The 115,343-nt window shown below is 37.2% G+C and carries 86 protein-coding genes, 1 tRNA gene and 2 pseudogenes (2 of these 89 running past the window's edge); 59 read left to right on the top strand and 30 right to left on the bottom strand.

Going from position 1 to position 115,343, the window contains the following annotated elements:
• A protein-coding gene (locus tag ACFILT_RS08195) for an adenylosuccinate synthase (protein WP_375679260.1) crosses the window boundary here: on the top strand, positions 1–246 show its 3' portion. The gene continues 1,044 nt to the left of window position 1, outside the view; only the last 246 of its 1,290 coding nucleotides appear in the window; the start codon falls outside the window, past its left edge; its stop codon occupies positions 244–246.
• A gap of 237 nt (positions 247–483) precedes the next feature.
• Positions 484–1,905, top strand: a complete 1,422-nt coding sequence (locus ACFILT_RS08190) for a hypothetical protein (protein ID WP_375679261.1) — start codon at positions 484–486, stop codon at positions 1,903–1,905.
• A 203-nt stretch (positions 1,906–2,108) separates the two neighbouring features.
• Here the strand turns inward: ACFILT_RS08190 and rpoH are convergent, their stop codons facing one another.
• The 3 genes from rpoH to ACFILT_RS08175 form a co-directional block, all read right to left on the bottom strand.
• Positions 2,109–2,993 carry an RNA polymerase sigma factor RpoH gene (gene rpoH / locus ACFILT_RS08185; protein ID WP_375618560.1) on the bottom strand — a complete coding sequence of 295 codons (885 nt, stop codon included), beginning with the start codon at positions 2,991–2,993 and terminating at the stop codon, positions 2,109–2,111.
• A 148-nt stretch (positions 2,994–3,141) separates the two neighbouring features.
• Positions 3,142–4,146, bottom strand: coding sequence for an RluA family pseudouridine synthase (locus ACFILT_RS08180; RefSeq protein ID WP_375679262.1), 1,005 nt, complete (start codon positions 4,144–4,146; stop codon positions 3,142–3,144).
• Positions 4,147–4,175: 29 nt separating this feature from the next.
• Positions 4,176–5,606, bottom strand: coding sequence for an aldehyde dehydrogenase family protein (locus ACFILT_RS08175; RefSeq protein ID WP_375679263.1), 1,431 nt, complete (start codon positions 5,604–5,606; stop codon positions 4,176–4,178).
• 460 nt (positions 5,607–6,066) lie between these two features.
• Between ACFILT_RS08175 and ACFILT_RS08170 the strand changes: the two genes are divergently transcribed.
• Together ACFILT_RS08170 and ACFILT_RS08165 are read left to right on the top strand one after the other, a co-directional pair.
• On the top strand, positions 6,067–8,640 hold the full coding sequence (locus ACFILT_RS08170; protein ID WP_375679869.1) for a DNA translocase FtsK: 2,574 nt from the start codon (positions 6,067–6,069) through the stop codon (positions 8,638–8,640).
• Positions 8,641–9,460: 820 nt separating this feature from the next.
• On the top strand, positions 9,461–11,167 hold the full coding sequence (locus ACFILT_RS08165) for an ATP-binding protein (RefSeq protein ID WP_375652351.1): 1,707 nt from the start codon (positions 9,461–9,463) through the stop codon (positions 11,165–11,167).
• 18 nt (positions 11,168–11,185) lie between these two features.
• Here ACFILT_RS08165 and mscL read toward each other — a convergent pair whose 3' ends face one another.
• Entirely contained in the window at positions 11,186–11,593 is a 408-nt protein-coding gene (mscL, locus tag ACFILT_RS08160; protein WP_026500234.1) for a large conductance mechanosensitive channel protein MscL, read from the bottom strand.
• 1,316 nt (positions 11,594–12,909) lie between these two features.
• On the opposite strand from mscL, the gene ACFILT_RS08155 reads away from it, so the two are divergent.
• The 4 genes from ACFILT_RS08155 to ACFILT_RS08140 all read left to right on the top strand — a co-directional run bounded on the left by ACFILT_RS08155 (position 12,910) and on the right by ACFILT_RS08140 (position 16,369).
• Entirely contained in the window at positions 12,910–13,992 is a 1,083-nt protein-coding gene (locus ACFILT_RS08155; protein WP_375679868.1) for a quinone-dependent dihydroorotate dehydrogenase, read from the top strand.
• A 137-nt stretch (positions 13,993–14,129) separates the two neighbouring features.
• Positions 14,130–14,206 (top strand) — tRNA-His (locus tag ACFILT_RS08150).
• 717 nt (positions 14,207–14,923) lie between these two features.
• On the top strand, positions 14,924–15,427 hold the full coding sequence (locus tag ACFILT_RS08145; protein ID WP_375631507.1) for a hypothetical protein: 504 nt from the start codon (positions 14,924–14,926) through the stop codon (positions 15,425–15,427).
• Positions 15,428–16,240: 813 nt separating this feature from the next.
• On the top strand, positions 16,241–16,369 hold the full coding sequence (locus ACFILT_RS08140; RefSeq protein ID WP_375631508.1) for a DUF2924 domain-containing protein: 129 nt from the start codon (positions 16,241–16,243) through the stop codon (positions 16,367–16,369).
• Between the two features lie 414 nt (positions 16,370–16,783).
• On the opposite strand, the gene ACFILT_RS08135 is transcribed toward ACFILT_RS08140, so the two are convergent.
• Complete coding sequence (locus ACFILT_RS08135) at positions 16,784–17,110, bottom strand: hypothetical protein (protein WP_375637995.1); 327 nt, start codon at positions 17,108–17,110, stop codon at positions 16,784–16,786.
• A gap of 371 nt (positions 17,111–17,481) precedes the next feature.
• On the opposite strand from ACFILT_RS08135, the gene ACFILT_RS08130 reads away from it, so the two are divergent.
• From ACFILT_RS08130 to ACFILT_RS08100, 7 genes and pseudogenes are all read left to right on the top strand, one after another.
• Positions 17,482–19,398 carry a site-specific DNA-methyltransferase gene (locus ACFILT_RS08130; protein ID WP_375679867.1) on the top strand — a complete coding sequence of 639 codons (1,917 nt, stop codon included), beginning with the start codon at positions 17,482–17,484 and terminating at the stop codon, positions 19,396–19,398.
• 28 nt (positions 19,399–19,426) lie between these two features.
• Entirely contained in the window at positions 19,427–22,591 is a 3,165-nt protein-coding gene (locus ACFILT_RS08125; protein WP_375679866.1) for a DEAD/DEAH box helicase family protein, read from the top strand.
• A gap of 772 nt (positions 22,592–23,363) precedes the next feature.
• Positions 23,364–23,939, top strand: coding sequence for a hypothetical protein (locus ACFILT_RS08120; RefSeq protein WP_375679865.1), 576 nt, complete (start codon positions 23,364–23,366; stop codon positions 23,937–23,939).
• On the top strand, positions 23,936–24,184 hold the full coding sequence (locus ACFILT_RS08115) for a hypothetical protein (protein WP_375679864.1): 249 nt from the start codon (positions 23,936–23,938) through the stop codon (positions 24,182–24,184). Before ACFILT_RS08120 ends, ACFILT_RS08115 begins: the two co-directional genes overlap by 4 nt.
• A gap of 910 nt (positions 24,185–25,094) precedes the next feature.
• Positions 25,095–26,438: an MATE family efflux transporter gene (locus ACFILT_RS08110; protein ID WP_375679863.1), complete on the top strand. Its 1,344-nt coding sequence runs from the start codon at positions 25,095–25,097 to the stop codon at positions 26,436–26,438.
• Positions 26,439–26,794: 356 nt separating this feature from the next.
• A complete protein-coding gene (locus ACFILT_RS08105; RefSeq protein ID WP_375679862.1) occupies positions 26,795–27,151 on the top strand; it encodes an NADPH-dependent FMN reductase in 357 nt (118 codons plus the stop codon).
• Positions 27,152–27,602: 451 nt separating this feature from the next.
• Positions 27,603–27,967: pseudogene (locus tag ACFILT_RS08100) on the top strand (hypothetical protein).
• Positions 27,968–28,985: 1,018 nt separating this feature from the next.
• On the opposite strand, the gene ACFILT_RS08095 reads toward ACFILT_RS08100, so the two are convergent.
• Both ACFILT_RS08095 and ACFILT_RS08090 read right to left on the bottom strand, forming a co-directional pair.
• Positions 28,986–30,206 carry an MFS transporter gene (locus ACFILT_RS08095; protein WP_375679277.1) on the bottom strand — a complete coding sequence of 407 codons (1,221 nt, stop codon included), beginning with the start codon at positions 30,204–30,206 and terminating at the stop codon, positions 28,986–28,988.
• A gap of 10 nt (positions 30,207–30,216) precedes the next feature.
• Positions 30,217–31,638, bottom strand: a complete 1,422-nt coding sequence (locus tag ACFILT_RS08090) for a coproporphyrinogen-III oxidase family protein (protein WP_375677102.1) — start codon at positions 31,636–31,638, stop codon at positions 30,217–30,219.
• 338 nt (positions 31,639–31,976) lie between these two features.
• Here ACFILT_RS08090 and ACFILT_RS08085 point away from each other — a divergent pair, with 338 nt between their 5' ends.
• From ACFILT_RS08085 to edd, 7 genes are all read left to right on the top strand, one after another.
• Positions 31,977–32,465 (top strand): hypothetical protein, encoded by a 489-nt coding sequence (locus ACFILT_RS08085; RefSeq protein WP_375677103.1) that lies wholly within the window; start codon positions 31,977–31,979, stop codon positions 32,463–32,465.
• Positions 32,466–32,892: 427 nt separating this feature from the next.
• Positions 32,893–33,108: a class I SAM-dependent methyltransferase gene (locus ACFILT_RS08080; RefSeq protein ID WP_375655213.1), complete on the top strand. Its 216-nt coding sequence runs from the start codon at positions 32,893–32,895 to the stop codon at positions 33,106–33,108.
• Between the two features lie 458 nt (positions 33,109–33,566).
• The gene (locus ACFILT_RS08075; protein ID WP_375679861.1) at positions 33,567–34,994 is read left to right on the top strand and encodes a glutamine synthetase family protein; all 1,428 of its coding nucleotides are present in this window, start codon (positions 33,567–33,569) and stop codon (positions 34,992–34,994) included.
• A gap of 11 nt (positions 34,995–35,005) precedes the next feature.
• Positions 35,006–36,289 carry an NAD(P)/FAD-dependent oxidoreductase gene (locus tag ACFILT_RS08070; RefSeq protein WP_375679285.1) on the top strand — a complete coding sequence of 428 codons (1,284 nt, stop codon included), beginning with the start codon at positions 35,006–35,008 and terminating at the stop codon, positions 36,287–36,289.
• A 120-nt stretch (positions 36,290–36,409) separates the two neighbouring features.
• Positions 36,410–37,882: a glucose-6-phosphate dehydrogenase gene (gene zwf, locus ACFILT_RS08065; protein WP_375679282.1), complete on the top strand. Its 1,473-nt coding sequence runs from the start codon at positions 36,410–36,412 to the stop codon at positions 37,880–37,882.
• A 10-nt stretch (positions 37,883–37,892) separates the two neighbouring features.
• Positions 37,893–38,645, top strand: a complete 753-nt coding sequence (gene pgl, locus ACFILT_RS08060; protein ID WP_375679283.1) for a 6-phosphogluconolactonase — start codon at positions 37,893–37,895, stop codon at positions 38,643–38,645.
• Positions 38,646–38,700: 55 nt separating this feature from the next.
• On the top strand, positions 38,701–40,524 hold the full coding sequence (edd, locus tag ACFILT_RS08055) for a phosphogluconate dehydratase (RefSeq protein WP_375612072.1): 1,824 nt from the start codon (positions 38,701–38,703) through the stop codon (positions 40,522–40,524).
• Positions 40,525–40,579: 55 nt separating this feature from the next.
• Here the strand turns inward: edd and folD are convergent, their stop codons facing one another.
• Positions 40,580–41,479, bottom strand: a complete 900-nt coding sequence (folD, locus tag ACFILT_RS08050) for a bifunctional methylenetetrahydrofolate dehydrogenase/methenyltetrahydrofolate cyclohydrolase FolD (protein ID WP_375629801.1) — start codon at positions 41,477–41,479, stop codon at positions 40,580–40,582.
• A 315-nt stretch (positions 41,480–41,794) separates the two neighbouring features.
• On the opposite strand from folD, the gene ACFILT_RS08045 reads away from it, so the two are divergent.
• Entirely contained in the window at positions 41,795–43,675 is a 1,881-nt protein-coding gene (locus ACFILT_RS08045) for an AsmA family protein (protein WP_375679859.1), read from the top strand.
• A 319-nt stretch (positions 43,676–43,994) separates the two neighbouring features.
• On the opposite strand, the gene ACFILT_RS08040 is transcribed toward ACFILT_RS08045, so the two are convergent.
• Positions 43,995–44,138 (bottom strand): hypothetical protein, encoded by a 144-nt coding sequence (locus ACFILT_RS08040; RefSeq protein WP_273790383.1) that lies wholly within the window; start codon positions 44,136–44,138, stop codon positions 43,995–43,997.
• A gap of 235 nt (positions 44,139–44,373) precedes the next feature.
• Between ACFILT_RS08040 and ACFILT_RS08035 the strand changes: the two genes are divergently transcribed.
• Entirely contained in the window at positions 44,374–45,117 is a 744-nt protein-coding gene (locus tag ACFILT_RS08035; protein ID WP_375678285.1) for a 16S rRNA (uracil(1498)-N(3))-methyltransferase, read from the top strand.
• 68 nt (positions 45,118–45,185) lie between these two features.
• Complete coding sequence (locus tag ACFILT_RS08030; protein ID WP_375678284.1) at positions 45,186–46,559, top strand: glutamate--cysteine ligase; 1,374 nt, start codon at positions 45,186–45,188, stop codon at positions 46,557–46,559.
• A gap of 983 nt (positions 46,560–47,542) precedes the next feature.
• Here the strand turns inward: ACFILT_RS08030 and ACFILT_RS08025 are convergent.
• Positions 47,543–48,141, bottom strand: a pseudogene (locus ACFILT_RS08025) (type ISP restriction/modification enzyme); the annotation flags it as partial.
• 817 nt (positions 48,142–48,958) lie between these two features.
• On the opposite strand from ACFILT_RS08025, the gene ACFILT_RS08020 reads away from it, so the two are divergent.
• Positions 48,959–50,314: an L-cystine transporter gene (locus ACFILT_RS08020; RefSeq protein ID WP_375678283.1), complete on the top strand. Its 1,356-nt coding sequence runs from the start codon at positions 48,959–48,961 to the stop codon at positions 50,312–50,314.
• A 7-nt stretch (positions 50,315–50,321) separates the two neighbouring features.
• On the opposite strand, the gene ACFILT_RS08015 is transcribed toward ACFILT_RS08020, so the two are convergent.
• Complete coding sequence (locus ACFILT_RS08015) at positions 50,322–51,200, bottom strand: methyltransferase (RefSeq protein WP_375678282.1); 879 nt, start codon at positions 51,198–51,200, stop codon at positions 50,322–50,324.
• Between the two features lie 195 nt (positions 51,201–51,395).
• Between ACFILT_RS08015 and ACFILT_RS08010 the strand changes: the two genes are divergently transcribed.
• Both ACFILT_RS08010 and grxC read left to right on the top strand, forming a co-directional pair.
• The gene (locus tag ACFILT_RS08010; RefSeq protein WP_375613539.1) at positions 51,396–52,181 is read left to right on the top strand and encodes a ComF family protein; all 786 of its coding nucleotides are present in this window, start codon (positions 51,396–51,398) and stop codon (positions 52,179–52,181) included.
• Positions 52,182–52,228: 47 nt separating this feature from the next.
• Positions 52,229–52,483: a glutaredoxin 3 gene (grxC, locus tag ACFILT_RS08005; RefSeq protein ID WP_375675394.1), complete on the top strand. Its 255-nt coding sequence runs from the start codon at positions 52,229–52,231 to the stop codon at positions 52,481–52,483.
• A gap of 20 nt (positions 52,484–52,503) precedes the next feature.
• Here grxC and ubiG read toward each other — a convergent pair whose 3' ends face one another.
• A complete protein-coding gene (ubiG, locus tag ACFILT_RS08000; protein ID WP_273790390.1) occupies positions 52,504–53,247 on the bottom strand; it encodes a bifunctional 2-polyprenyl-6-hydroxyphenol methylase/3-demethylubiquinol 3-O-methyltransferase UbiG in 744 nt (247 codons plus the stop codon).
• Between the two features lie 189 nt (positions 53,248–53,436).
• Between ubiG and ACFILT_RS07995 the strand changes: the two genes are divergently transcribed.
• Complete coding sequence (locus tag ACFILT_RS07995; RefSeq protein ID WP_375679857.1) at positions 53,437–54,693, top strand: aspartate kinase; 1,257 nt, start codon at positions 53,437–53,439, stop codon at positions 54,691–54,693.
• 2,630 nt (positions 54,694–57,323) lie between these two features.
• Here the strand turns inward: ACFILT_RS07995 and nhaA are convergent.
• Both nhaA and ACFILT_RS07985 read right to left on the bottom strand, forming a co-directional pair.
• Positions 57,324–58,682: a Na+/H+ antiporter NhaA gene (gene nhaA, locus ACFILT_RS07990; RefSeq protein WP_375618444.1), complete on the bottom strand. Its 1,359-nt coding sequence runs from the start codon at positions 58,680–58,682 to the stop codon at positions 57,324–57,326.
• A 146-nt stretch (positions 58,683–58,828) separates the two neighbouring features.
• On the bottom strand, positions 58,829–60,535 hold the full coding sequence (locus tag ACFILT_RS07985; RefSeq protein WP_375678281.1) for a hypothetical protein: 1,707 nt from the start codon (positions 60,533–60,535) through the stop codon (positions 58,829–58,831).
• 354 nt (positions 60,536–60,889) lie between these two features.
• Between ACFILT_RS07985 and ACFILT_RS07980 the strand changes: the two genes are divergently transcribed.
• From ACFILT_RS07980 to ACFILT_RS07945, 8 genes are all read left to right on the top strand, one after another.
• Positions 60,890–62,662, top strand: a complete 1,773-nt coding sequence (locus ACFILT_RS07980; protein WP_375678280.1) for an SLC13 family permease — start codon at positions 60,890–60,892, stop codon at positions 62,660–62,662.
• Positions 62,663–63,235: 573 nt separating this feature from the next.
• Positions 63,236–63,907: a tetratricopeptide repeat protein gene (locus ACFILT_RS07975; RefSeq protein ID WP_375612087.1), complete on the top strand. Its 672-nt coding sequence runs from the start codon at positions 63,236–63,238 to the stop codon at positions 63,905–63,907.
• A gap of 4 nt (positions 63,908–63,911) precedes the next feature.
• Complete coding sequence (der, locus tag ACFILT_RS07970) at positions 63,912–65,336, top strand: ribosome biogenesis GTPase Der (protein ID WP_375629773.1); 1,425 nt, start codon at positions 63,912–63,914, stop codon at positions 65,334–65,336.
• A 1,089-nt stretch (positions 65,337–66,425) separates the two neighbouring features.
• Positions 66,426–66,860: an AtpZ/AtpI family protein gene (locus tag ACFILT_RS07965; RefSeq protein ID WP_375679873.1), complete on the top strand. Its 435-nt coding sequence runs from the start codon at positions 66,426–66,428 to the stop codon at positions 66,858–66,860.
• Between the two features lie 7 nt (positions 66,861–66,867).
• On the top strand, positions 66,868–67,626 hold the full coding sequence (locus tag ACFILT_RS07960) for a F0F1 ATP synthase subunit A (RefSeq protein ID WP_375679872.1): 759 nt from the start codon (positions 66,868–66,870) through the stop codon (positions 67,624–67,626).
• A 54-nt stretch (positions 67,627–67,680) separates the two neighbouring features.
• Positions 67,681–67,911, top strand: coding sequence for a F0F1 ATP synthase subunit C (locus ACFILT_RS07955; RefSeq protein WP_005773968.1), 231 nt, complete (start codon positions 67,681–67,683; stop codon positions 67,909–67,911).
• 143 nt (positions 67,912–68,054) lie between these two features.
• The gene (locus ACFILT_RS07950) at positions 68,055–68,621 is read left to right on the top strand and encodes a F0F1 ATP synthase subunit B (RefSeq protein ID WP_273790398.1); all 567 of its coding nucleotides are present in this window, start codon (positions 68,055–68,057) and stop codon (positions 68,619–68,621) included.
• An 11-nt stretch (positions 68,622–68,632) separates the two neighbouring features.
• Entirely contained in the window at positions 68,633–69,127 is a 495-nt protein-coding gene (locus tag ACFILT_RS07945; RefSeq protein ID WP_375678278.1) for a F0F1 ATP synthase subunit B, read from the top strand.
• Between the two features lie 124 nt (positions 69,128–69,251).
• Here the strand turns inward: ACFILT_RS07945 and glyS are convergent, their stop codons facing one another.
• The 4 genes from glyS to ACFILT_RS07925 form a co-directional block, all read right to left on the bottom strand.
• Positions 69,252–71,474 (bottom strand): glycine--tRNA ligase subunit beta, encoded by a 2,223-nt coding sequence (gene glyS / locus ACFILT_RS07940; protein ID WP_375678277.1) that lies wholly within the window; start codon positions 71,472–71,474, stop codon positions 69,252–69,254.
• A complete protein-coding gene (locus tag ACFILT_RS07935; protein ID WP_375606430.1) occupies positions 71,474–72,415 on the bottom strand; it encodes a glycine--tRNA ligase subunit alpha in 942 nt (313 codons plus the stop codon). Before ACFILT_RS07935 ends, glyS begins: the two co-directional genes overlap by 1 nt.
• Before the next feature lie 91 nt (positions 72,416–72,506).
• Positions 72,507–74,201, bottom strand: a complete 1,695-nt coding sequence (locus tag ACFILT_RS07930; RefSeq protein WP_375679856.1) for a tetratricopeptide repeat protein — start codon at positions 74,199–74,201, stop codon at positions 72,507–72,509.
• Positions 74,202–74,296: 95 nt separating this feature from the next.
• A complete protein-coding gene (locus tag ACFILT_RS07925) occupies positions 74,297–75,373 on the bottom strand; it encodes a polyprenyl synthetase family protein (protein WP_375613529.1) in 1,077 nt (358 codons plus the stop codon).
• A gap of 179 nt (positions 75,374–75,552) precedes the next feature.
• On the opposite strand from ACFILT_RS07925, the gene ACFILT_RS07920 reads away from it, so the two are divergent.
• The 7 genes from ACFILT_RS07920 to ACFILT_RS07890 all read left to right on the top strand — a co-directional run bounded on the left by ACFILT_RS07920 (position 75,553) and on the right by ACFILT_RS07890 (position 82,413).
• The gene (locus ACFILT_RS07920) at positions 75,553–76,341 is read left to right on the top strand and encodes a tRNA1(Val) (adenine(37)-N6)-methyltransferase (protein WP_375612094.1); all 789 of its coding nucleotides are present in this window, start codon (positions 75,553–75,555) and stop codon (positions 76,339–76,341) included.
• 192 nt (positions 76,342–76,533) lie between these two features.
• On the top strand, positions 76,534–77,382 hold the full coding sequence (locus ACFILT_RS07915; RefSeq protein WP_375612095.1) for a S49 family peptidase: 849 nt from the start codon (positions 76,534–76,536) through the stop codon (positions 77,380–77,382).
• A 238-nt stretch (positions 77,383–77,620) separates the two neighbouring features.
• The gene (locus ACFILT_RS07910; RefSeq protein ID WP_375678273.1) at positions 77,621–78,529 is read left to right on the top strand and encodes a 4-(cytidine 5'-diphospho)-2-C-methyl-D-erythritol kinase; all 909 of its coding nucleotides are present in this window, start codon (positions 77,621–77,623) and stop codon (positions 78,527–78,529) included.
• 199 nt (positions 78,530–78,728) lie between these two features.
• A complete protein-coding gene (locus tag ACFILT_RS07905; RefSeq protein ID WP_375679855.1) occupies positions 78,729–79,370 on the top strand; it encodes a ribonuclease HII in 642 nt (213 codons plus the stop codon).
• Complete coding sequence (locus ACFILT_RS07900) at positions 79,367–80,329, top strand: L-threonylcarbamoyladenylate synthase (RefSeq protein ID WP_375613034.1); 963 nt, start codon at positions 79,367–79,369, stop codon at positions 80,327–80,329. Before ACFILT_RS07905 ends, ACFILT_RS07900 begins: the two co-directional genes overlap by 4 nt.
• 2 nt (positions 80,330–80,331) lie before the next feature.
• Positions 80,332–81,741 (top strand): FAD-binding oxidoreductase, encoded by a 1,410-nt coding sequence (locus tag ACFILT_RS07895; protein WP_375678961.1) that lies wholly within the window; start codon positions 80,332–80,334, stop codon positions 81,739–81,741.
• Positions 81,742–81,885: 144 nt separating this feature from the next.
• A complete protein-coding gene (locus tag ACFILT_RS07890) occupies positions 81,886–82,413 on the top strand; it encodes a DUF6101 family protein (protein ID WP_375628324.1) in 528 nt (175 codons plus the stop codon).
• 1,084 nt (positions 82,414–83,497) lie between these two features.
• On the opposite strand, the gene purD is transcribed toward ACFILT_RS07890, so the two are convergent.
• Complete coding sequence (gene purD, locus ACFILT_RS07885) at positions 83,498–84,772, bottom strand: phosphoribosylamine--glycine ligase (protein ID WP_375678962.1); 1,275 nt, start codon at positions 84,770–84,772, stop codon at positions 83,498–83,500.
• A 90-nt stretch (positions 84,773–84,862) separates the two neighbouring features.
• On the opposite strand from purD, the gene ubiA reads away from it, so the two are divergent.
• Positions 84,863–85,867 (top strand): 4-hydroxybenzoate octaprenyltransferase, encoded by a 1,005-nt coding sequence (ubiA, locus tag ACFILT_RS07880; RefSeq protein ID WP_375628320.1) that lies wholly within the window; start codon positions 84,863–84,865, stop codon positions 85,865–85,867.
• Between the two features lie 237 nt (positions 85,868–86,104).
• On the opposite strand, the gene pdxH is transcribed toward ubiA, so the two are convergent.
• The gene (gene pdxH / locus ACFILT_RS07875) at positions 86,105–86,728 is read right to left on the bottom strand and encodes a pyridoxamine 5'-phosphate oxidase (RefSeq protein ID WP_375611119.1); all 624 of its coding nucleotides are present in this window, start codon (positions 86,726–86,728) and stop codon (positions 86,105–86,107) included.
• 326 nt (positions 86,729–87,054) lie between these two features.
• Between pdxH and ACFILT_RS07870 the strand changes: the two genes are divergently transcribed.
• From ACFILT_RS07870 to ACFILT_RS07835, 8 genes are all read left to right on the top strand, one after another.
• Positions 87,055–87,960 (top strand): DnaJ C-terminal domain-containing protein, encoded by a 906-nt coding sequence (locus tag ACFILT_RS07870; RefSeq protein ID WP_375678963.1) that lies wholly within the window; start codon positions 87,055–87,057, stop codon positions 87,958–87,960.
• A gap of 127 nt (positions 87,961–88,087) precedes the next feature.
• Entirely contained in the window at positions 88,088–88,906 is an 819-nt protein-coding gene (gene fabI, locus ACFILT_RS07865; RefSeq protein ID WP_273787904.1) for an enoyl-ACP reductase FabI, read from the top strand.
• A 148-nt stretch (positions 88,907–89,054) separates the two neighbouring features.
• The gene (aroC, locus tag ACFILT_RS07860) at positions 89,055–90,143 is read left to right on the top strand and encodes a chorismate synthase (RefSeq protein ID WP_375679853.1); all 1,089 of its coding nucleotides are present in this window, start codon (positions 89,055–89,057) and stop codon (positions 90,141–90,143) included.
• A gap of 15 nt (positions 90,144–90,158) precedes the next feature.
• On the top strand, positions 90,159–91,262 hold the full coding sequence (ribB, locus tag ACFILT_RS07855; protein ID WP_375679851.1) for a 3,4-dihydroxy-2-butanone-4-phosphate synthase: 1,104 nt from the start codon (positions 90,159–90,161) through the stop codon (positions 91,260–91,262).
• A 7-nt stretch (positions 91,263–91,269) separates the two neighbouring features.
• Positions 91,270–91,524 carry an exodeoxyribonuclease VII small subunit gene (locus ACFILT_RS07850; protein WP_375611123.1) on the top strand — a complete coding sequence of 85 codons (255 nt, stop codon included), beginning with the start codon at positions 91,270–91,272 and terminating at the stop codon, positions 91,522–91,524.
• A 240-nt stretch (positions 91,525–91,764) separates the two neighbouring features.
• The gene (dxs, locus tag ACFILT_RS07845) at positions 91,765–93,672 is read left to right on the top strand and encodes a 1-deoxy-D-xylulose-5-phosphate synthase (RefSeq protein ID WP_375679850.1); all 1,908 of its coding nucleotides are present in this window, start codon (positions 91,765–91,767) and stop codon (positions 93,670–93,672) included.
• 16 nt (positions 93,673–93,688) lie between these two features.
• Entirely contained in the window at positions 93,689–94,432 is a 744-nt protein-coding gene (locus tag ACFILT_RS07840; protein WP_375679848.1) for a TlyA family RNA methyltransferase, read from the top strand.
• Positions 94,429–95,682, top strand: a complete 1,254-nt coding sequence (locus ACFILT_RS07835) for a class I SAM-dependent RNA methyltransferase (RefSeq protein WP_375678967.1) — start codon at positions 94,429–94,431, stop codon at positions 95,680–95,682. The genes ACFILT_RS07840 and ACFILT_RS07835 overlap by 4 nt, the downstream gene beginning before the upstream one ends.
• 559 nt (positions 95,683–96,241) lie before the next feature.
• Here ACFILT_RS07835 and tldD read toward each other — a convergent pair.
• The gene (gene tldD / locus ACFILT_RS07830; RefSeq protein WP_375678968.1) at positions 96,242–97,666 is read right to left on the bottom strand and encodes a metalloprotease TldD; all 1,425 of its coding nucleotides are present in this window, start codon (positions 97,664–97,666) and stop codon (positions 96,242–96,244) included.
• Between the two features lie 110 nt (positions 97,667–97,776).
• Positions 97,777–98,316 carry an invasion associated locus B family protein gene (locus tag ACFILT_RS07825; RefSeq protein ID WP_375611128.1) on the bottom strand — a complete coding sequence of 180 codons (540 nt, stop codon included), beginning with the start codon at positions 98,314–98,316 and terminating at the stop codon, positions 97,777–97,779.
• Positions 98,317–98,659: 343 nt separating this feature from the next.
• Here ACFILT_RS07825 and cyoE point away from each other — a divergent pair, with 343 nt between their 5' ends.
• From cyoE to rnhA, 4 genes are all read left to right on the top strand, one after another.
• Positions 98,660–99,595, top strand: coding sequence for a heme o synthase (cyoE, locus tag ACFILT_RS07820; protein WP_375613023.1), 936 nt, complete (start codon positions 98,660–98,662; stop codon positions 99,593–99,595).
• Between the two features lie 182 nt (positions 99,596–99,777).
• Entirely contained in the window at positions 99,778–100,833 is a 1,056-nt protein-coding gene (gene ispH / locus ACFILT_RS07815; RefSeq protein ID WP_375678969.1) for a 4-hydroxy-3-methylbut-2-enyl diphosphate reductase, read from the top strand.
• Complete coding sequence (locus ACFILT_RS07810; RefSeq protein ID WP_375678970.1) at positions 100,833–101,792, top strand: homoserine kinase; 960 nt, start codon at positions 100,833–100,835, stop codon at positions 101,790–101,792. The genes ispH and ACFILT_RS07810 overlap by 1 nt, the downstream gene beginning before the upstream one ends.
• 5 nt (positions 101,793–101,797) lie before the next feature.
• Positions 101,798–102,265: a ribonuclease HI gene (rnhA, locus tag ACFILT_RS07805; RefSeq protein ID WP_375611132.1), complete on the top strand. Its 468-nt coding sequence runs from the start codon at positions 101,798–101,800 to the stop codon at positions 102,263–102,265.
• A 26-nt stretch (positions 102,266–102,291) separates the two neighbouring features.
• Here rnhA and ACFILT_RS07800 read toward each other — a convergent pair whose 3' ends face one another.
• Positions 102,292–103,173, bottom strand: a complete 882-nt coding sequence (locus tag ACFILT_RS07800) for a protein-disulfide reductase DsbD domain-containing protein (RefSeq protein WP_375678971.1) — start codon at positions 103,171–103,173, stop codon at positions 102,292–102,294.
• A gap of 71 nt (positions 103,174–103,244) precedes the next feature.
• Here ACFILT_RS07800 and ACFILT_RS07795 point away from each other — a divergent pair, with 71 nt between their 5' ends.
• A complete protein-coding gene (locus ACFILT_RS07795) occupies positions 103,245–103,829 on the top strand; it encodes a YqgE/AlgH family protein (RefSeq protein WP_375613019.1) in 585 nt (194 codons plus the stop codon).
• Positions 103,830–103,871: 42 nt separating this feature from the next.
• On the opposite strand, the gene ACFILT_RS07790 is transcribed toward ACFILT_RS07795, so the two are convergent.
• From ACFILT_RS07790 to ACFILT_RS07760, 7 genes are all read right to left on the bottom strand, one after another.
• Entirely contained in the window at positions 103,872–106,757 is a 2,886-nt protein-coding gene (locus tag ACFILT_RS07790) for an EAL domain-containing protein (RefSeq protein ID WP_375678972.1), read from the bottom strand.
• A gap of 398 nt (positions 106,758–107,155) precedes the next feature.
• Positions 107,156–108,430 (bottom strand): M16 family metallopeptidase, encoded by a 1,275-nt coding sequence (locus ACFILT_RS07785; protein ID WP_375611135.1) that lies wholly within the window; start codon positions 108,428–108,430, stop codon positions 107,156–107,158.
• An 83-nt stretch (positions 108,431–108,513) separates the two neighbouring features.
• Positions 108,514–109,911, bottom strand: coding sequence for a threonine synthase (thrC, locus tag ACFILT_RS07780; RefSeq protein WP_375678973.1), 1,398 nt, complete (start codon positions 109,909–109,911; stop codon positions 108,514–108,516).
• Between the two features lie 638 nt (positions 109,912–110,549).
• On the bottom strand, positions 110,550–110,912 hold the full coding sequence (locus ACFILT_RS07775) for a hypothetical protein (protein ID WP_375613017.1): 363 nt from the start codon (positions 110,910–110,912) through the stop codon (positions 110,550–110,552).
• A gap of 209 nt (positions 110,913–111,121) precedes the next feature.
• Complete coding sequence (locus ACFILT_RS07770; RefSeq protein WP_375613016.1) at positions 111,122–111,484, bottom strand: hypothetical protein; 363 nt, start codon at positions 111,482–111,484, stop codon at positions 111,122–111,124.
• Between the two features lie 189 nt (positions 111,485–111,673).
• Positions 111,674–112,030, bottom strand: coding sequence for a hypothetical protein (locus tag ACFILT_RS07765; protein ID WP_375678974.1), 357 nt, complete (start codon positions 112,028–112,030; stop codon positions 111,674–111,676).
• Between the two features lie 1,983 nt (positions 112,031–114,013).
• A complete protein-coding gene (locus ACFILT_RS07760; RefSeq protein ID WP_375679847.1) occupies positions 114,014–114,709 on the bottom strand; it encodes an HAD family hydrolase in 696 nt (231 codons plus the stop codon).
• A 372-nt stretch (positions 114,710–115,081) separates the two neighbouring features.
• On the opposite strand from ACFILT_RS07760, the gene ACFILT_RS07755 reads away from it, so the two are divergent.
• Positions 115,082–115,343 carry the 5' end (the start) of a site-specific DNA-methyltransferase gene (locus ACFILT_RS07755; RefSeq protein WP_375613050.1) on the top strand. The gene runs 827 nt beyond the window's last position, so 262 of the gene's 1,089 nt are visible here — the first part of the coding sequence; it begins with the start codon at positions 115,082–115,084; its stop codon lies beyond the right edge, outside the window.

Genomic DNA, 115,343 nt, shown 5'->3' with positions numbered 1-115,343 from the left:
GATGGTAAAAGGATTGATTATTTACCTTCTTCCATGGGAGCTCAGGATCGGGTGAAGCCTATTTATGCAACATTAGAAGGTTGGAAGGAAGAAACAGCACATGCATTGAGGTGGGAAGATTTACCAGTGCAGGCTATTAAATATATACGCTATATTGAAGAACTGATTAATACAAAAGTGGCTTTATTATCCACAAGTCCAGAGCGTGAAGATACTATTCTTATTACGGATCCCTTTGTTAATTGATTATTGTTTTTAGATTTCTATATATGTTCTCTGTTCGTTTTTGTATCTTTTTACAAAAAAAGTTTTTAAGAGCACGTAAAAGAAAGGTGCAAAATAGCATTGTTTATTTTTCATATTCATTTTACATTATTGCGATAGTTGTACCAATATTAAATGGCAACCAATTTAGAAGGCTAAAATAAAGTTTTTTGGCTTTACTATTGATTTTTTCTCAGTTTAAGAGAGATTATAGAGGAAATGGTAGATTTCGTTGGAATCTTAAAAAAGACAATTAATGCACAAAATAATATTACACCACAAGTGCGTAAGCGGATTTATAAGCGGGCTACCGAAACACTAGAACATCAATTTGTAACAGCAAAAATATCACAAGCAATAGCGGATGAACAAAGAAAGCTTCTTCAAAGTTCTATTGCAACTGTTGAAGGAGAATATTTAGCAGTTGAAAAGAAACGGCTCTCTTCAGTTATTGGGTGGAATCCCACAAATATAAATGAAGATAAGAAATATACAAAAAAAACTATATTACCAAAGAATAATGAATTGTCAGAGGTAAACATAAAAAGAAAGCAAGATTTTGTTACACGTTCAAAGGATAACAAGGTATTTGTTGAGCTTTGTGTATCAGATATACCAGATGCAGAGCCTGTTAATATGGAGGCTGATGTGCCTTCTCAGCATGTTAATAGCAGTGTGTTAAAGATTTCTCCTTCGCAGGAAGATAATCCGCATATTGTTTCGCACATTTTTTCTCAGGCTTTACGTCGTGCTAATAAATCGTTAGTGCAAAGGCGTATTGTGATAAGTGCTGTTTCTGTTGTTAGTTTTGTTGTTTTACTTGTTGGTATTTTTTTTGTTGGTGAGCGTGTATTTGTATCAAATGATCATCAGTTTTTAGAAGAAAATCTTCAAGCTTCTCACAGAGTACCAAAGGCATTTCCAATTAAGAGAAAGTTAACACAACGCTTATTAGAGGATGGAAGTGAAATTGATGTTGGTTTAAAACAAGCGATAGATTCTTCGGATGAAGAAGTACTCTCAACAGTTGTTTCTAGCAATTTGCAATCGCTTGAAAAATCAGGTGAAGCTGTTTTCTATCAAGCACGTACAAATTATGATGCAGAAAAGATAGCAACGGGAAGTGCTCGCTGGACACTTATAAAAGAGTCTCAAGTGAAGGGGGCTCCAGAAGAAACAACTATACAAGGTGATATAACAATTCCTGATGAAGGGATATCATTACGGTTAATTTTACGTCGTAATACCGATCAGTCATTTCCTGCTGCGTATATTATGGACCTTATTTTTATTCTTTCGGATAAATTTTCAGGTAAAACTATAAGCAATATTCAAGCATTAACCTTTAAAGCAAGTGAACAATCCATTGGACTGGCTTTAACAAGAACTATTGCTGCAAAGATTAACGAAGACTTTTTTCTTGTCGCATTGAGTGGAAATCATCCATTTCTTGATCGAAATTTACAATTGATGCGAGAATTAGATTGGATCCGTTTGGTGTTAACGGATAAAAACGGGCGTATAAGTGAATTAACCTTTGCAAAAGGACCAACAGGTAAGTCTATTTTTAATGAAGTTATTGGACAATGGCTTGCACAACAAGATAAGTTAACAGTTCTTGGTCAAAAAAATAAAACATAGATGCAAAAAAATAAACGGCTGTGAAGAATTTTCTACGACCATCTTTATCAATTATATACCACATACATTCACTAAATTTTTGCATATCAATAACTTAAAGAATTCGATAGACCAATTTACAAGTATAAAGCCAAGGCATGCTTTTTTTCATTTTCACATTTAAAGAATGTGCAAACCATTGGCTTTATACTTAACTCTAGGTTTTATACTTGACTTTGAGATAAAGTAGAATCTTTGATAGAGTTTTGCACTTTTTCAAATGCACGCATTTCAATTTGTCTTACTCGTTCTCGACTAATATTAAATTCACCAGAGAGTTCTTCTAGGGTTAGTGGTACATCGTTTAAACGACGCGCTTTGAATATACGTTTTTCGCGTTCATTGAGATTGTCCATGGCATTTATGAGCATGGAACGGCGATTTTCTAATTCACTTTTTTCAATTAAAATTTGTTCTTGATCGTTAGATTCATCCACCAACCAATCTTGTAACTCGCTGTTTTCCCCTTCTTTTGTCCGAATCGGTGCGTTGAGTGAAGTGTCACCACCAAGCCTACGATTCATTGATACAACTTCATCTTCTGTGACATTCAACTGGGTTGCAATTTCTTTCACTTGTTCTGCATTGAGATCGCCACTATCAAGTGCTTGAAGTTTACTTTTCAACTTACGAAGGTTGAAAAACAAGCGCTTTTGATTAGCTGTTGTCCCCATTTTCACCAAACTCCAAGAGCGCAATACATATTCTTGGATTGACGCTTTAATCCACCATATTGCATAGGTTGCAAGACGAAAACCCCGCTCTGGTTCGAAACGTTTAACAGCTTGCATGAGTCCAACATTGCCTTCTGAAATAACTTCCCCAATGGGAAGTCCGTAGCCCCGATATCCCATCGCGATTTTAGCTACGAGACGCAAATGGCTGGTTACTAGCCTATGCGCAGCTTTTAGATCATTATGCTCACGGTAACGCTGAGCTAACATATACTCTTCTTTTGGCTCAAGCATTGGAAAACGACGCACTTCTTCCAAGTAACGGTTTAAACCACCATCACCTGTCATTACTGATAATAAATTCATATGGGCCATATAGCACCCTCCTTTTGTCTGAATTCCCTGATAAGGCAAATTCTATGTTTTAGATAGCTAACTATCCTCATAACCTCACTCTAGCATATTTTTCAATTTTGTTCAAAAAAAGATATTTTATTGTGAAATCTTGAGAAGGGGAAAAGTTTCAATTCATTTTTTTAAAAAGCTCAATAAGTTTAGTCATATCTTGAGGCAGTGGTGCGGAAAACGACATAACTTTACCGGTAGAAGGATGTTCAAAAGTAAGATTTGCAGCATGGAGTGCATGTCGGTTGAATTGATCGATTGCATTTCTAATAGTGGGGTTGAATGTGTTTGATTTTGTTTTAAAAGCGTTTCCATAAACTGTATCGCCTATGAGTGGATGCCCTATATGAGTCATATGAACACGGATTTGATGGGTGCGTCCAGTTTCCAAGCGACATTCCAGAAGGCTAGCAAAAGATGTTGAGTCTGCATGAGAGCCATATTTTTCAAGCAGAGAAACATGTGTAACAGCGTGACGAGCATAAGGGTTTTGGTTATGGATGACAGCTTGCTTTGTCCGGTTATGGGGCGAACGGCCAAGTGATGCATCAATTGTCCAGACATTACGGTGAGGTGCCCCCCAAATCAAGGCATGATAACGTCGATCTAATGCGCAGGTACGTCCATGATCAGAAAATTGAGCGCTAAGACTTTTATGGGCCAGATCATTTTTTGCAACAACCATGACACCGCTTGTATTTTTATCGAGACGATGGACAATACCAGGGCGTTTAACACCACCTATACCAGATAAACTATTCCCACAGTGGTAAATAAGGGCATTAACCAATGTACCGGTCCAATTTCCATTTCCAGGATGAACAACAAGACCAGCTGGTTTGTTAATAACAATGATATGATCATCTTCAAAAAGAATGTCCAATGCAATGGCTTCAGCGCTAGGTTCTGCATCACGAAGGTCAGGGATTTCCAATTCAATTATTTGGTTAGGTTTTAATTTTGTTTTTGGTTCCTTTATGAATTGACCATCAATTTTAAGACAGCCTTCACGGATGAGAGTTTGCAAACGCGAACGTGAGAGCACATCATGATATTGTTTTGCGAGCCACTGATCAAGACGTTGCCCAAGAGCACCTTCATCCGTTATTTTCTGTATTACCATACGATTCCTATTAAGTTTTTAATAAGATTTTACCAGTACGAAATTGCTTTACTATCGAGAAATTCTTTAATTCCCCAATGTCCTCCTTCACGAGCGCGCCCAGAAAATTTTACACCACCAAAGTAGCTTCCACTGGGTAATCCATGTCCATTAACTTCTACCATACCAGAGCGTACTTGTTCCGCAATACGACGACATTTGTTGCGATCTTGCGATTGAATATAGTTTGTAAGACCATACTCAGTCTCATTCGCTAAAGCGACGGCTTCTTCTTCTGTACTAAAAGAAAGAATCGAGAGAACTGGACCAAAGATTTCTTCTTTAAAAATACGCATATGAGGTTTTACATCAGCAAAGACTGTTGGGCGAACATAATAACCGCGTTCCATTCCTTTTGGTAAACCAATTCCGCCTGCAACAAGAGTTGCACCTTCATCAATTCCCGATTGGATAAGATCTTGAATTTTATCGTATTGTTTTTTTGAAACGACAGGCCCAATATGATTTCCTTCTTGGTAGTTTGGTCCTACTTTTGTTGTTTCTGCAATATCTTTAGCTATTTTTACGGCTTTGTCATAGATGCTCTGTTCCACAAGCATACGAGTCGGTGCATTACAACTTTGTCCACTATTATAAAAGCAATGTCGTGCACCACGTTGAATAGCATCTGAGTCGGCATCAGCAAAGATAATATTCGCTCCTTTTCCCCCAAGTTCCAGACAGACTCTTTTTAAAGTTACACTGGCATTTTTCGAAATATCTTTTCCTGCTCTGGTTGAACCAGTAAAGCTGATCATTTCTAAATCTGGATGTGCAGAGAGGTAAGAGCCGACAGTCGCACCATCACCATTGATTAAATTAAAAACACCGGCTGGAAGTGCTGCTTCATCTAAAATTTCAGCAAAAAGCATAGCAGAAAGAGGCGCAATTTCAGAGGGCTTTAACACCATGGTACAGCCAGCCAAGAGAGCAGGAATAACTTTAAGAGTTACTTGATTCATGGGCCAATTCCATGGCGTAATTAATCCTACGACGCCGATAGGATCGTAGTGAAGGATTGCTTGCTCATTTCCCTTTATTAAAGTTTCTTGGAACGAAAACTCTTTATAAGCTTCGATAAAATTGCGAATATGGGAACTTCCGGTTGCAGTTTGCGCATTAAGCGCCATATCAATTGGTGCTCCCATTTCCATTGAAATGGTTTTTGCCATGTCTTTGGAACGTTTTTCGTAGATCTCTAGAATTTTTTCAACAAATCCAAGACGCTCATTTGGTGACGTTGTTTTCCATTTTTGAAACGCTTCTTTAGCCGCATTAATTGCTTTATCGGCATCTTTTGTACTTCCAAGGCTAATGACAGCACAAGCCTCCTCTGTTGATGGATTAATGACGTCAAAATCGTGAGGAGTGCTTGGCTCATCCCATAGACCATTGATATAAAAATTCCGTTTATTAAACATAATTCACTCCCTTTTTTCTATTTGTATTTATGTAATTATGATTGTCTTAGTCTAAGCCTTTTTAAACGAGGATAACAAGGATAATCTTATAAAAACGCGAGAAATTAGATTATATCGTGATAATTGAGCATGGAGAATTCAATAGAGTAATGCTCATTGTATTATTGAGACTAGTTTCTTTTATGAAAAGGGAGAGAAAGAGAGGCATAGACAATTTTCTTGAAGCTTTTTTATCATGAAGTTTTCTTCAAAACAAATGAAATACGAGCTCTGTGACACCATAAACTGAGCAATTTATATCGTAAATATGCAAAAGGCAGATTATGAATATGCATTATGGCATTATTTTTTTCATTAAAAAGTAACCATCAGCAAAAGGTTATTAACCTTCGTATGATAGTTTCTACGAATTCTTTTTGAAAAGGTTATTTTTCTCATTGCTATAAATTTGTTGGGTGCCATGCATAATTCGAAAACAAAATCTATTTCTACGTCTTCTTTTTCTGATGATAGTACAAAAGGTGCATCAAGAGAAGATTTATCTGTTAAGATTACTGAGATATTTCCTTATCCGGAAGTGTGGAAAAAGGCATTTGCCCTTGGAAAAAACGTCCGTTTCACGAGAACCCCAGAAGTTGAGATTTTGCGTCGTCGTATAGAAACAGATCCAGTTTTTGCAAAACAGTTTAAAATTTTTACGAAGCAAGATCAAAAAAAAATTACAGATGCAGATATTGTACGTTGTAACAAGAAAACAACCAATATTCTTTCGACAAAAAAAGTCATTAATCCTCAATCAATAGAGAATAAAACATCAGTTTGTCATTCAACGGTTCTGAAGCAGTTGTCACGACAAGCTATTCATATGCCGTCAGCAAATATTCCACTTGAGGAGGATGAACAAGAACGTAAATTACAAGTGGAAAATGTGCTACAAAAAATAAAACCTGCTTTGCATCTTTCCGATGATGCATTTTTTGAGTGTGAATCTTTGATATTTGAACATGTGGAGACTCAAACGTCAAAAGAGGATGGAATATCAATTGACACGACAAATGAAATTACACCGGATATTCCCACAGCCTTTGATGAGTCAATAACGGCTCTTTACCGTGTTCTTGAATACCGCTTTCCACAACTCTATGATTCAATTACATCAGAATCTCCAGCGGAAAGGATGCGAGGCGTTGAGAAAATTTCTGATTTAATGCATACAAATAATGATACTACTAAAGAGAGTCATTCTAAGCTTTCTGTTGAAGATTCTGCTCATACGTTAAGTAATACAGGGGCGTTAAGCGATGCAGGAGCTAGTATAGAGACTGAAAATAGCAATAATACTGTCGCCAATAATACTGTTGATTGTATAAACAAAGCCGTCACAAAGAATTCAAAAGATTTTTCTGTGATGCAAGCAAACAGTAAAACTAAAACATTGCAATCTACTCGTATGCCATTAGGTAATTATGATTCTGCTTTTATGCAAAATATTCAATCTATTGACTGTGATGTTTATGAATTTCCTCCGATCAACTTATTACAGGAACCTGTTTTTCATGAAGGTACGATGATTCCTCAAGAAACATTAGAACGTGGTGCTGGACTTTTGGAAAGTGTTTTGGAAGATTTTGGCATTAAGGGTGAAGTTATCCATGTTCATCCAGGGCCAGTGGTAACAATGTATGAATTTGAACCCGCCGCGGGCGTAAAGTCATCGCGCGTTATTAATCTTTCTGATGATATTGCGCGTTCTATGTCTGCTATTTCTACACGCGTTGCTGTAATTCCTGGACGGAATGTTATCGGGATTGAGTTACCCAATGCGGTTCGTGAAACCGTTTATTTACGGGAATTAATCCAAACACGTTCTTTTCGTGAAAGTGAATTTAAACTTGCTCTTGCTTTGGGGAAGGGGATTAATGGTGAACCGGTCATTGCAGAATTAGCAAAAATGCCTCATTTATTGGTTGCAGGAACAACAGGATCAGGCAAGTCTGTTGCAATTAATACAATGATTTTGTCGATTCTTTATCGTATGACACCAAAGCAGTGTCGTTTGATCATGGTTGATCCTAAAATGTTAGAGCTCTCTGTTTATGATGGCATTCCACATCTTTTAACACCCGTTGTCACAGATCCCCAAAAAGCAGTAACAGCTTTAAAATGGGCGGTTCGTGAAATGGAAGAGCGTTATCGCAAAATGGCTAAGTTGGGTGTGCGTAATATTGATGGTTTTAATGCACGCGTTGCACTTGCAGCTCAAAAAGGCGAAACAATCATGTGTACTGTTCAGTCGGGTTTTGATAAGGAAACAGGGGAAATGCTTTATCATGAAGAAGCCATGGATCTCACGCAGCTTCCTTATATTGTTGTGATTGTTGATGAGATGGCTGATCTTATGATGGTGGCAGGGAAAGAGATAGAGAATGCCATTCAGCGCTTAGCGCAAATGGCGCGTGCGGCAGGTATTCATCTTATTATGGCAACGCAACGTCCTTCTGTTGATGTTATCACAGGTACAATTAAAGCGAACTTTCCTACCCGCATTTCTTTTCAAGTAACATCAAAAATTGATAGTCGTACGATCTTGGGTGAACAAGGTGCTGAAACACTTTTAGGTCAGGGGGATATGCTTCATATGGCTGGTGGTGGACGCATTGTGCGCGTTCATGGACCTTTTGTCTCAGATGAAGAAGTTGAATCCATCGTTGCACATCTTAAAATGCAAGGAAAACCTGATTATTTAGCAACGGTAACGGATAATGAAGACGATAACAAAGAGGATACTTCTGCTGATTCAGCTGCTGAAATTTCTGAGGAAGAAAATTTTGATGAAGAGGGTGAGGAACTTTATAACCAAGCTGTAAAAATTGTTATGCGTGATAAAAAATGTTCAACATCTTATATTCAGCGCCGACTTTCAATCGGCTATAATAAAGCAGCTTCTCTCGTCGAGCGGATGGAAGAAAAAGGCATTGTTGGAGCCGCTAATCATGTTGGAAAACGTGAAATTTTACTCAATGAAGGAAAATAAACAAACGCATTTAAAAATATGCAATTTTTTAAATATCTGACAGTTATTATTTAAATGTGCTTGTTTTATTTTTTTATATAATATTAAAAATTTAAATGGAGAGTAATAAAGCAAAAGCGATCTTTTGTATTAAGACTTCTGATGAGGTAAACAAGCTTATATCAAAGGAGGTTATGAGATATTTTAACATTTCTAAATGATCTGGAATATAAAGAAATTAAACAAATCTTTATATGAAGACAGATAATTTGTGTTCTCTTTTTTACAGAGAAAATTTTTAATAAAATAGTGCGGTAGCATATTTTTTCTTTTGTAGCGATTCTAATGAAAGAAAGATCTTTGTATGAATGCCTTCAAATGCCGAGAACTATTGGTAACATTAGGGGCTGAAATTAGTATAATGATGGTGCTAACCAGCTCTTTTATAAGTATAAAAATGGTAATGCACAATGCCTTGATATCCTCTATAGGGACTTTTACATTACACCATTTACAGATGACGTCGTAAAATAAGCTTGGGGATCTTGGGAGATATCTTTTCAAAAAAGGCGCATGAATGTGTAAAATAAGTGTATTCTTTTTGAGTACTATTTATGCGAGGGAGATGTTACCATTATTGTAATAAGATTTATTATATAATGGGTGAATAAGCAACAAGAGCTGGAAGCTTCTTTTTATTCTTGTTTTGTTGATGAAACAGTCAAAATTTTGCTACAGATAATTGATATGAGATATCAAGTTATTTTAACCAGAATAGATAATTGTAAACAAATTAGCATTATTCATTTGAGAGTAAATTCAACACTTTTTAGTTTTAGTTATGCCATTAAAAGCAGATGAGTTAAAGTTAAATACAAATGAATTAAAATGTCAGCAAGAAGCTTTTCGTTTTACACCAGAGCTTTTGCCACGGCCTTTTACGTGGGAAATCGATCACAATGGTTTGTTTTGTGAAGTCTCAAAAGAGCTAGCTGAAGTTGTTGGTCCTCTCTCTTCTTCTATTTTAGGGTGTAGTTTTCATGAACTTGCTCATCAATTTAATGATGATCGATATCTGGTTCTCAGTCGTTTTATTGAAGCGGCTATGCCTTGGAGTAAAGAGATTGTTCAATGGCCTGTTGATGGTTGCTTACAATGGCTTGATGTTGAATTGTCGGCTTTGCCAATTTTTGATGTTAAAAAGCAGCTTAAGGGGTTTCGTGGCTTTGGTGTTTTAAAAATACAAAAAAAAGTCCAAGAAAAAAGAAATGAAAAGCTAGAAACAGAAATGCTATGTCTTACGGAGATAGAACGCTCAGCTTTTCGTGAAATTGCAGAGCAATTGCGTGATGAATTGAATTCATCGGTAAAAGAAGAAAATTTAGTTGAAGAAACAGCTATTCAGTTACCATATGCACAAACATTGCCGGTAAATGCTATAGAACAAGCTCTCGTAAAAGAGCCCGCTGCAGTTTTATCATTGTTGGATACAGCAACAGATGGTGTTTTATGGTTGGATGAAGAGGGCTTTGTTCAATCAGCGAGTAGGGCAGCCTTAGCATTAATGGGTTATGAAATAAATGAACTACGAGGACAACCATTCTCTTCATTATTTACTTTGCAAAGCCGACTTTTGGTTGAAAAGTATTTTAAATCAATCCGTATGGAGGAAAAAAATCAGGTTTTAAATCGCAGTGAAACCGCTGATTTAATGACAAAAAATCATAAAAATATAACCGTTTTGATAACGATTGTATTTTTGGCAAAGCAAGGCAATTATGCTGTTATGTTGCGTGATAGGACACAAACAGTTCCATCAGGAGAAAAAAAAGCAGAAGAGGATAAAATCGTTGGAGTTGTTCATGAAATACGAACACCTTTGAATGCTCTTATTGGTTTTGCAGAAATTATGAGAGAAGGCCGTTTTGGTTCGATAGAAAATGAGCGCTATCATGGATATTTACGCGATATTATTTCCTCTGGAAAACATATATTATTGCTGATTAATCAATTACTAGAGTGCTCGAAGATAAATTATTCTGGTTCCGATAACCAGATTGATTCTTCCCTTATTTCTGAAACATTTGATGTAATATCTTGTTTACGTGCGACGATAGCTTTTCTTGAAACTCAAGCCAATCAGAACGGCATTATCATGCGTATTGTTGCTCCACCTCACGTTCCATTTATTCCTGTATCACAACAAGTGTTTCGCCAGATTATATGGAATCTTCTTTCCAATGCTATTCGTTTTACACCTTTGGGTGGACAGATTATTGTTCACGTTTCTTATAGAAAAGAACGTGTAAAAATTTCAGTGAGTGATAATGGTATAGGGATGAACGAAGAAGAGATTATACAGGCACTGCAACCTTATGGTCAAGTAGAGCGCAAAGATGGACGATCTGGTGATAGCGCTTTTATGGGAACAGGTTTAGGCCTCCCAATGTGTAAAGCAATGGTGGAAGAAAGAGGGGGACAATTTTTACTGTTCTCAAAACCCAATCATGGAACAACTGTGGAAATGTTTTTTCCTCGTGTTCCATGATGTAAATCTGGCATAAAATTATTTTTTCTTAGCCAAAAGATCTCTAATTTCTGTTAAAAGTTGTTCTTCTGAAGACGTTTTTTTGGGGCTTTCTTCTTCTTTTCTACGAATTTTATTCATAGCCTTAACGAATAAAAAAAGAACCCAAGCAATAATGAGAAAATTGATAAGTAAAGTAATAAAGTGTCCATAGCTAATGGTTGCTCCAGCTGCTTTGGCGGCACTCAATGTTGCTTGTTTTTCGCCAGCAAGTTGAATAAACATATTAGAAAAATCAATCCCACCTGTAATCAGCCCAATGATTGGCATAAAAATATCATTGACAATTGAGTTGACCAAGCTACCAAAAGCACCCCCTATAATCACACCGATAGCAAGATCAATCATATTACCTTTTAGGGCAAATTCTTTGAATTCTTTAAGCATTGCATTTTCCCCTTTATATAAGCGATATACGGTAATTTACTTACCGCTTTTGATGAAAAAGGAAAGGGCAGATTTTATTTTTAGGATTATATTACGATATTAATATTATTTTCAAAGAACTTTATAAGGTTTAATAAAGAGCTTTAGGGCTCTATTTGAATGTACATAGAATATTTCCTAGAAAAAAGCTTTTTTGATAAAAACTATATCTGCTTTTTCAACAGAAAGTAGAAAACTGTAGCTTAATTTATATAATTGCCTCAAGATCTTTATGATAACATTAAAAAGAGAGATTTTTACACAATACTACAAAATGAGTAGTGTTGAAAGTTGAGCTATCAGAAAGCTTTTCAAATGAAGTGCATATATTAGCATAACACTTTGTCATAAAAAGAGAATTTAGGAATAAAAAATATATTTCAGCACTGATAGAGGAAATAGATAGATGAGACAGGAGTAAAACTTATAATTTAATTCCTCTTAATTTAGTAAGCGATAATAGCAATTAGGAGGGCATTATGGCTTATCTAAAAGCTATTTGTATTGGGTTACATGAGCTAAAATGGCGATAATTCGGATGGAAGAAACACATTTCATCTGCTGGAAGATTGTATCAGTTTATAAATAGCAGAGCTCTAGGGTTTGCAAGATCATTTTGGTTTGGAAGTCGTTGGTATGATGTTTGAGTTCAATAATCAACTGTCATTACTTAAAATATATGTTAGGCAGAGCACTTAATAGATGCAAAATTGTATTTAATACATCAGAAATGGCAAAGAAAACAACGCAGATTATCAATAGAGTACAAATTGATTGAACATTCTGTTGCTCATAAATAGTGCAACAATAGTATGAATTTAGATGATTTTATGAACTATGTATCCTATAAATGCTAGGAAAAAATAGCTTTATAGAACAAGCTTTGTTTCTATTGAAAACAATATTACACAAAGGAACTTTGGGAATAGAGATAATTTGCCTGCATTTTTAAGAAAATTATGAGCGTGCCTGCATAAGGCGTCATAAAACCATGACTATGGTAAGAGCCATTGATGTTCCAATTCATGCTGAATTTTATAAGATTAGGATTCATATTTTAATCTTTAAAAAATGTCGAAAAAGAGAAACATTTTTTAAGAATAAAAAGTTCTTTACATAGTATAACCAATATAAACATGTATGGTTATTATGTGATGAGTTTTCTTCTAGAAGGGGAATATTATTTGGATAATATGCTTGCTTTGATTGGAAATCTTTTGTGTTAAAAGGTAGAGGTGAGGTGCGATGGATCATTTTTATGTTGTGGAGAAGAATTGATGAGTTTTTTTCGTTGTATTGGCCGTTCTGCCTTATTTATGTTGGATCCAGAGCAAGCACACGGTTTAGCGATTCTTGGGCTGAAAAGTGGATTAAATGGTTGTCAAAAGGTTATCGACAAACGTTTGTGTGTAACTGTTGCTGGTCTTGAGTTTGAAAATTTTATTGGTCTTGCAGCGGGGTTTGATAAAAATGCAGAGGTTGTAGATGGTATTTTTCAGTTAGGATTTGGTTTTACTGAAATTGGGACAGTGACACCAAAGCCTCAGATTGGAAATCCTAAACCACGGCTTTTTCGTTTAAAAGAAGATGAAGCGATTATTAATAGAATGGGCTTTAATAATGACGGACATCAAGTTGTTTACAATAGATTGCATGCGTGTAAAAAAACTGGTGTTATAGGAGTCAACATTGGAGCCAATAAGGATACGGTCGATAAGATTGATGATTATACAGTTGGTATTGCTCATTTTTATGATGTTGCTGATTATTTTACGGTTAATATTTCTTCTCCTAATACACCAGGTTTACGTGATTTACAGGCCCGTGACAGTTTGCATCTTTTGTTGAGTGCAATTTCGCAAGCGCGAAATGAGCAAGAGAACAAGCACGGATTCTCCATTCCCATTTTTTTAAAAATTGCTCCCGATTTATCAGAGAAAGAATTAGATGATGTTGCTGAAGAAATAAAACTTTCTGATTTTAATGGGCTGATTGTTTCTAACACAACTCTTTCACGCCAAGGTCTTAGTAATAGTCACTTCCGTAATGAAGAGGGTGGGCTTTCTGGACGTCCACTCTTTGAGCGTTCTACTATTATGCTTGCAAAAATGCGTCAAAAATTAGGGAAGGAGATTGCAATTATTGGCGTTGGCGGTGTAAAGGATGCGCAGACTGCTTTGGAAAAAGTAAAAGCTGGTGCAGATTTGATTCAATTATACAGTGGGATGGTTTATGAAGGTCCAGATCTTGTCATAACTATTCTGCAAGAGATTTTGCAGATGATGCAACAAGATGGAGTTGATAACATAAAAGGCTATCGTGATCATAGTATTGAGCATTGGGCAAAATTTCCTTTGTAAAAAACGCTTTTTTCTTCACAAAAAATTGCGAGATTTTTTTAAAGGGGCTTGCAAACTTTGTTGATCTTCCTTATGTCACATAAGCAAAGAATAAATGTTTACGAAATCGTGAACAGTTATGATACATTTGATTTTATGCGGTTGTAGCTCAGTTGGTTAGAGCGCTGGTTTGTGGCACCAGAGGTCGTAGGTTCAAATCCCACCAACCGTACCATTGATTTCCTTACAACTTTTCTCATTCTCCTTTCCAGTGTTTTGTAAAGCGGTTAAAAGACGCAGTTTTCGGCGTTTTTTGCCTTTGACTGATAACAGAGCCGAGGCCTTGCGCGGGTGTATTTTCCTCTTTTTCGCCCAAAATGGCCAAAACGTCTCATTGAGCGGAGACTTTTTTAAAAAGGTCTCCGCTCAATTTATATTTATTTTTCAATATGTTATAAAATTGCTCATTTTATGGTCGGTATGCATCTTGTGGGTGGCGCGCGTGATACGAACCTAAGGCCTCTGTTTAAGTAGAATCGCTATAATTCCCCTATAAGGTTTTGTTTTTTTACAGTAAGCTTGCAATATGCATGAAAATAAATATTCTATTCTTCTATACTGAGCATAAGGGGAAATGCAGTGATGAGTATAATAGCGGGTGAAGATAAAATTGATTAGCCTTTTACTAAAGAAACCCTTTACTATTTTTTATGCCAGTGCTGGTGTCTGTGAGGAAAAACGTAGACATATTATGTTGTATCTCATCAATAAATATATTACATGGATTTGGGTTATCATATTTTTTGCTAATGGGCTGCCCAATGTTTTTTTGAAGGGACTCCCCAGCTTTGGTGGATCAATATGGGTTTAGTTTGTGTTGGTATCTTTTTTTCTAAATATTTTCCTAACATGATGCGATATTTTTATCGCATCAAACATCATGGAGCATAATATGTCATTGTTTAACATTCTGACTGGAACTCCTTTATGGGCCTGGATTTTGCTTATTTTTCTCATTGCGAGGGGAATAATCGCATTGAAAGATAGGGAAATGAAGGTTAACCGCCTTTTTCTATTGCCGTTAGTCTTTCTTTTTTTGGGCGCAAGCGATGTGATTAAAGAGCTGGCGTTCCTGCGCTGGGGAGCAGTCTCAATGTTGGCAGGGCTGATGATCGGCGTTGGCGTTGGCTGGTTGCTCTGGCGTGCTACTGCGCGTTTAAAAATCAAAGAAGGAACGGATTTCATTATTCTGCCTGGTACGCCGTTGACGCTGACATTTATTCTTATCGCTTTTGTCATCAAATTCACATTGATTGTTTTTCTCAAGGTTGTACCTGATTTGAAATATGCATTTGATTTTAACCTTCTTTTTGGTCTTTTAAGTGGGTTCACTGGTGGTGTGTTTTGGGGCGGCACATTAAATTTATATATAACATTTCGAAAAAATATAAATTAGTTCCTATATCCTTAGCTGTTGATGCTTCTGTCAAGTATTATGATACAGAAGCGTCCGCTGTTTTACGTTGAAACTGCGGCTGCTATACGACTAAGTGGCCTTACGCCTGAGTATGCAAGAGCGGCAGAGTTTATACAGTCTACGCCATAATATGTGGAGCACTCTTGCGGGAATGAGTGCATTATTATTGCGATATACATGTAACCCTCTAGCTAATATTATATTAGTAAGGCTGTTTTTTGAAGCCGCTTGTAATTACGGTGTGTTTTTAAAGAGAACGTTCGAACCGATGTATCGCTTGCAGTACCATTTCTCTTTATAAAACTATTCTCATTTCTTTTAGAAATCTGCACTTCTCAGCTTTTTTTGCGTATGATCGATAACGTAGTTAAGATCCTTGAGATAGTGAATTTTTATCTCTTTTTGCTAAAAATGCTCAAACCATCTTATTTAGTCGAGACTTTGTTTAAGAAGGGATCTTCTAAATTTATTTTTTCAATAGGATATAAATTTCTCGTTTTGGGTGCGCGGTAAACTTATAGCAGCAATAAGCTTAGGTTTATTGGTTCTAAGCGTGGAGGGAGTTGAGCTATCCAATGAAAAAGAATAAATTGCATTTTTGTCTAACTTTGTGAACACACACTATTTTCTGGACTAATCGAGGAAATAGAACATTCCTGTGTTGAGAGGATTAGACAATGAGTTGTAAACAATTAGAGCAAGAAATAGCCACTGTAAAGTATACGTTAATGTAGGAGCCCAAAGCCTTATGGCACACTTATTTCAGTGACGATTATTTAGGACAAACGCATCATGTGCTTGTGGTGTCAAAAGGCTATCAATGAGGGCAAGATTTACAAAAGCTTGAAAGCTATTGCTAAGCATATTACCGGCATCAATTGGAATGGCCATTTGTTTTTTGGCCTTGTAAGGCGGGGATGAGAGGATGACTGGGGACAAGAAAGGTGCTTAAACAAGCGATAAAACCAATACGCGGCGCTATATATAGATGTAAAACCGAAGAAGGTTTAAAGCAAGAGTTTAACTGACGGGACGACAAAAAGAAGCAGACGAAAGCTTTGTTAAAGCTTACCGTCATGAAGGTTGGCAATTAATACCAACGTTGCTGATAATGTAAAAATCATGCCGCAATATATTTAAGGAGCGAGTGCAAGAGATTAATACATTCCTATAGCAGATTGTAAAAGCATGGTTTGTACATGAGCCTAATTATATGATTGATAAGGCAATACAAATCACTCAGGGACAAAATGATAAGAGCTATATTTTATTATGAATCTGACACACAGTATAAAACCTATAAAGGCAAAGCGTTTTATGGCATGGGAAGGATTTTCAGCTTGCTGGTGGGCGTTTGAGGGTGTTTTTACACACCGTGAAAGGTATTTTAGCAAATCTTGCTTGTGCGGACAAGGGAGAACTAGAAGTGGATGCTGACATAATCCCTTGTGAAATGGTTTTTATTGCGTCAAAATAAATGATGAAGAAATTTATGTTTTCGTTGGCAGTGATAGTACTTGTATGTGCTTGACCAAGCCACATGTGACGCAATTTTAAAATTACCCATGGTGGCATGTCGTCAAATTGACGATACAGCTCTTCGATTTGTAAGAAATATGACAAGGCTAAAAGATAGACATATTTTGGATGTGCTTGTGCCAATTGATAAGCTTATTGATAATATTTGTAAGTGCCATAATAGCACACAAGAAAAAATATAAAACAACCGCCTTTATTATGCCAAACAGTGCGCCAATTTAGAGCGCGAAATTATTGCTTTTGCAAAGTAAATCAAAGAAAAGCAAAATGATCAAAATGTGGTAATGCGAATTGATCTAGCTGACTTGCGTAAGCAAAAAGAAATAAAATAAGCACAAGAAACTTTAAAAAATAAAGAGAACAGCTTATACGACATTTTTCATGAAAGTAAATTTGCAGAGGATATAGAAATAAATAGGATAAAAGGAATTGCGACGTACAAAAGAAATATTCATAGACATATTTTATACTAAGCGTAACGGAGAAGCGCAAAGATGAGTATAATAGCGGGTGAAGATAAAATAGAGGGCATGAGTCAAAGCCCTATTAATCCAGACATAGAAAAGTTAAAAGCAGCCTTTCCGCAATGTTTTGCTGAGGGAAAGCTGGATATAGATCAGCTTCTTAATCTATGCGGCGAATATATTGATAATGATTTTGAGAAGTTCAAATTTGAATGGAAGGGCAAAGGAGCAAGTTTAAAGCTTGCGCAAAAGCCTTCACTTGCGACATTGCGCCCGAAGCGCGAGGAGAGCGTAAACTTTGATAATACACATAATCTTTATATTAAGGGCGATAATCTTGAAGTGTTAAAACTTATCCAGCGGGCTTATTTTGGCCAAGTGAAGATGATCTATATAGACCCGCCCTATAATACGGGGAATGATTTTATCTATGATGATGATTTTAAAGACCCATTGGCGCGATATAAGGAAGTGACCAAGCAGACAACGAAGTCAAACCCTGAAACAATGGGGCGGTTTCATACGGCGTGGCTCAATATGATTTATCCGCGCTTGCGTTTGGCTCAGACCTTATTGCGTGACGATGGGGTGATATTTATCTCAATAGATGATCACGAGGCGCATAATTTGCGCAAAGTGTGCGACGAGGTTTTTGGCGAAGAGAATTTTGTTGCTCAATTAGTGTGGGAGAAGGTTCACACGCGCAAGAATTCAGCGAAATATTTTTCTGTCAGCCATGAATATATTATATGCTACGCAAAGTATAAGGAAAATTTTAAGAGGAATTTACTACCACGGCAGGATAGCTCTGCGTATAAGAATCCAGATAATCACCCCAAGGGTCCTTGGAAAGCAGACCCTATTACTGCGCATAAGCCTTATGCTGCAGATTATACAATTACCAAGCCGAATGGAGTGGTTCTGAAAAGGCCGCAAGGCCGTTACTGGGCTTTTAGCGAAAAAGTTTTGAAAGAAAAAATTGCTAATGATGAGATCATATGGGGCGAAGGCGAATCCTATCCTATGATTAAAAGGTTTTTAAATGAGACTCAAGATGGGTTGGTTCCTACGACTTTTTTCGGCAAGGAGATCGATGCCAATTTTGATGAAGAATTTGCAGGAATTTTTAAACGAGAGTTTTCAGGTGATACCGCTTTTTCCAAACGTGAAATTGATCAATTAATGCATGTTCAAGGATTGTTTGAATATATTAAACCTACCAAACTCATAAAATTGCTCATGCAAATCGGCACGAACAAAGACGACATCATTCTCGATTTTTTTGCTGGCTCTAGTACAACAGCGCATGCAGTGATGGCTTTGAATGCCGAAGATGGTGGAAATCGCAAATTCATCATGGTGCAATTGCCTGAATTGTGTGATGAGAAAAGCGAAGCTTATAAGGCTGGTTATAAAACTATCTGCGATATAGGTAGTGAACGTATTCGCCGCGCTGGTGCACAAATCAAGCAAAAGCATGAAGCAGAATTCACAAGCGAGAAGCCTCTAGACACCGGATTTCGCGTACTAGAGCTCGATAGTTCCAACTTTTCCATATGGGACGATAGCCCGATTGATCCGGATGCATTTGATGTTAAAGAACAATTGCAAATGCGTTTGGATCATATTTTGCGGGGGGTGAATCCCGAGCGCTCTCATCAAGATATTATCTTCGAGATCATACTTAAATATGGTTGGCCATTGGATTTAAAAGTTTATCCTTTACCAATCAATGGCAAAAAATTCTATTATATAGGCGAGAGCGAAGGCGATGTCTTAGTGATTATAGCCATAGATCCGCCCTTTGACCCCGAAGATGCGGAAGAGATGATAAAGTATTTGCCCGTAAAAATCGTAGCGCTTGATGCGGCCTTTAAAAGTGATGAGGCACTTATTAATTGCGACTTTATCTTTAAAGACAATGAAGTAAGTTTTGATAAAATTTAAACTATAGAGAGACGATTGGGGTGGCGATATGAAACTTAAATTTAAACAACAAGAATTTCAAAATGATGCGGTTAAAAGCGTCATTGATTTATTTAAAGGCCAACCAAGACGAGATTCTTCTATTTTCTTGTGTTCAGAACAAGGACAATTAGCGTTAAATGAATTTGGTTATGGTAATCAATTATTGATTAGTGATGAAAGCATATTAGCAAATTTACAAGAGGTGCAACAGAACAATAAACTCGTGGCGAGTGAGACGCTAGAGCAAAAGCAGTTTTCTATTGAGATGGAAACGGGAACAGGCAAAACTTATGTCTATAGCAAGACGATTTTTGAGTTAAATCAACGCTATGGCTTTACCAAATTTATTATCGTCGTACCAAGTGTTGCTATTCGCGAAGGGGTGTATAAATCACTTCAGGTAACAAGGGAGCATTTTCAAGCAGAGTTTGATAATCTGCCCTATCGTTATTTTATTTATAATTCAAAAGATCTTTCGCAAATTCGCCAATTTGCAAGCTCTACCAATATTGAAATTATGATTATCAATATTGATGCATTTAAAAAAGCAGAAAATATTATCAACCTTCCGCAAGATAGACTGAATGGCGAAAGTGCTATGCGCTATATCCAAGATACAAATCCGATTGTGATCATAGATGAACCGCAATCGGTGGATAATACAGCAAAAGCGAAGGAGGCTATTGCGAGCCTTAATCCACTTTGTGTTTTCCGCTATAGTGCCACGCATAAAGATGAGATTAATCTTTTATATCGTTTAACACCTGTTGATGCTTATAAAAAAGGACTGGTAAAGCAAATTTGTGTCTCTTCTAATCAGATAGAGCAAAATTTTAACCGTCCCTATATTGCCTTGAAATCCGTATCACACAAACATGGCTTTAAGGCGCGCTTAGAGTTGGATATTGCGGGAAAGAATGGCATTGTGAGCCGTAAAACAGTTACAGTGAGACAAGGCGATGATCTGTATCGCGTTACGGGCGGACGTGAGCTTTATAGGGGTTATATTGTTTCGGGTATCAATTGCATGGCGGGGGATGAAGCCGTTGAGTTTTCTGATACTGAAATTGTCAAATTTGGCCACGCCCTTGGTGATGTGAATACAATAGAGCTTAAACGCGCGCAAATTTATCGCACTATAGAAACACATTTAGATAAAGAATTGCGGCTTGCGCCTTTAGGGATTAAAGTTTTATCACTTTTTTTTATTGATGAGGTGGCTAAATATCGTAGCTCTGATGAAGAGCCAGCACTTTATGAGCGTATGTTTGAAGAATGTTACGAAGAGCTGTTGGCGAAAAAGAAATATGCCTCCTTGCGAACTAAGTTTGCGCAAAATGTTCGAAACGTGCACGGCGGTTATTTCTCGCAAGACAAAAAAGGCGTCTATAAGGATACAAAGGGCGACAGCCAAGCTGATGATGACACTTATAACACGATTATGCGTGATAAGGAGTGGTTATTATCTTTTGCATGCCCCTTGCGTTTTATCTTTTCGCATTCGGCCTTGAGAGAAGGCTGGGATAATCCGAATGTGTTTCAAGTGTGTATGTTGATTGAGCAAAAATCGAATTTTACCGCACGGCAAAAGATTGGTCGCGGTTTGCGCTTGTGCGTAAACCAACACGGTGAACAGGTAGAAGATAAAGATATAAATGTGCTGCATGTTATGGTGAATGAAAGTTTTGCTGAGTTTGTGAGTACATTGCAAAAAGAATTAGAGGCGGATATTGGTTATAAACTTGGTACATTGCAGATGGAGCATTTGGTTGGCCGTATTTATGAAGATGTAAAATATGTGGCCGCTAAAGTGGAAGTATCGCAAGCACAAAAAATTGTTAAAATACTTGTTGCAAAAGATTTTATTGATGAGGCGGGTGTCGTTAAAGTAGATCAAGATTTAGTGGCGAGCGAATTTGAGGCTATAGGGGCGGAGGAAATGCCACGCGAATTGCGTCAAGAAATTGTGAAAAAAACTGATGCGGGCGCGCTTATTAATGTTGAGACGCTGCAAGATCTGATTTATATGACAGCTGTGACGGAAACAAAAATTCTGTCTTCGCAAGAGGCTGCTGATATATTGGTTGAGTTGCGTGAAAAAGCCTTGCTTACATCAGCAGGAAAAATCACAGATACATTAAAAGCGCAATGGGCGACTGGGACGTTAGATTTAAGTGAACGTTTTAGTAAAGGGCAGAAGCAGGCTGTGCTGCAGGCGCTAGAAGCGAGCCAAGCCATGCCGATTATTCGTAATGCTACGCGCGAGGTGCGGGTTAAGCTTAAAAAGCAAACAGTGGCTTCACCAGAGTTTTTGGCCTTGTGGGAGAAGATCAATAAAAAGACCACTTATCGTGCAAAGCTTGATCGCACAGAGTTTGTTGCCAAAGCAGTGGATGCAGTGGAAAAAATGGCGCCAGTTGCGCCCGCGCATTTGGTTTATCAGACAGCAGAGATAGAACTGGATAGTGCTGGTGTGACCTATGAAGAGCAATTATTAAAGCAGAGTGCGCTTGATTATAGTTTTTGTGCACTGCCGAACATTGTACATTATTTGACCTTAAAGCTGAAATTAACCACAAAGACAATTATTGGTATTTTGACCAAGAGTGGCCGTGAGCATGAGTTTGTAAAAAATCCACAAGCTTTTTTAGAGCGCATAGAAGAAATACTCAATAAAACCCATGTTAATCTTACAATTGATGGCATTAAATATTTAAAGCTGGTCGGGCAAGAATATAGTGTGCAAGAGCTTTTTACCAGTGAAGAGCTTGTGGCAAATTTAGAGCGTACAGCTGTTGTGAGTGAGAAGAGTGTGTATGATCATGTGGTTTATGAAAGCAGTGTGGAGAAAGAGTTTGCACAAAGTCTTGAAAATGATCCTGAAGTCAGATTGTTTTTTAAACTACCAAGAAGTTTTAAAATAGCCACTCCCATTGGTTCTTATACACCTGATTGGGCAGTTTTTTTAGAGCGAGATGGCGAACAAAAGCTTTACTTTGTGCTGGAGACAAAAGGGGCAAACAGCGAGTTTGATTTGCGACTTAAAGAAATACTGAAGATTAAATGCGGCAAAGCGCATTTTGCTGCACTGCAAACGAGCGTTGCGTTTAACGACCAGCCGGTGATAAATTGGCGTGAATATAAGCGTACTTTGGCCCGAAGGGGCGCATGAGTTTCCAAGTGCTGCGGTGGTTGTTACAGAATGATTGGAGCATGAAATACTTAAGGGGGAGGGGAGAAAAGCTTTTCATATCAAAATAATAAATTGATAAAAGGTATTTATAATGTACACTTCATGTTGAATTTAATTGTTTTCATTTAATACAGGAGGTAAAGTTATGAAAACTAAAGATATGTATAAACCACTGAAAAAAAATTAAACGGGTTGATGTTGCTGCGCTCAAAGCCCGAGCAAGTGAGCAGAAAATGGTTGCTTGAGGCGCTTCTATGAATTGAAGTTTTAAAATATACAAAGCTGGCGGCAAAAAAGGCTGCCAGCTTTATAGCTTTTGGATATATTAATGACGATAGATTATGAAGTTAAAAAGTTGCTCTATGGCTGTGGGGCAATGAGCGGGGTTCGGTTGATTACAGGTTCCTTCTATGCTTTTTTTCTTGTCTATGGGCGTTAGTATAGCACAGTTATCCTTATTACAAATTGTATTTAGCGCGGCTATTTGTACTTTTGAAGTGCCTTGTGGGTTTTTAGGAGATAAAATTGGCGTTAAAAAAATGCTATCTTATCATGTTTCTTTTCGCTCTTCTTCTTTTTATGTATTTACGCGCCTAATCTTTCTGTCTTAATTCCGGCAGAAATTATATATGCTTTAGGCTTTGCTTTATGCTTTGGCGCTGATAGTGCATGGATTAAAGGCTTAATCGACGGCGGTGGATACAAGGGTAGTTTGATCTACCACCAAGTAAACGTCTATAAGCGGGAACTGATGGAATTCATGAATATGGTTGCTGGTGCGCTAGGTGTTCTTATTGTTTTGTGTATGGATAATTATCAGTCGGCATATTATTTTTGTTCTTTCGGGTTTCTCGTGCTTGTATTCTTGTTTAGTCGGGTGACGGGAATAGGTATTGCATCCGCTTCGGATAGTCAGTCAATAGACTCGGGTTCTTTGTTGCATGCAACAGAAGCTTTTACTTATTTAGTTACCTCAAAAATCGGATTATATTATATATTGATATGTGGTTTTATTGTTGCTGCATTGCAGCCAATATTTCATTTTTGGCAACCTTTTATTTTGGGACAGACAGGAGTATTAGACAATGCGACAGGAAAGACTAAAATTCTTATTCTTGGCCTGTGCTTTGTGTCTTATACTCTCGTAAAATACTTATTTAATCGCTTTGTAATTAAATATCTTATGCAAAAATATGCTCCTATGGCGATAACTTTGTGCTCACTCGTCCTAAGTGCTGTTGTTATGCTTGCTCTGCTTCTCGTTGCAAACAGTTGGGCTCCTATTATTTTATTCACCGTATTTCACAGTTTTTTTCTGTTCCTATGACGCAGTTTGAAGCAGAATTTTTTAAACATATTCAACAAAAGAATGCAAATACGGTTTTATCCATTGTTAGTTTTCTTGCGCGTATTTTTGGTATTTTAGCGCTTGTACTGATTGGTTGGTTGGCAAATAATGTTTGTATAGAAGCAGCTTTTTGTTTTGCCTTGGTTTGTATATGTTCAATTATCCCGCTTAATTTGGCCTGGCTTTATACTGATAAAAAGTTAATAAAAAACGAAGAGGTCTGAGAGTGAAGATACAGTTGAATAGGGACTTTCCTATGACTTACATAAAGACACAGGAAAAAATAGTGTGTGGGTCATCTTATATGGATTGAGTCGAAATTAATAGCTGTCCATCGTTTTTTAGTAGAGATGCTTACCGATTTGAATGCGCCAAATGATTGTGCGGCTATTAGCCAGAAATATCGCGAACGAGCATATCAAGAGGATATGATATTGATGTGTTGTTAAATGAATACTTCAGATTGGATTCGGAGGTGGCCAAAATTATTATTTTTGGAGAGGGCAATCATTCATATGAAGTCTCTATAGGTTTTGTGATGTGGACATGGTGCGTATAGTTATAGAATGCTCTCCTAGTGAGTGCTAGATGGTGCTTTTGCGTCCGTAAAATATTGTGCGTTGGTTGTTGAACTAAAGTTTCATAATTTTAGATCGTAGAGCGGTGGGGCATCGAGGTGCCTTATGTATCATAAACGCTCTTTTTTAATTGGTGTATAGGCACAATGGATTGTAAAAATGCTAATGCCTGTGTTTTTTGACAACTTGGTCGGCTTTGTTTTTTTTACGTATGTAAGCAGCGAGTAAGAAAAGGTTAGCACAGGTGTATTACTTGCAGTACCAAAAAGTTTGATTAAAAATACTAAAAATGGATATACAAGACGAACAAACGGCTCGCTGAGGATCTTTTATCAATGACTGTAGTTGCTTGGGGGCATAATATTGTACAAAAAACCAATAAAGGTGCATTGCGCTTCTTTTTTAAGAACTGGGCATCTCCTCTTACCTTAATGCGTTCTCATTATGCATCCTTTACACAAGACTTGCGATGGAAAGACTTTACGGAAAAAATCAATGTGTTTTGTTTAAAAGATCTGAGCTTAATATGCCCTTCAATATGGAAGGGTATTTCACAATGTTTGTTGTGATGAAGCAATTGCTCTCTCTTGGCATGCCACTGGCTGTTGGGTTTATCTCTCAGATGATGATTTCCTTCACAGATGCAGCGCTTGTAGCGCATTTAGGCGTGCAAGCCTTGAGTGGTACAATGTTAGCTCTGAGTATATTTAGTTTTGTTATGTTGTTTGGGCTAGGTATTATTACCGCGGTTGCACCAAAACTTGCGGAAAGTTTTCGTAGACAAGATAGATATGCATTAAAGGCATGGTTTGATCAAGGAATATGGCTTTCACTTGTGATTGGAATAATGAGTGCGATCATTTTACTCAACACGAGGAATATTTTGTGTTTTCTCGGCCAAGATGGGACAATTGCCAATATAGCGCAGGAATATAATAGTGGTGCTGCTATAGGAGTGGTGTTTTTTTATCTTTATGTGAATAGCCGGGGATTACTGTCAGCAATTGGTAATCCAAAGCCGTTAACCTGGGTTATGCTTGCGGCTATCCTTGTGAATTTTCTTATCTCTTGGCCGCTTATTTTTGGTATAGGTTCTGCAAGCGGATTAGGTGTCTTTGGTGCAGGAGTTGCGAGCAGTTTGATCCGTATTTTAATTGTTATTGCAGCAGCAATAATTTTTTCCCGCAATTCTGCTTTTCATTCTTTTCGCTTTAATTATTTGAGACCAAAGTTAGAGATTTTACGAATAATAAAATTGCTGAGAGTAGGGCTACCCATTGGTATACGTATTCTTATTGCGGAGGGCTTTCCTTCGGTCATTGCATTTATGATTACGTCTTATGGGGTCGAATCTTTGGCCGCGCATACGATAGGGATGCGTCTCGATATGCTTATTTCTGTGGTGGCTTTGGGGATTTCCAGCGCAGCCGCGACAATAGCAGCGTGGTATAGAGCAGATAGGAATAATATGGCTCTAAAACAGCTGCGTATGAGTGTCACTGTTTTTGCTGTAGCTTATGTTTTGTTTTTATCAGGGATTGTTTATCTCTCTTATGGATTCATCCTTACAACCATCTTTAATATTTCTTCAGAACGCGTTGTTGTTTTCTCTTGGAAGTTGCTTCCGTTCATTTTATTGTCTTTTGCTTTTGGCACTTTAGGTGCTATGCTCAATGGCATACTTGTGGGCTTGCTTGATACGTTTTGGTCAACAATTGTTGTAGCAATAAGTTATTGGGGGTTAGGCCTATTTGGGGGAGCACTAATGGCGCATTTTTTTGAATATGACTTTATTGGCTATTGGCTTGGCATGATTGGTGCAAGCTTAATCGTTTCTCTCTTTAATTATATGCGCGTGGGTTATTTAATAAAATGCAATCCTATATTTGGGGCAGAGTGAGTGTTATAAAAGCGCTTGTAAAGCACTAGCTGTGAAGGCTTAGCTACTCATCGTCCATAGAGGCTGTTTTACTTCTATGGAGATAACAATATAGGTTACAAAACTTGCTTAATATTGAAAACTTAATATTGAAAAGAAGTGTCTTTGATTGTAGCCTCAATATTATTTGTTGAGTTTTTAAAATAATATGGGTTTATTAAAATCATTCGGCTACAATTTAAGAGTAAGTTCGGTAGATTGGAAGAGTTTAATACCTTAAAAAATGACGAGAAAAAACGTGCTTATATTCATACGCCGTTGAGGAGTCATTTAAAAAAGTTATTGTTTTTATAAGTTATTACCATTGCGATGCTAAAGTGTATACATTTGTCAAAACAATCGCAGACGCTGACGATGTTATTCTTGCAAGCCCTGTTTATCACAGGTCTTATTCAGAGACTTTGAAGAACGCTTTTGATAATTTAGATTGTGATGCTTTTTTGGATAAAGCTGTTGGTATTCTCTCTCATGGCAGTACAGCAAAAAATGCGCTACTGTCATGTGAATATTTGGTACCAGTTGTGCATACGCTTTATGGACAAGCTCTGCAATATCAAGTTGCTTCGGCTAAAGATGATTTTGTGTCTGAGAACGCAGGCCGTACATGGAGACTGAACAGCGAAGATGTACGGGCTCGCTGCGCACATCTTGTTGATGAAATGTATAAATTTTAAAATAATAAGGGTGGAGGATATGATCAAAAATGATAAGAAATACCGTTAGTTAGTCGTTGGTGGTACAGGAATATTGGCGCCCTTTTGCCGGTCATGAGGGCTGAACAACGTGATTATCGCAGCGCGTTTTCGTTCTCATCAATCCAAAATTGAGCTATTTCAGACAAGGGCTAAATGTATATTTTGGAGATTATTATAAGCCATAGACACAATTTTTAAAAAGGGTACCACTATGGACGGGCTTGAAATATTGCATATTATGGAGGGCATTCGCCTGCACATGTATTTTTGTGTAGATTGAGCGGTTGGCCTTCTTACCGAAGCCTCTGTGTATTGTTCATGTTTTTGGTTCTAATGCAGAGGGTAAAATAATCTCTGGATGTGCGCATCATAATAAGATTGATTCTACATCTGTAAAATTAGGTCGGAAAAGGCGATCATAGGGCCAACGGTGGTCAATGAGAAAAGTGTTTATGATCATGAGATTTGTGAGAGCCGTATTGAGAAAGAGTTTGCGCAAAATCTCGATAATGACTCTGATGTAAGATTGTTTTTTAAACTGCCAAGAAATTTAAAATAACCATTCCCATTGGTTCTTATACGCCTGATTGGGCGGTTTTTTTAGAGTGAGATGGCGCGCAAAAGCTTTATTTTGTACTGGAAACAAAAGGAACGAATAGCGAGTTTGATTTGCGCCTTAAAGAAATGCTGAAGATTAAATGCAGCAAGGCGCATTTTACCGCCCTTGAGACTGGTGTGGTATTTAACGAGGTACCGGTGATGAGTTGGCGCGATTCTAAGCGGGGATGGTGGTAGAGAGAGTGGGGGCTGTGGTAAGAGTGGGCGGCACGAATGACGCTGTCTTTAGTTGCGTACCGCCAAGCTAATTTTGTGCTTTGCGAAATTCGCTAAGGCTTTTGGACGTACCGCGTTTACCGCGTAATAAAATCTTATGAATATCGTGCAGAAGGCACGCAGAAATGGGTGATTGCGTGTCTAGCTTCCCAATGCCGTAATTAGGTACAGCTACATAATGAGATAGCTCTTCAATATCATCAGTTGCACTGATACTCTTTCTTTATTTTCAAACAATAATAGGTCAGATGGTAACGATTATGTCCTTTCTATCTAAGAAAAGAGTAGCACCGCTTGCGTATATGTACGAGTAAAAGTCAATCAACATTGGTCTGAGGTAAAAACCGTCAATTATTTCTAATACACCTAAGGATTTCATAGCTTACTCTAACGGTTTATATAAAACCGCCCTTTTAAAAGATGGATTGGGCGGCAAATTTATTGGGATATAGGCTTTATGAATCTCTCGAACTAAGCTTTCTACTATGCAGGTCCTAAGGCGTGATTGCATATATGGTCGTATCTGTTGCTGCGTTGTGTAGGCAGAGATCCTAAACTAGGAAAGGAGGGCTGCTCTTTTAATTACAAAGGAAGAATACGGCTAATTACAAAGGAAGAATACGGCGCGTAAGTGCAGCAAAATGTATTTTGAGGAGCAGTAAAGGGGTGAGGCATTTGATGTCCAACGGGTGACGGATTAACTGGAGTATAAGTAGGCATTGCTAGGGCGGAGTTTTTAGTTAAGAATTGCACTTCGTACGCTATAAGCTCTCTGCATCCTTCATATAGGCGTTGGATCATCGCCCAATGCAACGTAAAGGGGCTGTTTTGTCTTTAGCGTTTGTTTGGCTGCTTCTATAGTGCCGCTGGCTCTATCAGCCATTATGGTGATAATTTTCTCGTCCAAAGAATAGATCAATTGATTGCGTAATAGGGTATGTGTGCCTTTTTTGACCGTGTCTTTTTTAAAAAGCAGCTGTTACCTCGTGGCAGGATTGGGTGTGTTTATATGATCAGCCTGCCAAAGAAATGGAAGCGTTATCGCGATAGCCACCAATAGGAGCCCAGCGATAAAGGTGGCAGCAAACTGCAATGATATAAAAGAACCAAGGACGCCGACCAAAAAGCTTCCGACCGGCGTTCCAGCATAGCCTATCACTCGAAAAGCAGAATTAGCTCGCCCGAGAAGTTGCTTTGGTGTGAGGCGCTGCCTGAAGGCGGTAACACCAATAAACCATAAGCTTGCTCCAATGCCAGCGATAAAGGTGACGCCCCATACGACGACAGCACTTTTTGAAAAGGCTGGAATCAAAAGCAAGACAACAGTTCCTAAACCGTCAGTGAGAACAGCTAGGCGCACCGGTGCATAGCGTATACGCGGTGCAAATAGGGCACCTGCCATTGTTCCAAGCGCGTAGGCTGCAAACATCACGCCATATTGGCTGCTATGTAGGCCCAGATACCGACTGTCGGTAACGAAGAAGATGAATGAGGTTAGGAATGCTCCAAATACCACCGATAGAAAGAATGTGAGTAATGTAAGGGAGGTAAGATGCCGATTTGAAAAAATGAAACGAAAGCCGGCAATGATATAACGGAAAGTGATGTTTTCTTTATCAGGTGTTGGCGATGTCGGAACAGCATGGCGAGCGGTAAAAATCAATGTGATAAAAAGCACGATTAACAGGCCGAGAAATAGCAGTGTGCTATGCGCTAAAATGCTGCTTGTTATGACAGGGGCAAGAAAATAGGAGACCCCGAAATCTAAAAACAAGACAATTGAGTAGAAGGTCATCAATCGCTCTCCCTCCATGATAAGTGGTGGAATCGTCATTATATAAGCTTCGGCAGAAACGACGATGAATCCAGCAATGGTTGCATAGAAGAAAATTTGTTCGGCTGGAGCAATCTGTATCATGAGCAGTACGAACAGTACAATATGCAGTAGCATGAAGATGAGGAGAGCCGAGGTGGCAAGTTTTATTTTGTCGCAGCGATCAAGTAAAGCGCCTGCAAGGATGCCGAAAATTGGCCACGCTAATGAGAAGAGACCTTGCGCCCAACTTACTCCGACTACGCCATATCCAGATTGTCTTGCTAATAGCGGTATGGCAGTGCGCAAAGCACCGCTGAGTAAGGCGAGAAGACTAACGGTTAGGCAAAAATAGCGTATGTTCTTATTGGCAAAAAGAGTGAACATTCTGTTCTCCTTAAGATACCACACAGGTTTCCGCTGTTCCATCAAGTACGGCGGTTGTATTTAGCATGTTTGCGACATAGTCGTCCAAGATATTCCTGTCTTCCTGAGGTAGAAGAAAATACATAAGGTTGGAATACCATTGCCAACCACGCTGAGTCAGCTGGAGATCGTTATTACTTTCTGCGATGAGACCTGCACCTATGAGCTGTTGTAGGTTATTGTATACGAAAGAGGGAAGTGCGGTCCAGTCAATTCTTTCTTTTTTGGCATAGCCGTTATAAGGTAGCCGCATACACAAAGCCTTGGAGGCTTGTTGCTCCGCTGATACCCAATTGTAGTATACTTTGGATTTGCCTTTAAGTTGTATGTCGGTAATGTATCCGCTTCGACTGGGATTGGCTCGTGTGACGAGTGAGCCGAGAATCGACATTGCTGACGCCCCGAAGCCAACCACATAATCGTCATGATAACCATGCAAATATTTGTGATAGCGGAAATAATTAGCTGAACTCGTTTTAGCGAGCGTTAGAGGAGTGTTGTTGGCAATTTTGATATAGGAATGCCCATTACACGGCGAATAGCCGCAGCTGCGCATAACGATGTCGCTAAATAAGCGAAGCGTCTGTCGATGCTGTAGGCTGGATGGCTTTAGCCCTTTTTGTGCGTAAGACTTATGCAGTTGCGACGTGATAGCCAGATTGTTGATTGCATAGAGGTTGATGGTTTCAGGGTGAAGCTCGCTGGCTTGCTTCAAATCGTATAATAGTTCTTCGGTTTGTTGGCTGTGCATGCCATATAGTAGGTCGAAACCGACATGTCCAATGATCTCTTGTGACCAAGCCACGGTATTGTTGATTTGTTCACGTGTTGAGGTGAGGTTAAACAATGATCGGAAACGCTCAATGAAACTCTGTATACCGAAGCTGATCCGGTTAACGCCGATCTCACGGGCAGCATAAAGTTTATCACGTGTGACGCTCTTCGGTTCGCTTTCCAGTGTAAATTCGGCTAAGGAAGAGAGCTCAAATTCGGCATGCAATACTTTCCCGATGTGTCGGATATTATCTGCGGACAAAAGCGACGGTGTGCCGCCCCCTATATAGATGCTGCGGATGGGCCCTCTAAGCGAGCGAATGAAATTTCCTTTGTTTCTGATCTCTGTGGTAAGCGCTGAAATATAAGATTCGATTTGTTTAACGTGCTTGTAGGCCCCTTTCTGAAAGGGACAGAAGGAACAGATGGTTTCGCAAAAGGGAATATGCAAATAAAGAGAAATGGTACGCGCTTGTGGAATCTGCTTACTGTGCGCTAGTTTATTAAAGTCTAGGTAATCGTAAAATTCATTTGAAATAGTGCGAAATAACGGATATGTGAAGTTGTAAATCGGCTTGAGTTGATCGAACTTCACAAAAGGATGATCCACGAGTTGCATAGCTTACCTCCCCCAATTTCTTAACTCGCACTATATTATTGACGGGCGACTGGTGACCCAATCACCCGAGTGTATTACCAAAGATTTTCACGGAACATAATGAATCCTCCTTTTGTAGAAGCTATATGTATTACACATATAACTTATTATATGAACAGGCTAGCTTGTTTAAGAGGCAATGTAAAGATAAAAATATAAAAAAACTTTCTCTTGCAGCCTTATGGTCTGATATTGTAATTGGTATCCTGTTTTACGTGGTCGGGTTATGAATGCCTAGGGCGAGAAAAAGCAGGGTATTTTAATAGACGTGCGGGGCATCATTGTTATGTTGCTGGGACTTGGAATTTGCGTCTGGTTATGAAATATCATTAGCGCAAAAAGATGGTTTTAAAGGTAGATATATATTTTTTAATATCCCTGTAAAACTTCGAGAAGAGATAGAATTATCTATTAGAAAACATATAAATGTCCAGTGTGATAATATTATCGAATTACATGACATCATCGCTCTTACCCGCCATTTTGACATATTACCTAAAATCTCATTGATATTGTGCCATGTACTGGCAAACGGGGATAGATCGCGTTTTGGTATGACTGCGGCGAAGTTACGTGCCGCATTATCTTTGCTAGAATCCAATAGGATTAGGCTTAATGGGGTGCCTTTGCATATGGGCTCTAATTTGAATTCAACTGAGTTAATAGTATCCACCTTAACTAAGGCTGGAAAGGATATTTACGCATTGAAGGATCAAAAAAGTTTTATCAGTCTAGGGCGAGAGATATCTGACTTCCACAGCGTTCTGCGATGCCGTGACGGTCAATGACGAATACCCTCGTAAAATTTATGAGGCATTATCACAATTGGGTTGTGATTTACATAAGCTTACGGTAATTATTGGACCTAGGCGTATTATATCTGAAGATTATGGTTATTTATATTTCAAATATTAGCTCTATAAAAGAGCAGAATGGTACGAACTTAATTACAATCTGGGTTCTGGGAATGTGTACTCAATCTGCACAGTATCACTAGATCATAAGTCAAAGTATGTGAAAGCGACTGATACAAAAAAGATTTTACGATAGTGAAAGATCGACGATAAAGAACGTTAGTTCAAAGGAAATTGATATTATTGTGTTCTCATATCCTGATTTTTTGGCTTTTTAGATATAAATAACACACCTCCTAGTGGGCTGGAAACTATCAAATGTTGGATCACGCATGGCGCAATTAGCAAAAAATCCTATCTATTGGATTTGGTATGCTCTACTAGATTCTCAGCTCTAAATATTGTGTGCGAAGTGCAATGTCAAGCGGTGGGAATTGATATAAGTGCAGAGTCTGTACCATCCGCTCAGAACAAGGTTGATAGCTCTGTTATGCAGACGATGGTTAAGTTTCATGTCGGAAATGCTGAGCGTATGACTTATACTGAAAATACATTTACGCATATTATGGCGGGATGAGTGTTTGTAAGCACTAGCTGTAAAGGCTACTCACCATCCTAGGGTGTTTACTTCTATGTGGATAACAATAGAGTTACAAAACTTGCTTCATATTAAAAGAAAAGTTTCTTTTCTTTTAATATGAAGCATTGCTACAACCAAAAGGAAATTAAATATCTCGCCTTTATTATTCTCGTCAATGTTTGCTTATATATGATTATTTGAATCGGAATTAGGTTACGTACAATATGGTATTTCTCGCTGTTTTATATAAGGAGAAGGTTCGCACCGATGTATCGGGTGCAATATCAATTTTTTCACTATGGTGATAGGATAGCTTTTTGAGCGTAAAGTTCTTTTACCTTGATGGATCTTATAGTATTCTTCAAAAATATCAGTTGATAAATTTTTTTCGTGTCGTTTATGCATGGGCTGATACAATAAGAATAGGACTTGATTGTTTTTAAAGTTGGTATGTTATGGCTGTAAAAAATGGTAAACAAACGAAAAGTAAGAATTTTAAACCTGTCTCTCGTTTTCTCAAAAGTTTACGTGGTGTGCGCAATTGGGAACAAGTTTCACAATGGCTTTCTTTTCGTAAGGTAGAGGATATTGAATGTATTACGCCTGATCAAGCAGGGGTACCACGGGGCAAGATGATGCTTTCTAAAAAATTTACATCGGAAACATCATTGGCATTGCCTTCAGCAGTTTTTATGGCAACAATTTCAGGGGATTATCCGGAAGATGGTCATGGTTTTGAATATCCTAAAGCAGATGGTGATTTACGCCTTGAGCCTGATCTTTCTACGTTAAGCATTGTTCCATGGGAAGATGCTCCTACGGCACAGGTGATTTGTGATCTTGTGTATCAAAATGGTCAGGTTGTGGATTACACACCACGCAATGTTTTACGAACAGTGGTTCATTTTTACACAAAAATGGGTTTAAGCCCTGTTGTGGCACCAGAAATTGAGTTTTATTTGGTACAAAAAAATCCCGATCCTGATTATCCGTTAGTTCCACCGGTTGGTCGTTCTGGGCGTTCAATTGGTGGTGGACAGGGGTATTCCATTGCTGGTGTTAATGAATTCGATGATTTGATTGATGATATTTATCAATTTTCAGAGGCACAAGGATTGGAAATTGATACCCTCATTCATGAAGAAGGAGCAGGACAGTTTGAAATCAATTTACGTCATGGTGATCCTATTGAATTAGCGGATCAAGTTTTTATGTTTAAACGAACAATTCGTGAAGCAGCACTAAAACATAATATGTATGCAACTTTTATGGCAAAACCCATTCAAGGGCAGCCGGGTTCTGCTATGCATATTCACCAATCGGTTGTTGATAAGAAAACCGGTATGAATATTTTTACACAGGAAAATGGTGAAGAAAGTATCTGTTTTCGCCATTTTATTGGTGGATTGCAAAAACATATGCCAGGCGTACTTGTGATGCTTGCGCCTTATGTGAATTCTTATCGACGTCTTGTCCCTGATAATTCGGCTCCTGTTAATTTGCGGTGGGGATATGATAATCGTACTACAGCTTTTCGAGTTCCCCGTTCTGCTCCTCAAGCGCGACGTGTTGAGAATAGGCTTCCTTCATCAGATGCGAATCCTTATTTAGCCCTTGCGGCTTCTTTAGCGTGTGGTCTTATTGGTTTGCAACAAAAAATTGAGCCGGATGAGCCAGCGATAAATAATGTAAACGCTGATAATATTGAGTTACCGCGTGGGCTCATTGAGGCAGTCAATTTGTTTGAACAAGATACAGTGATACGTGCTATTTTAGGGGATGTGTTTGTCAGTACTTATGCTGCAATCAAACGACAAGAGTTTGAAACTTTTATGGAAGTAATCAGTCCGTGGGAGCGTGAATATCTCCTGCTGAATGTTTAAATTTTATGACGATGATTGATTATAATTCAATTTCTCCAGGAATTTCTTGGTATGAAGATGCTTTAAGAGAACGTCCATCGTATCCTTCTTTTTGTGAAAACAGACAGTGTGATGTGGTCATTATTGGAGGCGGATTTACGGGTCTTTCGGCTGCTTATCATTTAGCCAAAGCTGGAGTAGATGTTGTTTTATTTGAAGCATCACGTTTTGGTGACGGCGCTTCAGGGCGCAATGGTGGACAGCTGGGAACAGGGCAACGGCAATGGGTAGAAACATTAGAAAAAAAGTATGGTTTTGAGCGAAGTAAGGCTCTGTTTGATTTGGCAGAAGAAGCTAAAAGAGATATTTTATCTTTATGCGCAATGCCTAATTGTCCGTGTGATTTGATAGGAGGACAGCTTTCTGTAACTCATAAAAGGCGTGAGCTTCTCTCTTATCAACGGCATATTGAGGCGATGCAGCGTTATGGCTATCACGCGCTTACTTTTATGGATAAGGCTGAAACATTTGAGCGACTTGGATCAACTTTTTATTGTGGTGGTATTTATGATGCGGATACCGGCCATATAAATCCTTTAAAATTGATTATTGGGTTGGCAAAAAGAGCCCAAGATGCTGGTGCTAAGCTTTATGAGAAGTCACAAGTAACGACCATAAGGCGCAAGGGAGCACATTGGAAAGTAATAACAGAAAAAGGTAGTGTAACAGCAGAGCATGTTTTACTTGCAACAAATGGGTATAAACTTGGTCTGGAGCGTTTTATTGAAAAAAATATTGTTTCTATTCGCTCTTATATTGGAGCAACGGACCCATTACCAAAGCATAGTTCAATTCTTATAGGGGGGGAATCGGTTGATGATTCCCGTTTTATGGTTCGCTATTTTCGCAAAAGCATTGATAATCGTCTCTTATTTGGTGGTGTAGAAAGTTATGATAATAAGCATCCTCTAAATTTAGATGAACGTATAAAACGGCAAATTGTTGAAATTTATCCTCAATTACATTCTATCAATTTAAGCCATCGGTGGGGAGCAACGGTTGCCATCACAGTTGAGCGCATGCCCTATGTTCGCCAACTTTTCTCAAGGATGACTTATTGTGGTGGTTATTCAGGGCATGGCGTTATGCTGGCTCCTTTCGTAGGAAAATTATACGCAGAATGGTTAACTGGAAAATATGAACGTTTTTCCTATTTCCAAGACTTAAAGATTTCATCTTTTCCGGGAGGACGCGTTTTGCGTTATCCGCTTATATTTTTAGCAATGTGTTGGTTTTCTTTATTGGATCGCCTTTAATGGAAACATTGCTTGAAATGAAGAAAATTAATGGCTTATTTAGTATCTGTCTGCTTTAATGATGAAAGCTTTTATAAGTGATATGGGATTTCATAATCGAATAGAAAAATAAACAAGTTCATGGTGCGTAAAATTATTCCAGTTTCTTCCTTTGATTGTATTGTTTTTGGTGGCAATGGTGATCTGGCGTTGCGCAAGCTTTTGCCGGCTTTGTATCATTGTCAGTGTGCAGGGCAATTCAGTGAGCCAACACGTATTATTGGGGTTTCGCGCACTTCCTTAAGTTGTGAAGAATATCAAAATTTTGTCCGCATTTCTTTAGAAAAACATATCCATCCAAAAGATCTCAATTCAACAGAACTCAATCGTTTTCTTGCACGTTTAACTTACGTTTCTGTTGATGTTACCTCAAATCGAGGGTGGGAGGATTTAGCCCTCCTTCTATCACAAGATTCAGCGGATATTCGAGCTTTTTATTTGGCTGTTGGTTCTTCACTTTTTGCTGATATTGCGATGAAGTTGGGAAAAAATGATTTGGTGACACCACAAACACGGATTATCATTGAAAAACCAATTGGTTGCGATGTAAAAACAGCTGTTTCACTTAATGATGTATTTGCAAGCGCCTTTAATGAAGAGCAGATCTTTCGTATTGATCATTATCTTGGGAAGGAAACTGTTCAAAATTTAATGGCATTGCGGTTTGTTAATACACTTTATGAACCGCTATGGAACTCCAATTATATTGATCATGTTCAAATAACCGTTGCTGAATCTTTAGGGTTAGAGGGGCGTACAGAATACTATGAAAGCACTGGTGCTCTACGCGATATGGTTCAAAACCATATGCTACAGTTACTTTGTTTGGTTGCGATGGAAATACCATTTACCAACAGTGCTAATGCTGTGCGCGATGAAAAACTTAAAGTTTTACATTCTTTAACACCGCTTGATGTCCATAATGTAAGGCAGCATACTGTACGTGGGCAGTATCTTTCTGGTCTATCAAATGGTATATCGGTAGAGTCTTATTTTGATGATCTGGGAAGAGTGAGTAAGAGTGAAACATTTGTAGCACTTAAGGTTAAGATTGATAACTGGCGTTGGGCCAATACGCCTTTTTATTTACGAACAGGTAAGCGCATGTTCACGCGAATGTCTGAAATTGTTGTGGTTTTTAAACCTATTCCTCATAATATTTTTAATGTGGATTTAGATGAAATTTTTTCTAATCGGCTTGTAATTCGTCTCCAACCTGATGAAGGTGTAAAACAATGGTTGATGATTAAGGATCCAAGTTATGGCGGTATGCGGTTTTGTCACATTCCATTAGACATGAGTTTTGCTTCTGCATTTTCTGAACGTAATCCTGATGCTTATGAACGTTTATTAATGGATGTTATTCGTGGAGATCAAACACTGTTTATGCGTCGTGATGAAGTTGAGGCTGCTTGGCGTTGGATTGATCCAATCATAGAGGGATGGGAAGCAATAAAACAGCCTGTTCACAGTTATAAAGCTGGTTCGTGGGGGCCATCTGCTTCGACGATTCTCATGGAACGTGATGGGCGTATATGGAACAATTTAGTTTAGAGCAATAAGTATGTATAGAATGAATATTGACCGTTTAGATTTTGAAACCCCTCAGACTTTAGCTTTGGCATTAGCAGATCGAGTAGCTGCAGAGCTTAGTGTATCTGTTCTTGAGCGCAAGAGAGCAGTTTTAGCGGTGTCTGGTGGTAAAACACCAGAATTGTTTTTTCATTATTTGTCAAAAGCGGATATTGATTGGCAAAATATTATTATCACTTTGGTCGATGAACGTTTTGTCCCTACACACGATGAACGTTCAAATGAATATATGGTACGGAGTCATTTGTTACGAAATTTTGCCGAAAAAGCGCGTTTTGTAGGGCTTTATCATAAAGCAATTACTGCTGAACTTGCTGCTTTTTCAGCGGCAAATCGTATTAATACTTTGCCTAAACCCTTTGATGTTGTTGTTTTAGGAATGGGCGGTGATGGACATACGGCTTCTTTTTTTCCTGATGCTGATCGTTTAAAGCAAGCGCTTGATCTGCGAACACAAGCACTTGTTTTACCCCTTCATGCTAAGAGTGCTGTTGAGCCAAGACTCTCACTAACTTTGCCAGTTATTATGCAATCTCGTTGCATTATTCTCCATTTCGAGGGTTTTCAGAAACGCGATTGTTTTGAGGAAGCTTGTCAAGACGGGTCTGAAATAGAAATGCCTATTCGGGCAATTTTGCGTAATTCCCCTCATCTCGTTCAGGTTTATTGGTCGCCTGCAGAAAATGAAATAAGTGAATCAAAATATGCGACACAAGGTGAATAAAACGTAATCTCTCTCAATGAATGAGGGGAAAAAACAATGAAAGGGGGAGAGAAATATGGCACTTTCCAAGACAATTGCCACAGTTACACGAAGGATTTATGAACGTTCTCGATCAACACGAGAAATTTACTTAGATCGTATTGCAAAAGCACAAGTTCATCGCCCCAAACGGAGTTTTTTAGGATGTGCCAATCAGGCTCATGGCTTTGCTGCTTGTGGTGCAATAGATAAAGAGCGTTTGAAGGGAAATATCGTTGGGAATATTGGCATTATCACGGCATATAACGATATACTTTCAGCGCATCAACCTTTTGAAAAGTTTCCTCACTTAATTAAAGAGTCGGCCCGTATGGTTGGTGGTGTTGCACAGGTTGCAGGTGGTGTTCCCGCGATGTGCGATGGTGTTACACAGGGAAATGCGGGGATGGAGCTTTCCCTTTTTTCGCGTGAAGTAATTGCAATGGCGACAGCTATAAGCTTATCACACGATGTCTTTGATGCAGCATTGTATCTTGGTGTGTGTGATAAAATTGTACCAGGTTTATTGATTGGTGCCCTAACATTTGGTCATTTACCAGGAATTTTTATAGCTGCTGGTCCTATGACAAGTGGTCAAGGTAATGATGAAAAAGCAAAGATACGTCAACTTTACGCGGAAAATAAAATAGATCGCCAAACACTTCTAGCATCGGAAGCACGTTCTTATCATGGGCCAGGAACATGTACATTTTATGGAACAGCTAACTCTAATCAGGTGATACTGGAGATGATGGGGCTTCATATGCCGGGAGCTTCTTTTATTAATGCGAATACACCGTTGCGTGATGCTTTAACAAAAGAAGCTACGAAACGTGTACTTGAAATGACAGATCTTGGTGATCATTATAGTCCACTTGGTATGATCATTGATGAGCGTTCTTTTGTGAATGCCATTGTAGGATTAAATGCAACAGGAGGTTCTACCAATCATGCGATTCATTTGATTGCTATGGCTGCTGTTTGCGGTATTAAATTGACATGGCATGATATTGCAGAAATTTCATCCGTTGTGCCTCTTTTAGCGCGCATTTATCCTAACGGTTTAGCAGATATTAATCATTTTTACGCTGCGGGGGGAATGGGATTTATTATTCGCGAGCTTATCGAGGCAGGCTTGGTCCATGAAGATGTTTCTACGGTTTTTGGTAAAGATCTCAATGCTTATGCAATTGAAGCAAAGCTTTCTGCTGATGGTCATGTGGTGCGTGAAGCGGCTCTTAAGGAAAGTGGTGATCATAAGGTATTAGCGGGGTGGAGAAAGCCATTTCAGCTTGATGGTGGTCTTCGTGTTTTATCAGGAGATTTGGGAACAGCTATTATAAAAGTTTCCTCTGTTAAACCAGAGTATTGGCAGATTAAAGCACCAGTCTTTGTTTTTAATGATCAAGAGGAACTACAAAAATCTTTTAAATCTGGAGTGTTGCATAATAAAGACTTTATCGCTGTCATTCGCTATCAAGGACCAAAAGCCAATGGTATGCCAGAGCTTCATAAATTAACGACCATTTTAGGCGTTTTACAAGATCGCGGTCAAAAGGTAGCATTGATAACCGATGGGCGTATGTCAGGAGCGTCAGGAAAAATTCCTGCTGCTCTCCATGTGACACCAGAAGCAGTGGATAATGGCCCCATTGCACGTTTGCAGGATGGTGATATTGTTTTTCTTGATGCTCATGAGGGTAAATTAACCCTTTTGGAGGATTTAGCAAAATTTAACGCGCGAAAAATCATATCTCCGGATCTTTCAAAAAACGAACATGGTGTTGGACGCGAACTTTTTCATGTTTTTCGTCAATCCGTTAATCGTGCAGATCAAGGGGCATCTGTTTTTATGACATGAAAAATGCAAAAATAAATAAGCTGAATCATATATATACAAGGAATTGTTACAATTTTTAGAATTTTGGTATTGGCAGATTGTGTGATCGCGCGGCGGCTTTGAGTGTATTAACCATAAGCATGGCAATTGTCATTGGTCCAACGCCTCCTGGAACAGGGGTGATCGCAGCAGCTTTTTCTTTTACGTTTTCAAAATCGACATCACCAACAAGACGTGTTTTCCCTATACCTTTTTCTGGTGCAGCAACGCGGTTAATACCGACATCAATAACAATTGCACCATCTTTTATCCAGTCTTTTTTAATCATTTGTGGGCGGCCTACAGCTGCTACTAGAATATCAGCGCTTCGACACACATCATCAAGGTCACGGGTACGACTATGGGCAATTGTCACAGTGGCATTGGCTGCTGTTAAAAGGGCAGCCATAGGTTTTCCAACAATATTAGAGCGTCCAACAACGACAGCATCAAGTCCAGATAAATCTCGTCCACAGTGTTGTTCAATCATCATCATGGCACCAGCTGGAGTGCAGGGAATAATTGCATCTTCAAGTGCATTTGCCGCGAGTTTTCCTACATTAATATAATGAAAACCATCAACATCTTTTTGGAAAGCAACGGCTTGTGTTATGCGATTTGTATTCATATGAGCAGGGAGAGGCAGCTGTACCAAAATACCATGAATTTTGGGATCAGAATTTAATGTTGCAATAAGTTGAAGGAGTTCTTTTTCTTGCGTTTCTTTGGAAACGACATGTTTGATTGAAAGAAACCCACATTCTTCGGCCTTTTTATTTTTTGAGGTGACATATACTTGACTTGCAGGATCATCTCCAACGATAATAACAGCGATACTAGGTTGTATATTATAGTGATGGCGGAGCTTTGCTGTTTCGGCCTTAACTTTCACAATAATCTCTTCAGCAAGTTTTTTTCCGTCGATAATATTATTCATTCAGAGATCCTTTCGGTAAGGCTGTTTGTTTTTTTTGTAAAGCATTTTCTAATAATACGATAGAGTTTTATAGCAATATTCATATGAGAACAGTAAGAATGGTTTTATAATGTTGTGGATTTATAGTTTTGAAGACTTTTAAATAATTGCTTTATAAAGAAGCAGCAACATTGCTGTTTGAATAAATTTTGGATAAAGAACAAAAATAATGAAGATACAAAGTGGATATAGTGAATTATAGGATTATAAAAACTTTTTATGATCATTTAAGTTTGTTTTTAATCTGTTATAGGGGGATAAGTATAGAGGGATAATGTGCGCATCAGAATAATAAAATTTTTGAGCGGAGTTTTTATTACAATTATCTTTTTATTTGGAGTGGGGATTCTCGTTTTACCTTATCTTATTTCTACAGATGCGATTCGTATTCGTTTAGCGCAGGATTTAAGTGCATGGACGGGTTACAATGTGCAATTGCGTGATCCACCGCGGTTACATCTTTTTCCTTATCCTAAAGCATTTCTTTCTGGCGTTACTTTAACATCAAAAATGGATGATGTTGCGCCATTAATGGAAGCTGAATCAATAGAAGTTGATCTTTCTGTCGTCGATCTTCTTTGGGGACATATTTCTTTTTCAGAGACGCGGATTATGCGTCCTCAATTTGTTATGGAAAAGCCTGTTAAAACAATAGCAGATTTTTTTGATCGGTTTTCTCGCTCACAAGGTGCATTAGGGGTGGCAATACGTAATACGCGTGAAATATTAAAACATAATCCTGAGCATCCAGAGATAGAGCACCTTTTAAAACAACCTTTTGGACGGATTGTCATTAAAAATGGTGTTCTTGTGTATCACGATAGTTTTTCAGGAGTAGCAGACAAAATAACAGGATTAAATGCAACTTTAGATTGGCCGGAATCAACTCAGGAAGTACGGTTACGTGCAGATGCGCGTTGGCGCGGAGAGTTTACAAAATTATCACTTGATGCTTCTCAAGCATTGCTGCTTCTTGCTGGAGGCAAAAGTCATATTAGGGCAAGTCTCAATTCTGTACGTGGGGGAATAACTTTTACAGGAAAGGCTCGATTATCTGAATATTATATTTTTGACGGAAAAGTGTCAATGCGTTCTCCTGGATGGAATCAGACATTGTCTTGGGTTGGTGGAAATCAGTTTTGGGGACATAAATTAAAAATACCCATTGTATGGGAATCTCATTTTTTAGCGCAGCCAGTGCATATCCAAATGAACAATGTTACATTTACGATGGGGAAAGCCAATGCGCGAGGAGCTTTAAAACTCGATTTTCAAGATTATGTACCAAATGTCATGGGCTCTTTAGCCTTTGATAATCTAGACCTTAGCCTCTTGGGTTCAATGTTTTTTTCAGGTAAAAAGAAAAATGCCTGCTTTGACATGAGAACTTTTGATCGTATTGGCGTGGATATACGACTTTCTGCGCCACAAGCTAAAATAGGAAATATTTCACTCACAAATTTAGCTGCTGCAATACAAATAAGAGATGGGCATGGTATTTTTGATCTTGGACATGCGAATATTTTTGGTGGATCTGTGCAAAGTAATATTGAAGTTACGTCAGCTGGACAGAAAGTGCGTATTGGAGGAAATATTTCAGGTGCTTCTATTGATATGCAGGAGACTTTAGAAATCTTGGGATTTATTCCATTTATACAAAGCAAAACGAATTTTACTGCAACGGTACGAACACTTGCTGATTCTTGGCCAGAAATTTTTACGAAAATGCAGAGTGAATTAACACTGAAGATGTCTTCTGGTCGGCTATTAGGGTATGATCTGAATGAATTACAAACAAGACTTTCAAATAAACAACAATTTCTTTTAACAAATGATGATTCTCTCTCAACAACATTTGATCACTGGGATATTCAGACAAGCTTTTCAGAAGGTATGATGAAGGTAACAGAGTCATTAATGCGTACAGCAGACTTGAGCTTATCCATTCAAGGAACCATTGCAACTGCTATTTCTCAAGGGAAGCAGAATGAATTGATACTACAGGCACAATTACAAAAAAATTATAGATCAGACACTTTATGTAAAGATGTTCAATGCCTTGCTAACAGCCTTGCATGGCCTTTTACATTTTCTCTGAGCTCTAAAGGACAAGATCGTGGTAATTTTTTAATTACAAAAGACACTGATACAGATTGAGTATTATTTTTCGTTTATACAACATTTTATTTTATAATTATAACTCATCTATTTACAATTTAGAGTTGTTTTTAAATTTAAATAAGAAATTCCACTATCGTAAGATTCTCTCATTTTAAATCTATTCGTGATAAAGTCATAAAAATCGCCCTCTACGTTATAAGCGTGGTTGGTATGTCGATAAACGAGTGAAGAGAGGAAGAACAACGCTTCTTATAAAATCTTTCAAATACAAGAGATTCATAATATTGATGCAAATCTTAGAAGGCTGCTAGCAATATTTTGTTGCACTAAATTTTTAAGGGATGGCGGTCAGTGCTTATTGAATCGCAGAAGAAATACCATAGCCATCTTTGGTAATTGTATGCTTCCCGTCGGCTCCAACAGAACCAATTCCCACTGTAATCAAAATAAAGGCTAAGAGGGTTGTAATCGTAATAATTGTAGCTTTTTTAGCAGACATATTTTTCCTCCACGGATGCATCAATGACTGAATGCAAAGATGAATGGTGCATTATTTAAACTTTTATGAAAGCAGAATCACTTAAGGATCTATAAGTTCCTATTATTATCTCATAAAGCTAAAAAAACTCTATAATTCTTTAATATATTATAGTTCTATAGATATAATTTTTTCTTTTTGCTATATATTTTTCTTCATTTTCTCGATGACGATAGTGAGCATTGGCAAAATTTTTATGCGCATAAATTATAAACTTAAAAGATTATTTATCCGACAGACATTGGCTTTGAATGAAGAAATAAAGATAGAGGGGGCACAAGCTTCTTATCTTATGCATGTTTTGCGTATGAAAGAAGGAGCAGAAATTTTACTTTTTAATGGACAGGATGGTGAGTGGCTTGCTAAACTTATCACTGTTAAGAAAAAATTTGTTGTGGTTCAGCTTATCCATCAAGAAAGATTACAAACGACGCATTCCAATCTTATTTATTGCTTTGCTCCACTCAAAAATGCGCGGTTGGATTATATGGTGCAGAAAGCTGTTGAAATGGGGGTATCGATGTTGCAGCCTGTTATAACGCATCATACGCAGGTTACGCGTATCAATATGGCGCGTATGGAAGCCAATGTTATTGAAGCTTCTGAACAGTGTGGAATTTTATCTCTTCCTGAATGCGTATCGGCTCTATCATTAGCAGAACTTTTAGCACAGTGGGATGAGACACAGCCTTTATTCTTTTGTGATGAAGAGCATAAATCGCATAATCCATTACCTTCTTTTAAAAAGCGTGACGTTACAACACCTGGTATTCTTATTGGACCGGAAGGTGGCTTTAGTGAAGAAGAGCGGAGCTTTTTAAAAAAACATCCTTTTGTGGTTCCAATATCACTAGGTCCGCGTATTTTACGCGCTGACACTGCCGCTGTTGCTGCTTTGGCTCTTCTTAATGCTACCGTGGGGGATTGGGCAATGGATTGAGAAGTCTGTAAAATCATTCTAAACAATTTATTTAAGATGATGATACCAATTATAGGATACGGTAAGTTATGGTGCTTGATATAACTGATGAAAGTGAAATTTATGACTTAGATTCTTTGGTTAGCTATTTCCAAGGGGGGTATAAAGCAGAAGATGATTGGCGCATTGGTACAGAACATGAAAAATTTCCGTTTTATAGAGATGGTTTTCACCCTGTTCCTTATGAAGGAGAGAGGGGAATTCGAGCGCTTTTAGAGAGGATGCAAAGCGCTTTAGGATGGAAACCTATTTTAGATGAAGAGAATATTATTGGGCTCGTAGGATCAGTTGATCAGGGAGCCATTTCTTTGGAACCTGGGGGACAATTTGAATTATCTGGTGCACCATTAAAATCAGTAAGCCATACATATTACGAGTTGATGGAGCATTTAACTCTTCTCAAAAAAATTGCAGAACCATTAGGTATAGGTTTTCTAGGTCTTGGAGCTAGTCCAAAGTGGACTTTAGCTGAAACGCCGCGAATGCCTAAATCACGTTATCAGATTATGACTGATTATATGCCTAAAGTGGGGTATAATGGTCTTAATATGATGTATCGCACATCAACAGTTCAGGTTAATCTTGATTTTTCATCTGAAAGTGATATGCGGCGAAAAATGCAAGTATCCATGAAGCTACAGTCCATTGCAACGGCATTATTTGCAAGTTCACCTTTTACAGAAGGGCGCCCAAATGGCTTTTTGTCATGGCGTTCTGAAATTTGGCGTAATACGGATAATCAGAGGACAGGCGTTCTGCCCTTTGTATTTTCTGAGCGTTTTGGTTTTGCTGATTATGTTGAATGGGCCCTTGATGTTCCAATGTATTTTGTTGTGCGTGATGGTCGTTACTATGATTGTACACACATAACGTTTCGTCAGTTTATGAATGGAGCATTAAAAGGACAAGTTGCAAATTCAATTCCAAACATGGGAGATTGGATTAATCACTTATCAACGTTATTTCCTGAAGTCCGCTTAAAAAGATTTTTAGAAATGAGGGGAGCTGATTGTGGTTCTTGGAAGCGCATTTGTGCGTTGTCGGCTTTTTGGGTTGGGCTTCTTTATGATAGGGAAGCACTTAATGAGGCAGAGGCTTTGACAAAAGATTGGTGTTTTGAAGAAGTTTTAGAGTTGCGCCAACGTGTTCCTAAAGAAGGGTTAAGAACTCCTTTTCGTCAAACTATTCTTTTAGAGTTAGCACGTCAAGCTCTTGCTATTGCTCGTAAAGGCTTAAAAAATCGCAAACAGTATGATACGAATGGTTTTGATGAAACAAATTTTCTTAATCCTTTAGAAGAGGTCGTTGCAATGGGACAAACAGATGCTGAAAAATTTTTGTCCCATTACTATTCTATTTGGAATGAGTCTGTAGAACCTTTATTTTTAGAATGTGCCTATTAAATTTGAAGCAAAGATACTTCCTACTTTTTTTAAAATACATATCACCGTGGTGGTTCATTCACTCATTTGCTCTAGAGAGCATATCCTATCTTGCTTTTAACATTTCTCATAACGGAAAGGATACAATCCAAAAATTTCTTGGGGAGTGTGATTTTTATACCCAATAATATCACGATATTTCCGTAATCATAATGTTGTCCCTTTGTACAAAAGATAGTTCATAAGAGATAAAGCTTATTATCAAACATTTTTTATTCACTTGGCTAAGCCTACTTATGAATAGGTCTGAAAATAATATTTTTTACTTTTAAAAGGGATAAAAAATATAATTTGCGGTTAATAGTCAATTATTATAATTCAATATACGATGCTTATATGAAAGAGTATTTTATTATACAAAAATTACGATATCAATCTTTCAGTGCGCTAAAAAGACAGTAGAAAAAATACCGATAGATCTATGTATGTATAACTCAATTTTATTTTTATAAAAAAAAGAAATATATTATGTAAATAGATAGAAATAAAGATTATTATATATATAATGAATGTGTTAATTACATCATTAAATATTGATAAATAAAAAATATTATCTTCATAGAGTTATATGAAATTATAAGCTATTCATAGATAAGAAATAACTATTTGTATGCAAAGGGGTATTATATTAAAATACTATTATTCTTGATAAAGAGGCACGAGATAAAGAGATTGAATTTGCAACGAATGAGTGTTTGAATACGCACAAAAATTCAAAAAAGCACAACATTTCTATAGCAGAATAATCTTTATCAGTATGAGCGCAACTTATTATAGGCAATTAATTATCCCCATACATTATAAATCTACTGTAAGACTGCTTTTAATGCTTTAAACTGTACTATTCATAAAATTTATAATATTTGTAGGCTTAAAGCCTCTCATTTTAATCATATATTCTCAGTCTTTTCCATTGTTTTCATTATCTAGAAATTTGTAATCGTCTTTGCTATGCTCTCACTAGGATAAGCAGCTTTAAAATGTGCTCGTCCTTCATCCGTAATGGCATCACGCCTCTGTAAATCAGCTGTTGTGTTTTCTTCTGTAGAATTCGTAAACAAATGGGATTGTTTTTCATCATGAACAGTTACAGAGATTCAACGTTTTTATAAAGATACCGTGGAAAGCATTGACCTGTATCTATTGCATCTAGATTAGGCAAATTCTTAGCTATCAATACAGAAAAAACGCTTCGTGCTCCTATGCCTGTAATTTGTATCATCCTATTTTCAACTTTTTGTCCTATCAGGACTATACGAGGCATTTGGTAAATTCCATCGTTGAGATTCCGATTATAATAAAACCACTGTTGCGTAAAAGGATGATATGAACTCTGAGTGAGGCATGCCTCTTCAAATTCAAAAACCTTTCCTCTTATTAGTTCTTGCGTAACATTATAACTCCAACTTATCTTTTTTATATCTAAAGTGACAAAATTATTTACAGCATGTGCACGTGTTGTTCGATCAGCATATGAATAGGTATCGTTAAAACGTTTTACTGCGCTATTATAAAAAGCAATCATATTATTTATATTTGCTGCTCAAGCTCCGCCCTCCAATGTTGCGACAGCTCTTGCATTAAGATGTTTCATAAGAGGTATTTCTACTCCTTTCTTATACATTTTTACCCATACGCCAGCCTCGCTTGTGACGTGCAAGCAAATGATTTTTATTGATTCAAGATAAACAGGTTTGAAATGAGAGAATCTTACGTTATTCGGAACTCTCATTTAATATGCAAAACAGTAAATTATCATTATAAATCAATTCCTTGTCTTTCAATAGGCATTGTGGCTTTCAAAGCCTTTTTTATGACTATAAAAAGAGTTTTGAAAAATAAAAAAGCTTTCATTGAGAGTAAAGAAAGAATGTATAAAAAGTATTTTCAATAAAATAATTATATTTGAAGTGCTGATCAAAGCTATTGAGAGTGCAGTCCATAAAATGAGCAGAAGTAGCTTGTTGGTGTATTTTCTAGAAAAATCATGAATGTTCGATTGTTAATTCATCCTTGCTTGGAAAGCTTGTTTCAGTTCAAATAGAAAAAGAGAGTGGTAAGGAGATTTATAGAATAAGATATGCTGTAATTATTCAGTATTAAGATGCAATGAATGTTGCTTATATTTCTCTTTTTTAACTATTTTATGAGAGTGAAAATTTAAAGAATAAAAAAATAATTTTATTTATTTTCTTTAAACAGTTATTAGTAGATAAAAAATTCTCTTTTAATCTATAAATTAAAAAAATAATGATTTTGTAAAAGCCTTGTAAGCTTTATAGGTTAATTTTAAATATCATGCATTGATTTTGAATTATGCAGATTATTTATGTCAACCATAATAATAGTGAGCATAGACAATGACATTTAATTTTTTCGTCAATTTATTTCTATTTGTTATTTTTTTATTATTGGTTTCTCAAAGTAAGAAAATGCAATGGAGTCTTTCACTACGTGTTATGCTAGGGCTTATCCTTGGCTTGATTTTTGGAAGTATTTTACAGTTTGTTTATGGAGAGGGTGAAGGCACTTTATTGAAATCCGTTGAATGGTTTAACATTGTCGGTGAAGGCTATATTTTATTGTTGCAAATGATTGTTATGCCACTGGTTTTTGTCTCTATCGTTTCAGCGGTTGCTCATTTACATTCTGTTTATGCTGTTGGAAAGATGAGTATAATAACAATTTCAATATTGCTTTTTACAACGGCTCTTTCAGCATTGGTTGGCGTGCTTGTGGTTAATTTCTTTGGATTAACAGCAAATGGTTTGGTGCATGAAGGGCAAAATGTCTCTGCTATTCTTGAAGGTCATATTTCTCAACTTGGAGATATGAATATACCAAAGATGATTTTTTCTATGATTCCTAAAAATCCATTTGCTGAATTGAGTGGAGCTAAACGTACGTCAATTATCAGTGTTGTGATTTTTGCGTCATTTTTAGGTGCAGCGGTTCTTCTTTTAAAGAAAGATGAGCCAGAAAAAGGGGAAAACGCGCTTTTATTTATTCAAGTGGCACAAGCGTGGATTATGCGGTTAGTCCGTATTGTGATTGCTTTGACGCCTTATGGTATTTTTGCACTTATGACGAAAGTAGGAGCAATATCGCGTATTGCAGATATTTTAAATTTACTGGTTTTTATTATTGCTTCTTATGTCGGTATTATTTTAATTTTTGGAATTCATGGTGTATTGCTTGGTATTTCTGGGGTTAATCCCTTTCGTTTTTTCAAAAAGGTTTTACCAGTTTTAACATTTGCTTTTAGCAGTCGTTCAAGTGCTGCAAGTATTCCTTTGAATATTGAAGCGCAAACACAGTGGATAGGTGTACCACAATCCATTGCGAGTTTTGCAGCTTCTTTTGGGGCAACAATTGGACAAAATGGTTGTGCTGGTCTTTATCCAGCGATGCTTGCGACCATGATTGCACCCTCTATGGGTATTAATCCTCTTGATCCTACTTGGATTGCTACGCTTATTGGTGTTGTAACGTTGAGTTCTATTGGTGTTGCTGGTGTGGGGGGAGGTGCTATTTTCGCTGCATTGATTGTGTTACCAATTATGGGGCTTCCTGTTACTTTGGTTGCTGTACTTATCTCTATTGAACCGCTAATTGATATGGGACGTACTGCTCTAAACGTGAGCGATTCAATGATAGCTGGAACGGTCACCAGTCAAATATTACGGACAACAGATAAAAGTATTTTTAAAAAATAATTTTAGATCATATTTTTTTGGGCTGTAAAACATCTGTAAGAGATATTTGCGCTGAACCAGGTTGGAGGGGTTTTTGTTGATTGGGATGAGGAGCCCAACCAGAGAGCCAGAGGAAAGAAAAATGTGCACGAATACGTCCATCAGGATCACTAAATCGTTGTGCATAGATTTCAGCTGCGCGGAGAAAAAAGCGTTTGGATACAGGGTGTCGTGAACGATTGATGAGTGCATTTTGCATTCCCATAGCTTTAAGATCGTGCATAAGGTCAAACATTGTATTATAACGTATTGTGATATCTTCAACGTCTGCTACAGGCAGGGCAAAGCCAACACGCTGTAAAAGAGCGCCTGCATCACGAATGTCGGCAAAAGGGTAGACCCTAGGGCTTGCTCCATCATAAATTTCACTTTCAGCTTGCAGCAGGCTTTCTCGCAATTCTCTTAATGTACCAGCTCCTGCCATAACAGCAAGAAATAAGCCATCTGGTTTAAGAGTATTTTTTATCTGGCTTAGAACACCAGGGGTATCATTGGTCAATTGTAATGAAAGAAGTGAAACAATAAGGTCACAGTAACTTTGAGGTAAATCAAGAAATTCTCGATGACGTAAATGAAATTTTTTATCATGGCTTTGATAAAGCGGATCGGTTTCAATGCGTTCTATAGAACAAACTTTTCCAGATTTCATTAAAGCTTGCGCAGCAAGGTCTGTATGGCTGTGTAAATCGAGAGCTAATGTAAAGAGGCGATCAACAGTGCTAAGGCGTTTATAGAGATCTTCTGCCATGTGAGAGAGTAAAAAGTCACATCCTTTTTTTGCTTTTTGAAAGGCACGTTTTCGGAATTGTTCAATGCGGTTATGATCAAAAATTAAAGGATGCGACATATTGTAGAACACTTTCGATCTATGAAAGAATATATTTTGAAAAGGTTCATTATTTGTGCAAGCTCTGTCAAGTTTATAATATGAAAGAAATAAATTTATAGAAGGTAAGAGTTTTTAAAGGAATTAAAATTATAAGTTGAGGAAATACAAAGGAACTTTTGTTCTGAGGGAAACTTGTAAAAGCCTAAATTTATAATGTTGTATTTTCGAGAAGCGGCGTTAAATAGCGGGGATATACTAAGTAAGTTCGTTGAACGCTTGAAAACGATGCTTTATCCACCAATTTGTCCTGGATGTAAGCAAAATGTTTCTACTTATGGTACGATTTGCTCCGAATGTTGGAAAGACCTTCAATTTATTACGAAACCTTATTGTCCTGTTATGGGGACTCCTTTTGTTTGTGATATGGGGGATGGTTTTCTTAGTGGTGAAGCACTCCGTAATTCCCATCCTTTTTCACGTGTTCGCTCAGTCATTGTTCATAAAGGGCTTGCACGAACTTTAGTAACGCGCTTAAAATATGGTGATCATATAGAATTGGCATCATTTATGGCCAATTGGATGATGTTTGCTGGACGCGAGGTTATTGATGATTGTGATGTTATTATTCCCATTCCATTGCATTTTCGTCGTTTTTGGGAGAGGCGTTATAATCAATCTGCTGAGCTTGCACGTTATATTGCAGCATCACAAAAAAAGCTTTTAAAACCGAGTTGGCTTGTTCGTTGTCGGCATACCCGTCCGCAGGTTAGTCTTTCTTCAAGAGAGAGAAAACTTAACGTAAAAAATGCTTTTAAGGTTTCGCATAAAGTTAAAAAATATCTCAAAGGATGTTCTGTTTTGCTGATTGATGATGTATTTACAACGGGTGCAACAGTTACAGCAGCTGCTGCTGCATTAAAAGATGCAGGTGCACGACAGGTTGATGTGCTAACATTTTCGCGTGTTCTCAAAGAAGATTCTATTTTTCCCTCTTCTTAAGAGGAATTTAAAATGAATATTATTAAAAAACATTGGAGGATAATACTATGAAAGAGATAATAATTTATACACGCCCTAACTGTCCTTATTGTACAAAAGCACGTGATTTTCTTAATAAAAAAGGCGTAAAGTATACAGATATTGATGCTTCCACATCCCTTCGCCAAGAAATGGTACAGCGTGCAAATGGACGTAATACATTTCCACAAATTTTCATAGGTGATTATCACGTTGGCGGTTGTGATGATCTTTATGCTTTAGAGGCTGAGGGAAAGCTGAATTCTTTATTACAAGGCATATAATATTTGTAAATTACATATCCTTACGACCTTTTTGCGAGAAGGAGATAGTTAACACCCATGTCTTTTGAGCGATTCCAGCTGTCGTTTAAAGGGTTATAAGTAATACCTATCTCATCAATGACAGTCAGAGCGTTTTTTGATAAGAAATTTTTAAGTTCTAGAGGTTTTAGGAATTTTTTATAATCGTGGGTTCCTTTAGGAAGCCAACGTAGAATATATTCAGCGCCTACAATAGCAAGCCCCCATGCTTTCCATGTGCGGTTGAGTGTTGAGACAAACATCAACCCTTGTGGTTTCAACATTTTTGCTGTAGCTGCTATGAAGAGATTAACGTCAGCGACATGTTCAACAACTTCCATATTAAGGATAATATCAAATTTTTCTCCTTCATTGGCAAGTACTTCTGCTGTCGTCGTGCGGTAATCAATGGAAAGGTCATTTTGAGCAGCATGGGTTTTTGCGACTTCAATATTTGTTTGTGCAGCATCAACGCCTACAACCATAGCACCAAGACGTGCCATTGGTTCAGATAACAAGCCTCCTCCACAGCCAATATCAAGAATTTTCAAATTGTGAAAGGGCGTAAGTGAAGAAGGGTCACGATTAAACTCTAAACAGATTTTTTCTCTGATGTAAGCAAGGCGTGTTGGGTTAAATTGGTGAAGAGGTCGAAATTTTCCTTGTGGATTCCACCATTCTGTAGCAATACGTGAAAAGTGATCAATTTCACTTTGATCAATAGTTGTTTGTGTTTCATCGATCATGTTGCCTTCCTTTTATTTTTAATGATCAGGTCAAGTAGATTTTATACAAAGTCAAGAGAAATTAATATAATCATAATGAAACTTGCACAAATGATAGATATTCGCTATGTCGAGAAAATGGTTAGTTGATACAGCATCTAATTCTCATTACTGTTTGAGATAAGAGATGTAAAGGTAAGAGTGTTATTAATGGCGCGCATTGTCATGAAATTTGGTGGAACATCTGTAGCAAACATTGAATGTATTCATAATGTTGCACGGCATGTCAAAAGAGAGGTTGATGCAGGCAATGAGGTTGCCGTTGTCGTATCTGCGATGGCTGGTAAAACAAATGAACTTGTTCAGTGGACAAGTGATGCTTCCTCTATACATAGAGATGCTCGTGAATATGATGTTGTGGTTGCTTCTGGTGAACAGGTTACTTCAGGTTTGTTGGCTTTGACACTTCAAGAAATGGGGGTGAATGCACGTTCATGGCTTGGTTGGCAAATTCCTATTCATACAGACAATGCGCATGGCCGTGCACGTATTACTAATATTGATGGATCTTTTTTAATCGAGTGTTTTCAGGAAGGTCAGGTTGCTGTTATTGCTGGTTTTCAGGGGGTAACTCCGGATAATCGGATTTCTACCTTAGGGCGTGGGGGATCAGATACAAGTGCTGTTGCTATAGCAGCGGCTGTACAAGCTGATCGCTGTGATATTTATACGGATGTGGATGGTGTTTATACAACGGATCCACGTATAGAGCCGAAAGCGCGTCGTTTACCAAAAGTAGCTTTTGAAGAAATGCTAGAAATGGCTTCTCTTGGTGCAAAGGTTTTACAGGTTCGTTCTGTTGAATTGGCAATGGTTCATAAGGTTCGTACCTTTGTGCGTTCAAGTTTTGAGGATCCTGATGCGTTAGGCATGGAGGATCCAATGAGTTCTTCTGGAACACTTATTTGCGATGAGGATGAAATTGTGGAACAACAAAATGTTACTGGTATTGCTTTTGCTAAGGATGAAGCACAAATTTCCCTTCGTCGGCTTGCCGATCGTCCAGGGATTTCGGCAGCAATTTTTGGTCCCTTGGCTGAAGAAAGCATTAATGTTGATATGATTGTGCAAAATATTTCTGAAGATGGCTCAAAAACTGATATGACTTTTACTGTACCATCATCAGATGTAGAAAAAGCCGTTACACTTCTTGAAAAGAATCGCAAAGAAATTGGATTTGATGTTCTCCAGTTTGAAAGCGATCTCGCCAAGGTATCTGTGATTGGTATTGGAATGCGTAGCCATGCAGGTGTTGCCGCTACAGCATTTAAGGCTTTGGCTGAAAAGGGTATTAACATTCAAGCAATTACGACCTCAGAAATTAAAATTTCTATTTTGATTGATAGTGCTTACACTGAACTTGCGGTTAGAACATTACATGCTGTTTATGCACTTGATAAGGGATAAGTATTTTTTAGTTTCAACAGAGTTTCAATAACGTAAAGCTTTAATATATATTAATAATTTTTGTTAAGGATATTTATATTTTTAACTTAAATGGAATATTTAATACAGCAGGACTCTCTCATTTTAAACTTGTTCATGATGAATTTAAAATGGTCACTTATACATTACAAGAGAAAGATGTTTGGGTAAAAAACGGTTTAAGAAGGGATAAAAAATATGCCGTCTATAGACGTTTTAGAGCCTATAGAGAGGGATGGAGAAGTCTTTACGATAAAAGCCTTAATAGAACTAAGGAACAATGCACTGCGTTTATTCAAAAGATGCATGTTACATGAGGGACAGCCCCGTCAATACAGATTTAATATTATAAATCTTAGAGAAATTAGAGCTCATTAGATTAGTGACGGAATTACCAAAATAGAATTGATGATGTATTTTCTAGAGATGTTTAGTTTGTCATCAAATGATTGTTTATGACTTTATGTATATCTTGAAAATTTAATTTTTTCCGTATTACGAGGCAATAAAAAAATATATCTCTATAGATAATATTTATATTGCACTATAAGTTATAAAATTACTATATCTTATGCGTTTATAGCTTCTTCAGAAGTACTTTTCATAAAATCATGTAAATATAGATCAAAATTAATGATAATGTTATAGTGTGTTGCTTTTATGATTTTATTACTTAAATTTTTTTCATGTTTATTTCTCTTTTTTGAATTATGATTAAGATTTTCAAAGTTTTCGATACCTCCATATGTTCTTTAGGTTAACTTTCTTCCCTTAACTACTCTATTATAAGTATTTTCTGTGTGATACTGCCAATCATGCATGAAATACATTATTTCGTTTTTGCAGTATATCATGCTAGTTTTTTATCATGTTTACATATTTTGCAAATGGTGGTCTTTGTAAGTAAAGCTCTTCTTGTGAGAAATATAGCCATATTATTTTACTCTTCTTGTATTTTATGTAGCGTTGTATAAATTCGAAAGTCTCGGAAATATTGCTTTTTAAATTATCTATGAAGAGTATTTTATGGTATCAAGAAATATAGAGCGACCTCTTTAAACAAAAAGAAAATAAATATCAAATAAGAGCGGGAAAAGGGGAGAACAACGATATATATGCTCTATTTTCCCACCAATCATATGTTTTAGAATAGTCTAAATGACTAGGGGTTTCTTTTTTCCCGCGAGTTAATTACGTAAACTAGAGCGCTCCCTATGGAAGCATGCTTCAAGTTTAATTCTTTCATGGAGTGAGACAAGCGATGTGTCGATGATAAAAAACGGGAATATTTTTCCACTCCATTGTCAATCTAGTAGTGATGTTATGACGTTGTTATTCCAAATAAATCTTTTGTTTTTTGTCACCTGTATCAATATCTAATGTCAGTGCAGATGCATATTTGATGGTATATTGAGACGGATAAGGGGCCTACGAGCAACTCCTGTTTTTGTATGCCAGATAGGAATAAGGATGTTGCGTATACCTGGTGGGGTAATTTCTGAAATGGAGATAAAACCTAATTGGGTGAGAATATGAAGCCATAAAAGTGAAAACCAACTTCCATTTTACAACTTCCTTTTAATTCTGCTTTACAACTTTCAAAGGCATTGACAGCAATATCTTTTAAATAATGGATATTACACATTGGTTCACGTTTTTGTTTATTGCGTTATTTAAATCGTATATGCCTTTCACGTAAAACAAAACGCTATTATAGTGCCAATTTACGCGCTTGTTTTGAAGAAATATCTCTCTCCCCAAGCCCCCACATTATGGCGCCTGTGGATGGCGTAACGTAAAGTTTATGGGGGACCACCATCTCCTTTACTTAGATCAAAGGTGTCAGCTGGTCGTCATCATTTAATTTTTAGTTTTCCTGTTGAACAGCGCTTATATGGATATGATGAAGCATTCTTATTTCTTTCTTCAAATAATCCATACTTCTCCTCGGCTTGTGACGTGTAAGAGAATAGTCTTGATTGATTCATCATGTACAGATTTGAAATGAGGAAATCATACGATATTTAGACTCCATTCAAGATTTATAATGATAAGTCAAATATTTTTTTATCCAAAAATAATGTGCTTTTAAGAAGATAAAAATTAAAGTTATTTAGAATACCGCAATAAAATCAGTAACGAGGAAGGTGATTTATTAGGAAAAAATAAGTCATGGAATTACTTAACTGATTATTGAACTTTGCTTATTCTTATCTGTTTCGTATGATTAAACATAAGATATTGATTTATAATAATTAATTTTTTCTTTATAGTGAATAATAGTCCCGACGAAAGGCAGCTTTTCTGAAACCACGAAGCCTTTTATATTGAAACAATTAAAATCATTTTTGTGCACACCATGAGTGGAGCCGGTGCATGAGTAAAAGAATATTGAAGAAAGGAATAAAAATATCTCTTATAAGTCTTCTTAAGAGTCAAAGGTGTTGTAACATTAGAGGCTCGTAAATAGTATGATGATGTTAGTTTTCTCCTTCATAAGTGTAAAGATGAGGCGAGACAACAGCTTTTACATTAAATATCGTCCGAACCCAACAAATGAGCGAAATCGCTTTTTAAAAGTTCTGCATAAAAATGTATTTTCAGTTAGTTTGTTAGGAACTATGAGAAATTCCTTTATTGCGCTTAATATAAATAAATCCATATCCCAGACCGATAAGGGCAGATAAACCTGAGCCACAAAGGACCCCAATTTTTGCCGCATCAAGCAGAATAATATCTTTAAAAGCGAGCATTGAAACAAAAATAGACATTGTAAAGCCAATTCCTGCTAAAAAACCAATGAGTAAAACGCCTGTCCAGGTCATATGAGGGGGGAGGCGGCATAGCCCTGATTTTACAGCTATATAACTGGCAGTGATAATACCAAGAGGCTTACCGATGAAAAGACCAATGACAACACCCAGAACAATCAAGAATGATTTGTCAGAAGAAAGATCAAAGTTTGCAAAACTTACTCCTGCATTTGCGAAGGCAAAAACTGGCATGATACCGTATGCAACCCATGGATGCAATGCTTTTTGAACACGTGTTACTGGGGCGATCATGGCCCGTTGTCCTTTGCGCATCTTTTTCAATGCTGTTGAAATATGATGCAGATCTGTTTTTGTATTTTTTTCTTGAAGAATTTGCATAGCGTTACTGAGCATGGTGAGTGGCGCTACAAGAGTACGGGTAGGAAGAACGGGAGTCATCATCCCTAAGATTACGCCAGCAAGCGATGGGTGAACGCCTGTTACCATTAAACCCCACCAAATGATTGCACCAGGTAAAATGTAAAGCCATGCTGATGCAAGCCCGATCCACTGAAAAAATAGTACCAAAGCAATACCCGCTCCTGCAATCATTAAACCGCTAGGATCAATGTTTGTTGAGTAGAAAAAAGCAATAATAAGAACAGCGATAATATCGTCAATAATTGCTAATGATAGAAGAATAATATGAAGATTAGAAGGAATTTTTTTCCCTAGAAGAGCAAGAATACCTAGAGCAAAGGCAATATCTGTTGCTGTTGGCACAGCCCAACCGCGGATATGTCCCTCGTTAAAATTGAAGATAAAGTAAATAATTGCAGGAACACAAACGCCCCCTATTGCAGCAACAATTGGTAAGATTGCTTGTTTAAAATCGGCAAGAGCCCCTTCATGAATTTCGCGTCGAATTTCCATTCCTGCGACGAGAAAGAAAATAGTCATAAGGGCATCATTAACCCAGAAATGTAAATCCCATGAAAGAGTGAAATGACCCAAATTAAAGCCAAGAGGTGTATGCCAAAAAGATTCATAGAAAGCAGCATATTTAGAATTGGCAAAAATAAGTGCAGAAGCAGCAGCTAATAAAAGAACAACACCACTAAGAGCTTCAATATGGAGAAAACGCTCGATAGCAGAAAGCGCTTGATTAGTGACACGAGAAGCGCGATTAGGCAGGCGATTTGAAGATAAATCAGACATGAACAACTCCAAGCATCGTCAATTTTAGATTCTATACTCTCTGTATAAATGACTTTGTATGATACCTTCTGTATCATACAAAAGAAAAAAGAGGAATAAAGTTCTTAATTTATAGACAAGATCATCATGTTTAAAGCACAAAATGTTTAACGCGACGCTTCATTTTTAATAGTGAGATGTACTTTGCTTAAAGCCTTAGATAGATCATTTTGTAGAGCAGATTCGAGATCAACTATTGCGAGACCTTTATTATCTTTTGCTTTAATTTTAACGATCAATGTTTGTGGATTTTTAGCAAATTCTCCTAAGGATTTTGAAATTTTTTCTGCTTCGTCATGATTTTTTAGCAGAATTTTTGGAGTCTGCGTCATCATTAGATAGAAATCGTCATAAAGTTCCTTTTTTAGATCATGTTGGCTGTCATTAAGATTTTGCGCAAGATAAGAAAAAAGCTTATCAATGAAACCTGCATCCGTATATTGTATATCAATTTCATTGATGCCAAGGTCTTGAGACGCAGCAATCATTATATTTTTCTGACCAGAAAAAAGCTTTTCATCAACATCAATAACCTTAGCCGATATGTTCCCAGATCCAACGTTTTTCATATTGAAAGACATTGTATCAAGAAAGAGCATACGTTTTTTTTCATCGTAAGAAATATCAATTTTTCCTGAAACATTAAAGCGCTCAAAGTTCAGATTTTTGAAGAACTCTAAGTCTTTTTCATTCATTTTTTTAGGTAAAACGGAAAGGTTATTGAGAGAAAGAAAAAGCTTTTTAGGGATAGGTTGTTTCCACAAACTTGGTTTGAATTGGAATGATTCGAGCGTTGCTTTCAACTGCGGTATATCAACGGTGATATTATCAACTTTGGCATCCGCTGAGGTAATGGCGAGCAGTATGTTTAGAAGAAGACCATTTTGTGCTACTTTTTCAGCGATTTTATTATTCTCTTTTCTCGCATTAAGATAAGCTTTGATTAATTTTTCAGGAGTTTGCTCAAGCGGTTTCATCTTTAAACCAGATGTTTTAAACTGCCCAAGGAAGAAAGAGCTGTTTTTTTCTGCTTCTTCAAAAATATCGACACTTATATTATTCAAAGAAATGGGGCCAGTAACGGTTTTACCTTGATTGAGAGCATTGTTTTTTCCAAAAATGATAGAGTAGGCATAGTTGATGTCGATATCATGGGCTTTTATTGTATCACTTTTAGCCATAAGTTGCATCTGTTTGGCACCATTTGCTACGACCGTTTTAAGATCCATATTTTTGATACTAACTGAATGGATATGGTTATTTCTAAAATCAGAAAGCTGGAAATTCTTGATTTCAACCGTTTCTGTTCGGTTATTTTTATTCTCTATAGAAAGTTGTATATTGGGAGCAATAATTGAGGAAAGCTCAATACGCATCATTGATTGTAAAAGACGTGATGTTATCGTTCTATCTTTTTCTTTTAAGGATACATTCCGAAGAGAAATTTGGGGAATTTGCACATGAATATTATTATGCTTTAAATCAACATTATAAAATGTAAAAGTTCCGGGAATAAAGGAAAGAGGAGGACGGGCAGAAATGGCACCAATTTTAAGTGATGTACCAGCTGGAACAGGTATTGTCACATTCTTCAAATTGATTTTACCTAGAATGCTTACTTCAGATGTTTCGGCTTTTATGGAATGACGGGTTATTTCTTTTCTTACAAAACTGTCAAGATAGGGTTTTGCAATATAAAATCCACCAACAATTATAATTGCCAAGATAGCAACAAATCCAATAATGCAAGTGAGCCAATATCTGAGGTTACTTTGATACCCACTATTAAGATTGACCATTCTTTCTTCTTTCATTTTTATCACTCTTTGAATTGAGAGTGAAGATAAATTCTTTTAAGCAACGACAAAGGTTTAAATATAGCGTGTACCAGTTTCAACAATTATCTACTCTCTATATTAGAGTTATTCTCATCTTTTTTGCAATATAGCTTTATCAACTTTTATCAATTTTCTTTGGGTTCAGCACTTTATAGAAAAGCACGCATAATAAGGAGAGGCAAGTTTATGCGCATCATAATTTTTTATCACTTTAAAATTATCCTAAAATATTCCGATGTCTGCTTTTATCTTGCTGCTGTTTATAGGAATATTTAAAACATAAAAAATATGTTCTTGTTCATTATAATTTAATGGGGAGAGGTAAGTGTTATGACAGAAAATCAAATAATGGCTTTTTCGATCATTGGTCTCATGATGGTTGTTTTTATTTGGGATCGATTTCGTTATGATCTTGTTGCTATTTGTACTTTATTAACAGCTTGTGCCCTTGGTCTTGTCAGTCCGAAGGAAGCTTTTAGCGGTTTTAGTAATGATATCGTTATTATCGTGGGGAGTGTGTTTGTTGTCAGTACGGCTGTATCTCGCTCTGGTATAATGGAATTTATTATTCAACGGATATGGCCAGACGTGAAATCGGTGCGTCTTCAATTAGCGTTTTTGGTTCTTTCTGTTGTCGTATTATCAATGTTTGTTAAAAATATTGGTGCTTTGGCGATTATGCTTCCGATAGCTTTTCAGTTTGCACGTCGTTCTCAGGTTTCTCCTTCTGTCTTTTTGATGCCCATGGCCTTTGGTTCTTTGTTGGGGGGGCTTATGACACAGATAGGAACATCTCCCAATGTTGTTATTTCAGCGATGCAAGAACGTTTAGCAGGAACACCTTTTACTATGTTTGATTTTACACCAGTTGGTGCGGTTGTTGCGACGGCTGGTGTTGTATATTTGGTTCTTTTTTATTGGCTTTTGCCTGTGCGTGTGCGTTCAGGTGTATCATTTGATGATGCCATTGATATTCGTAATTATGTTGCAGAAGTGCATATTCCAATAAATTCACCGATTGTGGGAAAAAATATTGTTGATTTGGTTAAGCCATCAAGTGGTGATGTTATGGTGATTCAAATCATCAGAAACAAAGTATCTATTTCACCATTACCAGATTTTGTTTTGTCTGAAAATGATATTATTTTACTGGAAGGATCACATACAGGGTTAGATAGCGTGATGAACTCTGCTCGTTTAGAGTTTTCTAAGGGGCGAACTATTGCTGCAGGTGATAAGGACAGTGACATTGATATTATTGAAGCAGTCATTACCCATAATTCACCTCTTATTGGTATTAGTGCGAAAGAGTTTTCCCTATTTGATCACTATAATGTAAATTTGCTTGCGTTAAGTCGTCAACATGAAAGGGTGCGGGGAAGACTTGATGATATTATTTTCCATCTTGGAGATGTGATTGTTTTGCAAGGACAGGATGCAGTCATTCCAAATTTATTAAGAGAATTGAAATGCTTGCCCCTAGCAAAACGAAATATTGTGTTTGGAAATTTACGACATGGTTTCATCTCTTTAGCTGTTTTATTTATAGCAATTATTTTTACAGCTTTTCATATTGTTCCAGTTGCTTTTTCTTTCTTTTCTGCTGCTGCTGCAATGGTGATCTTTCGTGTTTTGCCCGCGCGTGATCTGTATCAGGCATTAGATGGCCCAATATTAGTGCTATTAGCGGCTCTTATTCCAGTGAGTGAAGCGTTAGAGAAAACAGGATGTACGGATCTCATTGGTCAATGGCTGAGCCAATTGGCAATATTTTTCCCGCCATCCGGTGCTTTAGCGCTTATGTTGGTGACAGCTATGTTGGTCACGCCATTTTTGAATAATGCAGCAACAGTGATGATGGTAGCACCAATTGCGTCAAGTTTTGCTCATTCCCTTCATTATAAGCCTGAAGCTTTTTTGATGGCTGTTGCAATTGGTGCGGGCTGTGAGTTTCTTACACCTATTGGACATCAAAGTAATATGCTCGTGATGGCGCCAGGAGGATATCGTTTTAGTGATTATCCACGTTTAGGTGCTCCATTGGCGGTGTTGATCGTTATTATTGCTGTTCCAATGCTTATGTGGGTTTGGCCCTTACAATAGGATATTTTTAGAAACTTTAAGAATCAATTATAAAAGGTTGTTAATCGTATGAAGATAAGTTGAAGGGATATACTTTATATATAGAGCTTTAACTGAAGATTTGGAATTATACCACACTGTAATCATGGCGCTTCGGTATTTTTGATACAGATAAAAATTTATCTATTTGGTTTTAGTAGATATTCATGGAAATTTACTGTTTATTCAAGTTTTTTCAAGAATTGGTTTTTCTATTATAATTGTATAATCCAATACAACCAACGATTGCGGTTGAAGACTTTAAAAGATTATTCCTCTATATAATGGAGAGAAAGTTCGCTTGAGATGATAGGCAATCATGATAAATATTAAGGCAGTGAATTTTTCATAATATGTAAAAGCTGTAATGTGAACAAACAGGGTGCTTACATCATTTTCGATTAAGACTGTTGCAAAAATCTGATTGAATTGGCTACATATTGATTTAAAATAAATAAACGAGCAATTTAAAGATTTTTAGTTAATTAGGGCTACCATCTTTATCCATTTATGCGTAAAAGCACAGGTGAAGTAACTTTTTTCAAGGTATGATATATGTCGTATGATAGTTTTATTGCTGAAGTGAATGCAGAATTTCGTCAGGAAAAGGCGCTTGCTTTTTGGAGACGGTATGGTTTTTCAATTATTGGAGCGGCTGTTCTTTTTATATTCATGATAGTTGCTTATCAAGTTTATCATCATACACAAATAAAGAAAGCTGGTTATATTGGTGATGCATTTGTAAAGAGTCTTGATCTTGCGGATACACGTGATTTTGATAAAGCGATAAAGCAATTAGAAACTGTTAAAACCTCTCATTTTGGGGGGTATCCTTTTCTTGCTCGTTTACGTGAGGCTTCTTTACTCATGGAGAAAGGTGATATTATTAAGTCAGTGGAGATCTTTGATTCTGTTGCAGCGGATGAGAAAGCACCGCAGATTTTGCAGAAAGTTGCAAAAATTCGGGCGGCTTATATTCTGGTTGATACAGGGACATTAGCTGATGTTGAAAAGCGCATCAAAGATATGGCAAGTGATACCGATCCTATGCGTATGTCTGCAAGAGAAGCTTTAGGCTTAGCTGCTTATAAGGCGGATAAAATGGATGAGGCGGTTTATTATTTTAAGAAAATTTCTGAAGAAGGTTCTTTGGGTTTAAAAATAACAGATCGGGCTCGAATGATGCTTGAGCTTATACAAGCTGAGGGCAAGGCAAATAAGGAATAAATCGATGAGCCTTACCATTGCTATCGTTGGTCGTCCCAATGTTGGGAAGTCAACACTATTTAATCGTTTGGTTGGGCAAAAATTGGCTTTGGTTGATGATAAGCCTGGTGTAACACGTGATCGGCGTATTCATGCGGCAAAACTTCAAGATCTACGTTTTGATGTGATTGATACGGCTGGGCTGGAAGAAGCAGGTGATCATACACTTGAGGGGCGTATGCGTTCTCATACAAAAGTTGCAATTGATGAAGCGGATCTTATTTTATTTGTATTTGATGCAAAGAGCGGAATAACACCAAGTGATTTAAATTTTTCTTCATTGGTTCGCAAATCAGGAAAGCCAATTGTGCTTGTTGCCAATAAGTCTGAGTCAAGAGCGGCAACAGGAGGAGAGTATGAGGCGTGGTCATTAGGTTTGGGAGAGCCATGCCCAATATCGGCTGAACATGGTTTGGGACTTAGTGATCTGCGTGATGCAATTATAGATGCTGTTGGGTCAGAGCATGTTTTTGGCAACAACAAAGAAGAAGATAGAATGATACAACCTGCATCTGTTGGTGATGATGTAAAGGATTTGGAAGAAGAGGAGCTTATTTACGATGAAAGTAAGCCCATTAGGATTGCAATTGCGGGGCGTCCCAATACAGGAAAATCCACTCTTATCAATAGTATGTTGAAACAAGAGCGATTGTTAACAGGACCAGAAGCAGGACTCACGCGTGATTCTATTTCTGTAGATTGGGAATGGCGTGGTCGTCATATTAAACTTTTTGATACTGCAGGTTTACGTCGAAAGTCAAGAATTCAAGAAAAATTAGAAAAACTATCTGTTGCAGATACTTTGCGTGCTATTCGTTTTGCAGAAGTGGTGGTCATTGTTTTTGATGCAACGATACCTTTTGAAAAGCAGGATTTACAAATTGCTGATCTTGTGATTCGTGAAGGGCGTGTTCCAGTTATTGCTTTCAATAAGTGGGACCTTATTGAAAACAGTCAGACCACATTGATTGATTTGCATGAAAAATGTGCGCGATTTCTTCCTCAAGTTCGTGGTTTGAGAGCTGTTCCTTTATCAGGACAATATGGTCAAGGGATTGATAAACTGATGGAAAATGTCATGATGATGCACCGTGTATGGAATCGTCGCATTTCGACGGCTAAATTGAACCAATGGCTTGGAACTGTTGTGGCACATCATCCACCTCCTGCGGTTTCTGGACGTCGACTTAAGGTTAAATACATCACACAGGTTAAGACACGTCCTCCTGGATTTATGATTTCCTGCTCGCGCCCCAAAAGTATGCCTCAGTCGTATTTGCGTTATCTTGTCAATGGGTTACGTGAAACATTTGATATGTCTGGTATACCCGTTCGCATATCATTACGCGCCTCTGATAATCCTTTTGCGACACGTTCCAAGAAGAAATGATAACTCTTTAATTTTTTAAGTGAATGAAATCTATACTTAAGAATCTTAAAAATAAGTTTTTAAATGATCGTTCTTTTCATAAAAGAAAAAGTTTTATTTGCTAAAGTTTTAATTTTATTGATAATCATTTATCATGAGCGCTATTGAATAGAGCTCTCTCATCTTGATAAAGATCATTTATTTGCATGTCATGAGAAGAGTTTAATAGGGAGTATTTAAGAAAGAGTACATAATCCTCTTAATGGGTTATTTAAGTGCAAGAATAGATGCAATATGAGGGTAGGGGAATATAATTATGATGCTTGTTTGAAAAGCAGCATTAGATTATCGTTTCATAAAAATAAAGCTTATGAATAAGCGCTTTTGCTTACGATAGTTTGTCTGAATAAAAAGCAAAAATATTTGCTGAATCTACGGATATTCAATTGTAAAGAGCGAAATTCATAAAAGTGGATTAAAATTGTATAAAGTAGTATGGTAATCGTATTTAAATTTTATTGTGTTCTATTGGCTTAATCTATTTGAAATTTTGGATTTATTAATATCTTGTATTTAAAGGACCTTCTCTTAATACCCTCAAGCTCATTTCGTGATGGGGCCTGTAATGGCGTATATAAAATACTTTGCGAATAGGATCATATAGAAACCATTGATTATTTCATTTTCATAAAATAAAAAGTGCAAGTTTATTCGAATAAAAGGAGAAAACCAATGCTCTCATACTGTTTTTAGCTTTCTATGTTCTCTTTCAAAACTAGGACTGATATAACATTGGGAGTCGGAAAATAAGATGGTATTGGTTTACAACTTTTGTTAAGTGTAAAAATGGTTGTTCTATGAGTTTTATATTATTCACGTGAACTTTTCGTTATACATTCACGGGTGCTGTCGTGAAATCGGTTTAGGTGCTTGGAATATCTTTTTAAGAAAGCATGTAAATTGAAAAATACGTTATTTCTGCAATAAAATTTATACGATAACTTGTGATAGATTTCTTTTAGTATCTTGACGAATAAATTCGGGAACAATATGATGCACACGGTTTTATGAAATGTATTCTTACGTTGCTTTTTAATTAAGGAGCCAATGATGGCGATGGGCGAGAAACCCGTTATGAGCCGTAAGGAGGCTGAAGAGGAAAAGCAAGGAGAGTGTCTTCATTCAGAGGATTTGGAATGTCGTAGTAGGAACTTAAGCGTAGCTTTAGTGCGCAAGCAAGCATTAAAGAAGCGGGAGCGTAGGAATAAGCGGGAAAAATCACAAGGAAGGATGGCAGGTGCAATTAAGCTTTCCAGTGAGTTTCTGGCAAGTATTATAGTTGGTATTGTTTTGGGGGTGGGGTTTGATAAGTTAGCAGGTTCATGGCCTTGGGGATTGGTATTTTTTCTCTTCTTTGGGTTTGCTGCTGGTGTATTGAGTATTCTTCGGTCTGTGGGGTATGTTTCCTCCAGTCAATTAGGAAAAAAAGGCGTATTGCGCCAAGATAAACAAAATAAAGGGGCCAATGAGAGGTCCGATAAATGAGGTTGAAGTGACAGCGCACGCTCCAGATCCTATTCATCAGTTTGAGGTTTTAAGGCTGATTAAGATTTCCATAGGAAATATGGATTTATCGTTTACAAATGTATCATTGTTTACAGTTCTCACGGTTGTTGTAACTTCTATTTTTCTCTTTATTTCATCATCGAGTCGTGGATTGGTTCCAACGCGGATGCAGTCTCTTTCGGAAATGGCATATGAATTTGTAGCATCGACTCTGCGGGAATCATCTGGTGTGCAGGGAATGCAGTTTTTTCCTTTAGTTTTTTCTCTGTTTACTTTTATTTTGGTTGCTAACTTTATTGGTCTCTTTCCTTATTTTTATACGGTTACGTCTCAAATCATGATCACGTTTTCGTTAGCAATGGTGGTAATTTTGACGGTGATTGGTTATGGCTTTTATAAGCATGGGGTCAGTTTTTTGAAACTGTTCGTTCCCAGTGGAGTTCCTGTTGTGGTTTTACCTCTGGTGACAATAATTGAGGTTATTTCTTTTCTCTCTCGTCCAATTAGTCTTTCTCTTCGTCTTTTTGCGAATATGCTTGCTGGTCATATTACGCTTAAAGTGTTTTCTGGGTTTGTTGTTTCAATGATTGGGGTAGGAATCGTAGGTGTGGGTGGTTCGATTTTACCGCTTATTATGACTGTAGCAATTACTGCTCTTGAGTTTTTGGTCGCATTTCTTCAGGCTTACGTCTTTACGGTTTTAACTTGTATGTATCTTAATGATGCAATTCATCCAGGACATTAATAGAACTGGCGGTTTTCCGTCGAATAATGCAATTTCGCTTTAAAGGAGAATAACATGGAAATGGTGCTTGCAGCAAAATATATTGGCGCTGGTCTTGCTTGCTTTGGTATGGCTGGAACAGCTTTAGGACTTGGTAATATTTTTGGTAGCTATCTTTCTGGTGCATTACGAAATCCATCAGCAGCAGATAGTCAGTTTGGACGTCTCGTCTTTGGTTTTGCTGTAACAGAAGCTTTGGGAATTTTTTCATTGCTCATTGCTTTATTACTTCTTTTTGGGGTTTAATCATTATCAAAAGGGTATATCTGTTCTTGCATGAGGAAAGATTTACCCTTTTAGGCTCTTAACTAGAGAGATGCCAGAGAGATGTTTGTCAGTTATCATCGGTTATAGAGGGCTTTAATAAGCTATTTAAAGGATGAAAGAAGATGTTTGTTTCAAGCGCTTATGCACAGAACACTGAAACGTCGATAGAACATATTAAAAAGGTAGCAGAGCATGCAAATCGTGTGTTTCCGCCTTTTGATTTTGTGCATTTTGGTTCGCATTTTTTCTGGTTGGCAATTTCTTTCGGACTGTTTTATCTTTTTATCTCCCGTGTAATTGTACCACGTATTGGCGGTGTTATTGAAACACGGCGAGATCGAATCGCATCTGATTTAGATCAGGCAATGCGCATGAAGCAAGAAGCAGACATTGTTGTTGAAACTTATGAGCGGAAATTAGCAGAAGCGCGTTTGAACGCGCAGGCTATAGCGCAGGTAGCTAGTGAAGAATTAAAAGAAAAGGCAGAGCTTGAACGGAAAGAAATTGAAGAGAGTCTAGAGAAAAAACTCGCAGATGCTGAAAAACAGATAGCAAAAATTCGGGATAAAGCGATGCAAAATGTTGGTTCTATCGCTGAAGAAGTAGCTCTTGAAATTGTGAAAAAATTGATTGACGTTGATATCAGCAAAGAGGCTGTTCGTTCAGTTGTTAAAACTGCGGATTATTGAGGAAGACAAAGATGACTGATACTTTTTGGGCATTTGTTGGGTTAGTTCTTTTTTTGGCTCTTTTAGTCTATTTCCAAATTCCACAGAGGGTTATACACCATCTTGATGCGCGCGCGAAACGTATCAAAGATGAACTGGATGAGGCTCTGCGTCTTCGTGAAGAGGCACAGGAAATATTGGCTGAATATCAACGCAAACATGCAGAAGCAGAAAAAGATGCGCAAGAAATTATTGCAGCAGCAAAGCATGAAGTTGAATCTGTTATTGCTGAGGCCCGTGCAAAAGCAGAAGAATATGTAAAAAACCGCAATAAATTGGCAGAACAAAAAATTGCCCAAGCAGAAGCGGATGCAATACGCATGGTTTCTTCATCGGCGATTGATTTGGCAATTTCTACAGCACGTACCATTATCGCAAGGAAAATAGATTCTAACAAGGCAGATGAACTTATCAAAGAGTCTCTTGAGAAAGAATCATTTATCAAAATGAAAACATATCTTAATTAATGATATTTGAGAGATAAAGAACAGTCTCTTTGGTTGCATAATTTTCTCAATATTAATTAATAAAAGTCATAAAAAAGAAAAAATTATCTTCATTGTTTTTATCAGTTAATAGGGTATTTTGATTTTAAATGACAAGTTTTGAGAAGTCTGCAACCGATTGTGTAACAATGTGAGTGCGTTTGAGAAGAGCAAGACGGTTAGCACGAACATCAGTTTTTTTATCATTCACCAATACTTTTTCAAAAAATATATCAATCAATTTTCCAAGTGGCGCTAGCACACTGAGTGCAAATGATAAATTTGTTGCATTGATGGGAGCAAGAACCTTTCTTTCTACTTCACAGATTGCATGATAGAGCTGCTTTTCTTCTTTCTCGACAAAGAGCTCAGGATTAATTTCATTCGCTATTGTTGTGCTTTTTTGAAATTCATTTTCAAGAATATTGGCAGTACGTTTTACAGAGGCTACAAAGTTCATTCCATCGTGGGTATTGATGAAAGCGATAAGCGATTCGACACGACGTGCAACCAATAAAAAATCATCAGAATCTTTATTTAAAACGGCTTCAAGGGCATCGTAACGAGCGCCTTCCTCTTTTAGATAGATTTTCAAACGGTCATGAAAAAAGAATAACAGATCTGATAAAATATATTCTGTTTTTTCTGGAAGCAGATTCTGCAATTGTGAATTTTCTCTTTGAGAGATTTCATATTTATTTTTTTGTTGTAAGAAAAGATTCGTTGCTAACTGGAACAGCGGCATAAGATTGATTTTCCAATCTCGCGAAAGTACAAGCCTAATAATTCCCAATGCTGCTCGTCTTAACGCATAGGGATCTTTTGAGCCCGTTGGTTTTTCATTAATGAGCCAAAAGCCAACGAGCATGTCAATTTTGTCGGCGAGCATAACGGTTATAGCAAGTGGTTCTTGTGGAAGACGATCTGTTGGTCCTTGAGGTTTATAATGGTCTTCGATTGCTACAGCTACGCGAGGATCTTCCCCTTGAAGAAGGGCGTATTTTTGCCCCATAACACCTTGTAGTTCAGGAAATTCTCCGACAATTTCTGTTTGCAAATCAGCTTTTGCAAGGATGGCTGCACGTTTTGCTAAAAGAGGATCTGTTTGTATCAAAGGGGCAATTTCTTGTGCGAGTGTAGCAATGCGTTCTATTCTTTTACCTTGTGTACCTAATTTAGCATGAAAGGTTACATTCAAATGATCAAGTCGCGCCATTCTTTGATCGAGAGGTTTTTTTATATCAAGCTCAAATTTTTTTATAGAAGATTCCAATTGTTGAAGATCAGGCAAATCATGCTGATCGGTTTGCCAAAAATGAAGTGCATCAGAAAGACGGGCACGGACAACCTTACTATTTCCTTTCGAAATTTCTTTGCCTTCATCATTTGCAAGAATATTAGAAACGAGAATAAAATGATGAGAAAGTTTTACTTTTTCTCCTTGTTTGCGGGTGACAAAACATTTTTGATTGGCTCGAATGGTCAAGCGAATAATTTCTGGAGGAATATCAAGGAATGATTTGTCAAAATCACCCATCAGGATAACAGGCCATTCAACAAGACCAGCAACTTCTTCTAGGAGGGGATTATCTTGAACCAGTTCTAAACCGTTTGCAAAGCAGAGATTTTGGGCATCAGCTAAAATAATATTCTTTCGTCTTTCGGCATCCAGAATGACTTTATGGGTTTCAAGTTGAGTAACATAGTCATCAAAGCGGCGCACTTGAAATGGCTCTCCATCACTTAAGAAACGATGACCATAAGTTAAATTATTGCTTTTAAGAGAACCAATTGTAAACGGAATAACATGTGTTTCACCAATTTCTTGTCCGAAGATGCAAAGAATGTTTTGTAAAGGTCTAATCCACTTCAAAGTACCACTTTGTGCTGAATCTTTTCCCCAACGCATAGATTTCATCCACGGAAAGTTGCGGATAATATCCGGTAAAATATCGGCAATAATTTCTTCTGCAGCTCGACCTTTTTTAACAATTTTAGCAATATAAAAATGACCTTTTTTATCATCATGTCCAATATGCGCTTCAGAAACATCATTTAATCCTGTTGCACGTAGAAAACCATCAATTACATGCTGTGGTGATTTTATACTGGGACCTTTGCGTTCTTCATGGACATCTTTGGAGCGTGTGGAAAGTCCGCGTATGTCCAATGTTAGCCGACGAGGTGTCCAATATTCACGAGCAGCTTCATAGATCAATCCAGCATTCACAAGTTGATCTGTAACAGATTTCTTAAGATCAGCAGCAGCTTTTCGTTGCATACGTGCGGGGATTTCTTCACTGAAAAGTTCAAGAAGAAGATCAGACATTAGGCTTCTCCAGTATATATTTGTCCAGCTTCTGTGAGTAAGAAGGCTTCCCCACAACGGCGCGCGAGATTACGAACGCGAAGAATGTAATTTTGTCGTTCGGTTACAGAAATAACGCCACGTGCTTGCAAAAGATTAAAGATATGGCTCGCTTTAATACATTGATCATAGGCAGGAAAAACACAGCGATGGAATACATTTTCTTTATTTGGTTTTCCAGCATCAAGAAGTGCGCTGCATTCGCGTTCTGCATCGATAAAGTGCTGATGGAGCAGTTTTGTATCAGCAAATTCGAAGTTATAATATGAGTATTCCTGTTCTGCCTGTAAAAAAATATCTCTATAACTTATTTTGTTTTCTCCCTCCAAACCATTAAAGTTAAGGTCATAGACGTTATCAACCCCTTGGATATACATCGCTAGACGCTCAAGACCGTATGTGAGTTCCCCTGAAACTGGAGCGCATTCAATGCCGCACACTTGTTGAAAATAAGTAAATTGAGAGACTTCCATTCCATCGCACCAACATTCCCATCCAAGCCCCCAAGCACCAAGAGTGGGACTTTCCCAATCATCTTCAACAAAGCGAATATCATGCAGTTTTGTATCAAGCCCGATAGCTTGTAGCGACTTTATATAAAGTTCTTGTAGATTGAGCGGAGAGGGTTTGAGAAGCACTTGGAATTGATAATAGTGTTGTAAACGATTTGGATTCTTACCATATCGGCCATCTGTTGGACGTCGAGAGGGTTGGACATAAGCAACTTTCCAAGGGCGTGGTCCTAGAGAGCGTAATGTTGTTGCTGGATGAAAAGTCCCAGCTCCGACTTCCATATCGTAAGGTTGCAAAATTGCACACCCATAGTGTGCCCAATAATTTTGCAAAGTTAATATTAGTCCCTGAAAAGAACGTTTTGGGTTAAGATGTTCAGGCAGTTTCACGCTTTATACTCTTTATATTGGACTAAACAAAAAACCAAAGTAATTTTAGTTTCTCTATTTATTATTCATGTGGTTTATGGTTAAGCATCGTTTATTGCAAACCAAATTTCAACTTTTCTTGAATTTGTTCAGAATTTTCTGGTTTTCCGTCAATTGCGTGATTCCATTGAAAGATTGCTTCACGTTTACGCCCAACTTTCCAATAGGCATCCCCTAAATGATCATTTAGTGTTGGGTCCTCAGGTTGTAATCTGACAGCATTTTCTAATATTTGCACTGCTTTATTATATTCTTTTAGTTTATAATAAGCCCACCCTAAAGAATCGAGAATATGACTGTTGTGAGCTTGTAAAGCAGAGGCTTTTTGTAGCATACGGAGCGATTCTTCAAGCTTCTCACCACGTTCCACAAGGGAATAGGCTAAATAATTAAGAACCTGCGGTTGATTTGGGAAAAATTCAAGTGATTTTCGCAAGTCAAGTTCTGCTTTTGGCCATTGCTTTAAACGTTCAAAAGCAATACCACGCTGATAAAAGAGTTTCCAATCGTCCTGCTGAAAGTTTTTTATCTTTGTAATAGCGTAGTCTAGAGTTTTAATGGCCTCAAGAAATTTATTGTCCTGCATATAAAAAGCAACGAGCGTTATCAAAATATTACGATCATTGGGAAATTTTTTATTTAACAATGTGAGTAATTTTATTGCTTCTTTGTAATTGTTGTTATTGGCAAGAAGGAATGCAAGATGAAGTTGTCCATCTTTATAATAAGGAGATTTAGGGGATAAAGCGCGATAAAGTTTAATTGCTTGATGTGGATCGTTCAATTTAGCAGAAATGTGTGCGAGCTGAAACAGTGTTGCGTCATTTTGAGGGTATAAGGCGAAAGATAATTGCTTAAAAATACGTGCAATTCGCCCTGAGTTTTTGTAGTTGAGGGCTGTTCCAAAATTATATAATACCTCGGCTGCTCCTTGTTGAGGTGTTTTAATAACTCTCTCTAAGAAAGAATTTTTTTCAATTTTTTCTTGAAAGTTTTTAAGGACTTCTCGACCTGACAACATTTGTTCGCCATGCTGGATTGTTTGAAGAGCTTGGTTGCGCATATTATGGCGCAATTGGAATGAGGCATAGGCTATGATAATACGCTCATAAGTATTAGGAGCGATAAGAGTTCCCTGTTTGTTACTCAGTGCTTTAATGAAATATTTTTTTGCATCCTTTGGCCGTTCTGCAAGGTCGCTCATAAGTGCTAGATGATAAGATATAAAAAGATCATACCAGACAGGACCTTTGAGTTTCTTAAGATCATCGATTGCCTGAGATTTTTGTCCAGATCCAAATGTAATCCAAGCGCCGATGAGTTCAGGTATTGGATTATTGGACGTAGGAAGTTCCTTTAATTTCAGAAGAGCCTTGGCATTCTTATAATCTTTTTTGATGAGACTTTCTACTGACAAAGTTAAGGAAACAAAGGGAGTTATAACATCGTTCTCTTTGAGTTTTTGGGCTTGTTGGACAGCTTCTTTAAAGTTTCCGACCGAGAGCATAGCTTCAAGGAGCTCTTTTTGTGTTTCAATGTTATCAGGTTGATAAACCAGTGCTTGTTTAAAATAATTGATAGCAAGTTCTGTTTTATTTTCATGATTTGCAACCCGTCCAGCTAAATAAGCACCTGTAAATGAGCTTGTATGAGTTGCTGCACTTATTTTACTGTAGGTGAGGGATGGTATCAGCATGATACCCACGATAAAGAGGGCAAAAAGTCGAGATACCGTTGCAGAGCACATGGAGCTAATCCTTTTCAAGATAATCAATTGATGGTGTTGTTTATAGATCATATCTCATTACTTTGTTGAGAAATACTGCGATTCTTGCAAAGAATTCAGTTTACGCGCGCAATACAAAATTCAACAGTCTCAACGAGAGCATTATAAGCAAGATTTTCATTCATGGGAACAAGAGCATCAATTGCATATTTTCCATAGATGCGTGCTTGTTCTATTGTATCTGTGATACTATCATACTTTTCCATTAAGTGTTGCGCGTGTGCGAAGGATTCATCATTATTATTGCCATCTTCAAGCGCTTTTTTCCAGAAATCTTTTTCTACCATATTCCCACGCTCATATGCGAGAATAACAGGCATTGTGATTTTTCCTTCTCTAAAATCATCCCCTATATTTTTTCCTAAGTTTTGAGCACTACCGCTATAGTCAAGTGCATCATCAATTAATTGGAAAGCTAAACCTAAGGATGTTCCATATTCACGTAATGAAGAACGCTCTTTATTTCCATAGCCAGCAATAATGGGTCCTACTTCAGCGGCTGCTGAAAAAAGTGCTGCTGTTTTTGCATCGATGATTTTGAGATATTCTGAAGGGCTGGTTTTTATATTTTTTGCGGCAGAAAGTTGCATAACTTCTCCTTCAGCAATAATTGCAGCAGCGTTGGCTAGGACAGAGAGCGCTTCTATGGAACCGACATCGACCATCATTTTAAAGGCCTGGCCCAATAGGAAATCACCAACAAGTACACTTGCTTGATTCCCCCAGATCATCCGTGCTGTAGATTTTCCACGTCGTAAATTACTTTCGTCAATCACATCATCGTGTAGCAATGTTGCTGTATGCATAAATTCAACAGCTGTTGCGAGTTTTATATGCCCGTCACTTTGATAACCAAACATATGAGCAGAAGCGAGCGTAATCATTGGGCGTAATCGCTTTCCACCTGATGAAATAAGATGGTTAGAAATTTCAGGGATCATCTCAACCTCTGATTTTGCCATAGAGAGAATAAATTGATTTACGCAATCCATATCTTTTTGAGTAAGATTGACAAGAGATTGAAGAGAAATTTGATTATTTCTTATTTGTTTTGGTTTGATAGCTGCACTCAATGTGTTTACTCCTAGAGTATTGCAATGGACATATATAAAATTTACTTTATTCATTAGCATAAAGGGGGTTTGGTTTTGACTCAAGCTTTTGATGTCGTTTAAAAGTGTTAGCTTGGAATGTTATTGGCAAGAAATGTTCTTTAGCGAGTGTAATCTTATTGTTATGAAATAATAAAAAATTTAAAATAGTAGCTGAATGGCAAAAATGCAATTTATAAAGGTGAGCATTAGGCTTTTAAATGGATAAAGCAGCGAATCAGAGTGGTGAAACAATTGACAGTTTTCACCGCGGAAAATTTTATTTGGTTCAACCCCATAAATATGGTCATCGTTCTGGAATGGATGCGATGTTATTAGCTAGTTTGGTTCCAAGTGATTTAAAGGGCAAGGTTGTTGATTTAGGTGCAGGTGCTGGAGCTGCGGGTTTGGCTGTTGCTTCGCGTTGTCTGAAAGTTCATGTTACCTTAGTTGAACGTTCAGCTTTTATGGTATCTTACGCTCAAAAAACGCTTATGCTAAAACAAAATAAACAATTTGCTAGCCGAATTTGTTTGCTAGAAGCAGATGTTACCTTCAAAGGGAATGCCCGTATAAAAGCAGGTTTGATAGATAATAGCTTTGATTTTGCGATTATGAATCCACCTTTTAATAATCCCACCGATCGTAAGACACCTGATAAACAAAAATCTGAAGCACATGTTATGTCTGAAGCAATGTTTGATAACTGGTTGCGGAGTGCAGCAGCTATTGTTAAGCCAGGTGGATACTTAGGGCTCATTGCACGTCCACAATCGTTGACAGATATCTTGCATGCTTTAGAAGGGCGTTTTGGTGGTATTTGTATAATTCCTGTGCATGCCCGTGCGAAAACAGCAGCAATTCGTCTTTTATTTTACGCAAAACGAGGAAGCAGAGCAGCTTTATCTATTTTACCGGCATTGGTTATACATGAAGGTAATGACCATACTTTTTCACCTCGAGTTGATGCAATTAATAATGGATATATAAGCTTGTGGGAACTTTTCTAATAGTATCTTGTGTTTTTTAGTTTATTATTTAAAGTCTACACTTTGTCATTAGGGAGGCTTAGCTTTTGGGTGAAGTTATATTTCTGATTGTAATGTGGGGATTGATTGGCGCTTTTGGATGGTATCACGTTGTTCCTTTTTGTTGTCCTTGCCTATTTAATTGTTCTTAATTTATAAGGAGATTTTGTTTTGATGGATTTTATTAAAAGTTTTATTCCACGCCGTTTTTCTTCCGATAAACTTGAAATTCCTGTGGTGCGCCTTCAAGGAGCAATTATGGATTCATCAGCATCTATATCTCGTACCCTTTCCCTTAGTAGGTGTGCAAATCTTTTAGAGAAGGCTTTCGCACACAAAAAGTCACCGGTTGTTGCACTTATTATTAATTCTCCTGGTGGTTCACCTGTACAATCGCGTTTTATCTTCAAGCGCATTCGTGACTTGGCAGAAGAAAAAAATAAAAAGGTTCTTGTGTTTATTGAAGATATTGCAGCATCTGGTGGTTATATGATTGCTTGTGCAGGGGATGAAATTTTTGCAGATCCTTCTTCAATTGTTGGTTCCATTGGAGTGGTTTCTGCTTCCTTTGGTTTTCCGGAACTTTTGAAGAAAATTGGTATCGAACGGCGTGTATACACAGCAGGAAAGAACAAAGTTACATTAGATCCATTTCAGCCAGAAAAAAAGGCGGATATTGAGCATTTGAAATCTCTCCAACTTGAAGTGCATCAAACTTTTATCGATTTGGTTAAAGAACGGCGTGCTGAAAAATTATCAGATGATTCGAATCTCTTTACAGGAATGTTTTGGAGTGGAAAACAAAGCGTTGGGCTTGGTCTGGTTGATGGATTGAATGATGTACGTTCTGTTATTAAGGAGCGCTTTGGTAATGATGCAAAACTTCGACTTATTATGCCTCCAAAAAGTTTTTTAGGACCTAAAACGCCTTCAGGAGTGACGGCACATACGGTTTATACAGTCGTTGATAGTGCATTGATGGCAGCAGAAGAGCGAGCTCTTTGGCAGCGTTATGGTTTGTGATGGAAAGGATCATTCAAGCCAGAGAGATTTTTATCTAAAAACAGATACTAGAAGAAAAAAGGCTTGAAATGATAAGAATGAGAACATGTCGTTTATTTTGTATGAGAACTCTTTATATTTATTGTTTTTTTAGAAAACGATTAAGAATATTCCAAGCTGTTTATAGGGCTCGTGCTAAAAGTATGGGTAAAAGGGGGGAATTTTTAAAAGAACCCTATGTAAGTGAATATTACGTCATATGATATCAAATGTACAAACTTCGTTCCAAAGACATTCCTATTTATTTACACCTATTAAATTGAATTTAGCTTTACATGTTGTGGGGCAACGTGTTGATGGGTATCATTTAATAGAAAGTTTGGTTTATTTTAGTCTTAGTGGTGATTGTCTACACTATGCACCTTGTGAAAATAATCAGTTTGTTTTGACGGGATCGTTTGCAAAAGGACTTGTTTCTCATTTAGACAATTTGGTTATTTGCGCACGGGACTTTATGCATAAGACTTTTCCGGAATGTGCTCAACCTGCTTTTTTTCGGCTTGTAAAAACATTACCTGTTGCTTCAGGCATTGGTGGCGGCTCAGGTGATGCAGCTGGGGTTATCAGCATGTTGCGTCAACAGTGGAATCTTGATTGCCCTTACGAAGAATTAGCAAAAAAGAGCTTAGTTCTTGGTGCTGATGTTCCCATGTGCCTTTGTGCATTAGAATATCAGCAGCCGCTTTTGGTTAAAGGAATTGGTCAAGAGATGATACGACTAAAAGAAGCTTGTTCATTAGCAATGGTATTGGTTAATCATGGACAAGAGATTTCAACACAAGCTGTTTTTAAAGCGTTAGAGAAGCGTCATAATCCTTCTTTAAAAATTAATACAGACGCTTTAAAAAGTGTTGATTCATTGGTTGAAGCTTTACAAGAAACGCGTAATGATCTTTTTTCTCCTGCATTAAAAATAGCACCTCAGTTAGCTGAAGTGTTATCTATATTAGATGAATGTGGGGCTCTTTTTTCCCGTATGTCTGGAACGGGAGCAACTTGCTTTGGCATTTTTAAAAATAAACAAACGGCGCAACAAGCAGCTCTTTTTATCAAATCAATGCACCCAAATTGGTTTGTAAAACCTATCATGACTTTAGGAAATATTTGATAAATAAATATAAAAGCTTTTATTTCATCATGATTTTATTATACATAATGAAAGAGGGTAACCAAAGAAATGTGTTTTTTTATTTTTTGTGCAAGAATTCGCGGAATGTTTGAAGAGCCATTTAAAACTGTAATGCTTGCAAAAAATGATTAGGCTACAGAAATAGATGTATGTTTGTTGTATTTGTGATGTATCAAAGATGTTTAATTTGCCGCTTCAACCAAATTTTTCGTGCGAATTGGATTTGCAAAAACAGGGTTTTTTTCATATAGCAGGTGTTGATGAAGTAGGACGGGGGCCTCTCGCTGGACCTGTGGTAACAGCAGCGGTTATCTTGGATAAAGATCGTATTCCTAATGGGTTAAATGATTCAAAAAAACTTTCTTTTCTCCAACGAAATAGACTTTATCATGAAATTTTGCAAAGTGCATTAGCGGTTTCAGTCGCCAGTCTTTGTGCTCGTACAATTGATCAATCCAATATTAGAAAAGCAACTTTAGAAGCAATGCGTCGCTGTATTATAGGATTAGCCATTCCAGCCCACTATGTTCTTGTTGATGGGCGTGATATTCCTTCTGAGTTGTCCTGTCCTGCAATGGCGTTGATTAAGGGCGATCAGCGTTCAGTTTCAATTGCAGCCGCATCTATTATTGCGAAAGTAACGCGTGATCGGATGATGGAATGTACAGGACAAGTTTATAAAGGGTATGGTTTAGAGAAGCATGTAGGTTATGCAACGCTAGCGCATCGTACAGCTCTTGATAAATATGGACCAGTTATAGGATTACATCGTTATAGTTTTGCACCACTAAAAGAGTGTTATAGAAATGATGTGTCATGACGATTCTACCACTCGATAGTGCTTCGATAAGAGAGGCAATAGCGCTTCTTGAACAAGGGAAGTTAGTAGCGTTACCAACGGAAACTGTTTATGGATTAGCGGGCGATGCAACCAATGGGAGGGCAATTTCTTCTATTTATTCTACAAAGGGTCGTCCACAAATTAATCCTCTTATTGCGCATGTTAGCGGCATCGAAATGGCGGAACGTTATGTTAAAATTGACTTTCTTTCACGCCAATTAATAGAAGAATTTTGGCCAGGGCCTTTGACATTGGTTTTGCCTTTAAAGGAACAGCATAATATCCATCCTTTAACAACCTCTGGTTTGAATACCTTGGCTGTTCGTTTTCCAGACAGTCGTTTTGCGGAAGTGGTACAACATTTTGGCCGTCCACTTGCTGCTCCTAGTGCGAATCAATCGGGGCGTCTTAGCCCTACTTCAGCTGAGGCTGTTTTTGCATCTTTGGGGGAATCTGTTCCTTTGATATTGGACGGAGGACCTGCTAAAATAGGGCTGGAATCAACGATTATTAAAATTTGTGGTGAAAATATTTATCTTTTGCGTCCAGGGGGGCTTGCGGCTGATGAAATTGAAGAGGTTGTGGGGAAGCCTTTAAAACGGATAGATCAAAGGGCGGCGATTGAAGCTCCTGGGATGTTAAAATCGCATTATGCTCCCAATGCTACGGTTCGTTTGAATGTAGAAAAGGTGGAAAATGGTGAAGCGCTTTTAGCATTTGGTTCAAAGCGTGTTATGGGGGCTGAAAATGCCGTTTCTATTTTAAACCTTAGCGAAGATGGAAAGTTGGAAGAGGCAGCCTCTCATTTATTTCAATATATGAAGGAATTAGATTCATTTAAAGTGAGATGTATCGCAGTAGAACCTATTCCATCATACGGATTAGGAGAGGCTATTAATGATCGTCTTATACGTGCTGCGGCTCCAAAGGAGAAATGAACATGGAGCAGGAATTAATTGAAGGGTTTAGGGAAATTGTTGGTGCTAAGCATGCTATAACGGATCAAGCTTTGATTGCACCGTATTTGCTTGAAGAGCGTGGGCTTTTTCATGGAAAAACACCTTTACTTTTACGTCCATCTTCTTGCGCAGAGGTCTCATCGATTATGCAGTTAGCGAGCAAAACGCGCACACCGATTGTGCCACAGGGTGGAAATACAGGGCTTGTGGGGGGACAACAACCAGATGAAGGAGGAGGGAGCGTACTTTTATCCATGGAGCGATTAAATAAGATTAGAGCTATAAATCTTGAGGGAAATTTTGTTGTTGTAGAGGCTGGTGTTATTTTACAGGATTTACAGAAAAAAGTGGATGAATCAGGTCGTTTTTTCCCTCTTTCTTTGGCATCTGAAGGTTCTTGCCAAGTAGGAGGAAATCTTTCGTCGAATGCTGGAGGGACAGCTGTTTTAGCTTATGGCAATATGCGTGATCTTTGTCTTGGTTTAGAAGTTGTTTTACCGGATGGGCGTATTTTAGATGATTTGCGTTTTGTTAAAAAAGACAATAGCGGTTATGATTTAAAAGATCTTTTTATTGGTGCAGAAGGCACATTGGGAGTTATAACCGCAGCCGTTTTGAAGATGTTTCCAAAAATAAAAGGAAAAGCTGTTGCTTTGGTGGGATTATATAGTCCGGCGAAGGCCTTAGAGTTTTTATCTCTGGCTCAAGAATATGGAGGAGGGATGTTGACAGGTTTTGAGCTCATGGGAAATCTCAGTTTGCAAATGGCTTTAGATTATAAGATGTGTGAGAAGCCTCCTCTTCAGCGGAAACATGAATGGTATGTATTAATGAACATTTCATCGTTGCAAGGCAATGATAAGGCGTTATCGGTATTGAGTACTATTTTAGAAGAAGCTTTAAAGAATGCGGTGATAGAAGATGCTGTTGTTGCGCAATCTTTAAAACAGCAAGATTTTTTTTGGCAATTACGAGAAAGTATATCATCAGCACAAAAGTTAGCAGGAGGGTCCATTAAGCATGATATTGCAATCCCACTTGCTTCTATTCCTGATTTTATTGCTGAGGCAGCGCTCATTGTTGAAGATATTGCTCCAGGAGCACAGGTGATTTGTTTTGGACACATGGGCGATGGAAATTTACATTATAATATTACACAACCTGTAGGAGCTGATACGACAGTGTTTTTGCAGTTATGGTCAACAATGAATCATCGCATTCATAGTTTAGTGGTGGACTATAGAGGTGCATTTTCTGCTGAGCATGGAATTGGTCAGCTTAAGCGCGAAGAACTTCGTTCTTTTAAATCGCCTGTCGCATTGGATATTATGCAAGGGATTAAAAAAACACTCGATCCTTTAGGGATAATGAATCCTGGAAAAGTATTATAATTCAAGAATGGTGATCATGCATTTTTGTTTAGATTTTAATAACCAAAAAAGAAACCAGTTGTTTTTTATTCAAACTTTTAATAATCCAATGAGAAAAAGCTGCTAAAGGGTGTATGTTATTTAAGATAAATTGGGATAATGTATATGGCTAATCAATGCTTTAATCAGGCAAAAGCGGTGCTTGAATTTCGGTTAGATCCGTGCCATTTGCCACAAACGACGACATATTTTTCATCCAAAACGGGTAATCAGGTTATTTGTTCGTTAAATGAGCGTGGTGTTTCTTTTAAAACGGATATGCCTTCAAGCTTATCGCATTTAATACCCCCTTATCATTTTCAAGGAATTGCAGCACGTACTGTAAAAACGCGTTCAGGAGAAAGAGCTGTTGCATTAGAATTACTTCATGCCGATGAGGAAGCTTGTATACCGCTTTTGGTTTCCAGAGATTTGAATAATGTTCTTCTGGATTGGCGGTTATGGGCGGATACTTATGGCCTTCCCATGCTTATGATCAATGAAGATAATCGCATTCTGGTTGTAAAAGATCGTTCTGATTTACATCGATTTTTTGGTACAACAGCACATTCTAAACAAAAGCATTTTTTACTTCGTTATAGCAATCCGTTAGGCTTGCGTTTGGTGATTGCGAATCGAATTGCACTCCAGTAAATTAACATGCATTCATTTTTGTACGACCGTCAGCATTTATCTTGTTGTGCTGTAAAACATCGTTGTTTGGGGAGGTAACATAAGGCATGTAAACTTCACACATGAAGTGTTTTTAGAAGATATGGCGAATATTCTTAAGTTTGCTTGTAGGTCTTTGTGTAAGTGCAGCATATGAGTGGGAAGCAAGAGGAACCCGCTTAATGAGAATTCAGACCTTTACAGACGGGATTTGGTGTGACTTTTGGTTCTTGAAAACAAAGAGAAAGTCAATGATTGTAAATGAGAGTTTTTTGACACCATACATTGGCAGCAGGAATCGATGATGTAAAACGCTTTTTTCAGAGAGGTAAAAACGGTTTTCATAACAATAGAAACTGTTTTTTTGTGGTATAATTTTGGGTTTTTGCCACATTATTAAAAACACCAGAAGATTACTGGAAGTGTTTTTGAATTTTTTTTATAAATCATTTCTCCATGTTGAATGAAAGCTTTGAATATTGCAGAATATTCTTATTTCATCTCTCTTTTATAATCAAAATCATTTAGATAGAAAGGGTTATCGTAAAATTGAGAATTGGAAAATACAATGATGGTATAGGTTTTTATTTTTATTCCAGAAAGCTGGCAGAATGGATTTATACTATTTGCAGGTAGTGTCGTAAAATGGGATGATAAGCATGAGAGATATTGTTTAAGAATTTGTATGTGAATAACATAACTATCTTTTTTGGGCATTTCATTTTTCGTAAAAGCGGAATTTCACTAAAAACGCGATAAATAAAAGAAATAATAGTATATACGTTTTTCCTCAGGATTTTATAAGAAAGAAAGTGTTTATAAAAATGATGAGAAAATGCGTTTAAAGTAAAGACAACAGTAAAATGATTATTTTATATTACATCTTCAGATTCAGAAAATTTTCCTATTTTATCATGAGTAGATATCCTATTTACAATATTTGATTGTTCAAAGGAAAGCACACTTATTTTTTCAAAATTATGGTCAACGTAAAACAGTGAGAAAATTTTTGTATCATGCTCTTATATAAAATAATAAAATCGTAAAAAAAGAATATTCAAAGGATTTAATTTTCTCGCGCAACGGCTCTCCATCCGATATCTCGACGAACAAAACCTTCTGGCCAATCAATACAATCAACAGCTTCATAAGCACGTTTTTGTGCATGCGTAATCGTTTTTCCTGTTGCAGTTATATTGAGTACACGTCCACCATTTGCAATGAGTTCTCCATCACGCAACACTGTACCAGCTTGAAAAACTTTCACATCGGGAAGAGTGTTTACTTGATCAACGTTACGGATAACAGTACCTTTTTGGGGAGAGTCTGGATAACCACTAGCAGCCATAACAACGGTGAGAGCTGTTTTTTCAGACCACCGAAGAGGCTTATTTTCAAGTTTTCCTTGAGATGCAGCAAGAAAAATTGGCAAAATATCATCTTTGAGGCGCATCATTAAAACTTGACATTCAGGATCACCGAATCGTACGTTAAATTCAATTAATTCGGGTCCTTTTTGCGTTATCATTAATCCGACGAAGAGAATACCTTTAAAGGGGGCGCCCATTTCTTTCATGCTTTTTAAAGCTGGTTCAACAATTTCTTTGAGAGTACGATTCACTATTTCTTGGGTCATGATGGGCGCTGGTGAATAAGCACCCATACCACCGGTGTTTGCTCCAGTATCCCCATCACCTACACGTTTATGATCTTGAGCAGATCCAAAAGGAAGAGCAACTTTACCATCACAAAGGCAGAAGAAGCTTGCTTCTTCACCTTCAAGAAAAGATTCTACAACAATTTTGTTTCCTGCATCTCCAAATGTACTTTTGAAGCAGGCATCAACTGCGTTAAACGCTTCTTCCATAGTTGTTGCAACCACGACACCTTTGCCAGCTGCTAAGCCATCAGCTTTAATAACAATGGGAACATCTTGTTGCTGAATGTAAGCTTTAGCTTTAGAGGCATCATTAAAGCATTGGTAACTTCCTGTAGGAATGTTATTCTTCCGACATAAATCTTTTGTAAAGGCTTTTGAACCTTCTAGTTGAGCAGCTTTTTGAGTAGGACCAAATACACAGATGTTAGCGCTATTAAGAGAGTCTGTTATACCCGCCACCAAGGGTGCTTCTGGTCCTACAATTACAAGATCAATAGAATGTGCCTTACAAAAATCAATAACAAGGGGATGGTCATCAATGTTTAAATTAATATTTTCACCAAATTCTGTTGTTGCAGGATTTCCAGGAGCACAATATAACTTTGTTAGCAGTGGTGATGCTGCTATTTTCCATGCTAAAGCATGTTCTCGTCCACCTGAGCCAATAAGAAGAATATTCATTGCTTGCTCCTCTCATAAAAGATAATTAATCTCATCCCCTTCTCATAAGAATGAAATGTCTCTATCGCAAGACCAAAGGTAAATCATTTGATGAAAAAAAATAAAAATATCGCGCATGTTCAGTCCTATGATAGCCAAGGACGGGTTATGGATGCATCTTCCAAACAATGGGTCTACAGCTTCCTTCCCCGTTCTTTATGGTTTTATGCGCAATTGGCGCGTTGGGATCGACCTATCGGTTGGCAATTGTTGATGTGGCCTTGTTTTTGGTCAACAACAATGGCTTTTTTCTCTTATAACATGCATTACGATACTCTTTTATCAATGTTTCTTCATTGGGTTTGGTATCTTTTTCTTTTTTTTCTGGGATCTATTGCTATGCGAGGGGCAGGATGTACTTGGAATGATCTTATTGACCATAAAATTGATGCTCAGGTAGAAAGGACACGTTCTCGCCCATTGCCAACAGGTCATGTGAGTCGGTTTCAAGCGAGAGTTTTTATCCTTGTGCAATGTTTTGTTGGTTTAGTCGTTTTATCACAATTTAATAGGTTTAGTTTTTTTCTAGGTATTTCGTCATTGATAGCTGTTGCATTTTATCCTTTTATGAAACGCGTAACATATTGGCCGCAGTTTTTTTTAGGCGTTGCATTTAATTGGGGGGCATTAATGGGGTGGGCTGTTGTCTTTGGAAGTTTAAGCTGGGCACCAATCTTGCTTTATGTGGGATCAATTTTGTGGACCATAGGATACGACACAATCTACGCACATCAAGATAAAGAAGATGACATTACTGTTGGTGTCCGTTCTACGGCTCTTCTTTTTGGTAAAGCAACCAAGCGTGCTTTAGTATTTTTGTATGGTGGTTTTGTGATGTTCGTTAGTCTAGCATTTTATTTAGCTGGAGTTCCTGTTCTTAGTTTTTTGGGGATTTTTGTGGCAAGTATCCATATGTTTATTCAAATTAAAGTCATTGATATAGATGACAGTTCACAATGCCTCAGGCTTTTCAAATCTAATTCGCTTATTGGTTTTGTGATTTTTGCTGGTTTAGTATGTGGGGGTATATGGATGATATTTTATCCTGCGGTCTAAAAATAAGTTAGCTAAAATCATAGTTTCTACTGAATACAGTATGTTTTTTTTAATAAGCTTGTTGCTAATCTATTTTTAAGCAATACAGTAGAAAATATCACCAATTAACCTTTACAGTGAAAATAAAATTCTTCTATTTAAATAAAATAAATCATCTTCTTTTAGAATTTTTCGAATAAAAAATATTTGTTTAATTGTTGCGAAGAAAAAATCTTCATAACGATGAAGTTTGAAGGATTAGGGATAAAGTTTTTGTCTTTTCCAATCGCTGTGTTCAACACAATCCCGTGTAAAAAGCAAACGATCATGTAAACGAAATGGGCGATCGCACCAGAACTCTATAGAAAGGGGTTTAACACGAAACCCAGACCAATAAGGTGGTCGTGGAATATTGCCTAGAGCATAACGCGCAGTATATTGAGCAATTGCTTTTTCGAGCACAAAACGATTGTCTAAAGGTTGAGATTGTTTAGAGGCCCATGCACCAATTCGACTACCACGTGGTCGCGATTGGAAATAGGCATCGGCTTCCTGTTGACTTACTTTTTCAACGATTCCTCTAATTCTGACTTGACGACGGAGTGATTTCCAATGAAAACCTAAGGATGCTTTCATTGATTTTAAAATTTCTTGTCCTTTACAGCTTTCATAATTGGTATAGAAGACGAATCCTTGGGGACTGTAGTCTTTGAGGAGAACCATACGAACATTAGGGAGTCCTGTTTCGTCAACTGTTGCTAATGCCATAGCATTCGGATCATTTATTTCACTTATCGTTGCCTCTTCAAGCCACTTTGCGAAAAGTTCAAAAGGTTTTTGCATTTTCATAAAATGATCATCTGTTGGTATTTTTGTGCTCATAGTTTCTCCAAATATCAGTGAGCATGGGTGAGGCATTTTCTCATTTACTTTATCATCAAGGCGTTACAGTACTATTTTTTCTTATTTTCAAAAAGCCAATGCTATCGTGTATTTCTATGGTAGTTTAATTATTTTTTACTTTAGCATAGACTACAAGGAGCTATATTAAATAAATGTCTCATTTTATCTGGTATTTTAGTTTATTGATAGACATATAAAGAGAAAAGAAGAAATTATTCTCTAGAATAGACTAATGAAGCTATAAGGGATATTGAACAACGTATCAGTTGATATTTTGAAAACGAAGAAATTGAAAAGAGGGCAATATGCGTGATCCCTACACGATTCTGGGTGTGGCACGTACCGCAAAATCGCAAGAGATTAAATCGGCATTTAGAAGATTAGCGAAGAAATATCATCCAGACCATAATAAAGATGATACAAAGGCTAAAGAGAAATTTGCTGAAATTAATCAAGCCTATGAAATTATAGGTGATAAAGATAAAAAGGCACAATTTGACCGCGGTGAAATTGATATGGAAGGAAAACCGCTTTATCAAGCCTATGGTGCTGGTGAAAATTTTAGCAATAAACAAAATCCCTTTTCAAGAAGAGCAAAGGGATTTGATTTTTCCTCTTCAGGTGGTGCAAGTTTTGATGCGAGTGATATTTTTCGGGATCTGTTTGGAGGAGGAGGTAGCTTTTCGAATTCCACACACTATAACCGTCCCCAACAAGGAGCACATGTTCGTGCTAATCTTGCCATAACATTAGAGCAGATGGTTGGCGCAGAAAAGGTGGAAGCTGTTTTTCCAAATGGAAAAAAGTTAAAAATTAAACTGCCAGATTATATTGAAGACGGACAGACTATTCGTTTAAAAGGTCAGGGAGAAGAGGTACCTCACGGGCAAGCAGGAGATGCGTTAATAACCATTCAGATTCAAAAACATCCTCGTTTTCGGGTTGAAGGAAGAGCACTCCATCTTGATTTACCAGTTTCTCTTAAACATGCTGTTTTGGGAGCAAAAGAAGAAGTTGAGACGTTGGAGGGGCGTGTGGTTTTAACGATTCCTGCGTGGTCAAGTTCTGATCGCGTTTTACGGTTGAAAGGGAAAGGGCTTCGTTTAAAAAATGGTACAAGAGATGATCTTTATGTGCATGTTCGCATTATGTTGCCGGGAGATGAAAATGCCGCCGCACTAGAACAGTTTTTGCAAATGCAACAAGATTAATTTTAAAAATTTTATATATAAAAGCGTAGTTTTTGTTTGATTTTAAACCAATTGCTTGAAGAAAAAGTTGACCTGTGTCATAGGCAGGTGAATAATACTAATTTTAAGTAACAATGGGGCAGTGCTGATGGCTAAGGGTAATGGTTTATTGTACGGTAAGCGTGGTTTAATTTTGGGGTTGGCCAATAATCGCTCCATCGCTTGGGGAATCGCTAAAGCGGCAAGTAGCGCAGGGGCAGAGCTTGCTTTTACCTATCAGGGTGAAGCAATGAAAAAGCGTGTCGAGCCTTTGGCTGAAGAATTAAAGGGATTTGTTTGTGGACATTGTGATGTTTCTGACAGTGTCTCTATTGATACGGTCTTTAGAGAAATAGAGAAGAAATGGGGAAAACTTGATTTTTTAGTTCATGCTATTGGTTTTTCTGATAAAGATGAATTAAGTGGTCGTTATATTGATATCAGCGAATCAAATTTTATGATGACCATGAATATTTCCGTTTATTCCCTAACAGCTCTAACGAAGCGTGCAGAAAAATTGATGCCAGATGGTGGTTCAATCTTGACACTAACCTATTATGGTGCAGAAAAGGTTGTTCCCAATTATAATGTAATGGGGGTTGCCAAAGCCGCTCTTGAAGCGAGCGTGAAATATTTAGCGGTAGATTTAGGTCCCCAAAATATTCGTGTTAATGCTATATCTGCTGGACCAATTAAAACGTTAGCGGCTTCTGGTATTGGTGATTTTCGTTATATTTTAAAATGGAATGAATATAATGCTCCATTACGTCGTACGGTAACAATTGAAGAGGTTGGTGATTCTGCGCTTTATTTTCTTTCAGATTTGTCTCGTTCTGTTACCGGTGAAGTCCATCATGTCGATTCGGGTTATAATATCATAGGTATGAAGGCAGTTGATGCACCAGACATTTCTGTCGTTAAAGAATAAAGTTTGGTTTATAAGATTTTATTAGACAGCAGTAATTTGACCAAATTTAAGGTGTCCAAGAGTATTTGGGAGAAAAGAGCTGTTTTGTGTATAGCACACAACATACGTTATCGTTGTATATATTTGACAGAGAAATGGATCTTTTTTCATGTCGCATAATACATTTGGTCATTTGTTTCGTGTAACAACATGGGGTGAAAGTCATGGTGCTGCTCTTGGTTGTGTCATTGATGGTTGTCCACCTGGAATTATTTTTACTCTTGCAGAAGTTCAAGCTTATCTTGATAAACGCAAGCCAGGACAATCAAAATACACAACGCAGCGCCGAGAACCAGATGAAGTAGAGGTCCTTTCAGGAGTTGTTGTTCAAGACGATGGAACGACATTGGTGACAACAGGTACACCAATTTCTCTGTTGATTCGAAACACAGATCAACGCTCTCAAGATTATGGAGCAATTGCTCATCAGTATCGTCCAGGACATGCGGATTATACTTATGATATTAAATATGGCATTCGTGATTTTCGAGGCGGGGGACGTGCTTCTGCACGGGAGACGGCAGCACGTGTTGCAGCAGGTGCATTTGCTCGTAAAATCGTTCCTGGTTTGATTGTACGAGGAGCAGTGATAGCAATTGGTCCTCATAATATTAATCGTGATCGTTGGGATTGGTCAGAGGTTGATAATAATCCTTTTTTTACAGCTGATGCAGAGATGGTTCACATTTTTAGTGACTATATCAGTAAACTCCGTAAAGAGGGGACATCTGTTGGTGCGATTGTTGAGATCGTTGCAGAAAATGTTCCGGCAGGTTTAGGAGCCCCTATTTACGCAAAGCTTGATCAAGATATTGCCTCGTTACTTATGTCGATTAATGCGGTAAAAGGTGTGGAAATTGGTGATGGTTTTGCGGCAGCCCGCTTGAGGGGAGAAGAAAATGCCGATGAAATGCGAATGGGAAATGATGGAAAACCGCTTTTTTTATCCAATCATGCTGGTGGTATTTTAGGGGGAATATCGAGTGGACAGCCAATTGTTGCGCGTTTTGCTGTAAAGCCTACTTCATCAATTTTAACACCTCGTCGTTCCATTGATGTTGATGGTCATGATATAGACGTTATAACAAAGGGACGTCATGATCCATGTGTTGGGATTCGTGCCGTTCCTGTTGGTGAAGCGATGGTTGCTTGTGCTATTGCTGACCATTATCTAAGACATCGCGGTCAAGTTGGGTGATTGAAAAGGTGAACAATGGCGTATGATGAAAAAAAAATTGTTTCTGCACTTAAAGCTTTTGAACGCGGTGAAATTGTTGTGGTGACAGATGATGATGACCGTGAAAATGAGGGTGATTTAACTGTTTCTGCAGCGCATTGTACAGAAGAAAAGATGGCGTTTATTCTTCGTCACACAACAGGTATTGTGTGCACACCTATGCCAAAAAAAGAAGCAAAACGGTTTAATCTTTCTCCTATGGTACCAGATAATAACTCTGCACATGGGACACAATTTACGGTTACTGTTGATTTTAAACACGGCATAACAACAGGAATTTCAGCGCATGACCGTACATTAGCTGTACGTAATCTTGCGAATTCAAATGCAAGTGCGGATGATTTTGTTCGTCCAGGGCATGTTTTTCCTTTAATTGCGCATGAAGGGGGAGTGCTCATGCGTTCAGGTCACACGGAGGCCGCTGTTGATTTATGTAAATTAGCTAATTTGCCGCCGGTTGGTGTTATCGGTGAGTTAGTTAATGATGATGGAAGCGTTAAACATGGCGATCAGATTATGAAATTTGCGCAAGAACATCGGTTGCATATTATAACGGTTGCAGATTTAATTGCTTACCGCCAACGTAAGGAAATATTGATCAAGCATGTTGGAGAAATGCCTATTGAAACATTCGTAGGTCCCGCTATTGTTCAAAGTTATCAACTCCCTTGGGAAGTCGTTCAGCATATTGCAATTGTTTTTGGTGATGTCCGTGAGGGTGAGAATATTCCTGTGCATTTACATCATGAAAACATTATAAGTGACGTTTTTTGTCAAACTTCAGATATTATGGTGATGATGCGGCGTATGATGGAAAAAGAAAAACGTGGCGTATTTATTTATTTGCGTGAAGGATCTGTTATACAATCAACTGTTGGTATTCAAAACATGACAAGAAACAGTTCAGAAAACCATGTGCAGGCGATTGCACGCGAAGAAGAATGGCGCAAAATTGGTTTAGGATCACAAATTTTAAAATATTTAGGAATAGGCTCTGTTATTGTTTATGCTTCTAAAGAGCATCATTATGTAGATTTGGAAGGTTTTGGAGTTCGTATATCCAGAACAGATATTTTTTGAGGTTCATATGAAAAAAGAGATACAAGAGGGGGATATTACGACCTTAAGCTTTGAGCAAGCGCTTAAGCAACTTGAAGTTATTGTCGAAAATTTGGAACGTGGCGATGTGCCTTTGGAACAATCCATTGATATTTATGAACGCGGTGAAGCGCTTAAAAAGCATTGTGAAAAACTCTTAAGAGTTGCTGAAGCTAAAGTTGAAAAAATCCAGCTTTCAGAAGAAGGTTTTCCAGAAGGAGTGGAACCACTTGATGCTAAATAATTTAAATCTTTTTGGATATTTATTGTGGGACTTAAGAGAAGCAATAACCTTAGTTTATAAACAGAAAGTTTTATTGATTTCTTTTTTATAAAATAAGTTAAAAATGAGGAAATTATAGCTCATCTCAAATAGAAAAGAGCATTTTCAGTAAAAAAGATGCAAAACTGTAAATAAAAGAGTAGAGAAGATATATTTTTATCATTGTATTTTCTTGAGTTAAGATAATAGGAAGGATTTTTTTTGTCTCAGGTCTTAACACCATTGCTTGACCGTGTTTGTTTTCCGCAAGATTTGCGGGCATTACCTGAGTCTGATTTGGTACAGTTGGCTGATGAGTTGCGGACCGCAACAATTGATGCGGTTTCTGTAACAGGTGGTCATCTTGGGGCGGGACTTGGTGTTGTTGAGCTCACTGTTGCATTACATTATATTTTTAATACACCAGAGGATAGGATTATTTGGGATGTTGGTCATCAAACCTATCCACACAAGATTTTAACGGGGCGTAGAGAAAAAATTCGCACATTACGTCAGGAGGGCGGATTATCTGGTTTTACAAAACGTTCAGAAAGTGTGTATGATCCATTTGGAGCGGGGCATTCGTCTACTTCTATTTCAGCGGGGCTTGGCATGGCGGTGGCAAGTGCTTTGAAAGCAGAGACAAGACGCAATATCATAGCTGTCATTGGTGATGGTGCAATGTCTGCGGGCATGGCGTATGAAGCAATGAACAATGCTGGTGCTTTGGATGCACGCTTGATTGTTGTTCTTAATGATAACGATATGTCTATCGCACCACCTACAGGTGCTATGAGCGCACATCTTGCACGATTAGTATCTCGTCCTTCTTATCGTCATTTGCGTGAACGCGTAAAGATATTGAGCGAAAAATTGCCAAAGTTTTTTTTGGATAAGGCACGTCGTTCAGAGGAATTTGCGCGTGGACTTTTGGTCGGGGGAACTTTATTTGATGAGCTTGGCTTTTATTATGTTGGACCCATAGATGGGCACAATTTGGGGCATTTATTGCCTGTTTTTAAAAATGTTCGTGAATATCCTAATGGTCCTGTTTTGGTGCATGTTGTCACACACAAGGGAAAGGGATATCCACCTGCAGAAGCCTCGTCTGATAAATATCATGGTGTTAATCGTTTTGATGTTACGACAGGAAAACAGGTTAAAGCATCAAGTAATATTCTACCCTATACCAAGGTATTTTCTAAGGCTTTAATAGAAGAAGCTCGCCATGATGATAAGATTGTTGGCATAACAGCAGCGATGCCAACAGGGACGGGTCTTGATTCTTTTGCGAAAAAATTTCCTGAAAAAATGTTTGATGTTGGTATCGCTGAGCAACATGCCGTAACTTTTGCGGCAGGACTTGCTTGTGAAGGGTATAAGCCTTTTGTTGCAATTTATTCTACTTTTTTACAGCGTGCTTATGATCAAATTATTCATGATGTATCAATTCAAAAATTACCGGTACGTTTTGCTATTGACCGAGCAGGTTTTGTGGGGGCAGATGGTGCAACACATGCTGGAAGTTTTGATATTGTTTTTTTAGCCACTCTTCCTGAGTTTGTGGTTATGGCACCTTCTGATGAGCTTGAACTGATGCATATGGTTCGTACAGCTGCAGCTTATGATCAGGGACCAATTTCTTTTCGTTATCCACGTGGTGAGGGTATTGGTATAGATTTACCGCAACGTGGTGAGTTATTAGAAATTGGAAAAGGCCGTATTCTGCGTGAAGGAAATAGGATCGCTTTGGTTTGTTTTGGAACGCGGATGTCAGAAGTGTTGCAAGCTGCTGATGCGTTGGAGGCTGAAGAATTGTCTACAACGGTTGCAGATGCACGGTTTGCAAAACCTTTAGATAAAGATTTGATGCGTCGTTTGGCACGTGAGCATGAGGTATTGGTGACAATTGAAGAAGGGGCAATCGGTGGATTTGGAGCGCACATATTACAATTTTTAGCGCAAGAAGGGCTCTTAGAGCATGGTTTGAAAGTTCGTACACTAAAATTTCCTGATGAATATTTGAATCATGGTTCACCAGAAAAAGTTCTTTCACGTGTCGGACTTGACGCTATGGGTATTTTAAACACGGTTTTTGCTGTTTTGGGACGCGAGATTCGAACAGGATAGAAAATTCGAGTATGAGATGGCTTCCAGAAAAAGACTCGATATTCTCTTAGTTGAAAAAAACTTTTTTACAACACGTTCACGTGCACGTGATGCTGTCATGCGTCAAACTGTTAAAGTTAACGGAGAAATCGTTTTTAAAGCTGGGCAAATCGTTTTTGATGATGCAGAGATTACCGTTTGTGATCCAGCGCAGAATTATGTTTCTCGGGCAGCGTTAAAATTGATTGCTGCACTTGATGCATTTCCAATTGTAACGGACAAAGTGACAGCCATTGATGTTGGTGCATCAACAGGTGGTTTTACGCAAGTTCTCTTAGAGCGTGGAGCAGATCATGTCATTGCCGTTGATGTTGGGCATCATCAATTTGATAAACGTTTATTGGGCAACAGTGCTATAACGTTATTAGAAGGCTTGAATGTCAGAGATTTTAAACAGGAACATTTAGGTGGGCGAGAAATTGATCTTATCGTTTCAGATGTTAGCTTTATTTCGCTCAAACTTGCATTGCCTCCCGTGTTGTCTTTAGCCAAGAAGGGTGCCCAAGCTGTTTTACTGGTAAAGCCTCAGTTTGAGGTTGGTCGTAAACACTTTAGTAAGGGAGGAATATTAAGTCCATCAAGTGCTAAAGAAACTGCTGAGGCGCTTTTTGTTTGGTTAAATACACAAACAGGGTGGAGTGCAAAAGGTTTAATTTCTTCCCCTATTACAGGTGGTGATGGCAACGTGGAATATTTACTATTCGGAGAAAAACAAGAGTGAGTGACAATGTCATAATCGACCATATCGGAGCAAATGGTTATGGTACTTCTAGAACGTCTTACGGTTTCGTTTATGTTCCTTTTACTTTACCAGGAGAGTGTGCTGAAATTACTGTTCATGGAAAATATGCAACATATATAGCATTAAAAGAAAAATCATCAGAACGCATTGATACTCTTTGTCAGCATTTTGGAGAATGTGGAGGGTGTACTCTTCAGCATTGGCGTATGGATGCTTATCGCGTATGGAAACAACAATTGGTTGTTGATGCTCTTAAAAAGTATGGACTTAATAATGTTGTTGCGCCTTTAATAGAATGTAAACCTTATAGCCGACGGCGGATTACTCTAACAGCTTCCATGACCCCACAGGGGCAAAAAGTTGGTTTTAACCGCTATCTCTCTCATAAGATTGTAGATCTTGAGGAATGTCCAGTAAGCCATCCAGAGCTTATTTCTCAGTTGCATAATATCAGAGAGCTCTGTGCTTTTCTAAAGAGCTTTGCCAAGCGGTTTCATGTTACGATAACACGTGTTGAAAATGGTTTAGATGTTGCTTTAAGCGGTTGTGTTGTGCACCATGAATCACTTCGTCAGAAAATGATCAGTGCTGCTCTTTCATATGGGATTATACGTTTATCTGTTGACGGTGAAGTTTTGGTTGAACGAGAAAAACCAGAGATTTACTTTGGAGATGTCCGTGTTGAATTTCCTTCTGGTGGTTTTCTTCAAGCAACTTGCGAAGCTGAAAATATAATGGGCAATATTATTTTGACTCATTTAAAAAAAGTAAAGAATGCTGTTGATTTGTTTTCAGGGGTAGGAACATTTACCTTGCGTATGGCAAAAAAGATGAATGTTCATGCAGTAGAAAATAATGAAGATGCATTAAAAAATCTAAATACAGCAGTACGTTTTGCGACTGGTTTAAAAACGGTCACTTGTGAAAAACGTGATCTTTTCCGACATCCCCTTTCTGTAAAGGAACTTGAGTGTTTTGAGTGTGTAGTTTTTGACCCTCCACGCGCTGGTGCAGAGCAACAAGTACGTGAATTAGCGAAGACAACAGTATCTCGTGTTGTAGCAATTTCCTGTAATCCTACTACATTTGCTCGTGATTTATCTCTCCTTGTTGCAGGCGGGTATACAGTAGAAAAAATCATACCGATTGATCAATTTTTATGGTCACCACATGTCGAAATTATTGCTGTTTTGAGCAAAAAGAAAAAAAAGAAAGGTTGGAAGCTTTAGCCTAAAATTTTTTTAATGCTATGAAGATTTTTTTAAAAGTTTACCTGAGTATTATTATAAAATCTTTCCAAAATTTATCTATAATAATAACCTTTTTCTCGTTGAATTAAGAACACTGAATGTAGAAAGTGTTTTTTTCTTTTAAACTTTTTTATTATGAAATATAAAAGACAAGTTTCCCCACACAAAAAAACCACACAAAAGACTAATATCTTACGAAAAAGATGTGTCTGAATAAGCCTGTGCCGTCGTTATATTTGCCATCCCCTAATGTTTCTTAAAACTCTTGGTACTTGAGACGGCCCATAAGAGGAATCTTTAGTCTTTTCTTGTACAGTTTTTATCCATATATCTCCCCCCGCCTGTAACGTATAAACGAATGATTTTGATTGATCCAACAGACACAGATTTAAAATGAGAGAATCTTGCGGTATTCAAGGTTCTAATACAATATGAATAACGCTAGATTATCTTTATAAATCAATTCATTGTAATCTCCCCCTCACAAAATGGTCGTAATAGACGAGAAGGAGGCAATACTGGGAAGGAATGAGCAAGCTTATTCCTCTATAAGCGCAGTTCCACCGATTGTCATATTATTGATTCGAAGATGAGGTTGACCAACACCAACAGGGACATTTTGCCCTGCTTTTCCGCACATACCAATACCATTATCTAGTTTACTATCATTACCAATCATTGTGATACGTTTCATAGCATCCGGTCCATTTCCAATAAGAGTTGCACCTTTGATTGGTGCACAAATTTTGCCATTTTCTACTCGGTATGCTTCAGTACATTCAAAGACGAATTTTCCGGAAGTAATATCAACTTGTCCTCCACCAAATGAAACAGCATAGATACCACTTTTAAGTGAAGAAAGGATTTCTTCAGGTGTTTTATCTCCTCCTAGCATGATTGTATTGGTCATTCGTGGCATTGGTGCATAAGCATAAGATTCACGTCGTCCATTTCCAGTTGATTTACCTCCCATAAGCCGTGCATTAAGCCTGTCTTGCATAAAACCAACGAGTTTTCCATCTTCAATGAGAACGTTATATCCTGAAGGGGTCCCCTCATCATCGACAGTGAGAGAGCCACGGCATTGTGGAATTGTTCCATCATCAACAACTGTAACACCTTTTGCTGCAACTTGTTGTCCTAAAAGTCCAGCAAAAGCCGATGTTTTTTTACGGTTAAAGTCACCTTCTAAACCATGACCTACGGCTTCATGGAGCATAACACCAGGCCATCCGTTAGCTAAGACAACATCAAAAGATCCAGCAGGTGCTGCTTCTGCTTCTAAATTTGTTAAAGCCATACGTAAGGCTTCATCCGCGGCTTTTTTCCAATTGTCTTCATGAATAAATTGGTTAAATGCTTGTCTCCCTCCACATCCATAAAAACCATTTTCACGACGATTGCCTTCAGCAGCGATCACAGATATAGAAAGTCGCACAAGGGGACGAATATCACGAACCAAATAACCATCTGCACGTAAAATTTCAACATGTTGTAGCGAGCCGGAAAGAGAAACAGTCACCTGATGCAATTTATCATTTTTAGCACGTAAATAGGCATCAATTTTTTGCAAAAGAGCACTTTTTTCTTCAAATGATGGAGCATCAAGGGGATTATGCGGTTGATAAAGCCTTTTGTTTGTTTGTTGAGGTGCTATGCTATAAGTCCCTGCATGATTATTATAGGTAACAGCTTTAGCAGCTTCACTGGCACGTTTGAGTGCAGCAGCTGATAACTCACTAGAGTGAGCATATCCAGTAGCCTCTCCAGCAACAACGCGTAGTCCAAATCCCATATCTTGATGAAATGAGCCGTTTTTAAGCTGTCCATTATCAAATAAAAGAGCTTCGCTTTCTGTGTACTCAAGGTAAAGCTCACCATCATCAGCATGATGAAGTGTTTCCTGTATAAGTGATTGCACTTTAGAGGAAGCAATATCAAAATGATCAATCAGCGATTTCATAAGAATAATCCTATTTTTATGGGGGCTCAGAAGATTTTTATCAATCTAATTTTAAGAATCTTTCAAAATATACGATGAGATTTTGATTGTTTAAAATGTATTGATTTCATTCATGTCGGTAAGGTTGCATAGGCGTCGCCAAGACCATGAAGGTCAACAAAACCTCCAATCCCTTGTTCCGGAGTTGTAAAGATAAAATAGGTTGCCATTTTTCCTTTTAAAAAGAGCTGCAATATGTCTTCTTTAAGAAAGGCTTCAGCAACACAATTATCACCAAGACAACGACGATATTCCATTCTGCCCATATTTTTATCGTCAATTTTAATTCCAACGCCAGGACGTAATTCAACGCGAATCGGAACAAAAACACGCATCAAGGCACCTTGCTTTTGAGGAAGTTTATAAAATGTAACGCGCAAGGTAATATCTTGACGCCCTTGTGTGTGAACGTTTTGTACAACTTCACACTGCATGTTAGGTGTACCTGGTGGTAGAGAACACACTTTTGTCCATGCACCATAGGTTTGCGGAGCAGGGACATCTTGTGCATAGGGTGTTTGTGCAAATGCATGACTGATAAAACTACTATAAAGCGTGTAAAGAACAGCACCAATAAAAAAAGTTTTTTTGAGTAATTTATAAAGTATCACAGAAAATCCTATCCGACTCAACACCCACAACCATGCATAGATTTACATAAAAAATGAATTCCCCATAAAAAACCATAACACAAAATCAGTATTTACCCAAATATATTAATTCATATGATATATTTTTATGATACATTTGTAATGTGGAGAGAACGTTGATTGAAAAAATGTATTTTTATTGCCAATATTTCCATTTACTTTTAGGGGATACGTGCGAAAGAGATATTTCATATTTTCTCAAAAATACGATTGGTCTTAATGGGTCATTTCCATACGCTAGATAATATTTGTCAGATAATATTGGATTTGTGAATGACAGAAATGGAAAAGGGCTTTGAGAGGAATGTCAGTTTCAGAAGAGTTATCGGTTGTGAATGGTAAATCAACGCCACCAAAATCCGGTATTGGTGATTACATCACATTATTAAAGCCACGTGTTATGTCTCTTGTGGTCTTTACGGCTCTGGTTGGTTTGCTTGTATCGCCTGTTCCTATCAATCCGTGGTATGGTTTTTTAGCAATTTTATGTATTGCTGCTGGTGGCGGTGGTGCGGGAGCACTAAACATGTGGTATGATGCTGACATTGATGCTGTGATGGAACGGACTAAAAAGCGTCCTATTCCCATGGGTAAAATCAGCTCCCAAAAGGCATTTATTTTTGGCATGGTTCTTTCTATGCTCTCGGTATTGGTTATGGGGAGCTTCATTAATTGGTTTGCGGCATTTTTTCTTGCGTTTACGATTTTCTTTTATGTCGTTATCTATACAATTTGGTTAAAGCGTATCACACCACAAAATATTGTTATTGGTGGTGCTTCTGGGGCTTTTCCACCAATGATTGGATGGGCCGTGACAACAGGGACAGTGAGTATTGATAGCTTTTTATTATTTTTAATCATTTTTATGTGGACCCCCCCTCACTTTTGGGCTCTTTCTTTATTTTCATCTCTTGATTATGAGGCTGCAGGTATCCCTATGATGCCTAATGTACGAGGTGAACATTCAACAAAAAAACAGATTTTATTTTATACTGTTTTGATGGCATTGTGTGCTGCTGCTCCTTGCTTTACTGGTCTTGGCGGAATTTTTTATGGTATTTTTTCAACAATTTTAAGCATTATCTTTATTTATTTTGCCTATCGTTTATGGAAAGCTGATACACATAATGAAACTATTTTGATGGCCAAAAAAACGTTTTTCTTTTCGTTACTTTATTTGGCAGCTATCTTTGGAATTCTTTTGATTGAATCTCTTGTTTGGTATTTTATCGCTCTTTAGTTGCGTAAAATGAAAGAGCAAATTTTAAAAGAGCTTTTCTTCAAGAAAATGCTGTAAGAAAACACGATAGAGTGTGTTCTTATGCAAAAGATGATATTGCACGTTTTTTTACATTGCTTATTCATGTATAATAATAGGTTGTTTGAATATATAGCTAAAACTATAGAGATTAAGGATGATTTATGTCTGGACTTCCCCCTTTAACGATACGTCTTTGTGGTCCACGTGGATTTTGTGCAGGGGTTGATCGCGCTATCCAGATTGTTCTGCTTGCATTAAAAAAATATGGTGTTCCAGTATATGTTCGTCATGAAATTGTACACAACCGCTACGTAGTTGAGGGATTACAGCAACGGGGTGCTGTTTTTGTCGAAGAACTTAATGAGATTCCAGAAGAACATCGCAATCAACCAGTTGTTTTTTCTGCTCATGGTGTACCAAAATCTGTTTCAGAAGAAGCACGATACTATAATTTGTTTTATCTCGACGCAACATGTCCGTTGGTCTCGAAAGTTCATAAACAAGCGATACGACATCAACGTCATGGTCGTCATGTTATATTGATTGGTCATGCTGGTCATCCTGAGGTGATAGGGACAATGGGACAGCTTGAAGAAGGGGTTGTGACGCTTATTGAAACGATAGAAGATGCTTTGCATTATCAACCCAATGATCCAGATAAATTAGGATTTGTTACACAAACAACGCTTTCTGTTGAAGATACTGCAGGAATTATCGATATATTACAACAACGTTTTCCTACATTAGCAGCACCAGCGGCTGAATCAATTTGCTATGCTACAACGAATCGACAAGATGCGGTTAAAGCAGCGGCAAAGGGGAGTGATTTGTTTTTGATTGTTGGAGCACCAAACTCTTCTAATTCACGACGTTTAGTAGAGGTTGCCGAAAAGTCTGGTGCGCGGCAAGCTATTTTAGTTCAGCGCGCTGATGAAATTAATTTTGAAAACCTAAAATCTCTTTCTATAGTCAGTCTTTCAGCAGGGGCTTCGGCTCCTGAAATTATTATTGATGAAATTATTTCAGCATTTCGTGAGCGTTATGATGTCACAATAGAATTGGCTGAAACAGTGGTAGAAACGGAAAAATTTTTAGTGAGTCGCAAATTACGCGACGTCATTTTAACGTCTCAAGATATGGCTTTCGTTAATGGTCAAGCAAATAATGCAAAAAATGAAAATCAGAATACAGACATGTCTACAACGAAAGCAGAATAATGGCCGTTTATACAGATATTCACCCAAATGATTTAAAAGTGTTTTTAACACGTTATGCAATAGGATCACTTTTGTCTTATCAAGGTATAGAAGAGGGGATTGAAAATTCTAATTTTATGTTAGAGACAACACAAGGGCGATTTATTTTAACACTTTATGAAAAGCGTATTTCAAAAGATGATTTACCTTTTTTTTGTCGCTTGATGCAGCATTTAGGACAGCGTGGAATTCCTTGTCCTCAACCTGTTATTCAAAATGATGGAATGATGATCTGTGAACTAGCAGGACGTCCTGCTGCTATTATTACTTTTCTGGAAGGAGAGTGGATCCGCCAGCCCAATATAGATCATTGTGGCGAAGTGGGGACGGGGTTAGCACAATTACATTTAGCAGGACAGGATTTTACACTCAGTCGTAAAAATACTCTTTCTGTTATGGATTGGAAGGTATTGTGGCAACGTTGTCAAACCAAAGAAGATGCATTGTTAAAAGAATTTGGACAAAAAATTGAGTTGGAATTGGCTTTTTTACAGGAAAATTGGCCATTTAATTTACCAATAGGCATTATTCATGCAGATTTATTTAATGATAACGTTTTTTTTGTGAATCATCGTCTTTCTGGGATGATAGATTTCTATTTTGCTTGTAATGACTTTTTTGCTTATGATTTAGCGATCTGTTTAAATGCTTGGTGCTTTGAGCCTGATCATTCCTATAATCTTACCAAAGCACGTAAGTTATTGGAAAATTATCAAAAAATAAGACCATTGATCCCTTTAGAATTTGACAAGATGGTCTTATTAGCTCGTGGTGCATCTCTACGTTTCTTACTCACACGTCTATATGATTGGTTTAATACACCGCCTAATAGCTTTGTTATTAAGAAAGATCCATGGGAGTATTGGCACAAGCTTTGTTTTTTCAGTAATGTAAATTCGCTAAGTGAATTAGGTTTTTAAATTTTATGGCAACTCAACAAAAAGTCGTTGAAATTTATACAGATGGTGCTTGCTCAGGGAATCCTGGAGTTGGAGGATGGGGAGCAATTTTACGCTGGAATGGTCATGAACGGGAGCTTTATGGCGGTAAGGTCCATACGACAAACAATCAAATGGAACTCATGGCGGCAATTTGTGCATTAAAGGCGCTTAAAGAGCCCTGTTTGGTCGATCTTTATACAGACTCAGTTTATGTACGTAACGGTATATCTAAGTGGATTGAAGATTGGAAAAAGAATAATTGGCGCACTGCATCAAAAAATCCTGTTAAAAATATGGAGCTATGGCAAGCTCTTGAGGATGCTAGTTCTTGTCATACAGTTAGATGGCACTGGGTAAAAGGGCATGCGGGACATCCAGAAAATGAACGCGCAGATGCCCTTGCTCGCAAAGCAATTACTCAATATCGTGAAAATGGACGTTTTCCAGCATAATTGCTTTTTGAGAGCTTTTTCTTTTATCACGGAGACGCAAGAGGGGTTGGCTGCTGCGTATGGAATATGAATGTTCCACTTAAGGCGTGATCTTTAAAAGCAACTGTATAAAAAATTTTTTGGTTTATTTCTTCTGGTGTGAAATAGAGTGGAGCATTGAAGAGTGTATATTCTGCGTTATCACTGACTTTTCTTGCTGCTCCAATTTGCATTTCTCCTCCATCTAAAAAGAGAGAGGAAGGAGTGGTTTTGTTGTTATTTTGTATTTTTATAAGAAGGGTACTATTATTTTTTTCAGCACTTATTTTTAGTGCATTCTGCGTCATGCGGGGCAAAGAATTTTGCGCCTTTTTTAAGAAGGAAGCAGGAAGCTGTTTATTTTTAAGAGCAGATGGCGAAAAATCAAAGTTAACAGTAAATGGAAGACAGATTTTATTACATAATCCAAGAGTGAAAGCACCACTTAAATTTTTGCTTGAACCAGAAAGATTGAAGGGCAATATTACTTTATCTTTATAACCTAATGACCAATCATTTTCTGTTTCAAAAAGCTGTGGAGTAGGATAAAAGATTTCATAAGAAATCTGTTGGTTGAAATTAAAAAATGGTGCCATGCCAGAATTACCTGGATTACGCCAGTAAGTTTTCCATCCTGGTTTAAGCTCAATTTCAATAATGCCTTCTCTTATTCCAGAAAGAGAAGGTTCAGTGATCGCTAATCGGATACGACCACCATCTGATTCATACCAAGATGTTGCGAAAAGCTGGAGTTTTTGTTCTGTTTGAGCATTTACAGGAATGTTAAGTAATTCTAAAACTATGAATGTTAAGCTTAAAGTAACTAAAAGCTTTTTATAAAAGAAAGTTGCGATATTTTGTAAATTTGTAAATATATAACTTTTTTTCATTGGAGTTTTATTTTCCTAGTGTGCTAAATGAACAAATTTTTATCATGTCAATTATGGAGAATAACAGATTAATGAAGCGGTGTAATGGCTTTTTAGGTGGACAATTACTCATAGCAATGCCTGGGATGAATGACAAACGCTTTATTCGTTCTGTTATTTATATTTGTGCGCATTCTGATGCCGGTGCGATGGGCATCATTCTCAATCAATTGCATCACATTGATTTTCCAGAGCTTTTGCTTCACTTAGGAATCATAGACAGTGGCCAAAAAAAAAGTCTTTCTGAACCAATAAAACAGTTTCCAGTTCGCTATGGTGGTCCTGTTGATCCTTCGCGTGGTTTTGTCCTTCATTCAGATGATTATGCTTGTGAAGAAACTGTTTTTATTGCAGATAAGATCTGTTTTACTGCGACAATTGATATATTAAAAGCGATCAGTTGCGAACAAGGTCCGCAACATGCACTGGTCGCATTAGGCTATGCTGGATGGAAAGCGGGGCAACTTGAGGCAGAAATTTCTACAAATGGTTGGCTAATCAGTTCTACATCACCTAGTTTTCTTTTTGAAAGCGATTTAAGCTGCAAGTATGATAAAAGTTTAACACGCATGGGTATCGATCCAACTTATCTTGCTTCTGAAATGGGACACGCGTAGAGTTTTTTCTAAGCTTTTTAACTTTACACGTTATTTTATCCCTTATGTTTTTATTTTATAAGGGAAATGGCTCTGAACGAGCGTAATTAATTCTTCTATGGCAATCGGTTTCGTCACAAGTGTACTTTGAACATATTTACAGCCTTCTTGACGGAGGAAGATTGCTTCTTTTTCGTTTTCAACACCTTCTGCGATAATTTGCAAATTAAGATCTGTTGCCATATTAATGATAGACTTTAGAACAATTTTCTTCTTAAGAGAGTCGATTGAGATAAGTGAACGATCAAGTTTAACCATATCAAATGGATAACGTACGAGATAGGTCAGAGACGAATAACCTGTTCCAAAATTATCGAGTGCGAGATTCATTCCAAGTGTTTTAATTTGTTCAAGAAAGTGCGCTGATTGTTCAGGATTATTTCTTAAGACAAATTCAGATATTTCAATCATCAGACGCCCTTTGTGGAGCGGATGGCGAAGCAAAGCGGCACGCAATTGACTGATAAAACGAGGATGAATCATTTCTGCGCTTGGTAAATTAATTGAAATAAAGAAAGATTGTTGGGAAAACTTTTCTTGTACATTTATAAGATCAATAATGGCATTATCGATGATAAATTGTGACAAATCCATAACAATTAGTTCATTTTCTACGATTTTTATGAAATCAGAGACATTTAAATTTCCATAAGTGGGATGATGCCATTCTACAATTGTTTCAAAACCAATAATATGTCCGTCTGATAAATTAAGAATAGGATGGTAGAGGATTTTCATCTCATTACGTTTTATGGCATAACGAGCATCTTTCTCCAGAGTATTATGTTCGAGACCCAAAGTGCGAAAATTAGGACGAAAAGGTTCAATATGGTTCCCACCCATTTGTTTTGCGCGAATCATCGCTAACTCACTATCATTAAAAATATCTTTAGCCGTTGATCGGCTTTCACTCCATGTAACCAATCCGATAGAGGTTGAAAGGATTATTTTATTTTCTGAAAGTGAAATAGGTGCTGAAATTGTTTTGTGCAAATGATCTGCAAATGCTGCAATTTTTTGTGGTTCGGTTTCACTGAGTAAAATAATTGCAAAGCGGTCTGCTGAAAGACGCGATAAGGTGTCTTGAAAGTTAATGAGACGATTTAAACGACGTGCGATTATAAGCAGTACAGTATCCCCAACTGCTATGCCTAATTTGCGATTAATTTGGCGAAAATTGTCAAAATCAATCATAAAGACAGTTGGTCTAATTTTGATATTTGCTTTCGCTAAAGAGGTATAATTTTGTAGTCTATCAAAGAAAATTTGTTGGTTAGGAAGTCCAGTTAAGCTGTCGTGGATTGCATCATGCAATAAGCGTTCTTCGGATTTTTTATGGTTAGTAATATTGACAATGGTTCCAATGACACGTGTGATTTTTCCATCTTTTTGCATAGCCGGACGTGCACGAAGAGAAAACCAATGATAATAACCACCACCGGAAGAAAGCCGAAAAATTTGATCAATGCGCCCTTTTTTATTTTTAAGAATGATATCCAATACGGCTTGAAAGCGTTCACGATCATCATGGTGCAAGGCTGAAATCCAGTTGCGCATAGGTCCATTGAGGTTATGAATTTCAGTACCAAAAAGGGTTGCCATGTTTGGATGTACAACAATACGATCACGCTCAATATTCCAATCCCAAATAATATTTCCAGCTCCCTTTGCTGCGAGTACTTGTTGTTCAAGGTCGGAAAATATTCCTTCATGGAAAGCGTCATTAGAAAAAGTTTGTTGCAGGACAGTAAAGCTTATGAGAAGAACAATGAGCACTAATCCTCCCGCTAATGCTGGCTGGATAATATCATTGTTTAAATGTCCAGCTATGCAGGCATAGGCTCCAGCACACCAAAAGCTAATGAGCAACCATGTTGGAATAAGCATAATGGCGCGGTCATAGCTTCTGATTGAGAAATAGATGATTAATATTATACCAAGCACAGCGGTAAGGCCAAAAGACAAACGCGCAATTCCAGCTGCTCTGATGGGATCATAAATAGCAAAGGCTCCTAGACTGCTAAAGGCAATGGTCCAAGCGATAGCACCGTAACTAAAATGATAATGCCAGCGGTTAAGGCTGAGATAAGTAAAAAGAAAAATGAAGAGTGTAGCAGTAAGTGCTACTTCTGTACCAGCACGCCAGATTGGTTGGGTTGTGAGTGTAACTGAAAAGAATTTATTTAAAAAGTTGAAGTCAATACCAATATAAAAAAGCACAGCCCAAGCAACAGCTGCTGTTGCAGGAAACAGCCCTGTTCCACGGACGACGAAGAGAACAGTTAACAAAAGCGCTAAGAGACCGGATATACCAAGAAGAATACCATGATAAAGCGTATAAGAATTAATTGCATCTTTATAAGCTTCAGGTTGCCATAAATAGATTTGCGGTAGATTTGCAGAGTTAAGTTCGGCCACAAATGTAATAACAGCACCAGGGTTAAGGGTAATACGAAAGATATCAGAGTTTGCACTAAGTTGACGATCGAGGGAAAAACCTTCGCTTGGCGTTATGGATTGAATCCTTGATGATCCAAGGTCTGGCCAAAAAAATCCAGAACGTGCCATGCGGTAATGGGGGGCAACGATGAGACGATCAACTTGTTCATCTGTTGGATTTGCAAGAGAAAAAACTGCCCAATTTCCGGAAAATTTTTCATTTTTTGCCTGCACTTCAATACGCCATACAATACCATCTGGTCCTGGTGCTGTACTTGTTTGAAAAATAGAGTTGTTTGTATGGTGAATTTCAATTGCTTTTGAGAGATCAAGAGCAGCATCTTGAGAAGAAATTTTAACTGGTTCAATTGCTTGTGCTGATGTAAGATGGACAAAAGAACTAACGACTACAATGAAAATGATGTCAATTATTTTACGCAAACTCTTCACAATGTCCCACTCTCAATATTTTAGGATGTTTAATTTTCATTTCGACTTTTGAGAAAAAACGTCCACCTTTTATAATTTATTTACATAATAAATTGTTATCACTTTTTCTTAAGTTATGTGATTTTATATACAAATAAACCACACCCCCATTTGCTTCAATGGAACCTGAAGCGAATGAAGTTTTATATTTTAAAAGGGCAAAGTTAAACCATGAATTTCCAGATTTCACGGATATACCTTCACTTACTAGAATCTTTATCACATGAAGTATGAATTGGGTAGTTTTGTACGCCTATTTGCCCAATATTTCCAAAACTTATTTAATGAGGAGAGCTTTTGTGGTAAATTTTATGATAAAATATGTGATGTTATTGTGATGCTGCTTTGAAAAGAAGTTTTTACTTTAGCTTGTATGAAAGAGTTGACGTTAAATCATCAAAATTTATGAGGGGTCCTACAGGTCCGACAGCAGTTAGTGTTGGAGTGGAGTTTGTAAAAAGACGATGTGCTAAATCAGTTAATCTTTTAGGAGTGATGAGATTGAGGCGTTCAATTGTTTCCGATATTGGAATTGGTCGACCATAAAGGAGTATTTGGCGAGCAATGAGATGTGCTTGACTAGAGGGATTTTCCTGTGACATTGTCAGATTTGCACGATATTGCGTTTGTGCTCGTTGCAGTTCGTTGGCGTGAATATTTTTGCTGACCTTGGAAAGTTCATCAAGAATCACAGGAATAAGTTCTTTGAGCCCTTCTTGTCCGGTAGCTGCGTGAACACCAAAAAGCCCAGTATCTGAAAATCCCCAATGAAAAGCATAAATAGAATAGCATAATCCACGTTTCTCTCTTACCTCTTGAAAAAGACGTGAAGACATACCACCGCCAAGAATGATAGAAAGAATTTGGGCTGCATAAAAATCACGCGCGTGATAAGCACGTCCTTCAAACCCTAGAACAACTTGTGTATCCATTAAATCGCGATATTCACGAAAGTCGCCACCGACATAATTTGCAAGATTAGTAAGAGGTGCGGTTGAATGGGAGCGAAAAGTACCAAGACGACTTTCAACTTCTCGCAAGAAACTTTCGTGCTTTACAGCTCCTGCAGCAACGACAATCATACGATCTGCACTATATTGTTTATTGATGAAATCATGGAGATCAGTAGATGTAAATGATTGAATAGTTTTAGCTGTTCCTAAAATAGAGCGTCCAAGGGATTGATGACGAAAGGCTGTTTCTGTAAAGTGATCAAAAACAATATCATCAGGAGTGTCATGGGCAGCACCAATTTCCTGAAAGATTACTTGTTTTTCTCGTTCTAGTTCATCGTCGTCAAATTTTGAATGCATTAAAATATCGGCTAAAATATCTATAGCAAGTGGGATATCGCTTTTAAGAACACGTGCAAAGTAAGCTGTTGTTTCAATACTGGTTGTAGCATTGATTTCACCGCCAACATCTTCAATATCGGTTGCAATTTGAAAAGCAGTACGGTTTTCGGTTCCTTTAAAAGCCATATGCTCAAGAAGATGAGCAATACCATGCTGTGTGGAGGTTTCATTGCGTGAGCCCACTTTAACCCATATTCCGAGGGCAACACTATCAATTTGTTGCATTGTATGTGTGGCGATAGTCAAACCATTACTAAGGCGACATATATCTACATCCATGTATTTACAACTCCATTAAATAAGCTAAATACCTCACTGTAAGGGTATCAGAATATTCTTGATTTAAATTAATGCAGCTAACTTTAATAAGATGCACGCGATTTTAAAGAAATATAATCTTTTACTATTTTTTCATCATTAGCAAGATTTATAAAATGTTCTTCGTGTTTCATTACATCATTGAGATGAGATGGCCATGGAGCATGAAGGCCACAAGCGCTTTTAATAGTATCAGGAAATTTAGCTGGATGAGCCGTGGCAAGAACGATCATTGGAATATGCGGTTTTTTGTTTTCACGCGCTACTTGAAGAGCGACCGCTGTATGTGGATCAACAAGATAGCCACTTTCCTTATAGACACTATCAATTGTTTGAGCTGTTGCAGCCATGTTGCTTTTTCCAGCGGAAAATAGGGAACGAATATTTTTGAGTTGCTTTTCATCAAGAGTAAAGAGACCCGTTTTTTTCAAGTTTTCCATTGCATTGCGAATCCACATTGGATCACGATTGCCACTTTCAAAGAGCAAACGTTCAAAATTAGAAGAGACCTGAATATCCATAGAAGGTGATGTTGTATGGACTATTGGTTGTGTTTTGTAAGTACCACTGGTCAATGTACGTACAAGGATGTCGTTATCATTCGTTGCGATGACCAGTTGAGCAATGGGTAATCCCATACGGGCTGCGACATAACCTGCAAAAATATCACCAAAATTTCCAGTAGGAACAGTAAATGAAACAGCTCTATCAGGTGCTCCTAAAGAAAGTGCAGATGAAAAATAGTAAACAATTTGCGCCATAATACGCGCCCAATTTATAGAATTAACACCTGAAAGTGCTCTTTTTTTACGAAAATTGTGGTCATTAAACATTGCTTTGACAAGAGCTTGGCAATCATCAAAATTTCCTTCAATGGCAATGGCATGAACATTGGAACAATGATTGGTTGTCATTTGCCGTTGTTGAACAGGCGATACACGTCCTTTAGGAAATAAAATAAAAATATCTGAGTGTTCTTTTCCAGCAAAAGCCTGTATTGCAGCTCCTCCTGTATCACCTGATGTTGCAGCAATAATCGTTGCACATCTATTTTTTTCAGTCAAAACATAATCCATCAGTCGAGAAAGAAACTGCATTGCTACATCTTTAAAAGCTAAAGTAGGACCATGAAAGAGTTCAAGGATAAATTCATCTTCTCCAGTTTGTCGTAACGGACAGATTGCTGGATGGTGAAAGGTTGCATAAGATTCAGCGATCATATTTTCAAAAGCTGTATATTCGATTTCGTTATTCACAAAGGGCCACAGAATAGTTTTAGCAATTGTTGTATAGGACTGACCACGAAGTGCTCGTAACGCATCAAATGATAGCTGAGGAAATTTATCTGGCAAATAAAGTCCCCCATCACTTGCCAACCCTGTCATGATTGTTTCCGTAAAGCTTAAAGCAGGAGCTTCACCTCTCGTGCTGATATATTCCATAAGTCTTATCCTTTTTTTTATTTCTGGCAAATTGGTGAAGTTATTTATTTCACGTTTTTCATAATATTTAAATTATTAAATGGATAGAGCTTCTTTTCTTCTTTTTAACTCAATAATGAAAGGAAATAGCCTTAAGCATTTTTATTTTTGAGATATAAACGCCAAATGTTCACAGAAAATCTGTTACAGTCAAAATTTTTTTCTCTATTATTCATTCACTTAAATTTTACAACGTATCTTCACTTGTACACCTTCTTAAATAATAAAATTAAATAGATAGAATGGTATTTATTGAAGAACTTTTGTATAAAACTCAATCATTCATAGTTATTTTATGCTCTTAATACTTTGTAACAATTAAATCTGCTAAACTGAATGTTAAAATGATACATCTCAGAACTCACATTGGAAGATTTATAAGGTAATTTTATGGCATTTCGTGCGCAAATCTATACTTTGAATAATCTTTTTTAGCTTAATTTATCACTTTGTATAATAATAGATATTATATTTGTGCTATACAGTATGGTAACCTAAAGTTTATCCATAGAAAACATACAACAGCCTGCTAAATGATGGGAAGCAGGCTGTAAAGTATTTTCATTTTAAATAGAAAAAAATAACTAAGTATCTTTGAATTATTTGCCTTTAATTTTTCCTATTGCCCATCCGATTATCCCGCTAAATATGGCCATAACAGATCCAGTCAAGAATCCAAAACCCAAAGCTCCTACTGTAGAAAAAACTCCTAGCGTAATTGGTTCAAACACTTTCTCAAATTTTCCTTCAAAGGCAGATTCACTTTTTGCTTTATGAGTGAAACTTGGGACATAAAGAGCAGCTATATCGATAGCTTTTTTCTTTCCTTGTTCTATTAAAGAGACAGTTTCCCATTGAGTATCATTTTTCAAATGATTGGCATGAACATTTATAACTTGTGAAAGCAGAAAAGCAACTGCTATAAAAATATTTAATACGTAAGTTTTCAATACTTTAATCATAGTTTACCACCAATACTTTTATTTTAATCTGAATTGAATAGATGCATCAGCAGAATTAGTGCACATTGAGAGAAACAGAAGCATTTAAAGCTTTTTTCACTCTTAGTGTGATAATTCATTAGTTTTTGTCATCAACAATGGATAAACACGGAATATGTTCATAGTTTATATTTCATATGAGAAGGTCTTATTCTGATGAAATTTCAATTTTAACGAGATTTAAAATACAATATTATTTTACTTATTATCCATCCTAAAAACATGCCTATCGTACTTGATGCATATCCAAGTGCCATCCCCATACCAAAAGCCCCGAGTGTAAGAGGTTCAACAACCTTTTCAAATTTTCCTTCAATAGTAGCTTCATTACCCACTCCACGATTTAGACTAGGTCTATAGAGAGAAACGGTATGGACTGCATCCTTTCTTTTCTGTTCTATTGCAGAAACAAAAATATTCTCACGATGAGTACTATTTTGTAAAGAGTTTGCATGCACATTTACAACCTGAGAAAGAGAAAAGGCAGACATAATGAAAATACTTAATATATGATTTTTAAATAATTTAATCATAATTTACCTCAAATATTTATACTATTCGATATATATGCGTAAATTTATACTTAATTTATAATTTGGATATTTGGATGTAATCTACAACATTTATATTTTGTAGCATAATGAGCTTCATTATGTAATTATTTACAATGAATTATAGCCACATAATAAAGCTATTATTATAGAGTTCTAGACGAGGTTGAATTATTTGAACATCAATACTATGTCCTTTATCCAACTTATTATCGATCCTATAAAGCTCATTGCATATCCAGTAAACAATAGCCCCATTCCTATAGTCATAGGCTCAACGACCTTTTCAAATTTTCCTTCACCTATTGTTCCATGTTCTGTTTGATAATTTACAGACGGAGCATAGAAAGCAGTCGTAGAAACTACATCGGATTTCGCATATTTTACTTGTTCCATTGGGAAAACAGAAAGTTCCTCTTTTGGAGTATCGTTTTTCAAATAGTTTGCATTAACATTTACAGTTTGTGAAATAAAAAAAGTGCTCGCTATAAAAATGCTTAAAATATAATTTTTAAATATTTTTACCATAACTTTACCTCAAATATTTTTAAGTTATATATGTAAGAAATATACATAATGTTTATGTATATCACACTATATACAAGCCATATAGTTCAATATGTATTTTTAGTCAATAATAAAAATACATATAAAAATATAACTATAATTTTTATAAACGTTATTGTAAAAAAGTAACAGTAATAATTACAAATTATATTTTTTAAAAACTTTATACAATATTTTATTATGTGTTATATATAAAATAACATATGGTTGTCGTATAATTTTTATAAATGATATTAATATATTTTTTTAAATACATTTATAGATAATAAAATTGATCAAAATTTTTACATATTAAATATATAAAAATTTATTTATTATTGATAATATAATAGAAAACATGAAAATTATGATGTGGTTATAAAAATATTATTAACAATTAAAATATGAATGGACACGCTAAAATTTTATTATTTATAGTATTTATTATAGATAGTCATTATTATAGAATGTATGTTCTATATATATTATTCAATGGTTATTTAATTGCATCGTTATAGCAGAATAATACTGCTTAATTTACTATTAAATATATACATTTATCTTATAGATAATAATATGTTATAGATACTAAAAAATGTACAATTTTCTCATAGTGTAAAGTAGAGCTCGAATTGGATAGAGATAAATGATATTATCTTTTTATCGCCAATGTGAACAGCATATTACTATGATGCAAGGCAGTGTATAGAAGAATATAATTTAGACATATTTATGAGTGCCGAAAGATCAGCATTAGATAATATTTTCAACACTTTCTTCTTTACCAAACTGAAAAGCCGCTTTTATTTTTAGAAAGTGGATTACTTTTGAAAAGATCTGATTTCATTGCTTATTTAAAAAGGCTATTAAGTGCTTTCGGAAAATTTTAAGCAACTATTGGTATCTCTGTCGCTTGTTTAACATGATTATATGTTTCATATTTATGTGCTTTTTTAAAGAAACCGTTCTCAAGGTACTCAAGCCTATTTTGCAATGATAGATATGATGATAAAGCCCCCATAATATAAAATTCTTAGGGCATCAGAATTTTTGACGTTTATAAAGAAGAAAGATGGCATTGCCATACACTTTTCTCGCTCCTAATGTTGCTACAATTTTCGCCTTTTGAGATGATTCATTAAAAGGCATTTTTATTTCTTTATTTATTTAATTCAGCATATCCAGGTTTGAAATGAGAGAATCTTACAATATTCGGTTTTTTTGCTTAATTTGAATAATGATAAATTATGATTATAAATCAATATATTGTCTGTAAATTACTTGGTATGAAATGTTTTTTATAAAATGCACATCTTCATAAGAGTGTATTCTTTTTGTTTTTTGTAATCTTAGGGAGGTTGTACCAATTGATGCTGTTAAAATACTATTTAAGCAGCAAAGTAAATAAGCCTTCAACAAGTTTATGAGATTTGGATTGAGTAAATATAAGCCTTTGTAACTCAACAAGGACGCATTTGTCATTTTCAATAAAGTCTTGTGTTCCATAGATTCCGCGAATTTTAATATTTTTTCCATGATCAATATGCACATCCCTTACAATTTTACCATAGTGTGTATTTTTTTGATCAGATGAAAGAGGTTAGCAATTTTCACATCTTATCGAGCAAGGCATCGTAATATTTCTTTTTTGACAAATATAATAATTTATCAGGATGAGCTACTGTGGTTGGGAGTGGGATATTGGATTTGAGATAGATAAGCAGGGTTTAATTTTTATGAGTTTGCACCTCTGTTTTTTGCTTTTTTTTAAGTACGTGCAATGGTTAACAGACTTATGATCTCAATGAGGTGCTATATTTTTCCTTCACATTGAGATGCAATTCACCCGTGTCGTGAATTGCGCATTTATTGAAGTTATTATAAAAGGAGCAGCGAGAAGAGCAGGACATTTGAATAAAAATGCTTCTTACAAGAGTTTACAAATTGATATATTCAAGAGATTTTTTATAATAGATCTCGCCATACTGCCATTGCTTCTAAGACTTCTCCTAAATGAACATGTTTTGCAATAACTGTTTCTGCACCAGCTTCTGCAAGTGCATTAGAGTGGCCAAGATAGCTATGTGATCCTCCCGTAAAGCCGATGACACGCATGCCTGCTGCTATGGCTGCGTGTACACCATGAAGTGAATCTTCTATAACGATAGTGTTTTGGGGCTCTGCCTGTAATTGTTGTGCGGCAAAAAGGAAAACATCAGGGGCCGGTTTCGTTCTTTTTGTTCCAACTTCAGGTGCTGAAAATATTTTACCTTCAAAAAGGTCATAGAGATCAACCGTGGTGAGCATCTCTTTTATATCTACGCTTTTTGCATTAGAGCAGATACAGTAGGGATAGCGTGTTTGGATAATTTCTACAGCTTCTCTTACATCATCAATAGCCCGTAATTTAGTTTTTATTTGTGTACGAAAAATATTAGTCATTTGATCTATGAGATGAGCAGAAATAGGTTTTTCTGTTTCCTGTTCAACGTGTTTAAGAATATCGCGAAAGATAAGCCCTGCAAAACGCTCACTCAATTCTTCGGGTGATATTTCATATCCTGTTTGTTTGAGCAATTGAGATCCAATTTTTGCTGCAAGATATTCAGAGTCGACGAGAACTCCGTCACAATCAAAAATAATAAGATCTATCTGAGGCATAAGATATTCCTTTACATGTTACGAGATGGACAACTTTCATGAAAATGATATTGAGAAGATCTTATTTCATAAAAATACGCTTTGAAAATGATTCTTAATTCTTTTACGAAATAAAAGATATGGGAACAGTACATTGAAAAAAAGAAAATTAAGGTTTCATTCATATGAAAGTTTTTTTTTACTAAAAAAACAAAAACAATTATCAATTTTGTAGAACTTTAACGATACGTTTACGCTATTTTGTAAATATAGATTGGTAATGCGGGCCTATAAACTATTTTGGTTGATTATAGGGCAAATTCAGTTAATTTTGTTGGGTTTTTCATGACAGTTATTCAGCTTCAAAAAGATTTTCTTCGTACTCCCTCACAAATGCCATGGCGCAATAAAATTTTTAAAGGAGATTGTGTTTCCGTTTTAGAAAAACTTCCAAAACATTCTGTTGATATGATTTTTGCGGATCCACCCTATAATTTGCAATTGGATGGAGCTTTATACCGTCCAGATCATTCGCTTGTTGATGCGGTTGATGATGCATGGGATCAGTTTGAGAGTTTTGCTGCTTATGATGCTTTTACTCGTGCATGGTTGCTTGCTTGTCGTCGTGTATTAAAACCCAACGGAACACTTTGGG

Origin of the sequence: Bartonella sp. AP7XZML, assembly GCF_042195745.1 — a bacterium.
Classification (GTDB): Bacteria; Pseudomonadota; Alphaproteobacteria; order Rhizobiales; family Rhizobiaceae; genus Bartonella.
The sequence above is the reverse complement of the archived record's forward strand: the minus strand, read 5'-3'. Positions and strand labels throughout refer to the sequence as shown.

Bases quoted from the DNA above. Each gene is read 5' to 3' on its own strand.
- ACFILT_RS08110 (WP_375679863.1), top strand. From the start codon at position 25,095: ATGTTTGTTGTGATGAAGCAATTGCTCTCTCTTGGCATGCCACTGGCT.
- pdxH (WP_375611119.1), bottom strand. From the start codon at position 86,728: ATGAGCACAAAAATACCAACAGATGATCATTTTATGAAAATGCAAAAA.
- ACFILT_RS08125 (WP_375679866.1), top strand. From the start codon at position 19,427: ATGAAACTTAAATTTAAACAACAAGAATTTCAAAATGATGCGGTTAAA.
- ACFILT_RS08170 (WP_375679869.1), top strand. From the start codon at position 6,067: ATGCATAATTCGAAAACAAAATCTATTTCTACGTCTTCTTTTTCTGAT.
- thrC (WP_375678973.1), bottom strand. From the start codon at position 109,911: ATGGAATATATCAGCACGAGAGGTGAAGCTCCTGCTTTAAGCTTTACG.
- ACFILT_RS08145 (WP_375631507.1), top strand. From the start codon at position 14,924: ATGTCATTGTTTAACATTCTGACTGGAACTCCTTTATGGGCCTGGATT.
- ACFILT_RS07810 (WP_375678970.1), top strand. From the start codon at position 100,833: ATGGCCGTTTATACAGATATTCACCCAAATGATTTAAAAGTGTTTTTA.
- grxC (WP_375675394.1), top strand. From the start codon at position 52,229: ATGAAAGAGATAATAATTTATACACGCCCTAACTGTCCTTATTGTACA.
- ACFILT_RS07995 (WP_375679857.1), top strand. From the start codon at position 53,437: ATGGCGCGCATTGTCATGAAATTTGGTGGAACATCTGTAGCAAACATT.
- ACFILT_RS07765 (WP_375678974.1), bottom strand. From the start codon at position 112,030: ATGGTAAAAATATTTAAAAATTATATTTTAAGCATTTTTATAGCGAGC.
- ACFILT_RS08095 (WP_375679277.1), bottom strand. From the start codon at position 30,206: ATGTTCACTCTTTTTGCCAATAAGAACATACGCTATTTTTGCCTAACC.
- aroC (WP_375679853.1), top strand. From the start codon at position 89,055: ATGTCGCATAATACATTTGGTCATTTGTTTCGTGTAACAACATGGGGT.
- ACFILT_RS07925 (WP_375613529.1), bottom strand. From the start codon at position 75,373: ATGCTAATGAATAAAGTAAATTTTATATATGTCCATTGCAATACTCTA.
- ACFILT_RS07795 (WP_375613019.1), top strand. From the start codon at position 103,245: ATGAAGCGGTGTAATGGCTTTTTAGGTGGACAATTACTCATAGCAATG.
- ACFILT_RS07965 (WP_375679873.1), top strand. From the start codon at position 66,426: ATGGCGATGGGCGAGAAACCCGTTATGAGCCGTAAGGAGGCTGAAGAG.
- ubiA (WP_375628320.1), top strand. From the start codon at position 84,863: ATGAAAAAAAATAAAAATATCGCGCATGTTCAGTCCTATGATAGCCAA.
- ACFILT_RS07840 (WP_375679848.1), top strand. From the start codon at position 93,689: ATGGCTTCCAGAAAAAGACTCGATATTCTCTTAGTTGAAAAAAACTTT.
- zwf (WP_375679282.1), top strand. From the start codon at position 36,410: ATGGTGCGTAAAATTATTCCAGTTTCTTCCTTTGATTGTATTGTTTTT.
- fabI (WP_273787904.1), top strand. From the start codon at position 88,088: ATGGCTAAGGGTAATGGTTTATTGTACGGTAAGCGTGGTTTAATTTTG.
- rpoH (WP_375618560.1), bottom strand. From the start codon at position 2,993: ATGGCCCATATGAATTTATTATCAGTAATGACAGGTGATGGTGGTTTA.
- ACFILT_RS08015 (WP_375678282.1), bottom strand. From the start codon at position 51,200: ATGTCGCATCCTTTAATTTTTGATCATAACCGCATTGAACAATTCCGA.
- ACFILT_RS08130 (WP_375679867.1), top strand. From the start codon at position 17,482: ATGAGTATAATAGCGGGTGAAGATAAAATAGAGGGCATGAGTCAAAGC.
- ACFILT_RS07915 (WP_375612095.1), top strand. From the start codon at position 76,534: ATGGATTTTATTAAAAGTTTTATTCCACGCCGTTTTTCTTCCGATAAA.
- ACFILT_RS08180 (WP_375679262.1), bottom strand. From the start codon at position 4,146: ATGGTAATACAGAAAATAACGGATGAAGGTGCTCTTGGGCAACGTCTT.
- tldD (WP_375678968.1), bottom strand. From the start codon at position 97,666: ATGAAATCGCTGATTGATCATTTTGATATTGCTTCCTCTAAAGTGCAA.
- rnhA (WP_375611132.1), top strand. From the start codon at position 101,798: ATGGCAACTCAACAAAAAGTCGTTGAAATTTATACAGATGGTGCTTGC.
- folD (WP_375629801.1), bottom strand. From the start codon at position 41,479: ATGAATAATATTATCGACGGAAAAAAACTTGCTGAAGAGATTATTGTG.
- ACFILT_RS07850 (WP_375611123.1), top strand. From the start codon at position 91,270: ATGAAAAAAGAGATACAAGAGGGGGATATTACGACCTTAAGCTTTGAG.
- ACFILT_RS07910 (WP_375678273.1), top strand. From the start codon at position 77,621: ATGATATCAAATGTACAAACTTCGTTCCAAAGACATTCCTATTTATTT.
- ACFILT_RS08030 (WP_375678284.1), top strand. From the start codon at position 45,186: ATGGTGCTTGATATAACTGATGAAAGTGAAATTTATGACTTAGATTCT.
- ACFILT_RS07930 (WP_375679856.1), bottom strand. From the start codon at position 74,201: ATGTGCTCTGCAACGGTATCTCGACTTTTTGCCCTCTTTATCGTGGGT.
- ACFILT_RS07760 (WP_375679847.1), bottom strand. From the start codon at position 114,709: ATGCCTCAGATAGATCTTATTATTTTTGATTGTGACGGAGTTCTCGTC.
- glyS (WP_375678277.1), bottom strand. From the start codon at position 71,474: ATGTCTGATCTTCTTCTTGAACTTTTCAGTGAAGAAATCCCCGCACGT.
- purD (WP_375678962.1), bottom strand. From the start codon at position 84,772: ATGAATATTCTTCTTATTGGCTCAGGTGGACGAGAACATGCTTTAGCA.
- ACFILT_RS08035 (WP_375678285.1), top strand. From the start codon at position 44,374: ATGCGCATAAATTATAAACTTAAAAGATTATTTATCCGACAGACATTG.
- ACFILT_RS08020 (WP_375678283.1), top strand. From the start codon at position 48,959: ATGACATTTAATTTTTTCGTCAATTTATTTCTATTTGTTATTTTTTTA.
- ACFILT_RS08120 (WP_375679865.1), top strand. From the start codon at position 23,364: ATGGAATTCATGAATATGGTTGCTGGTGCGCTAGGTGTTCTTATTGTT.
- ACFILT_RS08190 (WP_375679261.1), top strand. From the start codon at position 484: ATGGTAGATTTCGTTGGAATCTTAAAAAAGACAATTAATGCACAAAAT.
- ACFILT_RS07985 (WP_375678281.1), bottom strand. From the start codon at position 60,535: ATGAAAGAAGAAAGAATGGTCAATCTTAATAGTGGGTATCAAAGTAAC.
- ACFILT_RS07905 (WP_375679855.1), top strand. From the start codon at position 78,729: ATGTTTAATTTGCCGCTTCAACCAAATTTTTCGTGCGAATTGGATTTG.
- pgl (WP_375679283.1), top strand. From the start codon at position 37,893: ATGTATAGAATGAATATTGACCGTTTAGATTTTGAAACCCCTCAGACT.
- ACFILT_RS07770 (WP_375613016.1), bottom strand. From the start codon at position 111,484: ATGATTAAATTATTTAAAAATCATATATTAAGTATTTTCATTATGTCT.
- ACFILT_RS08040 (WP_273790383.1), bottom strand. From the start codon at position 44,138: ATGTCTGCTAAAAAAGCTACAATTATTACGATTACAACCCTCTTAGCC.
- ACFILT_RS07775 (WP_375613017.1), bottom strand. From the start codon at position 110,912: ATGATTAAAGTATTGAAAACTTACGTATTAAATATTTTTATAGCAGTT.
- ACFILT_RS08175 (WP_375679263.1), bottom strand. From the start codon at position 5,606: ATGTTTAATAAACGGAATTTTTATATCAATGGTCTATGGGATGAGCCA.
- ACFILT_RS07920 (WP_375612094.1), top strand. From the start codon at position 75,553: ATGGATAAAGCAGCGAATCAGAGTGGTGAAACAATTGACAGTTTTCAC.
- ispH (WP_375678969.1), top strand. From the start codon at position 99,778: ATGTCTGGACTTCCCCCTTTAACGATACGTCTTTGTGGTCCACGTGGA.
- ubiG (WP_273790390.1), bottom strand. From the start codon at position 53,247: ATGATCGATGAAACACAAACAACTATTGATCAAAGTGAAATTGATCAC.
- mscL (WP_026500234.1), bottom strand. From the start codon at position 11,593: ATGCTTAAAGAATTCAAAGAATTTGCCCTAAAAGGTAATATGATTGAT.
- ACFILT_RS08070 (WP_375679285.1), top strand. From the start codon at position 35,006: ATGATTGATTATAATTCAATTTCTCCAGGAATTTCTTGGTATGAAGAT.
- ACFILT_RS07955 (WP_005773968.1), top strand. From the start codon at position 67,681: ATGGAAATGGTGCTTGCAGCAAAATATATTGGCGCTGGTCTTGCTTGC.
- ACFILT_RS07890 (WP_375628324.1), top strand. From the start codon at position 81,886: ATGGCTAATCAATGCTTTAATCAGGCAAAAGCGGTGCTTGAATTTCGG.
- ACFILT_RS07800 (WP_375678971.1), bottom strand. From the start codon at position 103,173: ATGAAAAAAAGTTATATATTTACAAATTTACAAAATATCGCAACTTTC.
- ACFILT_RS08075 (WP_375679861.1), top strand. From the start codon at position 33,567: ATGGCTGTAAAAAATGGTAAACAAACGAAAAGTAAGAATTTTAAACCT.
- ACFILT_RS07975 (WP_375612087.1), top strand. From the start codon at position 63,236: ATGTCGTATGATAGTTTTATTGCTGAAGTGAATGCAGAATTTCGTCAG.
- ACFILT_RS07895 (WP_375678961.1), top strand. From the start codon at position 80,332: ATGGAGCAGGAATTAATTGAAGGGTTTAGGGAAATTGTTGGTGCTAAG.
- edd (WP_375612072.1), top strand. From the start codon at position 38,701: ATGGCACTTTCCAAGACAATTGCCACAGTTACACGAAGGATTTATGAA.
- ACFILT_RS08090 (WP_375677102.1), bottom strand. From the start codon at position 31,638: ATGCAACTCGTGGATCATCCTTTTGTGAAGTTCGATCAACTCAAGCCG.
- ACFILT_RS07980 (WP_375678280.1), top strand. From the start codon at position 60,890: ATGACAGAAAATCAAATAATGGCTTTTTCGATCATTGGTCTCATGATG.
- ACFILT_RS08165 (WP_375652351.1), top strand. From the start codon at position 9,461: ATGCCATTAAAAGCAGATGAGTTAAAGTTAAATACAAATGAATTAAAA.
- ACFILT_RS07870 (WP_375678963.1), top strand. From the start codon at position 87,055: ATGCGTGATCCCTACACGATTCTGGGTGTGGCACGTACCGCAAAATCG.
- ACFILT_RS07785 (WP_375611135.1), bottom strand. From the start codon at position 108,430: ATGGATGTAGATATATGTCGCCTTAGTAATGGTTTGACTATCGCCACA.
- ACFILT_RS08115 (WP_375679864.1), top strand. From the start codon at position 23,936: ATGACGCAGTTTGAAGCAGAATTTTTTAAACATATTCAACAAAAGAAT.
- ribB (WP_375679851.1), top strand. From the start codon at position 90,159: ATGGCGTATGATGAAAAAAAAATTGTTTCTGCACTTAAAGCTTTTGAA.
- ACFILT_RS08010 (WP_375613539.1), top strand. From the start codon at position 51,396: ATGTTGTATTTTCGAGAAGCGGCGTTAAATAGCGGGGATATACTAAGT.
- ACFILT_RS07950 (WP_273790398.1), top strand. From the start codon at position 68,055: ATGTTTGTTTCAAGCGCTTATGCACAGAACACTGAAACGTCGATAGAA.
- ACFILT_RS08140 (WP_375631508.1), top strand. From the start codon at position 16,241: ATGTGCTTGTGGTGTCAAAAGGCTATCAATGAGGGCAAGATTTACAAA.
- der (WP_375629773.1), top strand. From the start codon at position 63,912: ATGAGCCTTACCATTGCTATCGTTGGTCGTCCCAATGTTGGGAAGTCA.
- ACFILT_RS07945 (WP_375678278.1), top strand. From the start codon at position 68,633: ATGACTGATACTTTTTGGGCATTTGTTGGGTTAGTTCTTTTTTTGGCT.
- ACFILT_RS07900 (WP_375613034.1), top strand. From the start codon at position 79,367: ATGACGATTCTACCACTCGATAGTGCTTCGATAAGAGAGGCAATAGCG.
- ACFILT_RS08155 (WP_375679868.1), top strand. From the start codon at position 12,910: ATGAGTTTTTTTCGTTGTATTGGCCGTTCTGCCTTATTTATGTTGGAT.
- nhaA (WP_375618444.1), bottom strand. From the start codon at position 58,682: ATGTCTGATTTATCTTCAAATCGCCTGCCTAATCGCGCTTCTCGTGTC.
- cyoE (WP_375613023.1), top strand. From the start codon at position 98,660: ATGTCAGTTTCAGAAGAGTTATCGGTTGTGAATGGTAAATCAACGCCA.